Genomic DNA, 115343 nt, shown 5'->3' with positions numbered 1-115343 from the left:
GTCCACCCCGGCGCACGTCGAGGTAGTACTGCCCGTCGGGGAAGTCCGCGCGGCTCAGGTTCGCCGCCTGGATCGCGCACCAGGACGTGCCGACGGCGCGCCGGCCCACCACCGCCACCGCGTGTTCTGGGGCGAGCATGGCCACCACCGCCTCCGCCTGACCCTGCCGACCGGTGTACCCGGCCGGCCACGGCAGCGTCGGCGCGCTGCTGCCCGTCGGGGCGTCGGCCTCCGCGCCGGCCAGCAGCTGCTGGCGTTGCCACCGCCGCCACTCCACCAGGATGGACGCGGCCACCCCGAGCACCGCCAGGCCCAGGCTCGCCGAGCCGAGGACGGTCAGCGACAGATCGGAGATCAGGTTGCTGGTGATGTTGCCGAGCACGGCGCTGACCCCGGCACCGATCACCCCGCCGGCGGCCAGCAGCACACTCAGCAGCCGTGACCGCCGGTGGGCCTGCCGTGGTGGGGTTCCGGTCACCGCACGCCCCCGGCGACCAACCCGGCGACCACCTGCCGGCGGGCCAGCACGAACACCAGCACCGGCAGGATCGAGGCGAGCACGCAACCGGCGGCGAGGGTGCCGCTGCCGGTTGCGAAGCCCCGGGTCTGCCCGGCGAGGAACAACCCGAGCGGAGCGGCGTCCGGCCCGCTGAACAGCAGACCCACCACCAGGTCGTTCCACACCTGCACGAACTCCAGGACCGCCACCGCCACCAGCGCGGTGCGGTTGTGCCGGGCCAGCCGGCGCAATGTGCCCCACCAGTGCCGCCCGCCGAGCCGGGCGGCACGAATCTGGTCGGCGGGCAGGTCGGCGAAGGAGTTGCGCAGCACCAGCACCGCGAACGGAACACCCAGGGCGATGTGCACCAGGGCCACCCCCCGGGCCGTGCCGGAGGACAGCACCAGCCCGAGCACCTCGTTGAGCGGGCCGGCGATCACCTGCACCGGGACCACCACCGCGGCCATCAGCACCAGCCCGGTGACCTGGGCGGCCGGCCCGGTCAGCCAGGCCAGGGGGTAGGCGGCGAGCAGCGCGACGCCCAGCACCGCGGCGGTGACGACGATGGCGAGCACCAGCGTGAAGCCGAGGCTGCGCCACAGCTCCGTGCCGCTGAGCACAGCCCGGTAGGAGTCCAATACCGGCGGGCCGGACCACCAGGCACCGGTGGCCGCCCGTATCGGATTCTGCAACGACGTGGCGGCCAACACCCCCAGCGGCAGCAGCCAGGCGACCGCCGCACCCGCGGCGAGCAGCCGGGCCAGCCGGCGCGGTGGCCGCGCGGTCGCGGCACTGCCCGGCGGCTGCTGCGGCGGTGGCCATGCCTGCCGGACGAACAGGGCCACCACCAGCATGCCGGCGGTCACCGCCACCAGCCAGACGACGCCCAGGGCGGCGCCCTCGCCGGTGGTCGTCGCACCGGAGGTCTGCCAGATCCGCAGCGACAGCACCGCCGCCTCGTCGCGCACCGATCCCGGCGTCATCACCAGGATCAGGTCGAAGGTGCGGCTGGTGCCGACGGCGACCAGGGCGAAGACCACCGCGACGGTACGCAGCAGCAGCGGTCGCCACTGCGCGTCCCAGAGCACGTCGCGACGGGTGCCGCCGAAGGCCCGGACCGCGTCGACGAGCCCGGTCGGCACCGCGTCGAGAGCCGCCCGGAACACCAGCATCGCCAGCCCGACCCAGGCCCACACGAACGCCGACATCACCGCCACGGTGACCAGTTCCGGTCCGAGCAGCTGCGGCAGTTGCTCCGGGTCGCCTCCGGTCACCCGGGCCAGCAGCAGGGTGACCAGCCCGCGCTCCGGGTCGGGGTCGTAGAGCAGCCGGAAGGTCAGGCCGGTGACCACCAGCGGCAGCGCGGTCGGCACCACCAGGATGAGCCGGACCAGCCAACCCTCCTGGGAACGTTGGGAGGCCGCGGCGAGCAGGTAGCCCAGGACGGTGACCACCATCGGTACCAGCAGCGCCCACAGCAGGGTGCGTCCGATGACCGCGGCGGTGCCGGGGGCGGCGAGGGCGGCCCGGTAGTGTTCGTCGCCCACCCAGCGGCCGTCGGTGGTGACGCTGGCGTGCATGGTACGCAGCACCGGCCAGGCGAGCAGGCCGCCGAGCAGCAGCACGGCCGGTGCCAGCAGCGCCCAGCCGACGCCGGCCGCCGGGTAGGCCCGGCCGCGGCGGGGCGGCCCGACATCGTCGAGCACGGCCAGCTCGCCCAGCAGCGGGCCGCGGCTCACCTGCCGCCCCTCGCCGTCGCCCGGGCCGCCTCTGCCAGCTGCCCGGTGGCCCGGCGCACCGCCTCCCGGGCCGGCACCCCGTCGGTCACGTCCATGAAGAAGTCCTGCATGATCCGCCAGATCCCGACCCCGTCGGTGCCGGTGAAGGTGCCGGGCAACTGGTCGGAGAGGTCGAACTGCACGGTGTCGGCGGCGCGCAGCTCGTCGGCGAGGCGTCGGCGCAACGGGTCGCGGTAGCTGTCCACCGGCACGGCGAGGTTGGGGGAGAGGTAACCCCCGGCGTCCAGCCAGGGCCGGAAGGCCGCCGCGTCGCTGAGCCAGTGCACCAGTTCCGGCCCGCCGTCGGAGCCGGCGAACGCCACCGCCGCGTCACCGCCGACGATCAGCGGTTGGTCGGCCATCCGGGCGCCCGGAAAGCGGAAGGTGGCCACCGGCTCAGTGCCGCGGCGGAATTGGGCGACGACCGCATCGACGAAGTCGGCCTCGAACACCATTGTCGCCTCGCGGTGGTGCACCACCTGGATGATCGACTCGCCGAACTGGGTGAGCAGGGCTCGCCGGCCTCCGCCCGGGAATGCGCCGTCGATACTCCACAGCTCGGCGAGCCGGTCCAGCGCGGACGCCACGGGTCGGCCCCGCCAGTCCGCCTCACCACGGGCCAGCGCCTCGTAGAGGTCCACGCCGGCGACGTCGGCGAGCACGTTCTCGAACCAGTCGGTGAGCACCCAGCCGTCCGCCGCGCCGACCGCCAGCGGGGCCGGACCCGCGTCCGCCCGGTGTCGTGCGCCGAGCCGGCGAGTCAACGCCACCAGCGCGTCCCAGGTTCGCGGCGCCTCGGCCAGCATCGACGGGAAATGCCAGAACAGCGACTTGTGCGCCGCCTTCACCCAGACGCCGTAGCGATGCCCGCCGACGGTGAGCAGGTCGGTCATGCCGGCCGGAGCGGTGTAGCTCACGGCCGGGGTCACCTCGCTGAGCCAGCCCCGCCGGGCGTACTCGACCACCAGCCCAGGGCGGGGCAGGATCGCCACGTCGGGACAGGTGCCGGCGGCGCGGCGCGCGGTCAGGAAGGCGTCGATGTCGTTGCCCACGCCGACCACCTGCACCGTCGCCGGATAGCCGGTGACCAGCTCACGGAACCGGTCCAACTCGTCGTTGGCCCAGACGACCGCCACCTGCACCGACCGGCGCCCCTGCCCACAACCCGCCGCCACCGCGACCGCCGCGGCGGCGCCCAGCAGCGTACGACGACGCAACCCGGTCCCGGTCATGCCCGCACCGCCGGCTGGACCGGACCGGGCGGGACCTCGTGGACGACCGGCACCCGTTCGGTGACACCGGCCAGCACCTCCTCCTCGGCCGAGCAGAGCAGTACCGTCACACCCGGAGCGTCCGGTGGGGTCGTGCGCTGGAGCAGCTCCGGCAGGCAGACCCCGTCGACCGGGGCCGGCAGGTCGACCACCAGCACCTCGGGCAGGCAGGCCATGGCGCGGGCGAGGGCGACCCGGAACCGTTGCGCCTCGGACAGCAGGTGCGGGCGCAGACCCAGCGTCGCGGCGAGTTCGAGCCGGTCGACCAGGACGGCCGCCCAGCCCTCGGCGACATCGCGCACCCACTGGCGTCGGCGCTGACCATAGGAGACGTTGCGCCCGACGGTGAGGTGGGGCAGCAGGGCACCGCCAGCCGGCACGTACCCGATCCGACGACGTAGCGGCGGCAGGTTGGTGACGTCGCGGCCGCCGACCAGGATCCGGCCGCTGACCGGCGCGGCCAGCCCGACCATCACCCGCGCCACGGCGGTGGCCGGCCGGGGCCGGGCGACCAGGGCGACCGTCGAACCGACGGTCACGTCGATGTCGAGCGGCGACATGTCCGGCACGGCCACGAGGTCGTGTGTGCGTATCGTGACCATCACCTCCGGTGACCTGCTGTCATCCCAGCCTGTCACAGGCAGGCTACGTTCGGTGGACGTGGTCCCGTCCGTCTGCCCTGGGCGCTGCCGGTTACCGTGCCACCCATGGGAACGACCCCCTTCGCCGCCGGCCGCGACGCCGACGTGTACGCCCTCGACGACGCCCGGGTGCTGCGCCGCTACCGCGACGGCACCGACGTCACCGTCGAGGCCCGATTCATGTCCCACCTGCACGCCGCCGGATTCCCGGTGCCCCGGGTGCACCGCGCCGACGGCGCGGACCTGGTCATGCAGCGGGTGGCCGGACCGACGATGCTTCAGGCGCTGGTGGCGGGCGCGATCGAGGTGGAACGGGGAGCCGCCGTCCTCGCCGGACTGCACCGTCGACTGCACGCCGTCGCACCGCTGCCCGGCACCCCGGACGGCGAGCGCATCCTGCATCTGGACCTGCACCCGGACAACGTCATCCTCGACCCGAGCGGCCCGGTGCTGCTCGACTGGCGCAATGTCCGGCACGGCCCACCCGGGCTGGACGTGGCAATGACCGCCCTGATCCTCGCCCAGGTCGCCGTCGACCCGGACCAGCCGATGGCCACGGCGGCCGACGAGATGCAGCGCGCCTACCGGTACGCGCTGCGGGACCACGCCGCCCCGCTCGTCGCCGAGGCGCTGGCCATCCGACGGGCCAACCCCACCCAGACCCCGACCGAAATCGCGCTCCTCGACGCCGCGGCGGCCCTGCTCGACTCGTGAACTCCCAACCCACCTGCGGCAGGCGATAGGGTCTTGATCAGCACTGCGCGGGCGGGAGACGAGATGACCTCAGAGCATGTCGACGTGCTCATCGTCGGTGCCGGTCTCTCCGGTATCGGAGCCGCCTGCCACCTGCGGCGGCGTCACCCGGGGCGGACCTACGCGCTGGTCGAGGCGCGTGACGCGATCGGCGGCACCTGGGACCTGTTCCGCTACCCCGGGGTGCGTTCGGACTCGGACATGTTCACCCTCGGCTACTCGTTCGCGCCGTGGACCGCACCGAAGAGCCTTGCCGACGGCGACACCATCCGCGACTACCTGCGCCGTACCGCCGACGAGCACGACGTCACCCGACACATCCGGTTCCGGCAGCGCGTCCAGCGGGCCGAATGGGACAGCCACCAGGCCCGCTGGACGGTGTACGTACGCCGCGAGGACACCACCGAGACCGTCGTACTCACCTGCTCCTTCCTGTACGCCTGCACCGGCTACTACCGGTACGAGGCCGGCCACGCCCCACACTTCACCGGCGAGGAACGGTTCACCGGTCGGATCGTGCATCCGCAGCACTGGCCCGCCGACCTCGACCTCACCGGCCGGCGGGTGGTGGTGATCGGCAGCGGCGCCACCGCCGTGACGCTGGTGCCGGCATTGGCCCGGCAGGCGGCCCGGGTGACCATGCTGCAACGCTCACCCACGTACCTGCTGCCGCTGTCCTCCCACGACCGCGTTGCCGACGCCGTGCGACGGTTGCTGCCGGCGCGCCTGGCACATCGGACCGTGCGCTGGAAGAACATCCTGCTCGCCACGGCCAACTACCAGCTCAGCCGGCGCGCCCCCGGGCTGGTACGCGGGTTGCTGCATCGCGCGGCTGCCCGTCGGCTGCCCGCCGACTTCGACGTCAGACGTCACTTCACCCCCCGCTACGACCCGTGGGACCAGCGGCTGTGCGTGGTTCCCGACGGTGACCTGTTCACTGTCCTTTCGGACGGGCGGGCCGAGGTGGTCACCGATACCGTGGACACCTTCACCGCCCGGGGCGTCCGGCTCACCTCGGGTCGGGAACTGCCCGCCGACGTGGTGGTCACCGCCACCGGGCTGGACCTGCTCGCCCTCGGCGGGATGACCCTGCGGGTGGACGGGGCGAAGGTGGACCTGCCGGAGACCGTCGCGTATCAGGGCATGATGCTCTCCGGGGTGCCGAACTTCGCCATGACCATCGGCTACACCAACGCCTCCTGGACGCTCAAGGCCGACCTGGTGGCCGGCTACGTGTGCCGGCTGCTGCGCCACCTGGACCGCACCGGAACCCAGATCGTCACCCCGCTCGCCCCGCCACCAGGCCCGCGTACGCCGTTGATCGGCCTCACCTCCGGTTACGTGCGGCGCGGCGTCGGCAGGCTGCCCCACCAGGGCACCCGGGCGCCGTGGCGGCTGCACCAGAACTACCTGCGTGACCTGCTGCCCATGCGGTACGGGCGGCTGACCGACCCCAACGTCCGGTTCGACCGGGCCGGCGTGTCGTCACCGAGCCCCGTCGACGCGTAGGTTCCGGTCACCGTCGGTGCGCAGCCGCGATCCTCCCGGTCGCCGGCCACCGCAGGGTCGCCGCCAGCCCGACCAGCACCACCGCCACGAGGTACACCGGCACCGGTGTCAGCGGAGTGAGCAGGACCGCCACCGAGGCCGCCGGCACCGCCGCCGGCCTCGCCCGGTTCCCGGCCGGCAGCATGCGCAGCCCCCACAGCACCAGCAGCACGACCGCCACCGGCACCGCCACCGCGTAGCCGGCGACCAGACCGTCGACCTCGGCGGGGCGGTGCCGGTGCTCCACCGCGACCGCCAGTCCCGCGCCGACCGCGCCGAGTCCGGCGAACACGCCGAAGTGCCCGTACCCCCAGGCCAGCGCCCCCTGCAGGGACGACGGCACCTGGATCGGCCGGTCGAAGTAGAGCCACCAGGGCGGTGCGCCGATGCGCCGGGTCGTTGGCGGCGGCCCGCAGCCAGTTGCCGACGGTGGCCAACCGCATCACCACGTAGCCGAGGGTCACCGTCGCGTAGTCGGCGCTCTCGAAAGCCTGCGGCACGCCGGCGGCCAGGATCAGCGCGCCGGCGACCTGCACCAGCGTGGTGAGTCGGTACAGGTCGTCGTCGGTGTCGTACGCCGAGGCGAACCAGGTCACGTTCATCCAGGCCCACCAGATCCCGAAGAACACCATCGAATAGCTGACGACGGCGTGCCAGAGCTGGCCCGCCACCAGCGCGTCGTGCAGCTCCCCGGCGGCCTGGGTGACGGCGACCACGAAGGACAGGTCGAAGAAGAGTTCCAGTGGGGTCGCCGCCCGGTGCGGCTCGTCGCGACGGCGGGGCCGCATCGGGCGACGCCACGGGCGGGAAGGGCGACTGGTGATCACGGACCCTCCTGGCGGCGTGCTCAGCCACACCATAGGCGCGGTGCTGGCCGTGCCGGGTCGGATCGCCACGTCCGCGCCAGCCGAAGTCCGCTGCCCGCCGCGGCGGGCAGCGGCGGTGACGCGGTGCCGATCCGGCGTCGCGGCGGTAGGTTCGCCTCCGGAGGCGAACGACGGCTGCCGCCGCCGCGCGGCGACGGTGCAGCCGTGGGGCCGGTGCGAGTAGGAGGAGAGCGTGAGCCAGCAGGTACGGGGAGTTATCTCCCGCAGCAAGGGCGCGCCCGTCGAGGTCACCGAGATCGTGGTGCCCGATCCTGGGCCGGGCGAGGCGGTGGTCCGGGTGCAGTCGTGCGGCGTCTGCCACACCGACCTGCACTACCGCGAGGGCGGCATCAACGACGACTACCCGTTCCTGCTCGGCCACGAGGCCGCCGGCATCGTCGAGCAGGTCGGCGAGGGCGTGGACGCGGTGGCAGCCGGCGACTTCGTGGTGCTCAACTGGCGGGCCGTCTGCGGCGTGTGCCGGGCCTGCCGGCGCGGCCGTCCGTGGTACTGCTTCGCCACCCACAACGCCGCCCGGAAGATGACCCTGACCGACGGCACCGAACTCGCCCCGGCGCTGGGCATCGGCGCCTTCGCCGAGAAGACCCTGGTCCACGCCGGCCAGTGCACGAAGGTGGACCCGGCGGCCCGGCCGGCCGCCGTCGGACTGCTCGGCTGCGGGGTGATGGCTGGCCTCGGCGCGGCGATGAACACCGGCGGGGTGACCCGGGGTGACTCGGTGGCGGTGATCGGCTGCGGTGGCGTCGGCGACGCGGCGGTGGCCGGCGCGGCCCTGGCCGGCGCGACCACGATCATCGCGGTGGACACCGACTCCCGCAAGCTCGACTGGGCCCGCCGGTTCGGTGCCACCCACACCGTCAACGCCTCCGAGGCCGACCCGGTGGCGGAGATCCAGGCCGCCACCGGCGGCTTCGGTGCCGACGTGGTGATCGACGCGGTCGGTCGGCCGGAGACCTGGAAGCAGGCATTCTACGCCCGCGACCTGGCCGGCACCGTCGTGCTGGTCGGCGTGCCCACACCCGAGATGCGCGTCGAACTGCCCCTGTTGGACGTCTTCGGCCGGGGTGGCGCCCTCAAGTCCAGCTGGTACGGCGACTGCCTGCCCAGCCGGGACTTTCCGATGCTCACCGAGCTGTACCGGCAGGGCCGCCTCGACCTGGACGCCTTCGTCACCGAGGAGATCGGCCTGGACGGGGTGGAGGAGGCGTTCGACCGGATGCACCGGGGCGACGTGCTCCGCTCGGTGGTGGTCTTCTGATGGCCGCCCGGATCGACCACGCGGTCACCTCCGGCACCTTCTCCCTCGACGGCCAGACCTTCGACGTGGACAACAACGTCTGGGTGATCGGCGACGACGCCGAGTGCGTCGTGATCGACGCCCCGCACGACGTCGACGCCATCCTCGAGGTGGTGGCCGGGCGGCGGGTCACCGCGATCGTTGCCACGCACGCCCACGACGACCACGTCCGGGTCGCCCCGCGGCTGTCCCGGGCCACCGGCGCCCCGGTGCTGCTGCACCCCGCCGACCGGGTGCTCTGGGACATGGTGCATCCCGACGAGCCACCGGGCGGCACCCTCGACGACGGCCAGGCCATCACGGTGGGCGGCACCACGCTGACCGTGCTGCACACCCCCGGGCACAGTCCCGGCGCATGCTGCCTGCACGCCCCCGGACTGGGCGTCGTCTTCACCGGCGACACGCTGTTCGCCGGCGGGCCGGGCGCCACCGGCCGCTCGTACAGCGACTTCGGCACCATCGTCGACTCGATCCGCGACCGGCTGCTCACCCTTGCGCCGGACACGATCGTGCACACCGGGCACGGCGACAGCACCAGCATCGGGGCCGAGGCTCCACAGTTGCCACAGTGGCTGGCCAGCCGCCATTGAGCCGGGCACCTCTTCGCCGCCGCCCGCGAAACCGGGATGCGGCCAGGAGCCGGTCCCGGCGAGACTGCCGGCATGCCCGTCGATCCGACCCTGACCGCCGCACAACGCGCGGCCCTGCGCCACGTGCGCGCGGTGGCACTGCGCGACCGTCCCGCCGCGCTGGCGGTCATCGGGCGGGCACTCGCCGCCGTCGGGGTACGCCACGAACCGGAGCGGCTCGTCGCGGCGATCGGCCGGCAGGGACGGATCACCCTCAACTTCCACCCGGACCGGCTGCGCGCCGACGGCCGCACGGTCGCCGAGGCGCTTGCCGTCGACGGGGTCTACCGCAGCCAGTTCGAGACGCGGATCTCCAATGGCGGCCTCACCGCGTACCCCGGTGGGGATCGCGACCGCTGGGAGGAGCGCCTGTTCGGCGGCGCCTACCAGCGACCGGGCGTCGACCCGGCGGAGCGGCCGAAGTACGGCGGCCTCAACCTGCTCGACCATCCCGACGGCGCCTGTCCCCGGTTCGGCTCCTGTCACCTGCGGCTGCGTCCCGAGGTGCTGACCCGGACCACCTTCTGCTTCGGCGACAGCCACCTCGGACCGCGCGACGTCGGCACCGTCGACGTGGTCGAGCCGGTGCTGGCCGCACTGATCACCGCCACCACCGACACCGGCGTGTGCCTGGGCCGGCCCGGTACGGACCTGGTGACCCTCACCGGTGAACTGTTGCGCCGTCGCGAGGCGCTGGCGGCGCAGCCCCGGGCCGCCGGCCGGGCCCTCGACGACTACGTCGAGGCGCAGGTGCACGGCGAAATCCGACTGGACCGCGACGTCCTGGAACTGGTCGTCGATCCCTCGTTCCAGGGCACCGAGACCGCGGCGAAGCTGATCGCCGCCGCCCGCCGGTACGACTTTCCGATCCGCTGGCACGCCGGCTTCGCACTCCCGGTGAACCGGGTGGACGCCGAGTTTCGTGGGCCGGCGATCCCGTTGTTGGCGGCCCGGGTGCACGCCGCGTTCGGTGGGACGGGTGAGCCGCTGCACGCCGCGCTGATCGGGCGGGCCGCGGCGTCGGTGGTCAGTGACCCGGGCCGGTGGGCCGACCACGGACCGACCACGGACACCTTGCAGCAGCTCAAGCAGCTCTGGCACGTCCTGGTGCGGTTCGGCGACCCGTACGAGGTGTGACGCGCACCGTCCGTTTCGTGCCCACCGGCTCGGTCTGCGCCGTGACCTGGGTCGCAGCCAACCGCCACCAGCAAATTTCCGGAATGGCGGACTTGTCAACCGGGTTGTGTCCCCCATAGCGCCAGCTGGCAAACCTCGACCAGCTCGGCCTGTCCCCCGAGAGCGGCTCGCACCCGAGCGGCTCGTACCCGATCGAAAGGGCAACCATCGTGAAGCCGGACTTCACTCGATGGCTCCCGGCCATCGCGACGATCCCGAACCGGAAGACCGCGCTCAGCGTGGTGGGCGTGACCGCCCTCGCCGGACTCGCCTTCGGCCCAACGGCCGTGGCCGCACCGATCACCGCCGGGCCGCATGCCGGCGCGGTCGCGGCGATCGACCGGGCGACCGGTCGCACCAGCACCGGCGTGACCGTGGAATCCGGGCTGACCACCGCCGGCCGCACCGACAAGCCGGACGCCGGGAAGCCGACCCGGGACGAACTGATCCCGCACGGCGTGCAGGGCGCCCAGTCGCGCGTGCCGCTCGACGACGCCCAGCGCGACAATGCCAAGACCATCATCGAGGTGGCCAAGCGCACCGGTGTGGGTGAGCGCGGCGCCGTGATCGGCATCGCCACCGCGTTGCAGGAGTCGAAGCTCTACAACCTCGGACACCTGGGCGCGTGGAACGACCACGACTCGCAGGGCCTGTTCCAGCAGCGTCCGTCCACCGGTTGGGGCAGCGTGGAGCAGATCCGGGATCCCGAGTACTCCTCGACCGTCTTCTTCGAGGCCCTGAAGAATGTCGGCGGCTGGCGGGACCTGCCGCTGACCACCGCCGCGCAGACGGTGCAGGTGTCGGCCTACCCGTTCCACTACGCGCAGTGGGAGGAGCAGGCGGCGGACATCGTCTCCCAGCTCTGGTGACTCCAGTGGCGACCGGCCGGCCCGCGCCTGGGCCGGCCGGTCGCGCGTCTCCGGTTGCGGCAAGCCCCGCTGGTTCGCGGCCACTCGGCCGGAATCGGTGGCCCGCCGCACAGCGCGTGACCCGGGGCGGGGTGGGCGGTCAGGCCAGGGGTGCGGTCTCCCGGCGCAGCGTCGACGAGCCGACGCCGACCGACCAGCCGGCGACCCAACGGGTGGCGCTCGCCCGCCGGGTCCGATCGGACAGGTGGTACCAGTCCATCCGGCAGTGCTGCCGGGTCACCTCAAGCACCCCGTAGCCGTGTCCGTCCAGCTCCGCCCAGCGCACGTGCGGATTCGTCGAACGGATAAGCGTCGTGCCGAGACCACTGAGTGCGTTGCCGGCGGGCAGGCCCAGGAAGTCGTTGACGTTGTCACTGGTGACCGACGGCACCACGAACTCGGCGGCGGCCGGGTTGGCCCGCCCGGTGCTGCGGGTGGTCACCTCGTTGGCCCACGACGTGTGGATGTCGCCGGTCAGGAACACCACGTCCCGGGTGCCGGTGGCCCGCAGGTGATTGACCAGCTCGTTGCGGTCGGCGTTGTAGCCGTCCCACTGGTCGGTGTTGAGCACCGCCCCGTTCTGCGGCACGCCGAGCAGCGTGCCCAGCGGGCCGAGCAGCCACGCGGGCAGCGCACCGACATCCAGCCGGGCGATCATCACCGGGTTGCCGACCAGCTTCCATCGGGCGTTGGAGCCGGCCAGGCCGCTCTTGAGCCAGCTCAGCTGCGCCTGCCCGGTGATGGTGCGGGCCGGGTCGTCCACCGCCACGCCGGAACTCTGCTGTGACCGGTAGGTCCGAAGGTCCAACATGGACAACTCCGCGAGCCGGCCGAACCGCAGCCGTCGGTAGATCGACCCGTCCACCCCGGTCCGTACCGGCATCCACTCCAGGTACGCCTGTCGGGCCGCCGCCAGCCGCACCGCAAAGTCGCCCTCCACCCCCGGCGTGTGGTTCTCCGCGCCGCCGGCCCACTGGTCGTTCGCCACCTCGTGATCGTCCCAGGTGATCACCCACGGCAGCGCGGCGTGCAGCGCCTGAAGGTCCGGATCCGTCTTGTAGAGGGCGTGCCGGGCACGGTAGTCGGCCAGCGACAGCGTCTCGTGCGCCGGGCTCACGGGCCGCACGACGGTGGCGCCGGCGGCGAACTGCCCGGTGCCGTACTCGTACAGGTAGTCGCCCAGGTGCACCACGAGGTTCAGGTCACCACGCTCGGCCAGATGCCGGTACGCCGCGAAGTAGCCCGCTTCCCAGTTGGAGCAGGAGACGACCCCCAGCCGCAGCCTGTCGATCTCCGCGTCGAGGTGCGGTGCGGTCATCGTCCGGCCGGTCGGCGACCAACCACCCGCATACCCGAAGCGGTACCAGTAGGTGGTGGCCGGTGCCAGACCCGCTACCGGCACCCGTACCGTGTGGTCCCGTTCCGGCCCGGTCAGCTGGACACCGTGTGCCAGCACGGAGGTGAAGTCCGGATCGGTGGCCACCTGCCACGTCACCTCGGCCTCGGGACCGATCCCGGAACCCGGCTGGGCCTGCTCGGTGGGGGTCAGTCGGGTCCACAACAGGACTCCGTCGGGCAGTGGGTCGCCCGATGCGACGCCGTGTCGGAAGGCGCCGGCGGCGGCCTGGGCCGTGGCGCTGCCGGTGAGGGTGGCTCCGGCCAGCGCCGCAGTGCTGGCAGAGGTGCCAGCCAACCGTAGGAGGGTACGACGGTCGAGGGTGTTCGTCATGGTTGCTGTGTCTACCGGCCCCGCCGTCCGCTTCGCTGCCCCCGGCGACCAGTGTTCGCCCGGGTTTCCGCCGTCGTTCTCGTCGGCACCTGCCGGACGTACGAGCGGGAGATCGCCCTGATCCGGCGCCGGCTTGCGGCGGAGCCGGGTCAGTGGCTACGAGGAGGCTTCTCGCTTCCGGGACGTCGCCCCCCTCGGGGCTCGGCGGTGGTTGCCGGCGATGTCGACGGCGGCCGCCACCAGGGCCAGCGTGATGATCGCGGCCGAGGTGAGCAGCGACCGTTCGAACGCCCTCGACCAAGCGTCCGCGCCGTCGGCCAGCGCGGAGAAGAAGACCGCGCCGACGACCGCGATGCCGGCGGCCGAACCGATCCGCTGGCCGGTCTGCAACATCCCGGCGCCGCTGCCGGCCTGCGGAACCGGCACCTCCGTCAGGGTCAGCGTCTGGTTGGGTGCGATCACCAGGCCGCTGCCGATGCCGGCGACCAGCAACGGCAGCGCGGTCACCCAGGGCACGGGGGCGCGTGGTGCCAGCTCGATGGCCAGCGCGGCGAGACCGAGACCGGTCACCACGCCGACCAGCCCGACGGCGACCAGGGGGCGGCCGTAGCGGTTGACCAGCCGTCCACCGACGGCGGACGCGACGGCCGAACCGAGCGCGAACGGGGTGATCGCCGCGCCGGCTACCAGGGCGCTGTAGCCCCGCCCGTTCTGCAGGTACAGGGTGAAGATGAAGAAGATCGCGGTGAACCCGCCGAAGTAGAGCAGCGCGATCGTCGAGCCGAGGGCGTACGACCGGTGCCCGAACAGGCGGACGTCGAACAGCGGCGGGCCGTGCCGGGCGTAGCGGCGCTCCCAGGCGACGAAGCCGACGAGGATGGCCAGCCCGGCGGGCAGCAGCAACCACTTCGTCGCGCCGGGCCACTGCTCGCGCTGCACCAGCGGCAGCAGCACGAGGGTCACGCCGACGCCGAGCAGCAGCACGCCGACCGGGTCGAACCGGCGTTGCGCACCGCGTGGGGTGACCCGGCCGGGCAGCAACCGCCAGCCGAGCAGCACCGCGACGATCCCCACCGGCACGTTGACGAAGAAGACCCACCGCCAGCCGTGTTCCGGGCCGCCAGCGGCGATCAGCAGGCCGCCGAGCAGCGGACCGACCGCGGTGGAGATGCCGATGGTGGCGCCGAGCCAGCCGAAGGGTCGGCCCCGCTCGGGCGCGGCGAACAGCTGCTGGATCAGGCCGGTCACCTGCGGGTTCACCACCCCGGCGGCGGCGCCCTGGAGCAGCCGGGCGGCGATCAGCCAGCCGGGGGACTGGGCCAGCCCGGCCAGCGCGCTGGTCAGCGTGAACAGGGCGATGCCGAAGACGAACGCGTTGCGTCGCCCGCGCACGTCACCGAAGCGTCCCGCCGGCACCAGGACCAGCCCGAAACTCAGCGCGTACCCGGACAGCACCCATTGCAGGTCACTCGGATCGGCCCGCAGGGAACGCTCCAGGGACGGCAGGGCGACGTTGACGATGCTGATGTCGAGTAGCGTCATGAACGCCGCGACCAGCCCGACGCCGAGGGCCTGCCAGCGTCGCCGCTCGTACGACGCGGTCCCGGACCCCGCCGAGCCGCTCGGCGCCGCCGGGGTCAACCGGCCGTCCGGCGCTGCGCGGCCCGGTGGGGTGCGCGACCGCCCGTCATGCCAGCTGCTGTGCGCAGAAGCGGGGACCGAAGTCGAGCCCGGCCATCGGCGAGTCCTCCCGGTGCAGCAGGTTCTTCTCGGTAAGCAGGTGCAGCGGGGTCTGTAGTTGCTCCTCGGTCAGCCCGCACTCCTGGGCGATCATGTCCGGGTACGGTACCTGGCCGCGCGCCTCCAGGGCCGCCACCGCGTCGTACACCCGCGCCTCGACGTCCGACAGCCGCACCTCTTGCATGGTGTCCTCCTTGCGCCTCCGTCCGCCTGCGGCAGGCGGTCTGCGGCCGGCGGTTACCCGGCGCGCCGGAGAAGATGCCCGGGTCGGCAGCCCCAGCCGTGCCGACCGTTGCCGCCGTCCGGGCCGTGGCTGATCTACCCTGCACCAGTGAGCGTCTGGGAACTCGTGGTGATCGGTGGCGGCCCCGCCGGCCTGGCCGCCGCAGCCGCCGCCGCCCGCCGAGGGGTACGCACGCTGGTCGTCGAGCGCGCTGTGCATCCGCGCTACAAGACCTGCGGCGGTGGTCTGATCGGTACCTCGCTGGCCGCGCTGGCGGGGCGGATCGAGGTACCTGCCCACGACACGGTGGACCGGGTCACCTTCACCCTCGACGGGCGAGGCGGGTTCACCCGCCGGCATGGCGCCGGGCCGCTGGTGAACATGGTGCGCCGGGAGGAGTTCGACGACCGGCTCCGCGCTGTCGCGGTGGCCGCCGGGGCCGAGGTCCGCGAGCGGGCCAAGGTCCGGTCGGTGGAGCAGGACCCCGATGTCGTACGCCTGCGGCTGGCCGACGGCGAGCAGCTGCTGGCCCGCACGGTCATCGGTGCGGACGGCTCGTCCGGGGTCAGCGGCCGGCACGTGGGGGTGCGTCACCGCCAGGTGGATCTGGGGCTGGAGCTGGAGCTGCCGGTGTCGCCGTCCGAGCAGGCCCGGTGGCGCAGCCGGGTGCTGCTCGACTGGGGTCCGCTGCCCGGCTCGTACGCCTGGGTGTTCCCGAAGGGAGACCGGCTCACCGTCGGGGTGATCGCCGGCCGGGGTGAGGGGGAGCGGACCAGGGATTACCTACGGCGGTTCGTCGATCGTCTCGGGTTGGCCCACGTCTCGCCGATCCACGACTCGGGTCACCTGACTCGCTGTCGGGCCGACGACTCGCCGCTGCGGCGGGGGCGGGTGCTGGTGGTCGGCGACGCCGCCGGCCTGCTGGAGCCCTGGACCAGGGAGGGGATCAGCTATGCGCTGCGTTCCGGCGAGCTGGCCGGGACGGCGGTGGCCGGTGGCGACCTCGCCGGCTACGAACGGTCGGTGACCGAGCGTCTCGTCCCGGGCATGCGGGCCGGGCATCGGCTGCTCGACGTCTTCTCCCAGCGACCGGCGCTCTGCCACAGACTGCTCGCCACGCCGCCGGGCTGGCGTGCGTTCACCCGGTTCTGCCTGGGCCGGGCCGAGTTCGACGAGTTGGTCGGCCGCATGCCGGTCCGGGCCGCGTTGGCGCTGGCGGATCGCCTGCCCGCCCCGAGACGCCGCGTCGCCGCACGGCTGTCCGACTGACACCAAGACTGCCCCGCTGTTAGTCAGCCATCCAGGATCCTAGGATGCCCTACGCGTGGTGACCTCTTACACCTCTGCGAAGAAGACCCGCCACCGCGGCCGGGCGTTTCCGACAACTTCGCCCGGGTAGGGGCTTGCAGGAGCGCGACCCCACGACCCCGGGCGAGGAGACCTCCGTGAGCGAGACGCAGTACACCCCGCAGGACCCGACCGAGCAGTACGGCCAGCAGTCAGGTCAGCCGAACCAGCAACAGAGCCCGCCCGGACGTACCGGCGAGATGACGCCGAAGCCGGATCACGGAGAGGACTCCTATCGGGGCACCGGCAAGCTCGACGGCAAGAAGGCGTTGATCACCGGCGGCGACTCGGGGATCGGCCGGGCGATCGCCATCGCGTACGCCCGGGAGGGCGCCGACGTGCTGATCTCCTACCTCGGTGAGGAGGAGGACGCGGACGCCCGGGAGACCGTACGGCTCATCGAGGCCGCCGGTCGCAAGGGGGTCGCGATCCGGGGTGACATCGCCGACGAGCGCAACTGCGCGGCGTTGATCGAGCGGGCGGTGCGTGACCTGGGCGGCATCGACATCCTGGTGAACAACGCGGCGTACCAGATGGCGCAGGACAAGGGCATCGCCGGGATCAGCACCGAGCAGTTCGACCGGGTGTTCAAGACCAATCTGTACGCGATGTTCTGGCTGTGCAAGGCGGCGCTGCCACATCTGGGCGAGGGCTCGGCGATCATCAACACGTCCTCGATCCAGGCGTTCGACCCGTCGCCGCAGTTGCTCGACTACGCCACCACCAAGGCGGGGATCGCGAACTTCACCAAGGCTCTCGCCGCCGACCTGGTCGACCGGGGCATCCGGGTCAACGCGGTAGCGCCGGGTCCGATCTGGACGCCGCTGATCCCGGCGACCATGCCCGAGGGAAAGGTCGAGCAGTTCGGCACCGACACCCCGGTCGGTCGGCCTGGTCAGCCCGCGGAGCTGGCACCCGCGTACGTCTTCTTCGCCTCGCAGGAGTCGAGCTTCATCACCGGTGAGATCCTGGGTGTCACCGGTGGCCGCTTCACCAAGTGATGTCCCCGTCGATCTGGTGCCCCCGCCGGCTCGGTGCGGCTCGGCGGGGTCGGGTCAGCGGGGCCAGGCCGCCAGGTGCCGCCGGACCTGAGCGACGTCGGCGGGACCGAGTCCGTAGCGGGTGAACCGGGCGTCCGGGATCCGGTCGAGGTAGCGACCGGCCGCCCGTACGTCGTCGTCTTCGAGGGCGGGATCGAGCTGACGGGCGAGGTCCAGCAGCTCCGCCACGGACCGGTGTTCCAGGGCGGAGGCCACGTCGATGTAGTCGCGTACCTCGCGGCGGTTGACCAGGGCGGCGGTCTTGTTGGCGATGAGGTCCCGCACGTCCATGACCGGACCGAGGTCCATCACCACCGGGCTGCGGTGTCGGTCGAGGCGGGCCAGGCTGAGGCGGATGCGCCGGTCGTCCCGGGCGACGACGAAGTCCCGCAGATCCCGGTCGAAGCCGTCGAACAGGTCACCGAGATCGCTGTCCGGATCGGCGTTGGCCACCTCGAACCCGGCGCGTTCCAGCGCGGCCCGGACGTCGGCCGCTGCCGCGGCGGCGGCGCCCTCCACATCGGCGAAGAGGTCCACGTCCTCGGTGGGGCGGGTGACCAGTCCGTGCGCGGCCCAGGCCACCCCGCCACCGAGAACGAAGCGGTGCGGCCCGGCGACGGTCAACGCGACCCGCGCGACCTCGCGGTAGAACTCGTGTGGGTGTGCGTCGGGAGCTGGGCCGGTCACGCCGACCGAAGGCCCTGGTGTCGGCTTTCCCAGGCCAGCCGTACGCCCTGGGGCAGGTTGAGCAGCTGCCACACCCGGCGCAGCGTCCGCCCGTTGACCAGCCGGCGCAGGTCGTCGACGCTCGTGGTCTCCCGCAGCACGTTCTCGTACAGCCAGAGCAGCTGGTCGGGGTCGGCAAGGTCGAACGCGCGGTCGGCGCACCACATCAGTCGTACCGGCAGTTCCACCACCCCTCGGGTGGGCCCGCGCAGTTCGGTGAGGGTCCGGGCTACCACGGCGGGACGACCGGGCCGGGCCAGGTGTGCCACGCCGGTCGTGGTCGGGGAGACCGCCTGCATCCTGTCAGGGTAACCCCAACCCGGCCCAACCCGGCCCCTCACGCCCCACCCCTCACGCCCCCCACCCCGCACACTCCTCGTTGATCATGAGGTTAGCGGCGTTTTTGATCTCCAGATCTGCCGCTAACCTCATGATCAACGAGGAGTGTGGGGGTAACGGGGCGGACTTTCGCAGACGATCAGCAGCGGGCAATGGAGTGTGGCGGGGGTCACGACAGGGGTAGGAAGAAGGAGAGCGGGTAACCTGTTGACTCGGGTGTCGGTGTGTCCAGTGTCCCCGGGCCTCACCTAAATTGCCTTCGCGGAATACCGTCCGGCTGGAGCCGCGTCGCGCCACTCGCCGAGAGGCGACCTGCACACCGGCACCTTCGTCGCCCCCGGCCCGATTATGGGCCGGGGGCGACGTCGTGATCTGGTTCCGGCAGGTGGGTCGCCCATCCGGCCGCGCTGTCCTAAGGTCAACACCGGAGGTGTCGACCGTGGGACTGCGGGACAGGTTGCTGGGCTGGCCGGTCTACCGGCAGCTCACCGGCGCCGACCCGCTGGGCCGGGGGGCTGCGGCGTGCTCGACCCGCAGCGCCGAGTTGACCGCCCGCACGCAGGGCGCCGACCGGGTCGCCCGTTCCGTCTGCCCGTACTGTGCCGTCGGCTGCGGGCAGCGGGTCTTCGTCACCGACGACCAGGTAACGCAGATCGAGGGTGACCCGGACAGCCCCATCTCCCGGGGCCGGCTCTGCCCGAAGGGCGCCGCCAGCCGGAGCCTGGTCACCAGCCCGCTGCGCCAGACCACGGTGCGCTACCGGCGGCCGTACGGCACCGAGTGGGAGGACCTGGACCTCGACACGGCACTCGACATGATCGCCGACCGGGTGCTCGCGGCCCGGGCCGAGACGTGGGAGGACGTCGACGCCGAGGGCCGGCCGCTGAACCGAACGCTGGGGATCGCCAGTCTGGGCGGGGCAACCCTGGACAACGAGGAGAACTACCTCATCAAGAAGCTGTTCACCGCGATGGGGGCGCTTCAGATCGAGAACCAGGCCCGTATTTGACACTCCGCCACCGTCCCCGGTCTGGGGGCCAGCTTCGGTCGCGGTGGCGCGACGGACTTTCAGCAGGACGTGGCGAACGCCGACGTCATCGTCATCCAGGGCTCGAACATGGCCGAGGCCCATCCGGTGGGCTTCCAGTGGGTGATGGAGGCGCAACGGCGCGGGGCCAAGGTCTTCCACGTCGACCCGCGGTTCACCCGCACCAGCGCGGTCGCCGACGCGTACCTGCCCATCCGGGCGGGCACCGACATCGCGCTGCTGGGCGCGGTGGTGAACCACATCCTCAGCAACGAGCTGGATTTCCGGGAGTACGTGCTGGCGTACACCAACGCCGCGACGATCGTCAGTGACGACTTCGTGGATGCCGAGGACGCCGACGGGCTCTTCTCCGGCTTCGACCCGGCGACCGCCAGCTACGTGCAGGACAGCTGGCAGTACGCGGGCCACGAGCGGGACTCCGGTAGCGGGCACACTGCGCGGGAGCGGGAGACCGCGGCGGGCCTGCGCCACGAGTCGCACGGGGCTCCGGTGTCCCGGCAGGTGCGGCGGGACGAGACGCTGCAACATCCGCGCTGCGTGTACCAGATCCTCAAGCGGCACTTCGCCCGCTACACGCCGGAGATGGTGGAACGGGTCTGCGGCGTACCCCGGGAGAAGTTCCTGGAGCTGGCCCGCGCCTGGACGGAGAACTCCGGGCGGGAGCGCACCGGCTGCCTGATCTACTCGGTCGGCTGGACGCAGCACACGGTCGGGGTGCAGTACATCCGCACCGGGGCGATCATCCAACTGCTGCTGGGCAACGTGGGTCGGCCCGGTGGCGGGGTGATGGCGCTGCGCGGGCACGCCAGCATCCAGGGCTCCACCGACATTCCGACCCTGTTCAATCTGCTGCCCGGGTACCTGCCGATGCCGCACCACGCCCGGCATCCCGATTTCGACGCCTGGACGGACAGCATCCGGCATCCGGGTCAGAAGGGTTTCTGGGGCGGTGCCCGGGCCTACGCAGCCAGCCTGCTCAAGGCTTACTGGGGGGACGCGGCGACGCCGGAGAACGACTTCTGCTACGACCGGCTACCCCGGTTGACCGGTGATCACGGCACCTATCAGCAGGTGCTCAACATGATCGACGGCAAGGTCAAGGGGTACTTCCTGCTCGGCCAGAATCCGGCGGTCGGCTCGGCACACGGCCGCGCCCAGCGGTTGGGCATGGCCAACCTCGACTGGCTGGTCGTCCGCGACCTGTTCATGATCGAGAGCGCGACGTTCTGGCAGCGTGGTCCCGAGGTCGCCACCGGTGAGCTCGTGCCGGAGCAGTGCGCTACCGAGGTGTTCTTCCTGCCGGCCGCCTCCCATGTGGAGAAGGAGGGCACGTTCACCCAGACCCAGCGGCTGCTGCAGTGGCGGGAGAAGGCCGTCGACCCGCCCGGTGACGCCCGCTCCGAGCTGTGGTTCTTCTACCACCTGGGGCGCCGGATCCGGGCGAAGCTGGCCGGCTCGACCCTGCCGCGCGACCGCGCCCTGCTGGACCTGACCTGGGACTATCCCACGCACGGCCGGCTCGCCGAGCCGGACGCCGAGGCGGTGCTGCGGGAGATCAACGGATACGACACGGTCAGCGGCCGTCCGTTGTCGACGTTCACGCAGGCCCGCGACGACGGCACGACCGCGATCGGCTGCTGGATCTACACCGGTGTGTACGCCGACGGCGTGAACCAGGCGGCCCGGCGTCGGCCCGGACACGAGCAGGACTGGGTGGCCGCCGAGTGGGGTTGGGCGTGGCCGGCGAACCGGCGGCTGCTCTACAACCGGGCCTCCGCCGACCCGCAGGGCCGCCCGTGGAGCGAGCGGAAGCGGTACGTGTGGTGGGACGCCGACGCCGGCCGGTGGACCGGCCGTGACGTGCCCGACTTCGAGGTGACGAAACCGCCGTCGTACCAGCCGCCGGAGGGTGCCACGGGGCCGGCGGCGCTGGCCGGTGACGATCCGTTCATCATGCAGTCCGACGGCAAGGGCTGGCTGTACGCGCCCAGCGGGGTGCTGGACGGGCCGCTGCCGACGCACTACGAGCCGGCCGAGTCGCCGGTGCGTAATCCGCTCTACGGCCAGCAGGCCAATCCGACCCGCAAGATGTACGACCATCCGGTGAACTCGACGAACCCGAGCCCGCCGCAGCAGCACGACGGGGTTTTTCCGTACGTGTTCACGGTCAGCCGGCTCACCGAGCATCACACCGCGGGCGGGATGAGTCGGACCGTCGCGCCGTTGGCGGAACTGCAACCGGAGATGTTCGTGGAGGTATCGCCGGAGCTGGCGACGCTGGCCGGGCTGACCCACCTCGGGTGGGCGCACCTGATCACCGCTCGCGCGGCGATCGAGGCTCGGGTGCTGGTCACTGACCGGCTGGTACCGCTGGCGGTGGACGGCCGGGTGATCCACCAGCTGTGGCTGCCGTACCACTTCGGCTTCGAGGGACTGGTCACCGGGGACTCGGCCAACGACCTGTTCGGCATCACCCTGGACCCGAACGTCCTGATCCAGGAGAGCAAGATCGGCACCTGTGACGTGCGACCGGGGCGTCGGCCCGCCGGGGCGGCGCTGCGGGAACTGGTGCAGGATTACCGCAGCAGGGCCGGCATCGTGCCGGGTGCCCTGCCGCCGGCGGTCACCCCCGGGGTGCCGGCCGAGCCACCCGCATCCACCGGCGACGGAGAGGGGACCGCTGATGGCCGACCCGCGTGACCGGGCCGCCACACCCACGCCGTCGTCGGCGCCGGCCGATCCGGCGGCCGCGGCCGGCTGGGTCGACGCGCCGCCGCGGATGGGCTTCTTTACCGACACCAGCGTCTGCATCGGCTGCAAGGCGTGCGAGGTGGCCTGCAAGGAGTGGAACGCGGTACCCACCGCCGGGCTTGATCTGCTCGGCATGTCCTACGACAACACCGGCGCGTTGACCGCCAACTCGTGGCGGCACGTCGCCTTCGTGGAACAGCCCCGGCCCGCCGGCCACGGCACCGCGTCGTTCGCCGGGAGCCCGACCGGCGACCCGGCCAGCCCGACCTCCGCCGCCCGGTCGGCCGGCACGCTCACCCCGACCGGAACCGAGCCGGGAGTGCTGCCCGGTGCACCGCCGGCCGCCGCCCGGATGACCGAGTTCCTCGGCATGCCGGCGGCCGGGCCACCCGGACGTACCGGCAGCGCCGAGGGGCGCAGTGACTTTCGCTGGTTGATGATGTCGGACGTGTGCAAGCACTGCACCCGGGCCGGCTGCCTCGACGTCTGCCCGACCGGGGCGCTGTTCCGCACCGAGTTCGGCACCGTGGTGGTGCAGGAGGACATCTGCAACGGGTGCGGCTACTGCGTGTCGGCCTGCCCGTACGGGGTGATCGACCGGCGGGTGGACGACGGTCGGGTGTGGAAGTGCACGCTCTGCTACGACCGGATCGGCGCGGGGCTGACCCCGGCCTGCGCTCAGGCCTGCCCGACCGAGTCCATCCAGTACGGTCCCCTCGACGAGCTACGGGAACGGGCCGCCGAGCGGGTTGCCACGTTGCGGCAACGGGGGGAGTCGCAGGCGCGGCTCTACGGCCACGACCCGGACGACGGAGTCGGCGGCGACGGCGCGTTCTTCCTGCTGCTCGACGAGCCGGAGGTGTACGGTCTGCCGCCGGATCCGCAGGTGACCACCCGGGACGTGCCGGCGATGTGGCGTCGGGCGGGTCTGGCCGCGCTGGCCATGACGGCGGCGGCCGTCGGCGCGTTCCTCGGCGGTCGGCGGTGAACCCGGACCGCCCGGCCGTGGGCGAACGGTTCCGCCGCTTCCGCTCCGGCCGCCGAGGTGGTGAGGAACTGGCCGTGCCGCCGGCGGAGTTCACCTCCTACTACGGTCGGCCGATTCTGAAGCCGCCGGTGTGGACCTGGGAGATCGCCGCGTACCTGTTCACCGGAGGGCTGGCCGCCGGTTCGTCGCTGCTCGCCGCCGGTGGGCAGCTCACCGGGCGCGCCGAGGTGCGCCGCGCCGGCCGGATCGCCGCGCTGGCGGCGGTCACCGCCAGCGCCGGCGTGCTGGTCAAGGACCTGGGTCGGCCGGAACGGTTCCACCACATGCTGCGGGTGGCCAAGCCGACCTCACCCATGTCCGTGGGCACCTGGATCCTCACCGGGTATGGTCCGGTCGCCGGACTTGCCGCGGTCGCCGAGTTGGCGCCGCTGCTGCCCGCGCGGGGTCCATTCGGGCTGGCCCGTCGGGCGTTGCCGCCGGTGGGGCGGGCCGCCGGGCTGGCCGCCGCGGTGGCCGCGCCGGCCCTGGGCACGTACACGGCGGTACTGCTGGCGGACACGGCCGTGCCGTCCTGGCACGAGGCGTACCCCTACCTGCCGTTCGTCTTCGCGGGTAGCGCGCTGGCCAGCGGCGCGGGGGTGGGTCTGCTCGCCGTGCCGCCGGCCCAGGCGGGCCCGGCGCGGCGGATGGCGGTGGCCGGCGCCGGACTGGAACTGTTCGGCGTGCACCGGGTGGAGACCCGTCTCGGGTTGCTGGGTGAGCCCTACCGGACGGGGCGACCCGGCCGGCTGCTGCGCGCCGGGCGGGCACTCAACGTCGCCGGGGTGGCCGGAGCGATGCTGGGCCGGCGTAGCCGTCTGGTCTCGGCGGTCTCCGGCGCCGCGTTGCTGGCCGCCTCGCTGGCCACCCGCTTCGGTGTGTTCCACGCCGGTGTCGCCTCGGCCCGCGATCCGAAGTACACGGTGCTGCCGCAGCGGGCCCGTCTCGACCGACGGGCGGCCGATCCCGGTCGGTGACCGTGGTGTCGACTCGACCGCACACCCGCCGGCGAGCTGTGATCCAATGGCCGGTGGAGGCGTTCAGGCGGCTGGTGCCCCTCCCGGTCTTCAAAACCGGTGTGGCCCGGTATCCGGGCCAGGCGGGTTCGATTCCCGTCCGTCTCCGCCAGGCTGCGAGGAGATGAACCGATGAGCGACGGCGGCGCCGACCCGCGGCGCCGGATGCCGCGTACCGACGTGCTGCTGGCTGAGCCGTCGCTGGCCGCGGCCGCCGTCGCGGTCGGCCGCGACCGGGTGCGCAGCGCGGTGCGGCAGGCCCAGGAACGGGCCCGCCGGGGTGAGATCGACCCCGCCGAGGTGCGCGACGCCGCGTTGGCCGACCTGCCGCCGCCCGTGCCCCGGGTCGTGCTCAACGCCACCGGGGTGGTGCTGCACACCAATCTCGGGCGGGCCGCCCTCTCCGAGGCCGCGGTGGCCGCGGTGACCGCCGCCGCCGGATACACCGACGTCGAGCTGGACCTGGGCACCGGGCGGCGGGCCCGCCGGGGGCGGGACGCGCTGGATGCTCTCGCCGCCGCCGTACCGGCCGCCGAGGCGGTGCACGTGGTCAACAACGGCGCCGCCGCGCTGGTGCTGGCGGCCACCGCGCTCGCCACCGACGCCGAGATCGTGGTCAGTCGAGGCGAGCTGGTGGAGATCGGCGACGGGTTCCGGCTGCCCGACCTGCTCACCAGCACCGGTGCCCGGCTGCGGGAGGTGGGCACCACCAACCGGACCACCCTCGCCGACTACGCCGCCGTCGTCGGGCCGAACACCGGCTTTGTGTTGAAGGTTCACCCGTCGAACTTCCGGGTCACCGGGTTCACCTCGGCGGTGCCGGTGCGCCGCCTGGCCGGGCTCGGGGTGCCGGTGGTCGCGGACATCGGCTCCGGGCTGCTGGCACCCGACCCGCTGCTGCCGGACGAACCGGATGCCGCGAGCACCCTGCGGGCCGGGGCGGCGCTGGTCACCGCAAGCGGCGACAAGCTGCTGGGTGGCCCGCAGGCGGGGCTGCTGCTCGGCACCGCCGACCTGGTCGAGCGGCTGCGCCGGCATTCCCTGGCGCGGGCGTTGCGGGTGGACAAGCTGACCCTGGCCGCGCTGGCGGGCACCCTCGGTGACCCGGCCACCCCCACCCGCCGGGCGCTGCACGCCGACCCGGCGGCGCTGCGCCAGCGGACCGAACGGCTGCGCGACGCGCTCGTAGCCGACGGCCGTAAGGCCGAGGTGGTGCCGTCGGTGGCGGTGGTCGGCGGCGGCGGCGCACCCGGCGTGGAGCTGGACTCGTGGGCGCTGAGCCTGCCCGAGCGGTACGCCGGCCCACTGCGTGCCGGCGACCCGCCGGTGCTGGGTCGGGTGGTCCGCGCTCGGCTGCTGCTCGACCTGCGGTGCGTGCCCGAGCGGGCCGACGGGCTGCTGCGCGCGGCGGTGCTGGCCGTGCCGGGGGACGACTGACCATGCTGGTGGTGGCCACCGCCGGGCACGTCGACCACGGCAAGTCCACGCTGGTGCGGGCGTTGACCGGGATGGAACCGGACCGCTGGGCTGAGGAGCGCCGGCGGGGCATGACCATCGACCTCGGGTTCGCCTGGACGTCGCTGCCGTCGGGCCGTACCGTCGCGTTCGTCGACGTGCCGGGGCACGAGCGGTTCGTGCCGAACATGCTGGCGGGGGTGGGTCCGGTGCCGGCCGCCGTCGTGGTGGTGGCGGCCGATGCGGGCTGGATGCCGCAGTCCGCCGAGCACCTGGCCGCCCTGGACGCGCTCGGCGTCGGGTACGGCCTGCTGGTGGTGACCCGCGCGGACCTGGCCGATCCCGCCGTGGCTCTGGCCCGGGCCCGGGCGGAGCTGGCGGCGACTTCGCTGGCCGGGGTGGAGACGGTGACGGCCAGTGCCGTCACCGGCGCCGGCCTGCCCGACCTGCGGGCCGCCCTGGACCGGCTGGCCGACCGGCTGCCGGTCCCGGCGCCCGACGGGCCGGTTCGGCTCTGGGTCGACCGCTGTTTCACGGTACGGGGCAGCGGCACGGTGGTCACCGGCACCCTGGGCGCCGGGCGGCTGTGCGTCGGCGACGAGTTGGAGGTGGCCGGCACCGGTGAACCGGTGCGGGTCCGGGGCCTGCATCGGCTCGGTGCCGCCTGCGACGAGGTGATGCCGGTGGCCCGGGTGGCGGTGAATCTGCGGGGCGTGGCCCGTGACCGGATCAGCCGTGGCGACGCCCTGCTCACCCCGGACCGGTTCCGGCCCACAGACCTGGTGGACGTGCGCCTGAGCGGTGTCGCGGTGGCCGAGCTGCCGACGATGCTGACGCTGCACGTCGGTTCGGCCGCGGTGCCGGTGCGGGTCCGGCCGCTGGGTGGGGACACCGCCCGGTTGCGGTTGAGCCGTTCGCTGCCGCTGCTGATCGGGGACCGGGCGTTGCTGCGCGATCCGGGCCGCCGCTACGTCGCCGGTGGGGTCACCGTGCTCGATGTGCTGCCGCCGGCCCTGGCGCGTCGGGGGGCGGGGGCGGCCCGGGCGGCGGTGCTGGCCACCCTGGATGGCCGTCCCGATCTCGGCGGCGAGCTGAGCCGCCGGGGCCTGGCCCGCATCGGCGACCTGGTCCGGGCGGGCGTGCCGGTGACGGTCGCCCCGGTGGCGGGTGACTGGCTGGCCGATCCGCAGCACTGGCGGCGGCTGGGCGACCGGCTCGCCGTGGCCGTGGCCGAGCACGCCCGCACACATCCGTTGGCACCTGGCGCTCCGGTCGAGCAACTGCGTCGACACCTCGACCTGCCCGACCGGTCTCTGGTCGAAGCCCTGGTGAAGCCGCCGCTGCGGTTGGTCGCCGGTCGGGTGGTGGCGCCCGGCGCGGCGTCGATGCCCGAGCCGGTGGCCCGCGCGTTGGCTCTGCTGGGCGAGGATTACGCGGCACATCCGTTCCGCGCTCCCGACGCCGACCGGCTCGCCGCCGTCGGGCTCGGTACCCGGGAGATCGGTGCCGCGGTGCGGGCCGGGGCGCTGCTGCGGTTGACTGGTAACGTGCTGTTGCTGCCCGGCGCGCCGCAGCAGGCGGTGCGGGTGCTGACCGGGCTGCCGCAGCCGTTCACCCTCAGCGCCGCCCGGCAGGCCCTCGACACGACCCGCCGGGTGGCGGTGCCGCTGCTGGAGTTGCTGGACCGGCGGGGACTGACCCGTCGGCTACCTGACGATGCCCGGGTGGTGGTGGATTGAGCACATCGTGGGCCGGCGGCGGAGCCGGGCACCTACCGTGACGGCATGGACCCCTCCGCGGTCTGGCGGGACCGGCAGCACCGGTGGCGGATCGAGGCGTACCGAGCGCCGGACCTGCGGTTCGCCGTCTATGCGACGAACGGCACCACCGAGTCCGCGCCGCTGTGGCTGTTCGGCATGGCGGCGCTGGCCCGCTGGCTGATGAGTCACAAGATCTCCCTCGACGACCTGGAGGTCGACTGAGGGTTCCCCGAGTGGGGGACAGATCCGGCTAATCCGGGCATACCAGTACCTCATTGCGTACCGTGCCAGCTGTGAAGGACCGAGGCATCCGTAAGTTCGTCGCGGTGCTCGCCGGCCTCGCGGTGATCTACTTCGGCACCACGGGCCGGTCGCCGGAGGAGGGTCGCGGCCTCTCCGGCGGGCTGGTGGTGCTGGCGCTGCTGGCGTCGCTGCTGGTGTGGTACCTGACCAGACCCGGCGACGACGCGGTGAAGTGACGACGCTCAGCGGGCCGCCACGCCGCGGCTGATCTGCCCGGCCGACTCCTCGCCGAGGGCGACCCGCACCAGTGCCGAGGCGAGCCGACCGAAGTCGACGTCGTCGACGAGCCGGGCCAGCCGGTCGGTGCTGGCGGGCAGTCCGAGTCGCCGCGCGCCGGCCACCGCCCGGCGGTCGGTGTAGGGGCGCAACTGCGGCCAGACCGACTGCACCTCGCGCAGGAAGATGTCCGCGCCGGTGGGCCCGATGCCGGGGAACTCGGTGAGCAGCCGACGAAGCTGCGCCGGCTCGCCGGCCGCCTCCCGATGCAACCGCCGCAGGTCGCCGTGCCATCGGTCCAGGCAGAGCCGGGCGCCCGAGCCGAGCATGGTGGCGGTCCGTTCGTCGTAGCGGCGGTAGTGTCCGCGCCCCAACGCGTCGACCCGTTCCTGCCAGCTGGCGGCCTCCATGGCCTGCGGGGTGCGGTAGCCGGCCGCGAAGAGTTCGCGGGCCGCCGCGACCCCCACCTGGGCCCGGATGCGGGTGCTGAGCAACGTGACCAGCACCAGCAACTGGTACAGCGGCGCCGGTCGGTCGGCCAGCGCGATGCCGGCCTCCTCGGCGTACGTGCGGCGGGTCAGCAGGGACCGCGCCAGCGCCCGTTGGTCGCCCATCCTCGGGGTGTACCCGACGCCGGCCCGGTTAGCCCTCGCCCTGGTCAGCGGGCCGGAATGCCGCCGACGAGGGCGGGTAAGCCGCGGGTGACGCGGCGCCGCGCCGCGCACGGGCGAAGGGAGACGACCGTGACGAACCCGCAGCAGCAGGAACTCCGGCGCAACGCCCTCGGCGAGACCAGCCAGGACAACAAGGGCCCCGACCCGGCCGGCCATCCCCGAAACCGTGGCTCGTCGCCGGGGGACACCGGTCGGCCGGTGCCGCACGGCCAGATGTCGCCGTACGGACCCAGCGGTCGACCGGTCGCCGAGGACGACAGCGACCGTTAGGCCCTTCTGCCAGTTGACGGCCGCAGCCGGTTCCAGGTGGCTGCGGCCGTCAGCCCGAAGGTGAGGTGCGGCACGATGTCGGCGACCCAGTCGACGCGCCGCCAGGTGCGCGGGTCGGTGACGCCGAGCAGGGTCAGCGCCCCGTCCGTCAGTGTCATCAGGCCGCCGCCGAGCAGCGTGGCCGCCCGCAGCATCGGCTGTCGGCGCCCCCGGGCCAGCAGCGCGAAGCCGACCGTCGCTCCCGCGCCGAGACCGTAGCCCAGCAGGGCGCCGAGTCCGCTGCGCCGGTTGTCCGCCTGCTGCGGCGATCCGAGCGACAGGTGGACGGCGCGGGCCAGCTTGCCGGCGCTCTGCTCCGGCGTCTGGCTGGCCGGCCGGGCCCGCGCCGTCATGTCCAGGTAGGTGACGATGTTGAGCGCGGTGGTGCCGACGGCCCCGGCGATGAGGCCGTCGGTCAGGTCGCCGACCCTCACTTCTTAGGATCCCCGGGCTCGCGGTTTCCCTTGGGTCCATAGGCGCGCTCGCCCCGCACGACGCCGCGCCGGCCCCGATCCTCCCGCAGGATCCGGTTGGCAGCCTCGTCGGCCTTCTGGTCCGGCGTGCGCCGGCCCGAGCCGTCGATGGCGTTGCGTAGGCGGGCACGCTGCTTGTCGTAGGCGTTGCTGCCGGGCCGAGGTCCTGGCATCGTTGTATCCCCCTTGGGCCGTCGCCGGTGGCGTACCCGGCCCGTCTACCCGCCTGGGCCGCCGTCAACCGTGCCGGCCGGTCACCGGGGGCCGCGTACCACCGCGACCGGACAGTGGCTGTGGTGCAGCATCGACTGGCTCACCGAACCCAGCAGCAACCCGGTCACCTCACCACGCCCCTGCCCCCCGACCACCAGCAGTTGCGCCTGGCGCGACGCGTCGGTGAGCACCCGGGTGGCCCGACCTCGCACCGACTCCCGGGTGATCGGCACCTCCGGGTACCGCTCGGTCAGCCCGGCGATGGACTCGGCCACCGCACGATCCTCGTCGTCGCGCAACTCGGACTCGTCGTACACCAGCGGCTGCATGTCACCCGGGCCGGTGGACACCGGGTGCCGGTAGGCGTGCAGGGCGAGCACCGCGGCGCCGCGCAGGGCGGCCTCGTCGACGGCGAACTCCACGGCCCGGCGGGACGACTCGGAGCCGTCCACCCCGACCACCACCGCACCGTCGGGGTGCGGCGCGCCGCGCGCCACCAGGACCGGGCAATCGGCGTACGCGGCCAGCTGCACCGCGACCGAGCCGAGCAGCAACGCGGCGAAACCGCCGGCACCGCGGTCACCGAGGACCACCATCGCCGCGCCGGGCGCCTCGGCGAGCAGCACGGCCGTGGCCTCACCGTCGATTATCTCGCCGGTGACCCGCAGCCCCGGCGCGGTCGCCTCGGCCTCGTCGACAGCGTCGGCGACCATCCGTTCCGCCCGCGCCCGCAGGCCCCCGTCGGGGGCGCTCTCCGTGGCCGGCCGGACGGGGGAGTGCAGCGTCGGCCAAATGAACGCGTGCACCACCCGCAGCGGGCGGTCACGTCGGGTGGCCATCGCGGCGGCCAGTCGTACCGCGGCGCGGGCGGGCTCGGAGCCGTCCACGCCGACCACCACCGCCGTCCCGCTGACCGGGTTCACCGTCGCCTCCCTGTGCCGGGCCCGCCGTCGGGACCGGACCGGGTCAGTATCGCCGCCCCGCACGGCCAGCGGGGCGATACCGGTCAGGGACGTGCTGTCGGTACGCTGGCGCCTGGGGAAGGAGCGTCATCGATGGTGGAGCCCGACCAGCCCGGCGACGCCACCGACGTCGGCACCGTCGACCCGGCGTTGCCGCACCGGTTCGTGTCGGGCTGGGTCGTCGCCCGGCCGGGGTGGTCTTCCTCGGCCTGGCGGGGTTTCTCGCCGACGACACCCTCGCCCGCTCGCTGGACGAGCTGTACACGGCGGTGGCGCCGGGCAGCCACCTGGCGATCGACTTCGACACCGAGGAACTCGCGGTGTGTCCGCAGGCGTTGGCGATGACGGGGCCGGCGTTCCGGATGCGTCCGCCGGCCGCGTTCGGCCCGTTGCTAAGCCGGTGGCAGCCCACCTGGGACGGGATCGTGCCGGTGACCCACTGGCGACCGGAGGGACGGCCGGCGGAGGTGCCGGACGCGTTCCACGGTGCCGTCGCCGTGCGGTCGGTCGGGTGACCATGGGCGAAACCACCTCCGTATGATGCTTGCCCCAGAGCAAGTATTTTTCGGAGGATGGTCATGTCGGATGCGTCCACGGGGATCTCCCGCGCCCTGCGCGAGTCCCCGCCCGACCGTGTGGTCGAGGCCGCCGACGTGGCCATCCGGTCGGCGCTCGGCGCGTCGGGCACCATGGTGTTCGTCGCCGACTACCGGATCAGCGGGCTGTGGCCGGTGCTCGATCCCCGTCAGCCCGCCGCGGCGGCCCCGGACGTTCAGGCTACGGTGCAGCGCTGCTTCAGCAGCCAGCAGCCGGTCCGGGAGTCCGGTGAGGACGGGCGCTGCCGCGTCTACGTGCCGCTGACGGTGTGGGGTGAACGGCTGGGCGTGCTCATGGTCGAGTTGGCCGGGGAACCGGCGGAGTCGGTGGTGCGCGAGGCGGCCGACATCGCCGGGGACATGGCCATGGCGCTGCGTGCCGCCGACCGGGAAACCGACCGCTACCGGCGGGCCCGGCGGCGGGAGCGGTTGAGCATGGCCGCCGAGTTGCAGTGGGAACTGCTGCCCGGGCGCAGCGTCAGCCATGACTCCTTCCAGCTGGCCGGCCAGCTGGAACCGGCGTACACGGTGGGTGGTGACCACTTCGACTGGTCGTTGGACGAGGGCCGGCTCACCGTGACCGTGCTCAACGGCGACGGTATCGGGCTCGCCGCCGCCCTGTTGACGGCGGTGACGGTCAACGCCATGCGTAACGCCCGTCGCTCCGGTGGCGGTCTGGTGGAACAGGCCGAACTGGCCTCCGACACGGTCTACTACCAGCATCGGGGGCACCGGCACGTGGCGACGTTGTTGCTCGAACTGGACTGTGTCACCGGGCGGGTGCGGGCGGTGGACGCCGGCTCGCCGCATCTGGTGCGGGTACGCGGCGGCGCGGTCGCCCGGGTCGATCTCGAGCAGCAGCTTCCGCTGGGGATGTTCGGCGAGACCCGTTACGACCTTCAGGAGTTCGACCTCGACCCGGGGGACCGGTTGTTCATCGTCTCCGACGGGGTCTGGGCGGCCGATCCGAGCGGCCGGGAGACCTACGGCGAGCGGGCCATGGCGCGGTCGATGCGGGCGACGCGGTTGCAGCCGCCGACCGAGGCGGTTGGTACGGTGATGCGCGAGTTGCAGACGTTCCACGCGGACACCGACCTGCGCGACGACGCGGTCGTCGTCTGCCTGGACTGGCGTGGCTCGGCCGGTCGGGCACAGGGTTGACCGGCGGATCGGCGCAGGACCAGCGGGACAATCGCAGGGGACATCGGGTGGAGCGACCGGATCTCACCGCGGCGATCGACGCGGCCGCCGAGACGCTGGTGGGCGTGCTCGACTCGGCTGTGTCCCGGCACCGGCTCTCGGTGTCGCCGACCCAGCTGCGGGTGCTGTCCCTGCTGAGTCTCCGCCCGGAGATCAACGTCAACGGACTGGCCGCGCTGCTGGACGTGGTTCCCTCCTCGGCGAGTCGGCTCTGTGACCGGCTGGAGGCGATCGGGTTGGTGCGGCGCACGGCAGACCCGCGCGACCGTCGGGAGGTGCGCCTCGTTCCGACGGCGGCGGCCGAGGTGCTGCTGGCGGAGGTGCGATCCCGCCGCCACGATGCGGTGCGGGCCGTTCTCGACCGGATGCCGGCCCGAGGCCGGCAGGACCTGTTGGGGGCGCTGGTGGCGTTCGGGCAGGCGGCGACGATATCGGGGACCGCGAGCGCCGCCGCCCAAAGCGCGGGAATGCACTTCGACTAGCTTCCTAGGACGGCTTTCGCATAGTGACACCCGTCACAGCCGTGCCAGCCATCATCCGGCACGCGCCCGCTGGGCAGCGAAAGCACAGGGACAGCCCGCTATAGTGGCAGCGCATTCGACCGGCCCGTGATCATCGACGATGGACGGCGGGGCAGGGGATCACAGGGGGCGCCGGCAGCAGCCGGCTGGACACGCGTACGACGCCGCACGGCGGACCTGGTTCGCAGTGCCCGAGCGCGTCGCGGAGGAGGTTCGGTGTCGGGTCGGGCGGCTCGGGCGGAGCAACCGCAGGCCCGCGACGGCAACGGCCGGGGACCGGACGATCGGGTGTTCACCTGGCCGAACCTGATCAGCTTCGTCCGCCTGCTGGGTGTTCCCCTGTTCCTCTTCCTGTTCCTGGTGGTGCGCGCCGACGCTGCCGCAGTCGTGGTGTTGGCCGTCGGTGGCACCAGCGACTGGGTGGACGGCTGGATCGCCCGGCGGTTGGGGCAGGTCAGCCGGCTGGGCGAGTTGCTCGACCCGCTCGCCGACCGGCTCTACATCCTCGCCACGCTTGTCGCGTTCACCGCCCGCGAAGTGGTGCCCTGGCAGTTCACCGCCGCGCTGCTGGCGCGGGAGTTGCTGCTGCTGGGCTCGCTCGGCGTGCTGCGGCGGCACGGCTACGGGCCGCCGCCGGTGCACTACGTCGGGAAGACGGCCACCTTCCTGCTGCTGGCCGCCTTCCCGGTTCTGCTGCTGGCCGCGGTGGTGCCGACGGCCGCGACGGTGGCCGGTGCGATCGGCTGGGCGTTGGCGTGGTGGGGTCTGGTGCTCTACTGGGTCGCTGGCGTGCTGTACGTGATTCAGGCCCGGCAGCTGGTGCGGGCGGTACGCGGTCGGCGGGAGGGCCGTCATGAGTGACGATCCCGGTCAGAGCCGGCGTGGGCCGAGAGCCTTCACTCCGGACTTCCTCACCGAGTTGTTCCGTAATCCGTTGGATCCGGGCTACTCCGACGCGGCGGCGCGGCGGGCGGAGACCGGCCGGCCGGCACGGTCGGGCTGGTCTGTGGGGCCGGTCGGCCTGGTGGTGATCGTGCTGCTCGGTTTCCTGTTCGCGGTGGCCTACCGGCAGACGATGGCCGAGGAGCCGGGGCGTGCGCAGGCCCGTTCCGGCCTGGTGGCGCAGATCAAGCAGCGCCAGGGTGAGACCGACGCCTTGTCGGCTCGGGCCGAGGAGCTGCGTGATGAGGTCAACCGGCAGCGGGAGGCCGCGCTGGGTGGTTCTCGCGCGGCCCGGTTACGGGAGCTGGAGGCGAGTACCGGCCTGGGGCGGGTGCGCGGTGACGGTGTGGTGGTGGAGTTGGCGGACGCGCCGGCTGGTCAGGACTCGCTCGGCGGCGCCGATGCCGGTCCCGCCCAGGTGATCTACCTCGATCTGCAGAGCGTTGCGAACGATCTGTGGGGTGCCGGCGCGGAGGCGATCGCGATCAACGGGCAGCGGTTGACGTCGACGTCGACGATCCGTTCCGCGGGTCAGGCGATCCTGGTGGACTTCCGTCCGGTGACCGGGCCGTACGAGGTGAGCGCGATCGGGCCGGATGGCATGCGCGAGCGGTACGAGGCCAGCGGGAGCGCGTTGACGATGCGTCAGGTGGCGAAGGTGACGGGGTTGTCGTTCGCGGTGCGGGACGCCGATGACCTCACGCTGCCGGCTGCTCCGGAGCCGCGGCTACGCTACGCGGAGCCCGCGGTGAGTCCGAGTGTGTCGTCGTCGGGTGGTGACGAGTCGTCCGGCTCGGGTACGTCCCCCAGTCCCTCCGGAGGTGGTCGATGATCGCGGTGCTGGCCCTGTTGGCCGGGGTGCTGCTCGGGCTGTGGCTTGATCCCACGGTGCCGGCGGCGTTGCAGCCGTACCTGCCGATCGCGGTGGTGGCCGCGTTGGACGCGGTGTTCGGTGGGGTTCGGGCGAAGCTGGACCGCATCTTCGACGACAAGCAGTTCGTGGTGTCGTTCATCTCGAACGTGCTGGTGGCTGCGCTGATCGTGTATCTGGGTGACCAGTTGGGGGTGGGCGGCCAGTTGTCCACCGGTGTGGTGGTGGTGTTGGGGGTTCGTATCTTCGGCAACGTGGCGGCGATCCGTCGGCACCTGTTCCGGGCGTAGGTTTGTGGCGTGAGTGACGAGCACACGCAGACGGGTACGGGGTGGCCGCAGCCGGCGGAGCCGGCGCGGCCGGATGGCCCGGCGGGGGAGCCGGATCCACGCCCGGAGGCGCCGGATCCGGACGAGTTGAGTCCGTTGTCGCCGCAGGGGCGCCCGGCGGAGGAGGACGAGGATCCGCCGGGCGGGGTGGCGCCGGTGGAGTCCGCGGAGGGGGTTGCCGCGGTGGTGTCGCCGTGGCGGCGGTTCAGCTCGGCGGCGGTGATGATCGTCGTGTTGCTGGGGTTGTTGGGGTTCACCCTGGCGGTGCAGTTGAAGATGACGTCGACGGATTCGTCGTTGGCGGCGGCGCGGCAGGAGGATCTGGTGCGGATCCTGTACGACCTGGAGGCGCGGGAGATCCGGTTGCGGCAGGACATCGCCGCGTTGGAGGAGAGTCAGCGGCAGTTGCGTTCGGGCGAGCAGGGGCGTCAGGCCGCGTTGGAGGAGGCGACCCGGCGGGCGGACGAGCTGGGCATTCTGGCCGGTACGTTGCCGGCGCGGGGTCCGGGTCTGACGGTGCGGTTTCAGGCGGGGGCGAAGCCGATCTCGGCGGTGCGGGTGCTGGATGCGGTGCAGGAGTTGCGGGGTGCCGGGGCGGAGGCGATGCAGATCTCCGGTGGTGACCAGGCGACGGTGCGGATCGTGGCGTCGACGTACTTCCTCAACGGGGAGAACGGCGCGTTGATCGTGGACGGGCGTCCGTTGACGGGGCCGTTCACCATCACGGTGCTGGGTGACCCGGCGACGATGCGTACGGCGCTCAACATTCCTGGTGGGGTGGTGGCGTCGGTGGCTGGCGACGGCGGTAACGTGATCGTTGAGGAGCGTGAGGTTGCCGAGGTGTCGGCGCTGCACGTGCCCCGCCCGCTGGAACATGCCCGTCCGGTCTCCTGAAGGTCGGCGGGCCGGCACCGGTCTGTCCGGTGTCGCGATGGATGAGGACGCTGCTGGTGATTCCTGAGGATCTGCGTTACACCGCCGAGCATGAGTGGGTGGCCGTGGCGGACGGTGGGGCCGTCCGGGTGGGCATCACTCAGTTCGCGCAGGATGCGCTCGGCGACATCGTGTATGTGCAGTTGCCGGAGGCGGGTGCGACGGTGGCGGCCGGTGAGTCGTTGGGTGAGATCGAGTCGACCAAGAGCGTGTCGGAGCTGTACGCGCCGGTGGCCGGTACGGTGTCGGCGCGTAATGAGGCGTTGGTCGACACCCCCGAGGTGGTCAACAGTGATCCGTACGGCGCGGGTTGGTTGGTGGAGATCACCGTGGCGAATCCGGCGGTGGTGGAGGGTCTGTTGAGTGCGGCTGCGTATCGCGAGTTGACCGAGAGCTGAGCTTTTTGCTGTGCGGGCGGGGCGGTGTATGCCGCGCGTCCGGTTGCCCTGTTTTTCGGCGCTGGCTAGGCTCGCCCAGTCGACCGAGAACCCATTAGTTGAGCGTCGCGGACAGCCTTTCGGGGCACGGAGAGCCAGCCGCCGGGTGGATGAGAGCCCGGCGGCCAGACCCGCCGTCACCCGACGCCGACCGAAACAGATTCCGTGAGGTGGTCCCCATGACTCGCCCAGGCGACGAGTTCCCCCCGCTCGACGTCACGTCGACGCTCAATCTCGGTTCGCTCGAGGAAGCGCTGGAGGGGCCGGACACCGATGTGGTGCCGAGCCGGATGTCCGGTTCGCTGCCGCCGGGGATGGCGCTGCTGGTGGTCCGGCGGGGGCCGAACGCGGGTGCCCGGTTCCTGTTGGATCACGATGTGACGACCAGTGGCCGGCATCCGGACAGTGACATCTTCCTCGACGATGTGACGGTGTCGCGTCGGCATGCGGAGTTCCACCGTGATGGTGGGACGTTCACTGTGCGGGACGTGGGCAGTTTGAACGGCACGTATGTGAACCGGGAGCGGGTCGAGGCGGCGACCTTGAGCAACGGTGACGAGGTGCAGATCGGCAAGTTCCGGGTGGTGTTCATCGCCGGTCCGCGCCCGGAGGGTGAGGCCGGCCGGGGGTGAACGAGCCTGCGGCCTCCAGGTCGTCCGGGGTGGGTGGCGCCCGGCCGTTGATGAGTATCGGCGAGGTGCTGGCCCAGTTGCGGGCGGATTTTCCGGACGTGACGATTTCGAAGTTGCGGTTTCTTGAGGCTGAGGGCCTGGTGGAGCCGCAGCGTACGGCGGCGGGTTACCGGAAGTACGGCTGGGACGATGTGGCGCGGCTGCGGTTCGTGCTGACGGCGCAGCGGGATCAGTATCTGCCGTTGCGGGTGATCCGTGAGCAGTTGGCGCGGTGGGACGCCGACGGTGAGGTGCCGGAGGGGTCGCGTCCGGCGTTGGTGGCCGTGGGGCCCGACGGTGAGGTGCCGGGTCGTGGTGCGGCGGCGTCGGTCGAGTCGGCGCAGGTCCGGTTGGATCGTGCCGAGTTGGTGGCGCGTAGTGGTCTGGACGAGTCGACGTTGGGTGAGTTGGAGCGGCTCGGGTTGGTGGTGTCGGATCCGCCGGGTTGGTATGACGGCGACGCCTTGATCATTGCGCGGGCGGTGGCGGGTCTGGCTGCGTACGGGTTCCAGCCGAGGCATCTGCGGGGTTATCGGACGGCGGCGGATCGCGAGGTCGGTTTGTTCGCGCAGTTGGTGGCGCCGTTGGTGCGGCAGAGTGATCCGGCGGCGCGGGCGCGGGCGGCGGAGACGGCGCGGGAGTTGGTGGCGTTGTCTCAGCAGTTGCATGCGGCGTTGGTGCGGGTGGGGTTGCGTTCGACGTTGGGTCGGTGAGGCGCGTGTGCGTACTGATCGGCTGGTTGGTGAGTGGCGTAGGCTTGCGGGGGTAACCCCTCTTCTGGCGCGGTTGTGGGTGCGTGTAGCGCATGAGACGGCCGTGTCGCGGTCCGTGTACCGTGCAGAGAAGGGCGCGGTGCGGCGTAGGTGACAACGACACGGAGGCGGCGGTGCGCGAGCTGAGCGTGGTCGGGGTTCGGGTGGAGTTGCCCAGTAACCAGCCGATCGTCCTGCTCAGGGAGGTCGAGGGGGACCGCTATCTGCCGATCTGGATCGGCGCGGTCGAGGCGACGGCGATCGCTTATGAGCAGCAGGGTGTCAAGCCGGCGCGTCCGTTGACCCATGATCTTCTGCGGGATGTGTTGGCGGCGTTGAAGGCGCCGTTGCGGGCGGTGGAGATCACCGAGTTGAAGGAGAACGTGTTCTTCGCTGATCTGTTGATCGGTGATGGGGTGCGGGTTTCGGCTCGGCCGAGTGATTCGATCGCTCTGGCGTTGCGGGTGGGTGCGCCGATTCGTTGTGCGGAGCAGGTCCTCAGTGAGGCGGGGATCGTGATTCCCGACGAGCAGGAGGACGAGGTGGAGAAGTTCCGGGAGTTCCTGGAGCAGGTTCGCCCGGAGGATTTCGCCGGCTGAGGTTCGGCCCTGCCGGTGTCGGTGGGAAGGCCGCGTGGGCGGTGACTGTCGGTGATGGTGATGGTCATCGCTGTCGATGCGCGGCGTGTCGCGACGGTTTCTCCGTGGTAACTCCTGGCGGTCGCTATAGGGTTGCCGTGTCGAGGGGTGCGCGTCCCGGAAAGCGGCGTGGCACCGCACTGACGGGGAGGTTGTCCGGATGTACGAGCCGCGGGATTCCGATCAGGGTGCGGTGTCGGGTGAGCCGGGTGGGATGCCTGGGTCGGCAACTGACGGTGACGGTGCGGTGGGGTACCGGGGTGTGACGGCCTGCCATGCGGTGGGGATCAGCTACCGCCAGTTGGATTACTGGGCGCGTACGGCTCTGGTGGTGCCGAGTGTGCGGGACGCGTCGGGTTCCGGCACGCAGCGGTTGTACTCGTTTCGCGACCTGGTGGTGTTGAAGGTGGTGAAGCGGCTGCTGGATGCCGGGGTGTCGTTGCAGAACATCCGCAAGGCGATCGAGGCGTTGCGGTCGCGTGGGGTGGCGGATCTGGCCGGCATCACGTTGATCTCCGATGGGACGACGGTCTACGAGTGTCGTTCGCCGGAGGAGGTGGTCGACCTGTTGCAGGGCGGCCAGGGGGTGTTCGGCATCGCGATCGGTGGCGCGTTCAAGGAGATCCAGGGTTCGTTGTCGCATCTGCCGGCGGAGCCGGCGGCGGTGTCGGTGGAGCGGGGGCCGTCGGAGGTTGCCGAGGGTGGTGCGGTGGGCGACGAGTTGGCCGCGCGGCGGGCCCGGCGGCGGGCGGGTTGAGTCGTTCCACTGTGTCGTGTCCTCGGGCGTGGCGTTGGTGAGATTCGGCTGGCCCTGGTCGATCACCGTGGGTGTGGTTCCGGTTGTCTCGGTGTGACGGTTTCACGTGAGATTTGTGACTCTTCGTGTCTGGTTGTAGCCGGGATTCCTATGGGCCGGCGGTGACGGGGCGGACGCGGCACGCTATCGTCCGACACGGTCTGCTGGCTGCCGCTGCCGTGGGTGGTTCCGGTGTCGGTGGGTCGTCGTTGCGCGCGCTGACACCGCGCGTCCCCTCACGACGGAAGGAAACAACCGTGACGGTTACCGAGGAGACCGCTCCGGTCCCGCATTACGAGCGCATCGGCGGGGCGGCGGCGGTGAAGGCCGCTGTCGAGCTGTTCTACGACCGGGTGCTCGCGGATGCGGAGCTTGCCGGTTACTTCGCCGAGGTGGACATGGCGGGGCAGCGTCGGCATCTGGCGTTGATGCTGACGGTGGTGCTGGGTGGACCGAACGAGTACACCGGCCGGGATCTGGCGTCGGCGCATCAGCCGTTGAACATTCCGGTGGCGCACTACGTCAAGGTTGGTGAGCATCTGACGGCGACGTTGACGCAGCTGGGTGTGCCGGGTGACATCATCGCCGACGTTCAGGCGGTGCTGGCGCAGGTGCAGGACCAGGTGGTGGCCGGCGGGGACCAGGCGGGCGCCTGAGCGTGGACGTGCCCCGGCTCAAGCAGAGCTGGTCGCTGGTGGCCGCGCACGGCGACCAGGTGCCGCTCTACTTCTATTCGACGCTGTTCCTGGCGTATCCGGAGACCCGGCAGATGTTCCCGACGAACATGGCGGGTCAGCGGGATCGGCTGGTGACCGCGCTCGGTCACATCGTGTCCCAGGTGGACCAGGTGGACCGGCTGGTGGGTTTCCTGCAGGATCTCGGCGTCGACCACCGCAAGTTCGCGGTGCGGGCGGAGCATTACCCGGCGGTGGGGGAGGCGTTGCTGGCGACGTTGCGGCATTTCCTCGCCGACCAGTGGACCGACGAGTTGGCGCAGGACTGGACGGCGGCGTACGGGCTGGTGGCGCAGGTGATGTCCGAGGCGGCGCAGGCCGCTGAGGCGACGAGTCCACCGTGGTGGGTGGCGGAGGTGGTGGGGCACGAGCGGCGGGCGTTCGACGTGGCGGTGCTGACGTTGCGCCCGCAGTATCTGTTGCCGTTCACCGCGGGTCAGTCGATCGGGGTGTCGCATCCGGCGGTGCGGTCGTGGCGGTACTACTCGCCGGCGAACGCGCCGCGCGCGGACGGCACTGTCGAGTTGCATGTGCGGGCGGCGCCGGGGGGTGCGGTGTCGTCGCGGCTGGTGTATGGGTGTGCGGTGGGTGACCAGGTGCATCTGGCCGCTCCGGTGGGTGACGGGTTGACGTTGCGGGCGGCGGGTTCGGCGGATCTGCTGCTGCTGGCCGGTGGTACCGGTTGGGCGCCGCTGAAGGCGTTGGTGGAGCAGGTGGCCGCGGAGGGTTCCCGGCGTCGGGTCGACGTGTATGTGGGGGCGCGTTCGCGCAGCGAGTTCTACGACGGTGACGCGTTGGAGAAGTTGGTCACCTCGTACGCGTGGTTGTCGGTGACGCAGGTGGTGGGGTTGGACCTGAACCGGCCGGGGGAGTTCGTGTATCCGGTGGACCGGGCGCTGGCCGACGGTGACTGGCGGTCCCGGCAGGTGTACGTGTGTGGTTCCGACGACATGGTGTCGCACACGGTGGCGACTTTGACCCGGTCCGGTTTTCATGCCGGGCAGGTGCATCACGAGGGTCTGGGTAGGCACTGGTACGGCCCCTCGTGGCGGACGGCGGTGGGAGGCCCCGCTGTCTCTGACGATTCCGGAGGTGCCCGGTGAGTGAGCCTCGTGGCCGCGAGTGGCGGGCCGGTGCGGTGAGTGCGACCCCGGTCGGCAGGTACGACGGTGCGCAGGTCGCCGGTGGTGTGCAGGTGCGGATGACCGCCGACCGGGTGCGCCGGTGGGAGTTCGGGTCGTCGTCGTTCGGGCGTCGTGGTTACGACCAGAACGACGTGGACCGGTTCCGGGTGCAGGTGGCCGATGAGTTGGATTTGCTGTCGACGCAGGTGGCGAATCTGCGGGCGGAGAATGAGCGGCTCAACGATCATGTGGAGTTGCACCGGCACGGGGTGATTCCGAGTTCGGAGCCGGCGGCGAAGGTGCCGGCGGCCAAGGAGGTGAATCTGCTCTCGGCGGCGCAGCGGGAGGCCGAGCAGATCATCGCCCAGGCGCACGACTACGCGCGGCGGGTCGCCGAGTACGCCCGTACCCAGTACGAGAGCTATGTGCGGGCGGCGGTGGAGGAGGCCCGTCAGGAGGCGGAGCGGGCGGTGCAGGACTATCACGTGGCGGCGGGGCCGACGTTCGACGACGGGGTGGCCGCGCGGGAGGCGCTGCGGATCTACGGCGAGATGATGATCTCGCACATGCAGGCGGCGGCGCGGCATCTGGACGACGGCAGTGAGCAGTTGTCCCGGACGATGGAGCGCATCGGTGCGCAGCCGGCGGCGGCGGGAGCGGCGGCGGCCCGGTCGTTGCCTCGGCATCAGCAGCGCTGACGCGAGCCCGTCCGGCGGTGCGGCGGCTGCCGTGAGTGCCACTGGTGGCGGGGTGAACCGCCGCCGGTGGCGTTCGTCGCCGTCGGCGGGGCTGGGGCACGATGGGTGGGTGCAGGAGCTGATCGAGCCGTTGGCGGGTCTGGTGGCCGCCGGTGAGGTGGTGGTACTCAGCGGCGCCGGGTTGTCCACCGAGTCCGGCATTCCCGACTATCGGGGACCCAGTGGTGTCGCCCGCCGGCACACCCCGATGACGTATCAGACGTTTCTGGCGGATCCGGTGGCGCGTCGCCGCTACTGGGCGCGCAGTCATCTGGGGTGGCGGTTGATCGCCCGTGCGGCCCCCAACGACGGGCACCGGGCGGTGACGCGCCTGCAGCGCGCTGGGCTGGTGACGGGGATCATCACGCAGAACGTCGACGGGTTGCACTCGGCGGCCGGTAGTCGGGACGTGACGGAGTTGCACGGTCGGCTCGACGAGGTGGTCTGTCTGGGGTGCCGGCGTCGGACGTCGCGGGCGGAGTTGGACGGGCGGCTGCGGGCGGCCAATCCCGGGTTCGCCGGGCAGGCCGCCGCGGTCAACCCGGACGGTGACGTGGATCTCGCTGACGCGCAGGTGGCGGCGTTCCGGACGGTCGACTGCGTGGCCTGCGGCGGGCTGCTCAAGCCGGATGTGGTGTTCTTCGGTGAGACGGTGCCGGCGGCGCGGGTGCAGTCGTGTTTCGCGACGGTGGAGCAGGCCCGGCTGCTGCTGGTGCTGGGGTCGTCGTTGACGGTGATGTCGGGTCGCCGGTTCGTGTTGCGGGCGGCGAAGCGCAACGTGCCGGTCGTGATCGTCAACCAGGGGCCGACCCGCGGTGACGGGTACGCGTGCCTGCGGGTGCAGGCGCCGCTGGGACGGCTGTTGCCGGCGCTGGCCGACCGGCTGCTCGCTGCCGAGCAGCCGGTGGGGCCGGCGACGGCGCCGGCGGCGTCGATCGGGTGAGTGGGGCGCAGGTCAGGGGCTTCGGTGCGGGCCGTCAGGCCCGCTGGTAGCGTTGATCGCGCCGGTAGCACCGACGTGGGAGAGACCGCCTGGCGACAGCCGGGACGGCGCCGAAGGGGCAAATCCTCCCCGGAACCTCTCAGGCAGAAGGACCACGTCGGGTCAGGCACTGTGGAGCGCCCGCGGGGTGTGACAGAGGGGGAGGGCCGACCTGTCGACCCCCCGCCCCTCGCAGGAGCGCCCATGACCGCCGAGCAGTTCGCCGACCGTCACATCGGTCCCGGCCCCGACGACGAGCGCCGCATGTTGGACGCCGTCGGGTACGCCTCGATCGACGAGTTGATGGACGCGGCCATTCCCGAGGTGATCCGCTGGCACGGCCGGCTGGACCTGCCGCCGCCGGCCAGCGAGCACGACACGCTGGCGGAGCTGCGGGCCCTGGCGGCCCGTAACACGGTCGCCGTCTCCATGATCGGGTTGGGGTACCACGGCACCCACACCCCGGCGGTGATCCGCCGCAACGTGTTGGAGAATCCGGCCTGGTACACGGCGTACACGCCGTATCAGCCGGAGATCAGCCAGGGTCGGCTGGAGGCGCTGCTGAACTTCCAGACCGTGGTGTCGGATCTGACCGGGCTGGGCACCGCGAACGCGTCGATGCTCGACGAGGGCACCGCGGCGGCGGAGGCGATGACACTGGCGCGGCGGGCGTCGAAGAGCGGCAGCCGGGTGTACGTGGTCGACGCCGACGCTCTGCCGCAGACCATCGCGGTGATCGCCGGCCGGGCGGAGCCGCTCGGTATCGAGGTGCGGGTGTTGGATCTGGACGCGCAGCCGTTGCCGGCGGAGTTCTTCGGGCTGCACCTGCAGTATCCGGGGGCGTCCGGGGCGGTGCGGGACCACGTCCCGCTCGTCGAGGCCGCGCATGCGGCGGGCGCGTTGGTGACGGTGGCGGCGGACCTGTTGGCGTTGACGGTGCTGCGGCCGCCGGGGGAGATCGGCGCGGACATCGCCGCCGGCACCACCCAGCGGTTCGGGGTGCCGATGGGGTTCGGTGGGCCACACGCCGGCTACCTGGCGGTGCGGGCCGGTCTGGAGCGGATGCTGCCGGGCCGGCTGGTCGGGGTGTCCCGGGACGCGGCCGGCGCGGCAGCGTACCGGTTGGCGTTGCAGACCCGCGAGCAGCACATCCGGCGGGAGAAGGCGACAAGCAACATCTGTACCGCGCAGGTGCTGCTGGCCGTGATGGCCGGCATGTATGCCGTGTACCACGGCCCGGACGGGCTGCGGGAGATCGCGGCCCGTACCCATCGGATGGCGGCCCGGCTGGCCGCCGGGTTGCGTGCCGGTGGGGTCGAGGTCGCCGACGTCGCGTTCTTCGACACGGTGACGGCGCGGGTGCCGGGCCGGGCCGGGCAGGTGGTTGCCGAGGCGCGGCGGCGTGGGGTGAACCTGCGGCTGGTCGACGCCGACCGGGTCGGTGTGTCCTGCGACGAGACCACCACGGTCGAGCAGCTGGCGGTGGTGTGGGCGGCGTTCGGTGTCGACGGTGTCGACGCCGAGGTGCCCGAGGTGTTGCCGGCCGAGCTGGCCCGCACCAGTGATTTCCTCACCCATCCGGTGTTCCGTGCGCACCGGTCGGAGACGGCGATGCTGCGGTACCTGCGTCGGCTGGCGGATTTCGACTACGCCCTGGACCGGGGCATGATCCCGCTGGGGTCGTGCACGATGAAGCTGAACGCCACCACCGAGATGGAGCCGGTGAGCTGGGCCGAGTTCGCGAACATCCACCCGTTGGCGCCGGCGGAGCAGACCGCCGGCTACCGGGAGTTGGTCGGCCAGTTGGAGGGGTGGCTGGCGGAGCTCACCGGCTACGACGCGGTCAGTGTGCAGCCCAACGCCGGTTCGCAGGGCGAGTTGGCCGGGCTGCTGGCGATCCGGGCGTGGCACCGCAGCCGGGGTGAGCGGCACCGCGACGTGTGTCTGATCCCGTCGTCGGCGCACGGCACCAACGCGGCCAGCGCGGTGATGGCGGGGATGCGGGTGGTGGTGGTCGGCTGCGACGCCGACGGCAACGTCGACCTGGTCGACCTGGACGCGAAGATCGACGCGCATCGGGACACCCTGGCGGCGATCATGGTGACGTATCCGTCGACGCACGGGGTGTACGAGACGGGTATCGCGTCGCTGTGCGCGAAGGTGCACGACGCCGGTGGGCAGGTGTACGTCGACGGGGCGAACCTGAACGCGTTGGTCGGCTACGCCCGGCCGGGCCGGTTCGGGGCGGATGTGTCGCACCTGAACCTGCACAAGACGTTCTGCATTCCGCACGGCGGTGGTGGTCCGGGGGTGGGTCCGGTGGCGGTGCGGGCGCATCTGGCGCCGTTTCTGCCGGGCGATCCGGCCGGTGCGCCGGTGGACGGGCGGCCGGCGATCGCGGCGGCCCGGTACGGGTCGGCGGGGATCCTGCCGATCCCGTGGGCGTACCTGCGGATGATGGGCGCCGACGGTCTGGCCCGGGCGACCGGGATGGCGGTGCTGGCGGCCAACTACGTGGCGGCGCGGCTGCGGGAGCACTTCCCGGTGCTGTACGCGGGCAACAAGGGTCTGGTCGCGCACGAGTGCATCCTGGATCTGCGGCCGGTGACGAAGGCGACCGGGGTGAGCGTCGACGATGTGGCCAAGCGGCTCATCGACTACGGGTTCCACGCGCCGACGATGTCGTTCCCGGTGGCGGGGACGCTGATGGTGGAACCGACCGAGAGCGAGGACCTGGCCGAGTTGGACCGGTTCTGCGACGCGATGATCGCCATCCGGGCGGAGATCGACAAGGTGGGTTCGGGTGCGTGGCCGGCCGGGGACAATCCGCTCGCCAACGCGCCGCACACGGCGGCGATGGTCGGCGCGGACGACTGGCCGCATCCGTACCCGAGGTCGGTGGGCGCGTGGCCGGCCGGGGTGGACCGGGTGGGGAAGTACTGGCCGCCGGTACGTCGGGTCGACGGCGGGTACGGCGACCGGAACCTGGTTTGCTCGTGCCCGTCGCCGCAGGCGTACGAGAGCTGACCGGGCCCGGTACCGCGCCGACCTGGTCGTGGCCGTCCCTGACCGGGGGACTAGCCTGGGTCGGCGCGGGAAAGACGTCGTGACGGATCGTGATGTCGCCTCAGGCGGCGAGGGCGTGTCGGGCGGGGCCTCGGTGCGGTGCGATGCTGCTGCCGTCGGGCAGCAGCTCGCCGGTGTCCTCGAAGACGATGACTCCGTTGCAGAGCAGGCTCCAGCCCTGTTCACGGAAGCAGGCGATGACCCTGGCGGCTTCCCGGTCGGTGGCTTCGGCGGAGGGACAGGTGGGTTGGTGCTGGCACATCGGGTTCTCCGGACTGTGGGGGCACTGTGTCATGGTTCACATGACCAGTGACGCACAGTACCAAGCGGAAGCGCGCCGCATCGAGCAGATGTGCGCGTGGTGCGCGGGAAATCCGCTGAACGGATGAGCATGAACCGCCCAGACGTCGTGGAAGCGCTCCCACGGACGGTTATCGATCCACCCGCGGTTCCCGCGTCCTGCCGCGGCCGGCTCGTCGAACACGCCCGCTGGCAGTGGCATCCCGCCGACGGCGGCGACCCCGCCGCGTACGCCGAACAGTTCCTCGCCGACCACGGCCTGCGACTACACGACCTGGCCCGCCCGGCCCGCCACCACCACGAGCACGGAATCTGCGGTGCCGCGCTGTATCTGTCCGCCGCCGCCGCGGCCCTGCTCGCCGACGGCCCACCCGGCGCACCCAACCCCGCCGACCTGCCCGAGGCGGCCGTCGTCGTCTACGCCCACACCGACGCGAACCCCACCCACCCCGTGCCACCACCACCGTGGTGGCACGGCACCTGGACCGAGAGCTGGAACCCCCGCGAGCACGCCGACGCGGTCACCGCGATCCGCCAGGCCATCAGCCGCGGCGACGTCTACCAGGTCAACCTCGTCGGACACGCCAGCGCCCCCTACACCGGCGACCCACTGCCGGCCCTGACCCGCCTCGGCCGCCTACCCGGCGCCCGCTACGGCGGCGTGCTCACCGGCCCCGGCTGGGCCATCGGCTGCGCCAGCCCGGAAACCCTCATCGAAGTACGCGACGGCACCCTCACCACCCGACCCATCAAAGGCACCCGACCGGCCACCACCACCGGCCACGCCGACCTGCTCGCCTCCGCGAAGGAACGCGCCGAACACATCATGATCGTCGACCTGGAACGCAACGACCTGGCCCGCATCGCCCGCACCGGCAGCGTCCGCGTCGACGAACTGTTCGCCGTACGCCGCTGGTGCGACCTGTGGCAGGCCGAATCCACCGTCCGCGCCGACATCGCCGACGGACTCGGCCTGGCCGACCTGCTGCGCGCCGTCTGCCCCGGCGGCTCGGTCACCGGCGCACCGAAACTCGCCGCCCTCGACCACATCGCCGCCCTCGAACCCGTCGGCCGCGGCGCCAGCATGGGCGCCCTCGGCTGGATCGGCCCCGACCACATCGACCTCGGCCTGACCATCCGAACCGCCGCCGTCGACGGCAACGCCGTACACGCCTGGGCCGGCGGCGGCATCACCTGGGACAGCGAGCCCGCCGCCGAGGTCGCCGAAGCCGCCGCCAAGACCGCGCCGGTGCGCGCCGCCCTGAGGTGAACCCGACCCTCACCCGCCGCCACCGCCCGATAACCTTGCCGACATGACGATGCGGGACATCCGAATCATCGGCGACCCGGTGCTCCGCACCCCCAGCGAACCGGTCACCAGCTTCGACGCCGAACTGCGTACCCTGGTCACCGACCTGATGGACACCCTGCTCGGCGCGCCCGGCCGCGCCGGCGTCGCCGCCCCCCAGATCGGCGTCAACGCCCAGGTCTTCGTCTACGACGCCGACGGCCACCGCGGCCACATGATCAACCCGACGCTGGAACTGTCCGACGAACTCCAGGACGACGACGAGGGCTGCCTGTCCATCCCCGGGCTCTACTTCCCGACCCCGCGCGCCCTGCACGCCACCGTCCACGGCTACGACCAGCACGGCGAACCCCTCACCATCGCCGGCAGCGGATTCCTCGCCCGCGCCCTGCAACACGAGACCGACCACCTCGCCGGCCGCCTCTACGTCGACACCCTGCGCGGCGAAACCCGCCGCCGCGCCCTACGCGAGATCCGCGCCGGCCGCTTCGACTCCTCCCGCCGCAGCTGAACCAGCCACCCCCGAGCCACCCTCACCCGGCCACCCACTGGTCATAGCCCAACCTCGCCACCAACGCCAGCACCACCACCAGCAACACCGCCCGCACGAACCCGGAACCACGCCGCAACGCCATCCGGGCACCCACCGACGCCCCCGCGATGTTGCACACCGCCATCGCCGCACCCAGCAGCCACCACACATGCCCGGTCACCGCGAACACCGCCAACGCCCCGGCGTTCGTACCCGCGTTGACCACCTTCGCCATCGCCGAACCGTGCACGAAATCCGCACCCACCAACGCGGTGAACGTCAGCACCAGAAACGTGCCCGTACCCGGACCGATAAGCCCGTCGTACCCGGCGATGCCCACCCCGGCGACCAGCACCGCCACCACCACCCGCACCCGGGTACGCCGCTGCGGCACCGCCAGCACCCCCATCGCCGGACGCAGCACCACGAACAACGCCACCGACACCAGCACCACCAGCACCACCGGCCGGTACGCCGACGGCGGCACCGCCCCGGCCAACGCCGCGCCCAGGCCCGCACACACCACCGCCAACGCGGCCGCCGGCCCCGCCACCGCCCAGTCGATGCGCGTACGGCGGGCGAACGTCACCGCCGCCGTCGACGTACCGGCGATCGCCGCCAACTTGTTCGTCCCCAACGCCGTCGCCGGAGGCAACCCCGGCGCCGCCACCAACAACGCCGGCAACAGCAGCAACCCACCGCCACCCACCACCGCGTCCACCCACCCCGCCAGGGCAGCGGCAGCCAGCAAGGTCACCACGGTCACCGGGTCCAACTCCACGACCAGGGATTCTTCCCACCGGCACCCCACCCACGCCGCCGGCTGTGGCCAGCCTCACCGGCCCCGACGCCGCCGCACCCAGATCCCCACCCCGGCAACCGCCACAAACACCAGCATCGAACAGCACAACGCCCGCAGCATCGGGCAACTTTCCCACGCCGTCGCTAAGGTGTCAGCGTGCGCCTGGCCACGTTCAACCTGCTGCACGGCCGGTCCCTCACCGACGGCCTGGTCGACCCGACCCGACTGACCGCCGCCGTCGCCGCCCTCGACGCCGACGTCCTCGCCCTCCAGGAAGTCGACCGCGACCAGTCCCGCAGCGGCAACCTCGACCTCACCGCCATCGCCGCCCAGGCCCTCGGCGCACCCGAGCACCGCTTCGCCGCCGCCGTCGTCGGCACCCCCGGCGAAAAGTTCCGCCCCCTCACCCACGACGACGACGGCCACGGCGAACCCTGCTACGGCGTCGGCCTGATCTCCCGGCACCCGGTCACCCACTGGCGGGTCACCCGACTACACCCCGCCCCGGTACGCTCCCCGGTCTACGTGCCCGGCCCGGGCGGCGGCCTCATCCTGCTGCGCGACGAACCCCGCGTCGTCCTCGCCGCCGTGCTGGACACCCCGCACGGCCCGCTCACCGTCGCCGCCACCCACCTGTCCTTCGTCGCCGGCTGGAACGTCCGGCAACTCCGACAGGTCATCCGCGCCCTACGCGCCCTACCCGCCCCGCGCATCCTGCTCGGCGACCTGAACCTGCCCGCCTGGGCCACCCGCGCCGTCTCCGGCTGGCACCTGCTGGCCCGCCGACCCACCTACCCCGCCGCGCAACCCCGCGTCCAACTCGACCACATCCTCGCCGACCGCCACGGCTTCGACCAGCTACCCCCGGCCACAGCCGCGCGAACCCCGCTGTCGACCATCTCCGACCACCGGCCCCTGGTCGTCGACCTCGGCAAGCGCCCCTGACCCCCACCGCGCACGCTCCCGTGCGTGTCGGACGCGGGGGAGCGTGCACCATCAGGTCCGTTGCTGCCTCCTGAACTCGGACTGCGGGTGGCGAGACGACGCACCACCGCCGTCGCCCAGCGGATGCGCCACCAGGTCAGCCGCCGAACGGGCCGCCCGCAACGCGTTGCGGAACAACATCGCCACCGTCACCGGCCCCACCCCACCGACCCTCGGCGTGATCGCCCCCGCCACCCGGGCACACGACTCGTCCACATCCGGCAGCAACCGACGTCCCGCGTACCGCACCCCACCACCGACCACCACCGCACCCGGGCGCACATGCTCCGGCCGCACGATGCCCGGCACCCCGGCCGCCGCCACCAGAATCTCCGCCCGACGCGTATACCGAGACCAGTCCGCCACCCCGGTGTGCACCACCGTCACCGCCGCGTTCGCCGTCGGCCGTTTCTGCGCCAGCAGCGTCGCCAACGGCCGCCCCAACGTCGCACCACGACCCAGGATCACCACCTCACGCCCGGCCACCGGCACCCCGTGGTGGGCCAGCAACGCCTCGATCGCCGCCGGCGTGCACGGCAGCGGCCCCGGCAACCCCGCCACCAGCCGCCCCAGGTTCACCGGATGCATCCCGTCCACGTCCGAGTCCGGGTCGAGGGTCTGCAACGCCCGGTCATAGTCCAGACCGCCCGGGATCGGATACTGCAACAACACCCCGTGCACCCCCGGATCGGAGTTGAACTCGGCCAGCACCGCGTGCACGTCGGCCTGCGACGCCGACGCCGCCAACCGCACGTGCGGCGAGGCGAAACCCAGCTCCGCCGCCCGCCGCTGCTTGATCCGGATGTAGCCGGCACTGGCCTCGTCATCACCCACCAGCACCGTCGCCAACGTCGGCGTCACCCCCGCCGTCCGCAACTGCGCCACACCGTCGGCCACCCGGGCCAGAATCGCCTCCGCCACCGGCGTACCCGGCAGCAACCGCGCGTTCATCGTCGTCGACATGGCTCACCTCGCCCGTGGCGGGCCCAGGCGGACGACCCCCACGACGAGCTTCCCGATGGTCGATCCCATCCCTGATGCCGCCAGTCGCGTCGCCGCCAGTCTAGAGCGGTGGCGACAACAGCCCGGCCAACGCCCGGTACGTACGGTTGGCGCGCACCGCCTCCCGCTGCTGCCCCGAGGTCACCTCGATGTACGTCTGCGACGACGCCAACGACGCGTGCCCCAACAGCCGCATGATCTCCGCCGCCCCGGCGCCGTCCTCGGCCAACCGGGTGGCGAACGTGTGCCGCAACGCGTGCAGCCGCGCCCCACGCGGCACCCGGTCGACGATCCCGGCCCGCCGGTAACAGGACTCCACCAGATACTGCAGACCACCCCGGCGTAGCGGCTCACCCTGACGGTCCACCAGCAGCGGCGACACCTGTCGCACGGTGCGGGTGCCGAAGCGGCGGGCCCGGCTGTCCAGATAGCTTGCCAGCACCGCGTCCAGATCCGGCTCGACCGGCAGCACCCGAGGCCGCCCACCCTTGCCGGCCACCTCCAGCCGTCGCTCGCCGGGGCGACCGCCGAGCGAACCGACCCGCAACGCCAGCAACTCCGCCAGTCGCAGCCCCGCGCACAGGGCCAGCGCCAGCACCGCCACGTCCCGCTCCGGCCACGGATCCCGCTGCCGCCCCTCGGCTCGCGCGGCCGAGGTGAGCAGATGCTCGGGGGTGTCCTCACCGCGCAGCGGCTTCGGCGTCGGTAGGGGAGCCCGGGGACGCCCCACGGCCGGCATCGGATTGCCGGGCACCACCTGCTCGGCAACCAGGAAGCAGAAGAAGCCGTTCCAGGTCGACCAGGCTCGACCGATGGAACTGGCGGCCCGGCCGGCGGCGAACCGGGCGAACGCGGCTCGGATCAGTCTGGGGGAGAGCGCGTCGACCGGCAGGCCGGCCAGGGGGAGGGGAGGGGTGGACAACTCCGCGGCGAGCGCGGCCACAGCGGTCAGATCCCGCCGGTAGGCGGCCTGGGTGTGGGGGGAGGGCTTGCGGGTGGCTCGGGCGGTCAGGAACTCCTCGATCAGCGCTGTTACCGATTCATCCCGTTTATCATGCATAAGGAATATTATGCATGACTTTCGCGTTTCTCGCGGGTCTCGGGGAGGGGACCGGTTTCTGTCGGTGGTCGGATCTACGGTGCGGTGATCGACCCCACCGGCATCGGAGGCCCACCGTGACGACCCTGCCTGAGCGGCCCAACACGGCTCTGCTCGTCATCGACGTGCAGAACGGCGTGGTGGCGGGCACCCACAACCGCGACGGCGTCATCGCCAACATCAACACTCTGTTGGGCAAGGCCCGCGCCGAGGGCGTGCCGGTCGTCTGGGTGCAGCACTCCGACGAGGGCCTCCCGCAGGGCAGCGAGGCCTGGCAGTACGCACCCGAGCTGGTCCGCCAGGACACCGAGTCGCTGGTGCACAAGCGCTACGGCGACTCGTTCGAGGACACCGACCTGGAGGCGGTGCTCGCCGAGCGTGGCGTGGGCCGGCTGGTCGTCACGGGCGCGCAGACCGACGGGTGCATCCGCTCGACCTTGCACGGCGCGCTCGTCCGGGGGTACGACACGACGCTGGTCGGCGACGCGCACACCACCGAAGACCTGACCGCCTACGGTGCGCCGCCGCCGGTGCAGGTCATCGCCCACACGAACCTGTACTGGAGCTTCCAGAGCGCGCCCGGCCGCGAGGCCGGGACCACGCAGACCGCCGAAGTCGACTTCGGTCCCACCGACTGACCGCCGAGCGTGCCCCGACCCGGTCAGGGCAGGGGCGCATCCGCTCAGCTTTACATAATGTGCATTATCGAATCGGGCGCCAGGGCGTTGTCGCCGGGACAGGCGGGGTCACCGGCGACGACGATCCCGGGCAGGAGCGCTGTCGGGTGGGACGTGCTCGACCGGGGTGTCGACGACGTCACCACCGGGCCGGACTGATGCCCTCCAGAGCAAGTCGAAGCAGCCGCTCCGCCTCGGCCGCGCTGGCCGACTCCGCGGCGAGCGCGATCGCGTTGGCGAGGGCCACCAGGTCCGCCATCGCGACGTCCGAACGCACGGATCCCTCGTCGGCGGCCCGGCGCCGCAGCGGCTCGCCCGCCGCCACGAGCATCGCGGAGCAGGACGCACTCTCCGGTGGTGCCTTGAGCAGGGAGGTGACCAGGCCCCGGGTGGCGGTGCTGTACGCCGTCAGCTCGCACAACCAGGTCATCAGTGCCTGGCGGGCGTCCGGCTCGGCCAACAACTGCCCAGCTCGGGCGCACAGCGCTTCGATCCGATCGTGGAAGACCGCCTCCAGCAGCGCCCATCGGGACGGGAAGTGTCGATGCAGGGTCGCCGAGCCCACGCCGGCGACTCGGGCGATCTCCTCCAGCGACGCGTACGCGCCGTCTCGGGCGACCGCCTCGCTGGCCGCCTTGACTATCAGGGCACGGTTGCGTTGTGCGTCAGCTCTCATCGTCTGCCGTTTGAAGAAGTGGGGTGGTCCCCCGCATCGTAGCCGACAGGAAGTGGGGTGACACCCCACTTATTCGAGGAGGAATCATGACCATCCTTGTCATCGGCGCTACCGGCAAGCAGGGCGGGGCCACCGCCCGGGCGCTGCTCGACCGAGGCGTCGCGGTACGCGCCCTGGTCCGCGACACCGGCACCGACGCCGCGTTGGCCCTGCGGGACCGGGGCGTCGAGCTGGTCCGAGGCGACCTGGACGACCCGGCCTCCCTGCTCGCCGCAGCCGACGGAGCAGACGGCGTCTTCTCGATCCCGTTCCCCGACGTCACGGACTTGCGGGGCGACGCCGAGCTACGCCGCAGTCGCAACGTCGTCGAGGCCGCACGCAAGGCAGGAGTCTCGCACTTCGTGCACAGCAGCGTCTCCGGCGCCGGCGACTTCCACCGTAACCAGCCCGGTTGGGCCGAGGGACGCTGGGACCGGCACTACTGGGAGAGCAAGGCAGACATCGACGAACTCGTCCGCACCGGCGGTTTCGCGCACTGGACCGTGCTCAAGCCGGCGACCTTCATGGAAAACCTGCTCGGCTGGTCCTACCTGTTCGGCGACTGGTCCGACGGCACCATCGTCACGGGCTTCGCCAAGGACACCCGAATCGCCTGGATCGCGGTCGACGACATCGGCGAGACCGCAGCGACCGCCTTCACCGACCCGGGCAGGCTCGACGGCATGGATGTGGAACTCGCCGGTGACCTACTCACGATGACCGAGGTCGCCGCGATCCTCAGCGAGGTCACCGGTCGGACCATCACCGCTCCGGTCCGCACCCCGCAGGAGGCGGTCGAACACGGCATGCTGCCAGCCATGATCAATGCTGTCGAGCAGATGAACGAGAACGGTGCACCCGCACGTCCGGAGATCCCCCGGGCGCTCGGCCTGCCCACCACCGACTTCCGTACCTGGGCCCGACGGACGTTCTCCTGACAGGAGGTCGAGAGGTACTACCCGGCGAACAGCTCAGCGGTGCTGTTCGTGGCGGGTGCGCTCGTGCACCATGTGGCGGGCGTACCAGTCCGGCCAGTCGGGGTCGGGGTGGCCGAGTTCCTTCTCGTGGCGGTCGTGCGCGGACGCCGCCCGGCGCAACGCCGCGGCCAGGTCGTCCACCGAGTCGTAGGTGGTCTGCATGTCGGCTCCCCTCCTGCGTCGGGCTGGCCGCCGGGCACCTCAGCGCCGTGGCGGCCTTGGCGGGTCTACCCGCCGGGCCGGAGTGCATTCCGGCACCGTTGGTGAGTTCGTTGCCGTCGTGAGCGGGCCGGCGCCCGTGGACGCGGTGGGTCCGGGGCAGGTCACCCTGGGCGGTGCGTGGCGGGCGGGTCGGTGCGCAGGCGGGCGTGGCGGTGGGTGTCGTGCCAGCCGTCGGCGTGGTGACCTTCGCGGCGGGCGGTCCCCTCGGCCGGGTAGCCGGCGCGTCGGGCGACGGCGCAGGAGGCGGGGTTGGCCGTCGAGTGGTTGAGTTCGAGTCGGTGCAGTCCGGTGTCGAACGACCAGGTGGTGAGAGCCGTGAGGGCGCGGCTCGCGACGTGCCGGCCGCGGGCGTACGGCAGGACCCAGTAGGAGACCTCGGCGATGCCGCTGGCGAGGTCGAGCCGGCGCAGGCTGATCTGGCCGAGGACACCACCGTTGGGATCGGTGATTGCCCAGCTGGCGCCGCTCTCGGCCTGCCACCGTGATGGCCAGGAGGCGAGCCAGGAGCGGGCCTCGTCGTCGGTCATGGTGCGGCAGTGCCACCGTTGGATGGTGAAGTCGGCGTAGCCGGCGAGGACGGCGGGCAGGTCGTCCGGTTGCCAGGGACGCAGGCGCAGCTCGACGGTGTCGATCTCGGGTTGCCGGCGGTGGTTCAGGCTGCCGGGCGGCAGCACGGGCGGTACGAGATGGGGCATCAGCGGTCCGCGGCGGTGGCATGCGGGACGGTGTCGATGCCCCTCTCCCCTGCCCGGACGGGCGGGTCGAAGATCAGGTCGAGGTGGTGGTCCAGGGCGCGCAGTGCCTGTTGGGGGGTCTGGGATCCGCTGAGCAGGTGGATGCCGAGGCCTTCCATCAGTGCCAGGAGACCGGCCGCGCTGTCGTCGCCGTGCGGGACGGGTAGCAGGCCGGCGACGAATGCCGTCATCTGCGCGTGGTCCCTCTGGACAAGGGTGGCGGCCTGCGGGCGTACGGCGGTGTAGGCGAGGAAGGCCAGGGTGACCCGGCCGTCCTCGCGGGATGGTCCGTCCAGGGGCAGCAGTGCGGTGATCATCGTGCGGAGCAGCGTCCGTGGGGGCGGCCGGTCGCCCAGCGCCGCGACGGCGTCGGCTACCCGGGCCTGGCCGCGGTCGCGGACCACCGACATGGCGAAGGACATCATCTCGTCCTTCGTGCGGAAGTAGTGCTGCACCATGCCGGCGGAGACGCCTGCCGCTGCCGCCACGTGACGCAGGCTGATGGCTTCCAGGCCCTGCTCGGCGGCGACCCGCATCAGGGCGTCGGCGATGAGCGTGCGTCGCTCCTGGCGGTCCACCTTCCTGGGCATGGTGTCGATGCTGTCACAGGGTGCTCGCGTTGTCGGCTGCCGGTGTGTCCGCGGTGCTGACGGTGCCGGCTGCCCCGTCGACCGTGACGATCTGCCCGGTGGTGATCGCGCGGGTGGCGTTGCGGACGCAGATGACCGCCGGAATGCCGTATTCGCGGGCCACGGTGGGGCCGTGGGCCATGCCGGTTTCGGTGACCAGTGCGCCGGCGGTGAGGAACAGCGGGGTCCAGCCGGGGTCGGTGGTGGCCGCGACGATGACGTCGCCGGGTTCGATGCGGGCGGTCGCGGGGTCGTGGACGATCCGTGCGGGGCCGGTGACGCGGCCGGGTGCGGCGCCGACGCCGCGCAGCGCGCCGTCCGGGGTGGGCGCGGGCGGTAGGACGGTTTCCAGGTCGGTGCCGTCGGACAGCAGCGCCACGGGTACGGTTCGGCGGCGCGTCTCCCGGTGATGGGTGGCCCGGCGGGCGGTGACGGTGCTCCGGTGGTCGGCGTGGTGGTGCACGGCGTCGTGGACCTCGTCGAGGGTGAGGAACATGATGTCGTCGGGGTGTTCGAGCAGGGCGGCGTCGGCCAGGTGGGCGCCGATGAGCAGCAGTTGCCTGCGCATCTCTCGCAGCCGGTAGAGGCCGGCGAACTTGCCGGCCTCGCGTAGGCCGGCGAGGGAGCGGGCCCGGCGCAGCAGGAACACGGCGATGCGGCCGCGGACGGGACGGCGTCGGGCGCGGACGGTGAGGTCCGTGAGGGTCGCTTCGGCGGTGGCGGCGGCGCGGGTGAACCGCCGGTCGGGGGCCTGCTCGGGGTCGGTGATGCGCAGATAGTTGGCGATCATGGCGAAGACCGGGGTGGGGTTCTCGTCCCAGCGGGGCACGCCGAGGTCCACCTCGGCGACGCCGCGGTGGCCGTAGGTGTGCAGGAACGGGGCGAGGCCGATGTCGGGCAGGGTGCCCTGGCGGTAGCGGGTGGCGAGTTCGGGTGCGGGGGTGTCGAGCAGCAGCTGCCGGTGTTCGGTGGCGTGTTGGGCGAGTCGCCACAGCGCGAGGTTCATCTCGATGGTGACGTTGTGCGGCATGCCGCCGAGGACGGTTTGGATCTCCTGGGGTTCGGCGATGCCCTTGAGCAGGTGTTCGGGCAGCACGGCGGCGAGCATTCCGGCGGCGATGGGCCAGATGAGCTGGTCGTCGTCGCTTTCCGCACCGCTCTGCTCGCGGACGAAGCGGAGCCGGTCGGCGGGGCTGGTCAGGTCGGTGGGTGGGACCGAGGTGCGGCGGATCCGGTCGACCGCGTCGTGCAGCCGGGCGCGGGCGGCGTCGGGTCGGGCCAGGGCGCGCAGGATTCCGGTGGCGGCGCGGCCGGTGGTGCGGGCGGTGGAGCTGCCGGTGGTCCGGGTGTGTGTGGTGGTGTCGGGTTGCGGGGCGAAGCGTGGGTCGGCGAGGACGTGCTGCATGACCGTCTGGGCGCGGGGTCCGAAGTCGACGGCCATCAGCTTGATCAGCCGTTTGCGGGTGGCCGGGTTGCGGGTGAGGTCGGTCAGGTCGCCGTAGAGGCGTCCGCCGATGTCGATGATGTCGGCGCGGACGCCGAGGGTGGCGAGCATCGCGGCGATCACGGTCTTGAGGGTGGACATGCCCATGGGGGTGGCGGGTTGGAGCATGCCCTGGACGTGGCCGAATTCGAGGTACACGCGGGGTTGTGGTCGGTCGGTCGGTGGTGGTGCCGGGAACAGGGTGGTGATCGGCCGGGTCTGCAGGACCCAGAGGGTGCCGTCGTGGTCCATGGCCCATTCGACGTCCTGCGGGGCGTTGAAGTGGTGCTGGAGGCGAGTGCCGAGGGAGTGCAGGTCGGCGAGTTGCGCGGGGGTGAGGCAGCCGGTGGCGGAGTGCTCGGGTCCGTCGAGGAGGTAGTGGTCGACGTCGGTGGCGCCGTCGACGACGGTGGTGCCGAGGCCGGGGGCGGCTTCGACGAGCATCTGGGTACGGCAGCCGGTGAGCGGGTTGGCGGTGAAGAGCACTCCGGCGACGGTGGGGTTGATCATCTGCTGGACGACGACGGCCATCCGTACGGTGTCGTGGTCGATGTGGTGGGCGTCGCGGTAGGCGGTCGCGCGGGGGCTGTAGAGGGAGGCCCGGCAGGCGTCAACGGCGGCGAGGAGGTCAGCGGGGCCGGTTACGTCGAGGTAGGTGTCCTGTTGCCCGGCGAAGCTGGCGTCGGGCAGGTCTTCGGCGGTGGCGCTGGACCGTACGGCGACGGGGCCTGGGCCGAGGCGCTGGTGGGCGGCGAGGATGTCCGCTGTGGGGGCGGGTCGTCCGTGGTTCCGGGTGGTGATGCAGAAGCCTGGCGGTACGCGTTCTCCGTGGCGGATGAGCTCCCCCAGGCCGGCCGCCTTGCCGCCGACGAGGTCGATCATGTCGGCGGTGATGTCGGACAGCGGGATGGTCAGCATGGGTCGGTACACCCCTCTTTAGCAATGCGAGTGCATTGCATCCGACCGTAGCTGGTTTACGATGCAACTGCAATGTAACGAGGGTGCGGCGTCGCGCGCGGCATCGACGAGTCGCTGGCCCGGTCGGTGCGGTTGGGTCAGCGGTGTGGTCTGACTAGTGGTCTACAGGCCGCCGCCGACGCGGAGGATGGCGCCGGTGGTGTAGGAGGCGTCAGCGCTGAGCAGCCAGGCGATGGCGGCGGCGACCTCGTCGGGTTCGCCGGGACGGCCGAGTGGGATGCGGCCGGCGGCGCGTTCGGGTCGGTCGGGTTGGCCGGACAGCGCGTGGATGTCGGTGCGGATGATGCCGGGGGCGACGGCGTTGACGCGGATGCCTCGGGGGGCGAGTTCCTTGGCCAGGCCGATGGTGAGAGCGTCGGTGGCGGCTTTGACGGCGGCGTAGTGGATGTACTCCCCTGGGCTGCCGAGGGTTGCGGCGACGGAGGAGAGGTTGACGATGGCGGCGCCGTCGCCCATCCGGCGGGCGGCCTGTTGGGCGCAGAGGGTGTAGCCGATGAGGTTGACGTCGACGACGCGGCGCAGGTCGTCGGGGTCGAGGTCGGTGAAGGGGCCGATCGGGCTGGTGATGCCGGCGTTGTTGACCAGGCCGGTGAGGGTGCCGAGTTCGGCGGCGGCGTCGAACAGGGCGGTGACCTGGTCGGGGTCGCGGGTGTCGGCGGGTACGGCGATGGCGCGTACGCCGGTGGCGCGCAGCTCGGCCACGACGGTGTCGGCGGCGGTGTGGTCGCGGCGGTAGCCGAGTGCGATGCGCTGGCCGGTGTGGGCGAGGCGGCGGGCGGTGGCGGCGCCGATGCCGCGGCTGCCGCCGGTGATGATGGTGACGTTTGCCAATGGACCTCTCCCCTGCCCGAGCCGGTGTCGGGGACGTTACCGGCGGGGTCGCGGTGGCTGGTAGCGCGGTGTGGTCGAGCGCACGGCCGGTGGTGGGTGATGGCCTACGCTCGCGGACACCGGTGTCGATGGGAGGGCTTGTGGCGGGTGTGGGTGTCGGGGATCTGGTCGAGGATTTCGAGTTGCCGGACGAGACGGGTCGGCCGCGGCGGTTGACGGAGTTGCTGGCGGCGGGGCCGGTGGTGTTGTTTTTCTATCCGGCGGCGATGACGCGGGGGTGCACGGCGGAGAGTTGTCACTTTCGGGATCTGGCGGCGGAGTTCGCGGCGGTGGGTGCGCAGCGGGTGGGTATCAGTCGGGATTCGGTGCGGCGTCAGGCGGAGTTCTCGCGGCTGCACGGGTTCGACTATCCGTTGTTGTCGGATCCGGACGGTGTGGTGGCCGAGCGGTTCGGGGTGCGGCGGCGGTTGCCGTTGGGGTCGTTGAGCACGCGGCGGATGACGTTCGTGATCGGGGTTGATCGGCGGGTCATCGAGGTGGTGCACAGCGAGTTGGGCATGAGCGAGCACGCCGATCGGGCGTTGCGGGCGTTGGGGGGCTGATCTTCGGGTTGTCGCTGGCGGCTGGTATCAAGGCAGGCGGCTGAACACGTGTACGAGGAATGAGGTTGGGCGATGGGTGCCGCTGGTCAGGGTTTGTCCGAGGACGAGGTGCGCGGCATCCGGGAGGCGTTGGCCGCGGGACGTAAGCCGAAGGTGGTGTTCACGGCGGCGGCTGGTCAGATCGCCGGTCAGTTGGGTCAGGTGGTGGAGTTGACCGATCCGGCGCAGTCCGACGAGTTCGTGGTGGTGCGGTTCGGGCGGGACGAGTTGCCCTTCTCCCCCGCCGATGTGGCGGTGGCGCCGCGGGGTGCGGGTCGGCGGCCGGCGGAGCCGAAGGTGGAGTCGACGCCGGCCGAGCCGGCGGTGGTGGGGCCGGAGTTCGTGTTGGACCGGGTGCCGCAGCAGCGTCGGGAGGAGCCGGGTCGGGATGAGCAGTCGGGTCGGGAGGAGCCGAGGGTGGACGAGTCGGTGGGGTCGAAGGTGGAGGCGAAGCCGGCTCGGCGGGCGGTGAAGGTGACCAAGCCGAAGGGGCCGGCGGGGTTGACGGTCACGTTGGCCTATGCCGAGGGCGAGTGGACGGTCGCGGCGCAGCAGGGTGGGAAGGTGTTGGCCAAGCCGTACGTGCTCAAGCCGGCGGAGGCGCTGCGGATGGTGGCGTTGGTGGATGTGCCGGGGGTGCACGAGGCGGTGGAGCAGATTCTGGCCGCCGAGCGGTCGGAGGCGGAGCGGCAGGCGGAGAAGTTGCGGGCGGAGTTGGCGGAGATCGAGGCCCGGTTGGCGGAGTTGCGCGAGGCGGGTTGAGGGTTCCGATCCGATCGGTGGCCCGGTCCGGCGTCCCCTGCCGGGTCGGGCCACCGGCGTTTGTCAGAAGTAGTCGATGAGGTGGGCGGTGGGTCCGGCGGCGAGCAGGTCCAGGGCGGCCGGGTCGGGTGTGCTGTGGTGCAGCAGGCCGGTTTCGGCGAGGGTGCGGGCGGTGGCGGTGCCGGTGTAGAGGCGGGCGAAGCCGCGTACGGTCAGGTGCAGGTCGGCTTCGTCGGTGGTGCGGCGCAGGTCGGCGTGGCCGTCGGCGACGGCGAGTTGCCAGGTGCCGGTGTTCCAGTCGGCGAGATCGTCGGTGAGGGTGAAGGTGACCTGGCCGTGGGTGTGGGTGGGCCAGCCGCGGGCCTGCACGGCGCGGACGACGTCGACGGGGCGGTGCATCCAGGCGTCGCGTTCGTGTTCGCGGGCGCGTTCCAGGGGCAGGTGCAGGCTGACGGTGTCGCCGGGTAGTGGGGCCAGGCGCAGGGTCGGGGTGACGCTGTGCCAGCTGGCGAGGACGCCGACGAGGGCGCGGGCGGCGTCGGCGGTGGTGGCGAGGATGTCTTCGACGGTGAGGACGGCGTCGGGGCCGTAGCCGCGGCCACGGTTCCAGCCGGCGTATCCGACGGGGTGTCCGTCGTGTTCGACGAGGGTGAGCCCGTCGTAGGGCAGTTCGTCGGTGGCGGTGAATCGGCGGTGGGTGCGGGTGAGCAGGCCGTTGCGGTGGTGGGCGACGTGTCGGTAGAGCTCGGCGGTGGCGGGCAGGTCGGCGGCGGTGCCGGCGCGCACGCTCAGGCGCGGGTCGGGGCGGTGTCGGGGCAGGCTGGCGGTGGGCAGGTCGAGGGTGCGTAGTTGGCCGGTGATCTCCCAGCCGCAGGCGCGGTAGGGGGCGGCGGTGGTGGGGAACAACGCGCTGACGGCGGCGCCGCGATCGCGGGCGTCACGGAGCAGGGTGCTCAGCAGGGCGCGGCCCACTCCGGTGCCGCGTGCCTCGGGTGCGACGGCGACGCCGGCGACGTCTGCGGCGGGCAGGGCGTGTCCGCTCCACCATTGTTCGTCGTGCAGGTCGACGGCCTTGCCGATGATTTGCCCAGCGGGGTCGAAGGCGCCGTAGGAGGTGCGGCCGGCGGGGTTTGGTGGTGTGGGTGGTTCAGGGTCGGAGCCGAAGGCGAGCCGGCCGAGTTGCCAGGCGTCGTTCAGGTCGTCGGGGGTGAGTTCACGCACGTCAGGCACGCGCCGACGATAGCGGTCGTGGCGGTGCGGTCGAGTGATTTTGTGCGTGGGCTGTTCAGGTGGTGGTGACCGGGTCGTGGTGGACCGGGAAGTTGACCGAGTTGGCGATGAAGCAGGTGTGGTGGGCGTCGTCGTGCAGCGCGGCGGCGATGTCGGTGGTGGTGGGGTCGGCGACGGTGACGTGGGGTCGCAGGGTGACCTCGGTGAAGTGGCCGTTTCCGGTGTTGTCGGTGGTCATGGTGCCGGTGGCGTGGTCGACGTAGTCGGTGACGACGATGCCCTTGTCCGCGCACAGGTGCAGGTAGGCGAGCATGTGGCACTGGGACAGGGCGGCCAGGAGGAGTTGTTCGGGGTTCCAGCGGGTCCGGTCGCCGTGGAAGGTGGGGTCGGAGCTGCCGGGGATGGGTGGGCGGCCGTCGGTGGTGATGTCGTGTTCGCGTCGGTAGTCGCGGTAGCCGCTGGTGCCGGTGCCGAGGTTGCCGGTCCAGGTGACTGTGGTGGCGTAGTGGTGGGTGCGGGCCATGGTCAGCCTTTCGGTTCGTGGTGGTGGGTGAGCAGGAGGTTGAGCAGGCGGACGAGTTGATGGCGGTCGGTGGGGTTCAGTGGGGCGAGCAGGGTTTCCTGGGCGGTGTCGAGGGCGTGTTGCAGGTGGGTGAGTTCGCGTTGGCCGGCGGGGGTGATGCGGACTATGTTGCGGCGGCGGTCGGTGGGGTCGGGTTGGCGGCGGACGAGGTGGCGGTCGGCGAGGTCGTTGAGGGTGGCGACGATGTCGCTGCGGTCGATGCCGCTGTGTCGGCCGAGGTCGGCTTGGCTGGCGGGGCCGGTTTCGGCGAGGGTCGCCAGTAGTCGGTAGTGGTAGCCGCGGGCGTGGCGGGTGTCGAGTGCGGCGGTGACGATGCGGGCGGCGTGGGCGGCGGTCTGGGTGAACAGCCAGCTGGGGGTGGTGCGGAGTCGGCTGGGTGTGGGTGTGCTGGGTTGCTCCATGTGGGGACTGTACGTGATTTCGTTGGCGGCACCCACGATCACTGCTATGTTGGCCACACCAACGTTGGCAAGACCAATGGATAGGGGTTTGACATGTCCATCACCCTCAACGGGCAGATCCTCGGCCGGACCCACTACGCCACCCGGGCGGTGCTGGAGCGGGAGCTAAACCGTCTCGGGTTGACCTTCACGCAGGCGTTGCTGCTCAACGCCTTGGCTGCCGCCGGCGCTCCGCTCCCCCGCGTCGATGCCGCCCGTCGGCTGGTCGACGCGGTGAAGGTGTCGACCGCGACGGCGCACGCCACGCTGGCCGAGTTGATCGCGGCGACGCTTGTGGCACCGGTGCCCACCGACGCCTCCCGGGTCGCGCTGACCCCGACCGGGCGGCAGGCGCAGCAGGTGGTCGCCGCGGTTTCCGCCGAGATCGGAGCCCGGCTGTGGGCCGATCTTCCGACCGATGAGCTGGCGGCTGCGGCGCGGGTGCTGGACGTGGTGCGACGCCGCGCCGAGCAGGTTCTGGCGACGGCGTGACGGGCGGGCGGGCCCGGGTGCCACCGGGGCCCGCCCGCCGGTCAGTGCTGGGGGATGTGGGCCACGCCGATGCGCTTGCGGAAGACCCAGTAGGTCCAGCCCTGGTAGGCCAGCACGATCGGGGTGAAGAACACCGCCACCCAGGTCATGATCGTGAGGGTGTAGGGGGTGGAGGCGGCGTTGGTGGCGGTGAGGGTGCCGGCGGGGTCCAGCGTGGAGGGCAGCACGTTCGGGAACAGGGCGGCGAACAGGGTGGCCACCGCCAGCCCGATCGCCGCGGCGGTGCCGGTGAAGGCCCAGCCCTCCCGGCGTACCGTGGCGGCGGCGAGACCGCCGAGCAGCGCGAGGGCGGCGGCGACGGCGAGCACGACGGCGGCCGTGCTGGAGCGGATGGTCAGGGTCCAGCTCAGAAAGGCCACCGCGAGGACCGCCGCGGCCACGCCCAGGCGCACGGCGAGCGCGGCGGCCCGGCCGCGGATGTCGCCGACGGTCTTGAGGGCGACGAAGACGGCGCCGTGGGTGGCGAACAGCGCCGCGGTGGTCGCGCCGCCGAGCAGGGCGTACGGGTTGAGCAGGTTGAGCAGTCCGCCGACGTACTCGTGCTCGGCGTCCAGCGGCACGCCGCGCAGGATGTTGGCGAACGCCACGCCCCACAGGATCGCCGGGACGAGTGAGCCGAACAAGATGGCGTTGTCCCAGCGGCGTTTCCAGGACGCCTCGGGACGCTTGTGGCGGTATTCGAAGGCGACGCCGCGGGCGATCAGGGCCAGCAGGATGAGCAGCAGGGGCAGGTAGAAGCCGGAGAAGAGGGTGGCGTACCACTCGGGGAAGGCGGCGAACATGGCGCCTCCGGCGGTGATCAGCCAGACCTCGTTGCCGTCCCAGACCGGCCCGATGGTGTTGATCATGACGCGGCGTTCCTTGTCGTCGCGGCCGAGCACGGGCAGCAGCATGCCGACGCCGAAGTCGAAGCCTTCGAGGATGAAGTAGCCGGTGAACAGCACGGCGACGAGGAGAAACCAGATGGTGGTCAGTTCCACGGTGGGGCTCCGGACTCAGTAGGCGAAGGCGAGCGGGCGCTCGGCGTCGTCGGTGTCGTCGGGTTCGGGGGCCGGGGTGACGTCGGGTACGCCGGCCTTGGCGTAGCGGACCAGCAGTTTCACCTCGATGACGGCGAGGACGGCGTAGATGAGGGTGAAGGCGGTGAAGGAGGTGAGCACCTCGGTCAGGGAGACGCTGCGGGACACGCCGTCGCGGGTGAGCATCTCGCCGAAGACGATCCAGGGTTGGCGGCCCATCTCGGTGAAGATCCAGCCGAAGGAGTTGGCCAGCAGCGGCAGGATCGGCATGACCAGGCCGGCGCGTAGCAGCCATTTGCTGTTCGGGACGGCGCGGCCCTTGCGCTGGGTCCAGAGCACCAGCAGGGCGATGGCGGCGGCGGCGAGCCCGAAGCCGATCATCATGCGGAAGCTCCAGTAGGTGACCGGGATGATCGGGGTGTAGCTGCCGGCGCCGTACTGGGCGCTGTAGCGGGCCTGGAGGTCGTTGATGCCCTGCACGGTGCCGTTGGGGTCGCCGGTGCCGAGGTAGGACAGCAGGTACGGAATCTTGATAGCGAACAGTTCGCGGCTGCCGTCGAGGCTGCCGACGGTCAGGACGGAGAACGACGCGGGGTTCTCGGTGGCGTAGAGCCCTTCGGCGGCGGCCATCTTCATCGGCTGCACCTGCGTCATGATCTTGCCTTGGATGTCGCCGGTGATGACGACGACGGTGGCGGCGATCAGGGTGACCCAGGAACCGAAGCGGGCGGCGAAGCGGTAGGCGGGAGTGTCGGCGCTGTCGCGGTTGCGGATGAGGTGCCACAGAGCGACGGCCACCAGCAGCGACCCGGCGACCAGGAAGGCGCCGGCGATGGTGTGCGGGAAGGTGATCAGGGCGACCTTGTTGGTCAGCACGGCGAGGAAGTCGGTCAGTTCGGCGCGGCCGGTGTCCGGGTTGTAGCGGTAGCCGACCGGGTTCTGCATGAACGAGTTCGCGGCGAGGATGAAGTACGCCGACAGGTTGGTGCCGATGGCCGCGGCCCAGATGCTGGCCAGGTGCAGGCGTTTGGGCAGGCGGTCCCAGCCGAAGATCCACAGGCCGATGAAGGTGGATTCGAGGAAGAACGCGACCAGGGCCTCGATGGCCAGGGGTGCGCCGAAGATGTCGCCGACGAAGCGGGAGTAGTCGCTCCAGTTCATGCCGAACTGGAACTCCTGCACGATCCCGGTGACCACGCCCATGGCGAAGTTGATCAAGAAGAGTTTGCCGTAGAACTTGGTGAGCTTGAGGTACTTCTCATCCCCCGTGCGGTGCCAGAGTGTCTGGAGGATGGCGACCAGAACGGACAGGCCGATGGTCAGCGGCACGAAGAGAAAGTGGTAGACGGTGGTGACACCGAACTGCCAGCGGGCGACGTCCAACGCGTCCACCTGCGACCCCCAGGCTATTCATACTACAAGGCGTAGTAAATACTACAGGGCGTCGTACGTCGATTGGCAGAGTCGGGCGACCCGAACAGGACCGGGACCAATGACCCTGCTCACTCCTGCCGTACGGCCCGCCCTGGCCGCCGCGTCGCCCGTTGGCCGTGCGACCATGTCCCGCTGATGGAAGCAGCCCACTCCCCCTGGCACCCGCCGCTGATCTGGCGCGTCGCGTTGCTGCTGGCCCGCGTCGTCGTCGGGATGCTGGCCCGGCTGGAGGTCACCGGTGACATCCCGGCCCGGATGCGCGGCGGGCCGCTGATCCTGGCCGCCAACCACATCAGCCCGTTCGACCCGATCGTGCTCGCCGCAGCCTGCCGGGCCCGCCGGGTGGCGCCCCGGATCATGGCCACCGGTGGGCTGTTCCGGGCTCCGCTGATCGGGGCCGCGATGCGCAGCGCCGGGCACATCCGCGTCGACCGGGGCACCAGCGGCGTACACCGGGCACTGGACGACGCCACCGCCGCGGTCGCCGTCGGCGCGCCGATCCTGGTCTATCCGGAGGGACGGATCGGCCTCGACCCGGGCATGTGGCCCGAACGCGGCAAGACCGGTGCCGCCCGCCTCGCCCTGGCCTGCGGCGCGCCAGTCATCCCCGTCGCCCAGTGGGGATCCCATGAGGTGCTGCCCTACCAGGCCCCGAAAGGGATGCTGCGCGGCGTCGCTCGGGCGTTGGTGCGCCGCCCCACCGTACGGGTGCACTTCGGCGACCCGGTGGACCTGGCCGAGGTGGCCCGCGGCGCGCCCGGCGCGGCCCGCCGGGCCACCGACCGGATCATCGACGCGCTCACCGACACCCTGGCCCCGCTGCGGCCGGACGAACCCGAAGGCCCCCGCCACGTCGACCCCAGCCGGCCAGTCGACCTCAGCCGCGTACACCGGCGCCGCCCCGCCGCCGGTTGAGTTCAGGTCGCCTGCTGCACCGCCCGCAACACCTCGGTCACGGCCGAGGCCACCGGAGCCACCGGCGCGGCCAGCGCCGCCAGGCGCCGCAGCAGCGCCGTGACCCGGGCCGGCTCTGGATCCGGCCGCGCCAGCTGGACCCGCAGCTCCGCGGCCACCGCCCGAGCCGGCTCCGGCAACTCGTCACGATGCCGGTCGAGGGTCTGCACCAGTTGTGTGATCAGGGCCGGCAGGTCCACCCCCGGTGCCGTGGCCCACAGTCCCCCGCCGACCGCGTGCGCGCCCGGACCCACTGCCTGGTTGCCGACCTGGCTCACCCCACCGGACTGCTGGACACCGAAGTTGATCGAGTTGTCGGACGTGGTCATGACGGCCTCCCGGTGCCGGCTCGACGGCTCGTGCCCTGCGGCGACGGCTGCTCCGTGGTGCTCTGCTGCTCCGCCCGCGCCCCGGCGCCCACCGCCTGGTTACCGACGACGCTGAGGCCACCGGTCTGGATCACACCCTGGTTGAGGATCATGGTTTGCCGGGTGCGGAACTCGGCGGTGTCCACACCCTTGTCCTCCAGGAAGTCGACGATGGCGGCCAGCACGTGCCGCTCGACCACCTTGAGATGCTTCGCGGCGTCGAGCACCTGGAAATAGTTGTGGTAGGTGGTGCCGGTGGCCAGCTCCCGTACGCCGGCCCGGGCCCCGTAGTCGTAGCCGAGGTCCTCGCGGGCCATCCGGCGTGACCGCGCCTGCCGGATCTGGTGCCGCACCACCTGGACGCCGTCGCGTACCAGGCGCACCGGCGCACCGAAGGCGGTACGCACCAACTGCTCGGCGGCGGCGGTGAACAGCTGGACGAACTGACGCACCGGGATCCACTCGGTCAGCCGGTCCACGTCGTGGTACTCGATGCGGGGCGGCTCCAGCAACGTCCGGGCGCACTCCAGGTAGAGCACCCGGCCATCGGTGGAGAAGTGCAGGAACGTGCAGGCCACCACCTCGCCGCCCCAGGACGGCACCAGAGCGCCCAGGAAATGCCGGGCAGCGCCCTGCGGCCGGCTCGCCACCGCCCGCAGCTGCTCGTCGGACCAGCGTTGCCGGGGCATCCGGCCGCGGTCGGGCAGCAGCTGCGGATCGTCGGTCAGCAGCCCGCCGTGCACGAACACCCGATCCTCCAGCACCAGACCGGCGAGCCGTTCCGGATTCAGTTCCGGGTCGCCGGCCGGGTCGAGTCGGATCGCCGCCAGTCGTCGCCGTACGTGGTCGATCAGATCCACCACGGCGAACTGCACGGTGGCGTCCGGGTCGTCGCCGGTGACCGCAGTCGACGGTTCGGGTAGATGCTGTTCGGCCCGGTGGATCGGCAGGGCGAACGACCAGCCGGCCACCGGTGCGCCGTGCCCGACGAACGGCGTGTACCCGCTGTAGATCGTCACGTTGCCGTGCTGCGCCGTGTCGAGCTGGGCCAGGCGTGCCGCGAGGCGCTGCGGCACCGGGCCGGTGTCGGGTGACGCGGGCTGGAAGTGACCACGCCGCAGCCGCTGCACCAGCAGCTGCCGGGTGCCCAGCAGGTGCAGCACCAGGATGAGGTACGCCAGCAGCCCGGCCACCAGCGCCAGCCACGGCAGGCCGACCATCCAACTGATCATGCCGCCGTCGCTGTCGGTGTCGAGCCCGGCGAACTGCGCCAACAGCCACAGTGACACCACGGCCGTCGCCGCCAGCGCCGTCACCGAGGCCAGCGGGCGGTGCCGGTTGGCCCGGGCCAGCGACATGCCGATCGCCAGCACCGCCGCGGTCTGCAGCGTCCACAGCGGCGCCAGCAGCACGGCCATGCTGCCGGCGACGAGCAGGCCGGCGTCGCGACGGATGCGCCGCTGACGTGCCTCAAGGCAGTGCCGCAGCACGGTGGTCAGGTCGAAGCCGACCGAGGGCGCCACCGCCCGGAGCTCGTCGTCGAAGACCTCGGACAGGGCCGAGTCGGCGAACGTGTCGTCGGTGTGCGCCGCCACACACAGGTAGCGGGTCGCCTCGCTCGTGGCGTCGGTCGGGTCCGCCGTCGAGTCCTCGGGGGTGGCCTGCCGGATCACCATGTCAGTTGCCTCCCAACCCGGGGACGGCAGGTCGGGTCCGGTGCCGCCGGGCCGGCACCGCCGCCAGCAGCAGACCCACGACGAAGCCGCACAGCAGGGCCCGTACCAGTTCGTTGAGCAGTTCCGCACGCATCCCCGACCCGGCGTAGGCGCCGCTGTCGACGGCCAGGTGCACCAGGGCGCCGCCGACCGTGGCGAGCGCCGCCGCCGCGACCGTCGCACCGAGGGTGGCGAAGAAGCGGTACGCCCGGGACGGCGGGTCGCCCGCGGCCAGCCGGCGCAGCATCACCAGCACGATCAGGACGAACAGCGCCACCTGGGCGGTGCGCGCGAGTTGGTAGCCGGACGCGGGGTCGGGGCTGCCCCACCGCAGCCAGGACAGCCCCAGCAGCAGCGCGTCGACCGCGATCGTGACGATGCCGGCCGGGCCGTCGGTGCGGGGCAGGTTGACGCTCAGCTCCCGGATCACGTCGTATCCCCAGGGGCTGCCGGCGACCAGCGTGATGACCAGCAGCGCCCCGAACCCGGCCGGGACGCTGCGGGTCGCCGGGCGGCGCGGCGGCGTAACGCGCCCGGGCAGCGGATGCACCGGGCGGATGGTCAGCGCCGCTGGCGTCGAGGACGGGTCGTCGCGTCGCGGTGCGGGATTCGGCCACGCCATCACCGGGGCATCGTGACCGATTCCGGTCGAACCGGGAAGGTTACTGTCCGGCATCCGGCAATCACCAGCGGGTACTGGCGGGGTGTGGACGACGGGAGCTACCCGGCTGGCCGCCGGCCCGCCACCGGTCGGTTACCGGGGCCAGGCATACTGCGCCGCGTGCCCACGACCGCGCACCCCTACCTCGACGCGCCCGCGCCGCTGGCCTTCGCCCATCGCGGCGGCGCCGCCGACGGCGAGGAGAACACCGTCGCCGCGTTCGCCCGGGCGGTCCAGCTGGGCTACCGGTACGTCGAGACCGACGTGCACGCGACCGCCGACGGGGTGGCCGTGGTGTTCCACGACGACACCCTGGAACGGGTCACCGGGCAACGCGGCCGGGTGGACGCGATGCGCTGGGCCGACCTGGCCACGGTGCGCGTCGGCGGCTCCGCCGTGGTGCCCCGCCTCGACGAGGTGCTCGGCGCGTGGCCGCAGGTGCGGTTCAACATCGACGTCAAGTCCGACCGGGGGGCGGCGCCGACGGTGGCCACGGTCGACCGGGCCGGTGCCGGCGACCGGGTGCTGCTGGCCTCGTTCAGTGACGCCCGGCTGACCCGGCTGCGTGCCCTGACCGATGGGCGGGTCGCCACCAGCCTCGGGGTGCGCGGGGTGGCCCGGCTGCGGTGGGCCTCGTGGACCGGACGTCCGCTGCGGCTGCCGCCGTCGGTGGTGGCCGCGCAGGTGCCCGTGCGCTACGGCCGGGTGCCGGTGGTCGACCGTCGGTTCCTGCGCACGGCCCACCGGCTCGGCCTGCAGGTGCACGTCTGGACGATCGACGAACCCACCGAGATGCACGAGTTACTTGATCTTGGGGTTGATGGCATCATGACCGACCACGTCGGCGTGCTGCGCGACGTCTACCGCAGCCGCGGCCACTGGGCCGCCTGAACACCTGGGCGGAGGACCCCATGGCCGAGACGGTCACCCCGACGGCGCAGGACATCCCACCACCGCGGAGCACCCGCCGGGAGCGCACCGGCTGGTACTTCTACGACTGGGCGAACTCGGCCTTCCAGACCACCGTCATCACGGTCTTCCTCGGCCCGTTCCTGACCAGCGTCGCCGAGGTCGCCGCCGGGTGCGAACTCGGCGCGGACGAGTGCGTCGGGTACGTGTACCCGTTGGGCATCAAGGTGGCCGCCGGCTCCTACTACCCGTACCTGATCTCGCTGTCGGTGCTGCTGACGGTGTTCGTGCTGCCGGTGATCGGCGCGATCGCCGACCGGTCGCTGCACAAGAAGAGGCTACTGGCCGCCACGGCGTTCACCGGGGCCACCGCGACCGTCGGCATGCTCTTCGTCACCGGGGACCGCTACCTGCTCGGCGGCGCACTGTTCATGGTCGCCAACATCAGCTTCGGCGCGGCGATCGTGGTGTACAACTCGTTCCTGCCGCAGCTGGGTGGGCCGGACGAGCGCGACGCGATCTCCAGCCGGGGCTGGGCGCTGGGCTACCTGGGTGGCGGTCTGCTGCTGGCGTTGAACCTCGTCGCGGTGCAGTCGTTCGACAACGGCACCGCCGAACGCACCCTGGACCTGGCCCGCTGGTCCATCGTCTCGGCCGGGCTGTGGTGGGCGGTGTTCACCCTGGTGCCGCTGCGCTGGCTGCGGGAGCACCCCACCGCCGCCGCGCTGGCCGCCGCCGGGCGAGGCAACGTGCTCACCGACGGGTTCCGCCAGCTCGGCCGTACTCTGCGGGAGATCAAGGCGTACCCGCTGACGCTGTTCTTCCTGCTGGCGTTCCTGGTCTACAACGACGGCATCCAGACCGTCATCACCCTGGCCAGCCAGTACGGCACCGAGGAACTGCGGCTCGGGCAGAGCACCCTGATCGTGACCATCCTGCTGGTGCAGTTCCTGGCCTTCGGGGGCGCACTCGGTCTCGGTGCCCTGGCCGGGCGGATCGGGGCCTGGAAGACGGTGCTGCTCAGCCTGGTGCTGTGGACCGGGGTGATCGTCGCGGCGTTCCGGCTGCCGGCCGAGGCGCCGCTGCCGTTCATGGTTCTCGGCGCGGCCATCGGCCTGGTCCTCGGTGGCAGCCAGGCGCTGAGCCGCTCGCTGTTCAGCCAGCTGATTCCCGCCGGCAAGGAGGGCGAGTACTACGGCTTCTACGAGATCAGCGACAAGGGCACCAGCTGGCTCGGCCCCCTCGCGTTCGGCCTGGTGTTCCAGCTCACCAACTCCTACCGGGTCGGCCTGGTCTCCCTGCTGATCTTCTTCGTGGTCGGGTTCCTGTTGCTGCTGGCGGTGCCGATCCGGCGGGCCATCGTCGCCGCCGGAAACACCCCGCCCCGGGTGCTCTGACCCGGGCGACGTTGCGATGATCGACACCCCGGCCGGGTGGACCGCGCGGGCCGGGCGCAGATCGCACTAGGCTGCCGGTCCGTGACGACCGACGACGCCCTACCGACCTGCCTGGCCCGCCCGACACTGCCCGCCGCGGGTGACAGCCCGGCCGGGTGCCTCGCCGCCCGCGGCGTCGACGGGCGACCGGCGCACGCCGCCGCGCTGCGGTTCTACTGGGGGCCGATGGACTGCGGCAAGTCCACGATGGCGCTGCAGATGAACTACAACCATGCCCGGCAGGGCCGCCGGGGACTGGTCACCACTCGCATCGACCGGTCACTCGGCCCGCAGGTGACCACCCGCATCGGGCTGGCCCACGAGGCCATCGAGGTGACCGACTCGCTGGACCTGCGGACCCTGGTCCGCGACGCCTGGGCCGACGGGGTGCGGGTGGATTACCTGATCTGCGACGAGGCCAGCTTCTACGGGGTCGAGCACGTGGAGCAGATGGCCGACCTGGTCGACAGCTACGACGTCGACGTGTACGCCTTCGGCCTGGCCACCGACTTCCGCTCCAGCCTGTTCCCGGCGGCGCAGCGGCTGTTCGAGCTGGCCGACTCGGTGGCCCGGATCCAGGTCGAGGTGCTCTGCTGGTGCGGCCGTGAGGGCCTGCTCAACGCCCGCGTCGCCGACGGGCGGGTGGCCCGCGAGGGCGCACAGGTCGTCATCGGCGACACCGTCGACACCGCGGACGTGCGGTACCAGGTGCTCTGCCGGCGGCACCACCGCGCCGGCGACCTGGGCCCGGGCAGCGGGGCGCCCGGCAGCTGAGCCGCATCCGGCATAACGAAACGATCACCGCTGCGAACCTTTCCCGGGACTCGCCCCCTTCTGGTGCATGACGGCAGCAACCAGGGGCCACACCGGCCCGCGAACCGGCGGGGGTACAGGACAGATGAGGTTCGCGTTGCGACGTGCCCGGGCCACGAGGGGTTTGCTGCTGGCCGCCGCCGGGGCGGCGCTGGTGGCCACCGTCGCGCTCACCGGTCTGGCCGCGTACAACCGGGACGTCGTCGACTCCGGCACCCGCAACGTGCTGGCGGCGGCCACCGCCGAGGAACGCTCGATCCTGGTACGCGCCTCCGCCGGAGGCACCGATGCGGCGCTGCGGGACCGTGACGGCGCGTTGCGCAAGCAGGTCGCCGCCGACCTGGCCGGGCTGCCGGCCCGGGTCAGCGCTGCCGGGTACGCGGCCGGTCGACAGCTGCGCGGCGACACCGGAGACGCCGTGGCCGACCGCAGCGGGGCCACCTACGCGTCGGTGATGTTCCTCGACGACCTGCCCGCGCACGCCCGGCTGAGTGCCGGGGCGTGGCCGCGGACCGGCGTCGAACCGGTGCAGACCGCGATCGCCGAGGCCGCGGCGGCGGCGTTGCGGGTGGGCGTCGGTGACCGCATCCCGATCACTGACGGGCTCAGCGAGCAGGTCACCGAGGTTGTCGTGACAGGCGTGTTCGCCCCGGTCGACCCGGATGCCGCGTACTGGCGGTTGGCGCCGGAGACGACGACCGGTTCGCTGCCCCAGGCAGCCACCTACGGCCCGATGACGGTGTCCCGGGACGACTTCGTCACCCATTTCCTGGCCAATGCCTCCGCCGGCTGGCTGGTGGAGCCCGATCTGGCCGGGGTCGGCCCCACCGCACTGGACCGGCTCGCCGACGCCGCCGGCCGGATCACCACGAGCAGCCCGGCCGAGGCCGGCCTCGGCGATTCGGCGGTGGTCAGCGGTAATTTGGTGGCCCTGGTGCAGCGGCTACGCCAGGCCACCCTCGTCGGCCGGTCCGCCCTGGTCACCCCGATGCTGCTGGTGGTGGTGCTCGGCGGGTACGCGCTGCTGCTCGTGGCGATCCTGCTCACCGAGCACCGGCGGGGTGAGACGGCGCTGCTGCGGGCCCGGGGCGCCGCCCGCTGGCAGGTGGCCGGGCTGACCGCCCGGGAGGCCACCCTGGTCGTCGTGCCGGCGGTGCTCCTCGCCCCGCCGCTGGTGATGGAGCTGCTGGGGCTGGCCGACCGGCTGCCCGGGCTCGCCGCCGTTTCGCTGCGGCCGGACTGGGCCGACCCGACGGTGTGGCTGGTGGCCGGGCTCGCGGCCGCCGGTTGCGCGGCCGCGATGATCGGTCCGAGCCTGCGCCGAGGCGACAGCTATGTCGCGGACCTGGCCAGCCGCTCCCGCCCGAGCCGGCGGGGCATGGTGCAGCGGGCCGGGCTGGACGTCCTGCTCGTCGGCTTGGCCCTGCTCAGCTGGTACCAGCTGAGCAGGTACTCGTCCCCGCTGTCCCGGTCCCGGGGCGGTGAGCTGGGTGTCGATCCGCTGCTGGCGGCCGCGCCGACGCTCGGCGTGCTGGCCGGGGCGGTGCTCGCGTTGCGACTGCTGCCGCCGCTGGTGCGGCTGACCGAACGCTGGGTGGACCGCCGGCCGTGGACCGCCGTCATGCTCGGCACCTGGCAGGCCGGCAGGCGTCCGCACGCCGGCCCGGTGCTGCTGCTCGCCCTCGCCGTGGCGGTCGGCACCCTGGCCTGGTCCCTCGCCGGGACCTCGCAACGTTCCCTCGACGACCAGGCCGCCCACCGGGTCGGTGCCGACCTGCGGCTGACCGAGGTCACCGGTGCCGCCCCCGACGGCCGCGCCGACCAGATCGCCGACCTGCCGGGTGCCCGGGCGGTCCTGCCGGCCTGGCGGGAGCCGGTGCGGCTCGGTGCCGGCGCCGAACCGGCCACCATGGTGGCGGTGGACGCCGGTGCCGCCGACGGGGTGCTGCGGTTGCGTTCCGACCTGGCCGGCGGATCCACCGGTCGGCTGCTCGGCGGCCTCGCGGACGCGCGGGTGCCGGCACCGGCGACGGTGTTGCCGACCGGTACCCGGCGACTGACCGGTCAGCTGCGGACCCGGGGCGTCGTCGACATCGGCACGGGTGGGCGGATCCGCCACGAGGTCGTACTCAGCGACGTCCGGGGCGAACACCGCCGGGTGGTCCTGGGCACGACCGGCTGGGATGGTCAGCCGCTACGGTTCTCCGTCGAGTTGCCGGCCGGCGACGGGCCGTGGCGGTTGGCCGGCTTCACCACCGAAACCCGAGGTGGTCCACGACTGAGCCTCGACTGGCGGTTGTCGGACCTGCGGGCCAGCCCGGACGCCAGCGCCGGCACCCCGATCGATCTGGGCGCGGACGGACCGTGGCAGGTGGTCGACCGGGTGGGAACCGTCACCGCGTCCACCGGCTCCGGTGCCACCCTGTCCGGCCGCTACGCACGTGACATGCCGGTGAGCTGGAATGCCCCGGACACTCCGGTGCAGTTGGCCGTCACCCGGCCGGCCGGCACCAACCCGGTGCCGGTGGTCGCCACCGCGGCGGCGCTGGACATGCTGCACCTCGACGTCGGGACGCAGACCCGGCTGTTCCTGGGTGGGGCCGAGGTCGATGTCGTCGTGGTCGACCGGGTCACGGCCCTGCCCGGTGACGTCGAGGACGCCGCGTTGCTTGTCGACCTGCCGTCGTTGCGTACCCGGCTGTTCCACGAACACGGCATCGTCCGCTCGCCGCAGGAATGGTGGGTGGCCGCCCGACCCGGCACGGCGGCGCAGGTGGCCGGGGCAGCCGCCGCGCTCGACGGTCTGACCGTGCTGGATCGCCGGGACGTCGCCGACCAGCTGGCGCGCGACCCGTTCGGCGTGGGCGCCCGTGGTGCCCTCTTCGTCGCCGCCCTCGCGGCGGTGCTGCTGGCCGCGGTGGGCGTGGCCGTGGACGTCAGCGCCACGGCGCGGCGCCGGGCCGGGGAACTGGCGGTGCTGCACACCCTCGGCGCGGGTCACCGCCTGGTGGCCCGGTCGCTGCTGGCCGAGCAGTCGTTGCTCGCCGGCATGGGTGTGCTGGTGGGGTTGGCCGTGGGCATCGGCGTGGCGGCGACGATGGCCCCGCTTGTCATCCTCACCCCGTCGGCGGACCGCCCCGATCCGCCGCCGCTGCTGAGCGTCGACTGGGTGCCGGTGCTGGGCACCGGTGTCGGACTGCTGGCGCTGGCTCTGGCGTTCAGCGCCGCGGTGTCGGTGAGCGTGCGGCGGCGGCTCACCGCCGCGCACCTTCGTGCCGGGGAGGCCCAGTGAGCGCGAGGAGTGAGCTTGCGAGCCCCGCAGCCGCGAACGAAAGGCGAGCCCAGTGAGCGCGAGGAGTGAGCTTGCGAGCCCCGCAGCCGCGAACGAAAGGCGAGCCCAGTGAGCGCGAGGCGGATCAGGGCGTACGGCGGGCAGGTGGGTCTGCTGGCGGTGCTGGGGTTGGTGGCGGCGTTGCTGCTGACCGCCGCACCCCGACTGACCGGGGAGTACGCCGATCGGGGGTTGCGTGCGGACGTGGCCCGGCTGCCGCACCTGGTTCGGGACGTGTCCCTGGCCGGGCAGCGGCCCGCGCCGGTCGCCGCCGGGCAGTCCGACCTGGACCGTTACCGGGCCGAGTTGCCGCAGCCGTTGCCGGGCCTGGTGGACCGTCGGTGGTACGCGGCGTCGTTGGACGAGGAGCAACTGTTCGCCGTCGGCGACAAGCCGCCGATGGACGGTGGTGCCCGCAAGCTGTTCGGCCTGCGCGCCCAGACCGGCGTCGCGGAGGCGGCCGAGCTGACCGCCGGACGCTGGCCCCGTACCCGCCCGGGCGGCCCCGCGGAGGTGGCGGTGTCGGGAGCGGTGGCCGAGACGCTGTCGTTGCGTGCCGGCCAGCGGCTGCGATTCGCCGCGCGCGACGGCCAGGCGGATGCGCGCATCGTCGGGGTGTTCGAGCCGCGCGACGCCGCTGACCCGGTCTGGGACGACCTGGGCTACGCGCTGGAGCCGGTGGTCCCGGTGCTGGACGGTGAGCCGTACATCGTGGCGGGGGTGACCGACTGGGTCGGGGTGGACGTCGTCTCCGCCGGCAGCGGTGTACCCGCGGTCAGTGGGTGGCGGTACCGCCTCGACGAGCGTCGGCTGAACGCGGCGACGCTGGAGTCGGTGACGGCGGCGGTGGCCGAGGCCCGCCGCATGTCGTGGAGTTCGGGGGCGACCGCGCAGACGTCGTTGGACGGTGCGCTGTCGCGGTTCGCCGGGCAGTTGCACGCCGTGCAGGCGCTGCTCGCGGTCGTACAGGCGGGGCTGGTCGCCAGCCTGCTCGGGCTGATCGTGCTGGCGGCGCGGTTGACGGTGCTGCGGCGACGTGACGAGTTCGCGTTGCTGCGCGCCCGGGGCGCGGCCCTGACCGCGATCGGGCTGCGGACCCTGGCCGAGTTCGCGCCGGTGCAGCCGCTGGCGGTGCTGCTCGGCTGGTTTGTCGGCAGCCGGGTGCCGGGGCGCGACGGGACGTTTCCGTGGCTGGTGCTGGCGCTGGCGGTGCTCACCACCGCCGTGGTGCCGGTGTTGGCGATGCACTCGCAGCGGCGGGTCGGGGTGGTGACCGGGCGTGCCGACGTGGCGTGGCGACGCCCGTCGGCGCGGCGGCTGACCGTGGAGGCGGGCGTGCTGGCGCTGGCCGCGCTGGGGGTGGTGTTGCTGCGCCGCCGTGGTCTCGACGCGGGCGCCGGTGTCGACGCGTACCTCAGTTCGGTGCCGGTGCTGATCGCGGTCGCCGCCGCGCTGGTGGCGGTGCGGCTGCTGCCGTGGCCGCTGCGGGTGGCCGGCCGGCTGGCCGCGCGGGCGCGGGGTGCGGTGCTGTTCCTGGGTGTCGCCCGCGCCGGGCGGGGTGCGCCGGTGGCGTTGGGTCCGTTGGCGGTGCTGATCGTCGCGGTGAGCACCGGGGTCTTCGGCGGGGTGGTCACCACCACGGTCGCGGCGGCCCGGGACCGGGCGGCCACGTTGACGGTGCCGGCGGACGCCTGGCTGACCGGGTACACCTTTTCCCCCGACGCGCACGACGCGTTGTCCGGGGTGTCCGGGGTGACGGCGGTGGCCCGGGTGTGGGTGGACTCGAATCGTCGGCTGGTGCCGGAGGCGGGGTTGCCGTCGCGGCAGATCGGCACGGCGCGGGTGCTGCTGGTGGACGGCCCGGCCTTCGCGGAGGTGGTGGCGCGCAGCGGTGTCGAGGTGGATGTGCCGGCCGTCCTGCGGGCTGCCACCCGGGGTGATGGGCCGGTGCCGGCGGTGGTGTCGTCGCAGGTGGCCACGCAGGTCGGCGACCGGGCTGCCGTCGACGTGCAGGGCAGGTTGTACGAGTTCCGGGTTGCCGAGGTGACCGACGCCTTCCCGGGCGTCGGGTTGGGCACCGAGCGGTTCGTGGTGCTGCCGTGGCAGGCGCTGCCCGAGTACGAGTACACGCCGATCATCCCGAACCGGTATCTGCTCGCCGGTGACGACATCGATCGGGCGCAGCTGTTGGGGGTGGCCGATGACGCGCAGCGGCGGCGGCAGTCGGCGGTGCTCGGGGTGGCGGTGACCCGTACGCAGGTGCCGGCGGACCTGGAGACCTGGCGGGCGTACCGCGAGGACCTGGACCGGACCGGCGCCAACGACGTCCTGACCCTGGCGTTCACCGCCGGCGCGGTCGGTGGCACCGCGTTGGCGGTACTCGCCGTCGGGTTCGCGGTGGTCGCGGACGCGGCTGGGCGGGGCCGGATACTGTCCCGGTTGCGGACCCTGGGCCTGTCCGCCCGCCGTGGTCGGCGGCTGCTGGTGTACGAGCTGGTGCCGTTGGTCCTGGTCGCGGCGCTGACCGGGGCGGCGGTGGGTGCGGCCCTGCCCCGGATCCTGGGGCCGACCCTCGGGTTGGCCGCATTCGTGCCGGGCGTGCCGGTCCGCGATCGCCTGGATCCGTTGGTCCTGGCCTCGGTGTTGGGGCTGGTGGTGCTGGGCCTGGCGACTGGGCTGGCGGTGGAGAACCTGATGAATCGGCGGATGCGCCTCGGTGAGGTGTTGCGTCTGGGAGAGGAGAACCCATGACGATGGTGTCGGATGTTCCGGACCTGGCGACGTTGCAACGGCGGGCGGCGGAACGGGCCGCCGCCCGGGCCGGCGGCGTCGACCGGCTGCGCGGGCACATCGTCTGCGACGGGCTGGTGCGCATCTTCACCAGCGAGGGGGTGGAGGTCGTCGCGTTGCAGGGCCTCGACCTGGTGGTGGACCGTGGCGAGTTGCTGGCCATCGTGGGCGCGTCCGGTTCCGGCAAGTCGACGGTGTTGAACATCCTGTCCGGGTTGGACACGCCGACCGCGGGCATCGCCCGGGTGGCCGGCTACGACCTGCTGACCATGTCCGCCGCCAAACGGTTGCGGTACCGGCGGCACACCGTCGGGTTCGTGTGGCAGCAGACCGCACGCAACCTACTGCCGTACCTGACCGCCCGGGAGAACGTGGAGCTGCCGATGCGGCTGGCGCGCCGGGGGGGCCGGGCCGCTCGGCGGCGGGCGGCGGAGCTGCTGGAGATGGTCGGTGTCGGCTACTGCGCGGATCGTCGGCCGGGGCAGATGAGCGGCGGTGAGCAGCAGCGTTGCGCCGTCGCGGTGGCGGTGGCCAACGACCCGGAGGTGCTCTTCGCCGACGAGCCGACAGGTGAGCTGGACGAGGCGACGGCCGGGGAGGTCTTCGCCGCGCTGCGCACCATCAACGCCGAGCTGGGGGTGACCGTGGTGGTGGTGACCCACGACGCGCAGGTCGCCTCGCAGGTGCGTCGTACCGTGTCGATCCGCGACGGCCGCACCGCATCGGAGGTGCACCGCACCGCGCGGGTCGGTGCCGACGGCGTCGAGGAGTTGGTGACCGAGGAGTACGCGGTGTTGGACCGGGCCGGACGGATGCAGCTTCCGGCCGGTTTCGTCGACGCGTTGGCGCTGCGGGACCGGGTGAGGTTGACCCTGGAGCCGGACCACGTGCAGGTCCGTTCCGGCGACGAGAGGAGCGCACGGTGAGCGGGCAGGAGCTGATCCGGGTCGACGGGCTCAGCCGCGACTACGGCGGAGGCGACCGGGTGGTCCACGCGGTGCGGGACGTCTCGTTGCGTGCTGGTCGCGGTGAGCTGGTCGCGGTGCGGGGCCGTTCCGGTGCCGGCAAGACCACCCTGCTCAACCTCATCGGCGGCCTGGACCGGCCGACCTCGGGGCGGGTGTGGGTGGCCGGGCAGGAGGTCACCGCGGCCAGCGAGAAGGACCTGCTGCGGCTGCGGCGGGACACCATCGGGTTCGTGTTCCAGTCCTTCGGGCTGATTCCGATCCTGTCCGCGGCGGAGAACGTGGGGGTGCCGATGCGGTTGGCGAAGGTCCCGGCCGCGCAACGGGAGGAGCGGGTGTCGGTGCTGCTGGAGCTGGTCGGGTTGGGTGGTCACGCGGCGCAGCGGCCGTACGAGATGTCCGGTGGGCAGCAGCAGCGGGTGGCGATCGCCCGGGCGTTGGCCAACGATCCGGCGCTGCTGATCGCCGACGAGCCGACCGGCCAGTTGGACTCGGAGACCGGTCGGGCGGTGATGGACCTGCTGCGGGCCCTGGTGCATGCCCGGGGGATGACCGCGCTGGTCGCCACGCACGACCCGACACTGGTGGAGATGGCCGACCGGGTGTTGGTGCTGCGCGACGGCCGGCTGGTCGAGGCGGCCGAGCCGGTGCCGGCGTGACTTCGTTGCCCCGGGACGAGTGTCAGTACGGGTCGCCGCAGACCCGCCAGCTGCCGTCCTCCCGCACCACCGACAGATCCCGTTGTTCGCTGCTGCCGCTGTCGCGGGTCAGCAGCACGGTGACCTTGCCGTGGGGTCGGCCGCCACGGGTGGCCACGGACACGTCCACGATCTCGTAGTCGCGCACCACGGGCGGGGTGCGTACCCAACTGGTGAACCCGATCTCGCTCCACCGGGTACGCGCGTCGGCGCAGAGCCGCTCGTACGCGCTGCCCGTGTCGCCTGCGGTGACCTCGCGCAGGAACCCTTCGGCGGTCTGGCGGACCGGGGCGGCGGCCTGGGTGACCAGTTGCAGGTTCCAGGCGCCCAGGCCGGCGACCCCGACGCAGCACAGCGCCACCGCCGCTGCGGCGACGGCGAGGCCGGTCCGCATCGGATGACGTCGCCGGGCCGGTCTGCTCCACGGCTGCGCAGCGCCCACACCACTCGACGGTAGAGAATCGGCCGCTGCGGCGGGCGGAAAGTGGGCGTGGCCGGGCGGGACCGCACCGCGTCCCGTCCGGCCACGCCGGGGGCGAATCGTTGATCAGGACTTGATTTCCTTGCGGCCGTTGCCGGTCGCGCTGATGGTGACCCGGCGGGGCTTGGCCCGCTCGGCCACCGGGATCCGCAGCGTCAACACGCCGTTGTCGTAGCCGGCCTCAAGCTTGTCGGTGTCGAGGGTCTCGCCGAGAAAGAGCTGGCGGCTGAAGACGCCCATCGGGCGCTCGGCGGCGACCAGTTCGACGTTGTCGCCGCTGGGGCGGCGGCGTTCGGCGCGGACGGTCAGCACGTTGCGCTGCACGGTGCAGTCGATGCTCTCCGGGTCGACGCCGGGCAGGTCGAAGGCGGCGTAGAAGTAGTCGCCGTCGCGGTAGGCGTCCATGTGCATGACGGCCGGGCGGCTGGTGCTGCCGAAGAACTGCTCGGCGAGCCGGTCGATCTCACGGAACGGGTCGGTGCGCATCAGCATCGTGTGCCTCCTCGGTTCTCCTGGCCGAAGGTTCTTAGTTGAGTCCGCACGACTCAACTTCTGCTTCTTTATTTAGCGCGCCCGACGCGCGCCGTCAAGTCGGCCGGGGACACGTCACGCGGAGTCGGTGGCGGCGACGCGGACCGCCACGGCGGGCAGGTCGGGCGGGTTAGGGTGCTGCGATGGGTACCCACTCCGCCGCGGTCGAGGCACTCAAGACCGACCCGCGCACCGCCTCGCTGCGCCGGTCGCTGGAGGTCTACTACGGCAACCCTGACCGGGACGCCGCGATGGACGCCTTCTACGCCCGCTTCGTCCGCCCTGGTGATCTGGTCTTCGACATCGGTTCGCACGTGGGAGACCACATCGGTACCTTCCGCCGGCTCGGCGCCCGGGTCATCGCCGTCGAACCGCAACCGCTGTGCCTGCGGGCGTTGCGGGCCATCTACGCCGCCGACGACCAGGTCACGCTGATCGAGGCGGCCTGCGGTGCCCAACCCGGTCGGATCGGCTTCCTGGTCAACTCGGCCAACCCTACCGTCTCCACCGCCTCCACCGACTTCGTCACCGCCGCCGCGGACGCGGGCGGCTGGGAGGACCAGGTCTGGGACGGTCAAATCGAGGTACGGGTGACCACCGTCGACACGCTCATCGCCGAGCACGGCACGCCGGCCTTCGTCAAGATCGACGTGGAGGGCTTCGAGGACGCTGTGCTCGCCGGGTTGAGCCGCCCCCTGCCCGCCCTGTCGTTCGAGTTCACCACGATCGGACGGGCGGTCGCGGTGCGGTGCCTGGACCGGCTCGCCGCGCTCGGGTTCGACGGATTCGACGTGGCGCTCGGCGACGACAAGTCGCTGACCCTCGGGCGCTGGGTCGATGCCGAGGAGATGGCCGCGCACCTGCTCGCGCTGCCGCACGAGGCCAACTCCGGCGACGTGTACTGCGTCCGCACGCCACGCGGTTGACCCGTCGGTCAGCCGCGGCGGCGGGCCCGGGCCGCCCAGATGGCGTACGCCGGATCCCGGTCCAGGTTGTGCCGGTCCCGGTCGTAACGGCGGGTGGTACGCGGATCGGCATGTCCCATCGCGTCCTGCACGTCCTCCAGCGGCACCCCCTCGGACCGCGCGGTGGTGGCGAAGGCGTGCCGCAGCGAGTGCGGTGACAGCCGCGCCCACGCGTCGATCCCGGCGCTGCGGGCGAGCCGGCGGACCAACCGGAACACCGAGTGCCGGTCGAGGCGGGCGCCGCTGGCGGTGACCAGCAACGGGCCGGTCAACTGCGCCACCTCCACGCGCTGTGCGGCGGCCCGCTCGGCCAGGTACGCGTCGACGGCGTACGCCGTGCCCGGGGTCAGCGCCCGACGGCGTGACCGTCCGCCCTTGCCGACGAAGCGCACGCTGCGGTGCCCCCGCTCGGCGCCCAGGTCGTCCAGGTTGAGCGAAACCAACTCCCCCACCCGCAGCCCCAGGTCGGCGAGCAACGCGACGGCGGCCCGGTTGCGGGCAGCGGTCGGCCCGGTCTCGGCCTCGGCCGCCGCCAGCAGCGCGTCCACCTCGTCGGGGGCCAGACCGACCGTGGCCGAGTGGTCCCGGTCGACCCGTGGCCGGTCGGCTCCGGCGACCGGGTTGAGTTCCACCGCCCGCAGTTTGACCAGGAAGTCGTACCAGCTCGACAGCGCGGACAGTTTCCGGGCCACCGTCGCCGCGGTCAGCGGGCGGCCGGTCCGGGCGGAAACGCTGTTCTCCAACGCCCGCCCGTACTCGTTGACATGCAGGAAGTTCGCGCGCAGCGGGTCCAGTTCCCGGGCGGCGCACCAGGCCAGCCAGCCGGCGACGTCCCGACGGTACGCATCGCGGGTGTGTTCACTCAACCGTCGGTTACGCAACCATGCGTCGGTGACGGCCATCGGCCCGTCGGGCAGGGCCGGGTAGGCCGACGGGCGATACTGCACCGAGGTGTCGTGCGGACGCATGTGAAAAATGCTCTCAGCCACGCCGTGGGTTGACGATCAGGCGCGCCGACACATCATGATCGGCCGCCGACGCACCCGGGACCCGGCATCGCACCCGGCCCCTAAGCTGACCCGGTGCTGTCTCAGGTCAACGGTCTGTCCCGACACTTCACCGGGGACACTCTCCGGGCATACCTGCTGAGCCGGTCGACGCGAGCCGACTCCGGGTGCCTCATCGTGCGCGGCTACGGCAGCCGGCGCGGCGTGCACCAGAAGCTCGCGGGACGGGCGTGGGCACACATCGCGGCCTACGTGGTCCTCGTCGGCGGCTACGACCCCACCCTGGAGGTCCACCACGACTGCGGGGTGCCCGACTGCATCGAGCCGACCCATCTGCGCCAGCTCAGCCACGCGGACAACTGCCGGGAACGCACCCAGCGGCCACGCTGCCGCAACGGGCACGAACGGGAGACCGATCCGGCGACGGGCCGGCTGCGGCGGGTCTGCCGGACCTGCAACCGGCTGGCGCAGCGACGCTGGCGTGAGCGTCAGGCGGCGGAGGTGGCGCAGGCCCGTGCGGCGTACGGCCGAGCGTCGTCCTGACCATCCCCCGCCGTGCGTCGCATGGCCGGGGCGCACCGATCGGCCCGCCCCGGCCACGTACCGGTCAGCGGTTCCGGTCGCCGCCCGGATTTGCCGGCAGCACCGTGAAGGTGAACGCCTGGCTTGTCGGACGGCGCAACGAGCACTGCCGGCGGGGCCACCAGCCGCCAGGCTCCGGTCCAGTCGAGAGTGACCCGGTTACGCCGGGCGAACTGCGCATCGAGCAGCCTGGACGCGACCAGTTCCGCGTCGTTGACCCGGTAACCGGTCAGCTCGGCCGGATCGAACGAGCTGACCGGGGTTCGCTCGTACACGGTCAGTTTGCTGGTCCGATCGCAGGACACGCAGCGAACCAGCAGCCACACGTCCAGCAACTTGTGGTTGGCGTTGACGCGGAACCTGCCGGGGCCGGTGGTGGCCGAGGTCGACCGGCAGTCCACGCACCGCAGCGACAGCAGCGGCAGCCTGGTCCGACGGACGACCCAGGGCAGCACGATATGAGGTTGTGAGGACACGATTGCTCCGAAGACCTGACACGAGGCCGATTACGCGCGGCCTCAAGCGCTGTACGACCGGGTGCGCGAGGGCAGCCCGGCGAGGCCGACGGGAACGTCGGCTACCAGAGCGGAAAAGGTGTCAGGTTCAGAGAGCAGGTGGGGTCACGCCGATTGTGTCCTCTGTCTTCACTGCGACGGGGTTGTCGGCAACCTACGGCGACGCCCGGGCGAGGCTCAACCGGTTTTTCCATCCAGATCAACTCGCCGCAGCTCGACGTGCCGGTACGGCTGACTGTCGGCGCCCCTGCGGCGGCTCGGCCGCTGGGTGCTCGGCGTCAGCCGGGGCCGAGGATGCAGAAGTCGTTGCCCTCGGGGTCGGCGAGGCACCGCCACGACACGTCGCCCTGGCCCACGTCGACGGCCGTGGCGCCGAGCGCCTCCAGCCGCGTCACCTCCGTCGCCTGATCATCACCGGAGTACGGCTTCAGGTCGAGGTGGACCCGGCTCCACCAACTCCTCGGCCCCGACGTCCGGAGAAACTCCAGGTACGGTCCGACGCCCTGGGCCGACCGTAACCGAGCATGGTCATCGGTCACCTCGTGCACCGTCCAGTCGGTCGCCTCACCCCAGAAGCGGGCCATGGCGCGCGGATCCGCGCAGTCGACCACCACCGCCGCGATCGGCCCGGTGTCCCGGTAGATCTCCCGAGGCTCCAACACGCAGAACACGTTGCCCTCCGGGTCGGCCAGCACCGTCCACGGGACGTCGCCCTGGCCCACGTCCGCGGGCGTCGCGCCGAGATCCATCAGGTGGCCGACCAACTCCGCCTGGTGGGACGCAGAGGTGGTGGCGAGGTCGAGGTGCACGCGGTACCGCACCGTCTGCGGATCCGGCACGATGACGACGTCGATGCAGACGGCGCTCGGGTCCGGCCAGGCGAAGTCCACGGGTTCGACGTTGACCACGCCGGGCTCCTCGATGGAGACGCCCCAGCCGAGTGCGTCCGCCCAGAACCGGCCGAGGGCTGATTCGTCCCGTGCCTTGAAGTTCACCTGAACAAGCCGCAGCGCCATGCCGCCAACCCTATGCCCGGCCGGATGGGCCGTTCACCCGACCAAACACACCAGCCTGACTGCTTACGCACATTAACAGTCATTATGATGTGCGTACCTTATGTCCGATTCCAGAGAAAACATTAATGGATAATCGGTAACGAAAATCCATTAATGAAGGCAGGGTGCCGCGCGGACCCACAGCCGACCGTGCGCCAGGTGCCAGCCCTGGACAAGGCGGTCACGTGACCGGTGTTGCGTCGCGTCCAGTTCCGGGTGCAACGCTGGTCACGTGGATTGGCGGCCCTCGCCGACCGGCCGGTGGCTCGGGCGAGTCAGGCGGTCCGGCGACGGCGGCGGAACCAGGACCGTCGTTGCGGCAGCGGCGGTCCCGCCACGGGTGTCGGCGGGGCCGCCGGGCGCCGCTCGTCCTGCCAGCGGCGCACCACCTCGTCGACGTTCACCGGACGCACCACCACCCGTGGCCCGGACGGGTTACGCAGCCAGGCCAGCACCTCGGCGTTGAGGTCGGCCACGACCGCCCGCACCGCCTGCTCGGTGGGCAGTTCCCGGACCTCGTCGGGAAGTCGCTCGATGCGGCGACGCAGCAGCAGCGGAGTGGGCAGCAACAGGTTCGTCGGGAGCTGTTCGCGCTCCAGGAAACTCTTGATCCACCAGGACTCGTCGTAGGGTGTCCCCCGGCCGGCGATCGGCTTGCCCGCACCGGGCAGGTTGTCGAACTCGCCGCGCTCCTGCGCCGCCCGGATCTGCGCCTCGACCGACGCCTCCCACCGCATCTCCAACGTCGCCACCTCCCCGGCCAACCGTAACGTGACCACCATCTCCCTCAGGCGCAGCGTCACGGGCCCGACCGGCATTCCCCGGTGCCCTAGGCTCGGACACGGTGGGACGGGGGTCACGGGCATGGTCAGTACGGCGGGAATCGTCGGCATCGCGTTGGTCGCCCTCGGGATGGTGCTGACGCCGGGACCGAACATGGTCTACCTGGTGTCGCGGTCGGTGACCCAGGGCCGACGGGCCGGGTTGATCTCGCTGCTCGGGGTCGCCGCCGGGTTCGCGGTCTACCTCGGTGCGGCGGTCGCCGGCATCGCCACCGTGTTCGTGCTGGTGCCGGCGCTGTACACGGCGGTCAAGCTGGGCGGCGCGGCGTACCTGCTGTGGCTGGCGTGGCAGGCGTTGCGCCCCGGCGGGCAGTCGCCGTTCGATCCGGCGCCCCTGCCGCCGGATCCGGCCCGGCGGCTGTTCACCATGGGTCTGGTCACCAACCTGCTCAACCCGAAGATCGCCATCCTGTACGTGTCACTGCTACCGCAGTTCATCGACCCGGCACGCGGCCACGTCGCCGGGCAGAGCCTGCTGCTCGGGCTCACCCAGATCGCCGTGGCGCTGACGGTGAACACGCTGATCGTGCTCACCGCCGGTGGCATCGCCGGCTTCCTCGGCCGGCGGCCACTGTGGCTGCGCGTACAGCGGATGCTGATGGGCACGGTGCTGGCGGCGATGGCGGTGCGGATCGCCGCCGACCGTTCCCGCGCCGCCGTCGCCGCCGCCTGAGCGCTGCCGTCAGCCGGGCGGCGCGATCCGGTGCTCACGGAGCACCGCGACGCCGCCGGATGCCAGGATGATCTCCCGTTCGATCGACGTGGCGGTGAGCAGCTCGACTCCGCGTGCCGGCACACGCTGCTCGTGACCGGTGTGGTTGAGCAGGAAGAGCCAGCTCGTCGCACCGTCGCGGCGACGTACCGCCTCGACCCCCTCGGGCGCGTCGGGGCAGACGGGTGTGACGCCGGCCGCGCGGGCGGCGGTGTCGAGCAGCCGCCGGTAGGAGGTGTCGTCGGGGCGGGTGGAGAGGTACCAGGTGGTGCCGGCGCCGATTCGGTGCCGGGTGACGGCCGGCAACGAGTCGAGTACGCCCCCGACGTAGCAGGTGACGGTGTCGGCGCCGGTCAGGCGCAGCCGCTCGGACCAGATCCGCCCCGTGCCGCCGCCGTCGAGCCGGACGTGGTCGTCCACGGCCAGTGGACAGAACTCCTCGGCGTACACGCCCAGCAGGTCCCGCAGCGCGCCCGGATAGCCGCCGAGGTGTATCCGGGCGTGTTCGTCGGCGACGCCGCTGAGGTAGGTGACCAGCAGGTGGCCGCCGGTGTGGACGTAGCCGCGCAGCCATTCGGCGGTGGCCTCGTCGACCAGGTAGAGGGCGGGCAGGACGAGCAGCCGGTAACCGTCGAGCGGATCACCCGGGGTGACGGTGTCGCAGGCGTACCCGCTGCGATACAGGGCCCGGTGCGCGGCGGCGAGTTCGTCGTGGTGGTCCGGCAGGGCCGACGGCAGACCGGGGTGGCGCAGCGCCCAGCCGCTGGCCGCGTCGACCACGAGCGCCACGGCCGCCTCGACGCTGCCCCGGATCTCGCCGAGCTGTCGCAGCGCGGCACCGAGCGCGACGGTTTCCCGGAACACCCGGCTGTCCGGGCCGGCGTGCGGCACCAGGGCGGAGTGGAAGCGTTCGGCACCGCCGGCCGGTGCCCGCCACTGGAAGAACATCGCGCCGTGGGAGCCGCGGGCCACGTGGGCGAGGCTGTGCCGCATCATCCGCCCCGGTTCCTTCGTGTGCATCCGTCCGGCGGTGTGGATCTGGTTGGGTGCGCTCTCCATCAGCAGCCATGCCGCACCGCCGGACGGCGGGCCGGGGTGCCGGTGGGCGGCGGCGTGCCGGGCCCAGCCACGGGCCAGGTCGGCGGCGAGCGCGGTCTGCTCCTCGGCGCCGCCGTCGACGGCGGACGGGTAGTGGTCGACGGCGACCAGGTCCACCTCGGTGGCCCAGCGGGCGTGGTCGACCGGCACCCAGTCGCCGAGCACGTAGTTGGTGGTGATGGTGAGCGCCGGGTTCGCCGCCCGCAGCAGGTCACGTTGCTCGGTGTACGCGGCGAGCAGAGTTTCCGACCAGAAGCGGCGGAAGTCGAGCAGGTGGCCGGGGTTGGGCAGGTACTGGGTGGCCCGGGGGGTGCTGATCTGCGCCCAGTCGGAGTAGTGCTGGCTCCAGAAGCTGGTGACCCAGGCGTCGTTGAGAGTGGCCAGGTCACCGTGGCGGGTGGTCAGCCAGCGCCGGAAGGCCCGGGCGGTGTGCTCACAGTGGCAGGTGGTGCCGTACTCGTTGTGCACGTGCCAGCCGGCCAGCGCCGGGTGGTGGGCGTACCGGTCGGCCAGGGCGGCGGTGATGCGCAGCGCGGCATCCCGGTAAGCCGGGGTGGCGGCGCAGTAGGTGTCCCGGCTGCCGTGGTGCAGCCGGACCCCCTCGGCGGTGACGGGCAGTGCGCCCGGGTGGGCCAGGGAGAACCAGGGTGGCGGCGAGGCGGTGGGGGTGGCCAGGGCGACCCGTACGCCAGCGGCGTGCAGCAGGTCGAGCACCTGGTCGAGCCAGCCGAAGGTGTACCGGCCGGGTGCCGGTTCGAGCCGGGACCAGGCGAACACCCCCACGGTGACGAGATTGACCCCGGCCTGGCGCATCAGCGCGACGTCCTCGGACCAGACCTGCGCCGGCCACTGCTCGGGGTTGTAGTCGCCGCCGTAGCAGAGCGGGCCGTCGGTCCACACCACCATCACCAGCCCACCGGTTTAGTTGAGGATGTGTCCAAACTATGGATCATCCCGATCCATGTCAACAGCCCACCGCCGGCCCATATTTACCATCGTCGTTGACAGTTCGTTGGGCAGTTAAAGAAACTGTCGGCACCGCCGTGAACGCCGCCGAGGAGAGCTGATGCCGTACCGACCGCCGTTGGTGCCCTACGAGACCTTCGTCGCCGACCCACCCGACCTACCGGTGCGCACCCCCGGTGAGGGTGGCCCGGCCATGGTGAGCCGGGCCGAGATCGCCGGCACCGACGCCCACGGCGTGACCGTCAAGGCGGTGCTGGCCGACGGGGTGACCGCCGTGGTGCGCGTCGACGCCGCCGGCGACGGCATGATCCGGGTACGGCTCGCCGAGGATCCGCAGGCCCGCAGCCGGTCGGCCCGACTGATGCCGCTGGTGCAGCCCCGTCCCCACCCGGCCACCGTCGCCGTTGACGACCGGCAGCTGCGCATCGACGCCGGCGCGCTGGTCGCCGAGATCCGGCTCGACCCGTGGCACATCCGGTTCCTGCGCCCCGACGGCTCGCTGCTGCTGGAGCAGGATCCGGGCACGGTCGACATCAGCGGCCGGCAACGTACCCTCCCGTTCGGCCACTCCACCACCGACGGCGTCCGGGTCGCCTGGCACGAGAGCTTCGTCGCCCCCGGCGACGAGCGGTTCGTCGGCTTCGGCGAGAAGTTCACCCCGCTGGACAAGCGCGGCCAGCGGGCTCTGATGTGGAACTTCGACGCCTTCGGCAGTGAGTCCGACCGGGCGCACAAGAACGTGCCGTTCTACCTGTCCAACCGGGGCTACGGGGTGCTGGTCGACAGTGGGCTGCCGGTGCAGTTCGACGTCTGCCAGTCCACCCACAGCGCGGTGCAGATCCTGGTCCCCGACGACCTGCTCGACTACTACGTGCTGGCCGGGCCGACTCCCACCGAGGTGTTGGACCGGCTGCGACAGTTGACCGGGCAGCCGTACCTGCCGCCGCGCTGGGCCTTCGGCACCTGGGTCTCCTCGGGCTTCTACCCGGACAGCCAGGAGCGAGTGCTGGAGCGGGCCCGGCGGCTGCGCGAGCGCGACATCCCCTGCGACGTGCTGCACCTGGACTGCTACTGGCAGGTCGCCGGCAACTGGTCGGACCTGCGGTGGGACACCGAGGCGTTTCCCGACCCGGCCGGGATGCTGCGGACCCTGTCCGAGCAGGGCTTCCGGGTCTGCCTCTGGATGAATCCCTACCTGATGACGGCCAGCCCGCTCTACGCCGAGGCCGAGGCGGCGGGCTACTTCCTGCGGCGCCCCGACGGCAGCACGTTCGTCGCCGACGTGTGGCACGGCAGCTACCCGGCCTCGGCCATCGTGGACCTGACCAACCCGGCGGCGGTCGACTGGTTCACCGGGCTGCTGCGGCCGCTGCTGCGACAGGGCGTGGCGGTGTTCAAGACCGACTTCGCCGAGGGGGTGCCCGCCGACGCGGTGGCCCACAACGGGATGAGCGGCGTCGAGCTGCACAACGTCTACGCCCTGCTGTTCAACGACGTGGTCGCCGGCGTCACCGAGGAGGTGGCCGGCCACCGGGCGGTGTGGGCGCGCTCGTCGTACCTCGGCGGGCAGCGGCACAGCGCGCAGTGGAGCGGCGACGTCAACGCCACCTGGCCGGCCCTGGCCAGCACGCTGCGTGGGGGCCTGTCGCACGGCCTGTCCGGGGTGCCGTTCTGGAGCCACGACACCGGCGGCTTCCACGGCACCCCGAAACCCGACCTGTACGTACGCTGGTCACAGTTCGGGGCACTGTCGCCGCTGGTGCGGCTGCACGGCACCACCAGCCGGCTGCCGTGGGAGTTCCCGGCCGAGGCGGAACGACTCGCGGTGGCCGCGTTGCGGCTGCGCTACCGGTTGATGCCGTACCTGTGGTCGGCGGCCGTGCAGGCAGCCCGCACCGGCGTACCGATGATGCGGGCCCTGCTTGTCGACACCCCGCAGGATCCGACGGCCTGGACGACCGACCTGCAGTACCGCCTCGGGACAGATCTGCTGGTCGCGCCGGTCACCGACGCCTCCGGGGTGCGGGACGTATACCTGCCCGTCGACGACGATTGGTTCGACGCCGCCACCGGCGAGCTGTATCCGGGTGGCCGGCACCTGCGGGTGCGGGTGCCGCTGTCGCGGATGCCGCTGTACGTGCGCCGGGGCGCGCTGCTGCCGCTGGTCGCGCCGCAGGCCATGGTCGGTGACGGGCCGTTCCGGGAGGTCACGCTGGTCTGCTGGGGCGCGGTGGACGGGCGGACCGTCGTGCACGACGTGGCCGGCGACACGATCATCGAGGCGGTCCGCGACGGCGACGAGTTGCGGATCCAGACCCGGGGGCCGCTGCTGGTGGGGCAGCTGGCGCTCGCGGGGGTCGGCGACGCCGACCGACCGGCCCGGTCACTGCTCAACGGTGCGGCGGTGACCGTCGTGCCCTTCGCGGGGCTCTTCCCCGCGTCGGGCTGACCGTAGCCGCGCGGCGCCCGACTGGACGGAGTCGGGTGCCGCGCGGGTACGGGGGTCAGCCCTTCACCGCGCCGGTGATCACGCCCTTGGTGAAGTGCCGCTGCACGAACGGATAGATGATCACCGCCGGGATCACCGTCACCACCACCACCGCCATCTTGACCGCGAGCGTCGGCGGGTACGCGGTGACCCCGGGCAGGCTCACCGCCGCGCCGGAGACGTTGGGTGACTGCCCGGCCAGGATGTAGCTCTGTAGCACCCGCTGCAGCGGGAACTTGTCGTTGGAGTCGATGTAGAGCACCGCGTTGAAGTAGGCGTTCCAGTAGCCGACGGCGTAGAAGAGCCCGACCACGGCGATCACCGCCCTCGACAGCGGCAGCACGATCCGGGTCAGGATACGCAGCTCGCCTGCGCCGTCGATGCGGGCGCTGTCGAGCAGTTCCGCCGGCACGTTCATGAAGAACGCCCGGATCACCACCAGGTTGAACACGCTGATGGCGCTGGGCAGGATCAGCGCCCAGATGCTGTCCTTGAGCCCCAGACCGGTGACCACCAGGTAACTCGGTACCAACCCGGGAAAGATCAGGAACGTGAGCAGGAAGTAGAAGAGCAGGCTGCGGTGGGCGACCGAGCCGGGCCGGGACAGCCCGTATGCGGCCAGCACGGTGAGCACCAGGCTGACCGTGGTGCCGAGCACGGTGATCAGGGTGCTGATCCACACCGCCCGGGTGACGTCGCCGCCGCTGAAGATGGTGATGTACGCCGACGGGTCGATCTCCCGGGGCACCATCACCATGCCGCCCGCGTCGTCGATGGTGCCCCGCGAGGCCAGGCTGGTGACGAGCACCGCCCACAGCGGCACCAGCACCGCCGCCACCAGCAGGGTGAGCACGACCGCCTTGGCCACGGTCCCCGGCACCGACGGCGGTCCCTCCCACACCGCTCGGCCGGACCGTCGTCGTGGCCGAGGCGGTCCGGCGGCACCCGCCGTGGCCGGTGCCGCCGGTACCGGGCCGGCGTCGCTGAGCTGTGCGGTCATGACTTGGAGTACACCCCCTGCTCGCCGAGCCGGTGCGCGATCTTGTTCGCGGTGAGGATCAGCGCCAGGCCGACCACCGCTTTGAACAGGCCCGCCGCGGCGCCGAGCCCCCACTGCTGGGTGCTGATGGCCTGGTAGTAGACGAACGTGTCGAGCACCTCGGCGGCTTCCCGACCGACGGCCTCGCGTTGCAGGATGAACTGTTCGAAGCCGACCGAGAGCGCGTCGCCGAGCCGCATGATGAGCAGCAGCACGATCACCGGCCGCAGACCGGGCAGGGTGATGTGCCACAGCCGCCGCCAGCGGCCGGCGCCGTCGGCCGCCGCCGCCTCGTACAGGTTCGGGTCGATGGCCGACAGCGCGGCCAGGAAGACGATCGCGCCCCAGCCGAGGTCCTTCCACACGGCTTCGGCGGTGACCAGGACGATGAACGTGTCCGGGTTGGTCATGATCTCCCACGGCTCGTGGCCGGCCTGGCGCATCTCCTGGGCCAGCAGCCCGGCCCCGCCGAGCATCTGCACGAAGAACGTCACCACCAGCACCCAGCTGAAGAAGTGTGGCAGGTAGACCACGCTCTGCACGAAGCCGCGCACCCGGCCCGACACGATGCTGTTGAGCATGATGGCCAACAGGATCGGCAGCGGGAAGAAGAACACGAGTTGGAAGGCGGTGATGCTCAGGGTGTTGCGGACCGCGTCCCAGAACAACGGATCGCGGAAGAGCGCCTCGAAGTTTCCGAAACCGATCCACTCGCTGTGCAGGAAGGCGGCGAGCGGATCGTCACCGACGAACGGGTTGTAGTCCTGGAAGGCGATGATGTTGCCCAGTGTCGGCAGGTAGTGGAAGACCAGCAGCAACGTCGCCGCTGGCGCGGTCATCGCCAGCAGCGGCCAGTCGCGGCGCAACCGGGCCCGCAGGGTACGCCGGCCGGGTCGGTCACGACGCGGTGGCCGACGCCCGGCCGGGGACGGGCGGCCGGGCGTCGGTGTGACGGTGGGAGCGTTCATGCGCGCGCTCCGCGGTGCGGCGTGGGCATGCTCACCGGCCGTTGTCGGCGAGCGCCTTCTCGAAGAAGGCGCGCCCCTCCTCGCCGCCGGAGTCGAGGAACTCCTTGCGGACCTGTTCAAGGTCGCTGACCGGGCGGCGGCCCCGCACAATGTCGCGGATCTTATCGTCGGTCGGCTGGATGATCTTCGACCAGTTCGCCGGCAGTTCCAGCTTGATCCCGGCGAACAGGTCCTTCTCCATCGAGTCCAGGTGCTTGCGGTAGTAGCCGATGTAGTCCTGCACGTAGTTCGGGGTGTCGCCGCTGCGCACCTTGACCGGCACTCGGCCACCGATGTGGGTGTACTGGGCGCCGAGTTCCTTACGGCCCAGCTCGGTCGGGGCCGGTGTGCCGTCGGCGGCGCGGGTGAAGTGTTCGCCTTCCGCGCCGTACTCACGCAGCTCGAACTCCCGGCTGCCGAAGGGCGCAGCACACCAGTTGAGTACGCCGAGCAACTCCTCGACCCGCTCGGGAGCGAGATCCTTTTTCAGGAAGGTGTAGAAGACCGGCTTCTCGCTGCCCCAGATGACCGGTTGGGCGCCGCTGGCCCCGAAGACCGGCAACGGCTGCATGTCGAAGGTGGGCAGTTCCTTGACCCGTTCGCTCTGCATGCCCTGCCAGGCGCCGAGCCCGTCCTGATACATCAGGATCTTCCCGGCCTTGAACAGCTGCTTCTCGTCGGCGCCCTTGCTGGCCACCGTCTCCGGATGCACCAGTCCCTCGTTGAACAGCCGCGCGGTGAATTCCAATGCGGCGGCGAACGCCGGGTTCTCGAACTTGTGCTCCAGGCCGCCGTCGGGCTTCTTGCGCCAGGTCTGCTGGCAACCGAAGAACTGCTGGACCATCTCGAAGACGCTGCCGAAGGCCCACACCCCTTTGGCCGGGTCGGTGGCCTTCTTACCGAACTCGTACAGTTCATCGGGATTGGTCGGCGCGGCCAGGCCGGCCGGAGCGAGCAGGTCCCGTCGGTGGAACAACGCGTAGGCGAACGGACCGTCGGTGGGAAACGGCACCGCGTACAGTCGCCCGCCCCACACCGAGTACTCCCAGGCGCCGGTCGGCAGCGAGGCCAGGTACGGGTATTTGGCGGCGGCGTCGCCCTTGAGGTGATCGGTGAGGTCGGTGAACAGCGCCTTGACCGCGTCGGAGAACCGGGCGACCTTGTCGATCTCCCAGTTCGGCGCGCTGAGCAGATCGGGCACGTCGCGGGCCCCGAGCATGGCATTGAGCTTGTCGGCGTAGGTGTTGCCGTCCTGCAGGCTCGGCTCCACCTCGACGCCGAGCCTGCCGTTGACCGCCGCCAGGTAGGCGTTGCGGCCCAACGGCGGTGGGGCCGGTCCCCACCAGGGGCTCATGGTGCGGATCGGCGGGCCGCCGCGACCAGGTGCCTCGGTGACGGCGTCGACCAACTGGGTGGGGTAGTTCAGGTAGCCGTCCGGGATCGGCCCTTCGCCGGGGATGTCGGGCTTGAGCAGCTCGACCCGCTGGTAGGTGGGCAGGACCGAGCGGATGGCGTCGGCGCCGGTGGCGCTTCCCTGGCTGCCGGCCTCCTTGCTGCACCCGGCCAGGGTGGTGCCGCCGACGGTCGCGGCGACGCCGAGGCCGAGCAGCCGCAGCATGGTCCGTCGGTCGGTGGATGCGCTCGGCAGGGAAGGCTTCACGGCGCACTCCCTTCGTTGTCGGTAACGGTTTGCGGAGCTGAACGCTCGGGCTAGGATTAGTTGGGGTTCTAGCCGAACAAACTAATCGACGGTGATCCGTCCCACAAGACAGAGCTGGCGGCCTGGTCGGTCCTGCCAGCGCGGTACGCGATGATGGACGCGCGCCGCGACACGGCGCAGGGAGCGGGCAGATCGTGATCAGCATCCACAACGAACCGCAGCCGACCGACCTCGGTGACGTACGCGTCGCCAACCGTGCGGTGGTGCTGCGGCACGTCCGCCTGCACGCCCCCTGCTCCCGCGCCGACATCGCCGCCCGCACCGGCCTGAACAAGGCCACCGTCTCCAGCCTGGTGACCGAGCTGATCGACCAGCGGCTGGTCCGCGAGACCGGGCTCACCGAGAACCGGGTCGGCCGACCCGCCACCATGCTGGTCCTCGACGGTGAGCCGTACGCCGCGCTGGGCCTGCAGGTCGGCCCCGACGAGCTGGTGGCCGTCGCCATCGACCTCGGCGGCAACCGGCTGCTGACCTGGCGGCGGGCCTTCGCCGCGACCACCGTGCCCCCCACCGAGACGCTGCGCGCCCTGGCCGCGCTGGCCCGGCGCGCGGTCGGGCGGGTCACCGCCCAGGGCCGCACCGTGCTGGGCCTCACCGTCGGCGTGCCCGGACTGGTCGACCCGTCCGGCGCGGTGCCACTGGCCAGCGCCCTGGGCTGGCGGGACGTGCCGGTCGCGACGGAACTGCGCGCCATCCTGCGGGATCCGGAGTTCGCCGTCACGGTCGACAGCGTCGCCAACCTCGCCGCCCTCGCCGAGCAGCGGCACGGCCCGTACGCGGGCACCACCGACCTGGTTCACCTGACCGGCGGGCTCACCGTCGACGCCGGCATCATCGCCGCCGGACGGCTGCTACGCGGCGGGCGCGGCTTCGCCGGGGCTGTCGGGCACCTGTCGCTGGAACCGACCGGGCCGTCGTGCGCCTGCGGCGCCCACGGCTGCCTGACCGCCCTGGTCGGCCTGCCCGCCGTGGTACGCCGGCTGCTGCCCGACGCCGAGGCCGACGGTCCGGTGCTCGACTATCTGCCGGAGTTGACGCGGATCGTGGCGCTGGCCCGGCAGGACGACCCGGGCGTGTGCAGCGGCCTGGCCGAGGTCGGCCGGCACCTGGGCCGCGGTGTCGCCGTTCTGGCCGACCTGCTCAACCCGGAGACGGTCGTGCTCGGCGACCATCTCGCCACCCTGGCGCCCTGGCTGCTGCCGGCGGCCCGCTCGGAGTTGGCCGCCCGCGCCCACACCCCGGGCGCCGGCGGCTGCCGGCTGGAAGCCTCCACCCTGGACACGGCCGCCGCGCTCGGCGGCGCCACCGCCGCCCTGGCCACCGTCGAGGCCGGACGGCTGCCCGTGCACTGAGCCGGCGGGCAGCGTCTCCGATCGATGCCAGCTCGGCCGGTCGGAGTCTTGACCCGACCCGCCCCAGGTGCCAACCTCGAAGCGAGCCGCTCCGCACGGGCACCCGGGGCGGCTTGCTTTCCACGGTTTGTCGAAGCGCTTCGCCAGCGTCCGGGCCGACGACCGTCACCCCACCATGACCTGCGAGGCCGCTCGGCCATCCGCCGTCGAAGCGCTTCGACCTCCGGCGCGCCGGGCACTGGAAGGCGATCCACCATGACCGACCGCACCATGCCCCCGATCCGGGACCGGGTCGACGACCTGCTGACCCGGCTCACCCTGCCGGAGAAGATCGGGCTGCTGCACCAGTGGCAGGCCCCCGTCCCCCGGCTCGGCCTGCCCGGCTTCCGCACCGGCACCGAGGCGCTGCACGGCGTCGCCTGGCTCGGCCCGGCGACCGTCTTCCCCCAGGCCGTCGGCCTGGCCAGCAGCTGGAACCCCGACCTGGTACGCGCCGTCGGCGACGCCGTCGGCGCCGAGGTACGCGCCAAGCACCACGCCGACCCGCAGCGCGTCGGCCTCAACGTGTGGGCGCCGGTGGTCAACCCGCTACGCGACCCCCGCTGGGGACGCAACGAGGAAGGCTGGTCGGAGGACCCGTGGCTGACCGGCCGACTCGCCACCGCCTACGCCGAAGGACTCCGTGGCGGGCATCCGCAGCGGCTGCGTACCGCCCCCACGGTCAAGCACTTCCTCGGCTACAACAACGAGACCGACCGGGCCACCACCTCCAGCGACCTGCCACCGAGGGTGCTGCACGAGTACGAACTGCCGGCGTTCCGCGCTCCCCTCGCCGCCGACGCGGCGGTCGCCGCGATGGCCGCCTACAACCTGGTCGACGGGGTGCCGGCGCACCTGAGCCCGCTGATCGACGCTGAGCTGCGCCGGTGGGCGCCCGGCGAGGTTCTGGTCGTCGGCGACGCGGGGGCGGTGAGCAACATCGCCGGGGTGCAGGGCCACCTGCCCGACCACGTCGAGGGGTTCGCCGCGGCGCTACGCGCCGGGATCGACAGCTTCACCGAGGACGACGCCGACAGCGCACCCACCCGCCGGTACCTCACCGAAGCCCTGAACCGTGGACTGATCACCGAGTCCGACGTGGACCGGGCGGTCCGCCGGGTGCTGACCGTCCGGCTGCGCCTGGGCGACCTCGATCCACCACACACCGACCCGTACGCCGCGACCGGCCCGGAGGTGATCGACTGCCCGGCGCACCGCGACCTGGCCCGGTCAGCCGCCCGGCAGTCCGTCGTGCTGCTGCGCAACCGTGGGCTGCTGCCGCTCACGCCCGGCCTGCGGATCGCGGTGCTCGGTCCGCTCGCCGACACCGTGCACACCGACTGGTACAGCGGCACCCTGCCGTACGCGATAAGCACCGTCCAGGGGTTGGCGCAGCGGCTGCCTACGGTAACCACCCATGCCGGCGCCGACCGGATCACGTTGCGGGTGGGTGACCGTTACGTGCAGTGCAGCGACGAGGCGGGGGGCGGCCCGCTCAGCGTCGGCGTCGACCCGGCCTCGTTCGACGTGTTCGACTGGGGTCGGGACACGATCGCGTTGCGGGCCGTCGGCAACGGCCGCCACGTCGGCGTCGACGACGACGGCGCACTGGTCAACGACCGGCCGGGTCCCGGCGGCTGGGTGGTCCGGGAAACCTTCCAGTTCGACCCGCTGCCCGACGGCACCGTGCTGCTGCGCCACCTGGCCACCGACCGGTACGTCACCGTCGACGAACACGGCCGGCTGCGAGTCGACGACGACCGGAGGGCCGCCACCGGCTTCGGCATCGACGTGGTCTGCGACGGCGCGGCCCAGGCCGCCGAGCTGGCTGCCGCCGCCGACGTGGCGGTGGTGACGTTGGGTAACCACCCGATGGTCAACGGACGCGAGACCGAGGACCGCCGCGACCTGGCCCTGCCGGCCCGGCAGGAGGCGATGCTGCGTGCCGTGCACGCCGCCAACCCGCGCACCGTGCTGGTGGTGACCAGCAGCTACCCGTACGCCCTGGGCTGGGCGCAGCGGCAGCTGCCGGCGGTGCTCTGGTCGGCCCACGGCGGGCAGGAACACGGTCGTGCCCTGGCCGAGGTGCTGCTCGGCGACGTCGACCCCGGTGGCCGGCTCACCCAGACCTGGTACGCCGACACCGCCGAACTGCCCGACCTGCTCGACTACGACGTGATCGGCGCGGACTCCACCTACCTGTACTACCGGGGTGAACCGCTGTACCCGTTCGGGCACGGCCTGTCCTACGCCGAGTTCGACTACCGCGATCTGCGGCTGAGCGCCACCTCCGTCACCGTCGGCGAGGACGTCGAGGTGAGCGTGGACGTCACCAACACCAGTGACCGCCCCGGCGTGGAGGTGGTGCAGCTCTACACCCGGCAACGGCGCTCCCGGGTGAAGCAGCCCCTGCGGCAACTGCGCGACTTCGCCCGGATCGTCCTCGCCCCCGGCGAGCGGCGCACCGTCACGCTGCGGCTGCACACCGCCGAGCTGAGCTGGTGGGACGCCGACGCGGGCAGCTTCGTGGTGGAGGACGCCACCCACACCGTGCTGGTCGGGCGGTCCGCGACCGACGTGCGGCTGGTCGGCGCCGTGGCCGTACGCGGTGAGCCGCTGGCACGCCCGACGCGGCCGCACGCCACGAGCGGGGTCCGGTGAGCGGGCGGGGCCGGGTGCCTACCGGTCAGCCCACCATCGCCGACGTGGCCCGGCACGCCGGCGTCGCGGTGAGCACCGTGTCGTACGTGCTCAGCGGCAAGCGGGCCATCTCGGAGCTGACCCGCAACCGGGTGCTGGCAAGCGTCCGCCTGCTCGGCTACCACCCGAACGCGGGCGCGCGGGCCCTGGCCAGCCGACGCGCCAACGTCATCGCGTTGGTGCTGCCGCTGCGTTCAGGCATCCAGGTGCCGGTGGTGATGCAGTTCGCCACGGCGGTGGTGACCTCCGCCCGTGGTCACGACCACGACGTGCTGCTGCTGACCTCCGACGAGGGCCCGCAGGGGTTGCACCGCATCGCCGCCGGCGCCCTGGTCGACGGGGTGCTGGTGATGGACGTGGAGCTGCACGACGTGCGGGTGCCGCTGCTGCGCGGACTGGGTCGGCCCAGCGTGCTGATCGGGCTGCCCGCCGACACCAACGGACTGACCTGTGTGGACCTGGACTTCCACCGGGCCGGCCAGGTCTGCGTGGAACATCTGGCGGGGCTGGGACACCGCCGCATCGCGCTGCTCGGCGCCCCGGCCGCCGTCTACGACCGGGGCACCGGATTCGCCCACCGCACCCGGGCGGGCGTGGTCGAGGCGGCTACCCGGCACGGTGTCGAGGCGGTCACGCTGCCCTGCGAGGAGAACGCCGCCGAGGTGCACGCCCGGGTCGTCGAGCTGTTCGCCCGGCAACCGGAGCTGTCCGGCCTGGTGGTGCAGAACGAGGCGGCGGTCGGCCCGGTGCAGGCCGCGCTGGCCGCGTTGGGCCGACGGGTGCCCGATGACGTGTCGGTGGTGGCTGTCTGCCCGGACCAGTTCGCCGAGCACGCCAGCCCGCGCCTGACCTCGGTGCCGGTGCCGGCCGAGGAGATCGGCAGGCAGGCCGTGTCGCTGCTGATGCGGAAACTGCGCGACGAGCCGACCCCGCAGGTGACGCTGCTGCAACCCCGGCTGACCGTCCGGGACAGCACGGCCACGGCGATCGGCGTCCCGACGGCGTACGACGGCCGGGCGGCGGCCCGGTGACCGGTCCGGTTCACCAGATCTGGGACACCGCCCCGGCGGCCGGCTGGCAGGACGCCATGCTCGCCGGCAACGGCGAGTACGGGATCATGGTGCACGGGCGGCCGTGGGCCGAACGCATCGTGGTCAACCATCACCGGTTCGTGCTGCCCAACGGCACCCACGACGTCCAGCCTCCACAGTTGGCCGCGCTGCTGCCCCGGATCCGGCGGTTGATCCTGGCCGACCGGCGCGCGGAGGCGAGCCGGCTGCTGGCCGGTGACGGCGTGCTGCGCTGGACGCAGTCGTTTCATCCCGGCTTCGTCCTCACCGTCGACGCTGACGGCGGACCGGTGCGCGACTACCGCCGGTACACCGACTTCGACACCGGCGAGGTCGTCGTGCGGTGGGCCGGCGGAAGCCGCCACTCGTTCGTCTCACGTACCGACCGGCTGATCGTCACCCGGCTCGACATGGGGGTCTGCCGGGTCGGGGTGACCGGCGAGCTACCCGGCCGCCCCGCCGCACTGCGCTACGCGGTGTCGGCGTACCGCCGCGACGGGCTGGTCTTCCTGCGGGTGCGGGCGCGCTACCCGACGGTCGGCGCCGCGTACGGCTTCGAGGGGTTGACCCTGCTGCGCGGCGCGGTCGAGATCGACGGCGACGAGGTACGCGTCGACGGGCCCACCCTGCTGGTGACGGTACTCGACCGGCCGCGCAGCCGGTGGCGTACCGGCGCGTTGCAGCGTCGGCTGACCGGCCACCGCGACGCCCGCTACGGTGACCTGCTCGACCGGCACACGGCCCGGCACACCCCGGCGTACCGGCGCGTCGAACTGGACCTGGCGGTGCCCGCGACGCAGCGGGCGTTGCCGGTCGGTGACCTGCTGGCCCGGCAGGCCGCCAACCCGCGCACGCTGGACGCGGCGCTGCTGGAGCGGCTGTTCCACGCCGGGCGTTACCTGCTGCTCAGCGCCAGCGGGGTGCTGCCGCCCCGGCTGACCGGGCTGTGGCTGGGTTCGTGGGACGCCGCCTGGGCCGGCGACTTCACCACCGACGCCAACCTCAACCTGCAACTGGCCTCGGCCAACCTGGCCGCCCTGCCGGAGGTCACGCAGGCACACGCCCGGCTGGTACGCGCCCAGGTCGAGCACTGGCGACGCAACGCCCGCGCGATCTACGGGGCGCGCGGGCTGCTGGCACCCAGCCGCACCGACGGCGAGCACGGCCACCTGTTCCACCTGCATCCGGACTGGCCGTTCGCGGCGTGGCTGCCGGGCGCGCACTGGCTGTTGTTCCCGCTCTACGAGCGGCATCTGGTGACCGGGCAGCCGTTGGGTGAGGTGGCGGGTTGGCTGGTGGAGGTGGCCGAGTTCTTCGCCGACGTGCTGACCCGCACCGGCGACGACGGGACGTGGGGTTTCGTGCCGTCGTACTCGGCGGAGACCGGGCCGCTGGACGCGTCGGGCACGGCAATGCACGTGGCGGTCAACGCCACCATGGACATCGCCGCGGCGCGGCACGCCTTCACGGTGGCCGCCGCGCTGACCGGCGAGCGGCGGTGGACGCGGTTGGCGGCGCGGCTGCCGCCGTACCGCCTCGATGCCGACGGCGCGTTGACCGAGTGGGCCTGGCCCGGTTACCGGGCCGACGAGAACCACCGCCACGTCAGCCACCTGTATCCGGTGTGGCCGCTGGACGAGATCAACCCCGAGGACACGCCGGAGCTGGCCGCCGCCGCGCACCGGGCGTTGCGTCGCCGGGGCGAGGAGAACCTGTCCGCGCACGGCAGCCTGCACCGGGCGCTGGCCGCCGCCCGGCTGCACGACGGGCCACTGGTCGAGGCGAACCTACTCAAGATCGTCGGCAACGACATGTTCTTCCGGTCGCTGCTGAGCGCACACAACCCGGGTCGGGTCACCTACAACGCCGATGCCGCGCATGCCCTGCCGGCGGTGCTGATCGAGGCGCTGGTGCAGGGGCGGCCCGGTCGGCTGCGGCTGCTGCCGGCACCGCTGCCGGGGCTGCCGCGCGGGACACTGCGGGGGGTGCGCTGTCCCGGGCGGGTGACCGTGGAGGAGTTGGCCTGGCGGCCGGGTGCGGTGCGGGCCCGGCTGGTCTCGGCGGTCCCCCGACGGCTTCGGGTCCGCAGCCCGTACGGCGAGACGGTGCGGCAGGTGGCCGCCGGCGAGTCGATCGAGGTGTCGTTCACCGGGTAGCCGGCGCCGCGACCCGGTTGGCGGCGCTGGGCGGGGCACTAGACTGCCCGCTCGATGGACGTTGAGTCGACTTCCGCCGCCGACACCCGCCCCTGCGCCCACTGTGGGCGCGACGTGCCGCAGCGGGCCGGTGCGGGCCGCCCGTTCCGGTACTGCCGGGACAACGACGGCGCCTGCCAGCGGGCCTCCCGTAACAGCCGCATGCGGCACCGCAACGCCCCGGGCCTGCCCGGGCAGGTGGCCCGCACCTGGGAGGCGGTGGACCGGCTCGACCAGATCGTGGCCACCCTGACCGAGGCGTTGCACGCCGAGTTGTCCCCGGCCGGAGTGCAGCGGCAGCTGTCGCAGCTACGTGCGGACACCGCCGGGGAGATCGCGGCGGCGCAGACCGAACGCGACGAGGCGCTGCGGGCCGCCGAGGACGCCGCGGCCCAGGCCGAGCGGCAGCGTCGGCAGGCCCAGGCGGCGATCGTCGAGCGCGACGCCGCCCGCGACGAGGCCGCCCGCGCGACCGAACAGGCCACCTCGGCGACCCAGCGGACGCAGGATGCGCAGACCGCCCGGGACGAGGCGCGGCGCGAGGCCGCCGCCGCGCAGGCGTTGCGGGCGCAGGCCGAGGCGGACCGCGACGCCGCCCGCGCCCAGGTGGCGTCGGTACGCGCCGACCTGACCGCCGAGCGTCGTCGCAACGATGACCTGGTCGCCGAACGCGACACTGCCCGCACCGAGGCGCACCGGGCCGCCACCGCCACCGCCGCGGCAATCGCCGAGGCCGACCGGCTCCGAGCCGACTTGGACCAGACCCGTGCCGCGACTGAGCAGGCCCGGACGGAGGCTGAGCAGGCCCGGACGGAGACGGCCTCGGCTCGGGCCGAGGCCGAACGGGCGGTGCAGGCCCGGGCACAGGCCGACGCCGACCGCGAGCAGGCCCGGACGCAGGCCGAGGCCGAGGCCGAGCGGGCCCGGCAGGCCGGTGAGCAGCAGGCGGCGCTCGCCGCCCGGGCCGACCGGTTGGGCGCGGAGCTGGCCGGCGTGCGGGCGACGCTCAGCGCCGCCGAGCGCCAGGTGAGCGAGCTGACGGTACGCCTGCACGCCACCGAGGCCGACCGCGACGATGCCCGCGAGCGGGTGGCGCAGCTCGCCGCGAAGGTAGCCGACCTGGCCACCTCCCTAACCCGATCCACCCCCTAACCCGATCCACCCCCACCCCCCACCCCCACCTGGCGCGCCGATCATGCAGTTGTGGCACCCCAGGAAACGCTCCATCCAAACAAACCGACTGCCATAACTGCATGATCGGCGCGCGTGACGGCGGGGTGGCGGGTGGGGTGGGTGGGGTGGGGGAGGATGGCGTTATGGGTAAGACGCATGAGCGCATCGAGGGGCGGCTGCGGGAGTTCATCGAGGCACAGCCGATGTTCTTCACCGCGACCGCGCCGCTGGCCGGCGACGGCACCGTCAACCTCTCCCCGAAGGGCCTGCGTGGCTGCCTCGCGGTGCTCGACGAGCAGACGGTGGCCTATCTGGACTTCGCCGGCAGCAACGCCGAGACCATCGCCCACCTGCGGGAGAACGGCCGGATCACGCTGATGTGGTGCGCCTTCACCGGCCCGCCCAACATCGTGCGGGTACACGGCCGGGGTGAGCCGGTGTTCCGTGACGATCCCCGCTTCCCCGACCTGCTGACGCACTTCCCGGACATCGACACCACCACGCACGGCCTGCGGGCGATCATCGTGGTGCACGCCCGGCTGATCCGCGACACCTGCGGCTACGCGGTACCGCTGATGACCTACGACAGCGACCGGGATCTGCACGCCCGCCGTTTCGCCCGGGAGGACGACACGTCGCTGGACGCCTACTTCGCCGGCAAGGACGACATCGCCACCAGCATCGACGGCCTGCCGGGGCTGCCGTTGCCGCTGCCGCCGACGCCGCGGACCGGCTGACGGGCCGCACGCGCCGTGTCACACCAACGGGTGCCCGCCCGGCGCGTCGAACCACCGCGGTGACGGACGACGACCCGGGACGGTTACCATGCCCGCTGGCGGTGACGGTCCGCCGACACGACCCGGCCGGGACGACCCCGCCGGGCGCACGTCATGGCCGGCTACCCTGGACTGCGCACCCGGGTGTGCGGGTAGCCGAGGCGCGGGGAGCGGGAATGGCCCGGCGCAGACGGACCGTTACACCGATAGGACCTGCACCACCGAAGAGGGGAAGTCGATCATGGGCGAGCGTATGCTGCGCGGAAGCCGGCTGGGCGCGGTCAGCTACGAATCCGACCGCAACACGGAGCTCGCGCCGCGGCAGACCCGCGAGTACCTGTGCGCCAAGGGTCACCAGTTCGAGGTGCCGTTCGCCGTCGACGCCGAGGTGCCGACCACCTGGGAGTGCAAGTTCGACGGGAGCGTGGCCCGACTGGTCGACGGCAGCGAGCCGGAGCAGAAGAAGGCCAAGCCGCCGCGCACCCACTGGGACATGCTGCTGGAGCGGCGTTCGATCGCCGAGCTGGAGGACATCCTGGCCGAGCGGCTGCAGGAGGTCCGCACCCGCCGCGGTCGCGCCTGACCCGTCACGGCAACGGCGCCCCCGGAACTTCCGGGGGCGCCGTTTCGCGTACGTCAGCGCGGCTCCACGATCTCACCCTCGATGGCCTCGCCCGGCACCGCCGGACGCGCCGGAGACGGCGGCGTCGGGGCCTGCGGCGGCGGAGCCTGCCCGGGCTGCTGCGGCCCACCCCGGTACACCCGCACCCGGCGGGGACCGAACAGATCACCGGCGGTCATCGACGACACCCGACGCTCGGCGGCCCGCTGCACCCCACCCCGGGTCAACCGCCGCACCGGCGGCACCAGCAGCAACAACCCCACCAGGCCACTGACCAGCCCCGGGGCCGCCAAAAGCAGCGCGCCGAGCAGCCCCACCAGCCCGTCGGTCACCTGCCGACCGGGCGGCCGACCCGACTGCGCCGCCTCCCGGAAACCCCGCCACGCCCGAACACCCTCCCGGCGCAGCAACACCAGACCCAGCAGCGAGGCCGCGAACACCAGCAGCGTCGCCGCACCGAACCCGAGCGTCCGACCGACCACCACGAACACGGCGATCTCCACGGCCACGGACACCAGCAAAGCCAACGGTACGAACCTCAGTGCTCGGCGCATATCACCCCAACCGCCTCACGGCGCCTCGTCGTGTCGGCCCCGCCCCGGCGGCGCAGCCGTCCCGTTCGTCCAGCATGACACGCCACCCGCTCAGCGCGTGTCCGAGGAGGCTCGCCGGTAGCGGGCCGAGTCCGCCCTCAGGGCCACCGCGCCTGCCCGGCCGTGGCCGCGTGCAGCCCACGCCGCACCGCCGTACGCCGGTCGCGCACCGCCCAACCGGTGATCCGCCACAGCGCCTCCACGACGATCAACGGGCTCATCTTGCTCGCCCCGCGTTCCCGCTCGGCGAACGTGATCGGCACCTCCACGATCCGCGCACCCGCACGATGGGCCAGCCGGGACAACTCCACCTGGAACGAGTAGCCCTGCGAACACACCGAATCCAGGTCCAGGGCATCCAACACACCGGCCCGGTAGACCCGGTAGCCGCCGGTGGCGTCGGCCACCGGCATACCCAACGCCAGGCGCGCGTACAGGTTGCCGCACCGCGACAACAGCAGCCGCCGCAGCGGCCAGTTCACCACCCGGGCACCCCGGGTCCACCGCGACCCGATCACCACGTCGGCGTCGCGGGCCGCCGCCAGCAACGCCGGCAGGTCCTCCGGGGCGTGTGAACCGTCGGCGTCCATCTCCACCACCGCGTCGAAGCCACGCCCCCGCGCCCACGCGAACCCCGCCAGGTAAGCCGCGCCGAGCCCCTGCTTGCCCTCCCGGTGCAGCACGTGCACCCGCCGGTCGGCGCGGGCCAGGCCCTCGGCGATGTCGCCCGTGCCGTCGGGACTGTTGTCGTCGGCGACGAGAATCTCCACCTGCGGCGCGGCAACACGGACCCGCCGCACGATCCCGGTGACGTTGTCGGCCTCGTTGTAGGTGGGGATGACCACCAGCACCCGACCCACGCCGGGCACCCCGGTCATCACCGGACGGATGTCGGTTCCGTGTACCACCGCTGCCCCCTTCACCCCGGGTGGGCGGCCCCCGGCACAGATCGGCCGTCCCGCCGACGCCGCAGCACCGCCGCGCCGGCCAACCCGGCCACGGCCAGCCCGGCCAGTACCGCCTCCGGCAGCACCCCGACCCGGGTGGCCAGGGTGCGTCCCTCGGTCAACTGCAGCTGCCGCACCACGACCGCGCGGGTGTTGAACCCGGTGGCGTCGCTTACCCGCCCGTCCGGGGCGACGAACCCGGACACCCCGACCGTGGAGGCCATCAACGCCGCACGGCCGTGCTCGACGGCCCGCAACCGCACCATGGCCAGCTGCTGACGCGCCTCCGCCTCGTCGAAGGTGGCGTTGTTGGTCTGCACCACCAGCAGCTGCGCCCCACCGACGACGGTGTCCCGGACCAGCCCGTCGTAGGCCACCTCGAAGCAGATCACGTCGCCGAGCACCACCGGCCCGCTGTCGACCACCCCCGCCTCGCCGCCGGCCACGAAGTCGGCCCGTACCCGGTCGACCTGGTCGCTGACCATCCGGGCGATCCGGCGCAGCGGCACATACTCGGCGAACGGCACCGGGTGCCGCTTGATGTACAGCTGCTCCAGGTCGGGGCCGCTACCCGGACGCCACAGCAGTCCCGCGTTGCGCACCTGCCCCCGCTCCGGCCCGAACAGCACGGCACCGACCAGGATCGGCACCCCGACGGCATCCGCGGCGGCGGAGATCCGCGCCCCGGCCGACGCGTTGCGCAGCGGATCGATGTCGCTGGAGTTCTCCGGCCACACCACCAGATCCGGTCGGGGCCGGGTGCCGGCGTCGACCTCACCGGCCAGGGCGATGGTGGCCTCGACGTGGTTGTCGAGCACCGCCTGCCGTTGGGCGTTGAAATCCAACCCGAGTCGCGGCACGTTGCCCTGCACGATCGCCACCGTCACGCTCGCCGCGTCACGGGTCGTGGCCACCGGCACCAGCAGCCCACCAGCGAGCAGCAGCAACACCGCCACCGCGCATCCGGCCGCGGGCGTCCACCACCGGACACCGGCGGTGCCGCGGCGGGCCTGTGCCGTCCACCACGCCCCGGCGACCAGCAGCCCACCGGCCAGCGCCACCGCGAACGTCACCAGCGGCGCACCGCCGAGCGCGGCCAGCCGCAGCAGCGGCGAATCGTCCTGACCGAACGCCAGCCGCCCCCACGGGAACCCGCCGAACGGCGTCCGGTCACGCAGCGCCTCCTGCCCCACCCACAGCACGCCGGTCACTGCCGGCCACGCCACCGGAAACCGGTCGGCCAGCGGCGACACCCACGCCGTGGCCAACCCCAGCACCGCCAGATAACCGGCCTGCAACAACGACAGCAACACCCACGGCAGGTAGCCGGTGTGCAGGTTCGTCCAGGCCAGCAACGGCGCGAACAGGGTCAGACCGGTCAGAAAGCCCAGACCGGCGCCGGCCCGCAGCCGCCGCCGATGGGTCGCGGCGGCCAGCAGCGCCACCCCGACCGGCGCCAACGGCCACCACCCGTACGGCGGGAAGGCCGCCAGCAACGCCAGGCCCGCCGCCACCGCCATGGCGACGGCCACCGGCAGGCGCACCGGACCGGCCGCCAGCGGGGCGCAGGGCGGCGGGTCGGACCCGGCGGAGCGGTCCACGGTCGTCACGGGCGGGTCGGACGCGATCACGCGCCGAAGGCTACCCGCCCGCCATGATCGTCCGCCGACGACCTGGCCACCACACCAGATCACCAGATACGAAGTCGGGGCGCGGCATACGCCGCGCCCCGATGCTCCCAGGCCCCTCCCGGCCGGTGCGGCGGAATGTGGCACGCCGACCTTCGGACCGACCCGACGATGACTGGCTGTCCCCGCCTGACCGTTGTCTACTGGCCGTGCACCCCATCCTGCCCGTACACCGGTAACCGCGGCCGGTTCGCGCCGCCCCGCCGACCCCCGCCCGCTGGACCTGGCCGCCGCGACTGAACATGCACCGTGTCGCTCGGCCAGCGGACGAAGGGACGAAGCGAACAACAGCCGCTTCCCGTGGTAGGACTCAAAGACGGTACGTGGCCCACCCCCGGCCTTGTCAACCCACCCCCGACGAGTCGTCGCACCCGACCCGGCGTGTCGCGGCGGCACCACCGCGACGGCCTACCCGAACCACCACCCGCCGACCCACACCACAGTCGCCGCCACCCCGGTCACACCAGCAACGACCGCAGCAACCCCCGAGCCGCCCCCCGGTGCTCCTCGGCGAGCAACCCGGCCGCGGCCAGCACATAGTCGGTGTCCACCACCGGGCGGGCCGACCGCGGCAACGCCCACCCACCGGCATGGTCGGTCAACACCGCGTCCAACACCCCGGCCGCGTCGTCGGCCCCGGCATGCCGCAGCACCCCACCGGAACCGACCAGCAGCCGCACGTCCCGCAGATCCCGGCCAACCCGCTCACCGGTACCCACCCCCCGGGCGTGCCGGCGCAACGCCACCGTCGCCGCAAACGCCGCGATCCGCGCATCGACGGCCCGCCCGGCGGCACCGGCCGGCAGGAACCCGGGATCGGCGGCCCGCACCGCGGCCTCGACCGCCAACCCGTCGGCCTCCCCCGCCGCGAGCAGCCGCTCCTCGACGGCCGCCCGCACCACCCCCGGCGCGCTCCACCGCACCCCCAGGTCCCCCTCGACCGTCCGCGCCCGCCACAGCTCACCGGCAACCTCCCGGCCCGGCCCGCCGGCCCGCTCGTCCGGGGTCAGCACCGAGTACACGTCCGTGGTCGCGCCACCCACGTCGACCACCACCAGATCGCCGCCGGCCACGTCGGCGAGCACCTCCACCCCCGACAGCACCGCATCCGGCGTCGCCGCCCGCACCAGCCGGGCGAACCGGCCACCCCGCGACAAGCCCTTACCGCCGATCACATGCCGCAGAAACACCTGCCGGATCGCCGACCGCGCCGACGACGGCGCCAACACCCCGATACGCGGCAGCACATTGTCGGCCACCGTCACCGGCACCCCCGCCCCGGCCAACAACCCACGCAGCTCCTCACGCACGTCGACGTTGCCCGCCAACACCACCGGCACCCGCCACCGGGCCCGCGCCAACCGCGTCGCGTTGTGCGTGAGCGTCTCCGAGTCCCCGCCGTCGGTGCCACCCACCAGCAGCACCACATCCGGGCGGGACGCCCGCAACGCCGTCAACTCCGCCCGACCCACCCGCCCGGCGGCCACATGCACCACGTCCGCCCCCGCCGACAGGCCGACCCGCCGCCCCGCCTGCGCGGTCACCAACGGCTCGTAGCCGATCACCGCCAGCCGCAACCCGCCGCCCGCCGACGAACACACCAACCACGGCACCTCACCCGAGGTCAGCCCGACCGTGGCCGCACCCACCGCCGCGTCCAGGCCGCGCAGCACATCCGAACCCACAGTGGTCGGCGCCGCCGCCGCCGACACCAGCCCACCACCGTCGAGGTCGACCACCGCCACCTTCGTGTACGTCGAACCGACGTCGGCGCAGACCGCGACGTTCACACCGCAGCCGGCACGACCACCGTGCCGGTCGCCGTCACCGCCACCAACGGCTCGGCCAACACCTCCGCCGCCGACGAACCCCGATCCGGCCGACCCCGACACACCACCCGCGCCTCGAAGTCGATGGTGCGGCTGCGGGTACCCACCCGGGTCACCGTCGCCACCACCTCCAGCACGTCACCGGCCCGCATCGGCGCCTTGAACTGCACATCCGAGTACGACGCGAACAACCCCTCGTCCCCGTCGGTACGGATACACACCTCGGTCGCCACATCCCCGAACAGACCCAACGCGTACGCCCCGTCGACCAGATCACCCGCATAGTGGGCGTGCGCATACGGCACATACCGCCGATGCGTCACCGTCACACCCAACCGCCGGTCAGTCATGCCACCTTCGCCTTCCTACCCGTGACCAACGCGTGGACCAGATAGGACGCCACCTCACCCGGAGTCGTACCCCGCCCGAAAATCCGATCCACCCCCAGCTCAGCGGCCTGCGACTCATCGAACCGCGGCCCACCCACAATCAACAACGGCCGTCGACCCGCCGGCACCGCCTCCCGGAACGCCGCCGACATCTCCCGCGTGTTGTGCAGATGCGCATCCCGCTGCGTCACCACCTGCGACACCAGCACCGCATCGGCCCGCGCCACCCGCGCCGCCTCCACCAACTCCGGCACACTCACCTGCGCACCCAGGTTCGTCACCGACAACTCCCGGTAGTACTCCAGGCCCTTCTCCCCCGCGATCCCCTTCACGTTCAGGATCGCGTCAATGCCCACCGTGTGCGCGTCCGTGCCGATACACGCCCCCACCACCGACAACTTCCGCCGCAACCGCCGCTTGACGACCGCGTTGACCTCCTTGGCGCTCAGCAACGGAAAATCCCGCTCCACCACCCGCACCGCCGACAGGTCCACCAGATGGTTCACCCGCCCATACACCACGAAGAACGTGAACCCGTCACCGATCGGCTTCGCGTGCACCAGCAACGCCGGATCCATACCCATCTTGTTCGCCAACTGCACCGCCGCACCCTCGGCCCGCTTGTCATGCGGCACCGGCAACGTGAACGACACCTGCACCATGCCGTCACCGGTGGTGTCCCCGTACGGCCGCACGATCCTCTGCTCGCTCACGGCTGGACCTCCCCGGACCGCAACCGCACCGCTCCCGGCTGCTCCAGGATCTCCGTGGCCGGGTTGTAGTAACCCGCCTCGTGCCGCGCCACCCCGTCCAGACCCTTGCCCCGGTCCGCCGGCCGCTTCATGATCCCGAACGTGCCCTCGGCGATCGCCGACAACAACGACTGCTCACCGATCCGCTCCAACAACTCCACCGCCTCGGCCAACACCCGATGGGCGCGCTGCTGGATGAAACCACCCGGCGCCGGCACGAAATCCTCGTGCAACCCACCCGCCGCACCGAGCACATACCGCACGTTCTGCAAGGCGATGTCCCGGTCCGACAACCACGGCGTCACCACCGCCTCCGTCATCATCCCCACCAGCAGGATGCCCTGCCCCGTCATGGCGCCCACCAGATTGAAGAACCCGTCCAGCAGATTGCCCCGGAACACATCCCCGGTCATGTGCTTCGTCGGCGGCATCCACTTCAACGGCGCATCCGGAAACAACTCCCGCGCCAGCAACGCGTGCGCCAACTCCAGACGAAACGACTCCGGCACATCCGGATTGATCTCAAAGGCGTGCCCCAGCCCCAACTGCCAATCCGCCAGCCCCGCCTCATGCGCGAAATACTCGTTCAACAGCTGCGACACCGTCACCGTGTGCGCCTCGTCCACCGCATCCGCAGTGGTCAGGTAGTTGTCCTCACCGGTGTTGATGACGATTCCCGCCCGCGCATGCACCTGACGCGAGAACCGCTGATCAACGAACGTCCGCACCGGATTGATGTCCCGGAACAGAATCCCGTACATCGAATCGTTGAGCATCATGTCCAACCGCTCCAGACCCGCGAGCGTCGCCATCTCCGGCATGCACAACCCCGACGCGTAATTCGTCAGCCGCACATACCGACCCAACTCCCGCGACGACTCGTCCAACGCCGCCCGCATCAACCGGAAGTTCTCCTGCGTCGCGTACGTGCCCGCGAACCCCTCCCGGGTCGCCCCCTCCGGCACATAGTCCAGCAACGACTGCCCCGTCGACCGGATCACCGCGATCACATCCGCCCCGGCCCGCGCCGCCGCCTGAGCCTGCGGAATGTCCTCGTAGATGTCCCCCGTCGCCACGATCAGATAAATCCACGGCCGCTGCCTCGGATCCCCGTACCGCTTCACCAACCGGTCCCGCTCGGCCCGCCGTCGATCGATCCGCCGGACCCCCGCCGCGACCGCCCTCCGGGCAGACCGCCGCGCCACCGTCGCCGCCCGACCCGACGGCACCTGGAACCGCACCGACCCCGCCGCCGCCTTCTGCGCCAGCAACGTCACATCCGTGACCTGCTCACGCGCCAGAGCGTCGAACACCGGCAACGCCACCCCGTGCCCCAGACCGACATCCGCCACCACCGCATCCACCAGCCGGTTCACCCAAGGAATACCGTCCGGATCCGCGCCGAGCACCCCGGCCAGCCGCAACACCGCCCGCTCCACCGACACCGTGGTGTGACCACACGCCAACTCCACCACCGGCCGCCCGACCCGCCGCGCCAACTCCCGCGCCCGCGCCACCAGCACCGGATCCAGATCAAGCTTCCCCGTCACGCGGACCCTTCCTCATAGATCACCTCACCACGCAGCACCGTGCGCCGGCACACCGGCAACGGCGTCGGATCGTCCGCACCACGCGCCTCCGGATCCGCTGCCTGCAACACCGGCAACCCCCGCTCCACCCCGGCCGGCGTGGACCACACCGCGAACGTCGCCGGCGCACCCAACGCCAGGACCCCCTCGTTGTCCAGATGCACCGCCCGCCAACCACCCCGCGTATGCGCCGCGAACGCCGCCCGCACACTCATCCGCTGCACCGGGTTGTGATGCGCCACCGCCGCCCGCACCGAACCCCACGGATCCAACGGCGTCACCGGCGAATCCGACCCGAACGCCAACGCCACCCCTACCCCGTGCATCGCACCCATCGGATTCGACGCCAACGACCGCGCCAACCCCAACCGCGACTCGTACATCCGGCCCGCGCCACCCCACAACCTGTCGAACGCCGGCTGCATCGACGCCACCACCCCGAACTCCACGAAACCGGCGATCAGCCGCCGATCCACGATCTCCGCGTGCTCCACCCGATGCCGCGCCGCCCGCAACCGATCCGTACCCAACCGCCGCGCCGCCCCCGCGAAACCCTCCAGCACCGTCGACACCGCCGCGTCACCGATCGCGTGGAACCCGCCCTGCATCCCGTGCGCCGCACAATCCAACAAATGATCACGAACCTGTTCCGCGCTCAGATAACCGTGACCACACCCGTCGCCATCGGCATACGGCTGCGACAGATGCGCCGTCCGCGAACCCAACGCACCATCGGCGAACAGATCACCACCGGCACCGACCGCCCCCAACTCCCGCGCCCGCGCCGCACCACCCCACTCACCCCAGTACCCGTACACCTCCGGCACCCCCGCACCGGAAACAGCCAACAGGCCGGTGAAATCCTCCTCGTCGGAAATCTCCGGCCCACCACACTCGTGCACCGCCGCGATCCCCACCGACGCCGCACGCTCCAACGCCACCCGCTGCGCCGCCACCCGCTGCGCCCGCGTCACCGACGCCCGCGCCACCGCCCGCACCACATGGTGCGCGTCCCGACGCAGCCAACCCGACTCGTCGTACCCCGGCGCCGCCACCGCCTCCGGACACGCCGCCAACAACGCCTCCGACACCAACGCCGAATGAATCGACGCCTGCGACAGGTACACCCGCCGAGCATCTGCCGCCCGACCCAACCGCGCCGCCGACGGCGGCTGCGCCACCGCCCACGTCGACTCGTCCCACCCGTGACCCAGCACCACCGCGTCCGCCGGCAGCCCCGCCGCGTACGCCGACACCGCGTCCAACAACTCACCGGCCGACCGCACCCCGGACAGATCCAGCCCGGACAACACCAGCCCGGTGTCGCTGACATGCACGTGCGCGTCCACGAAAGCCGGCGTCACCAACGCACCGTCCAGCTCCACCACCCGGTCCGCCGACGGAGCGTCGGCATCCGAGCCCAGCCACACGATCCGCCCGTCACGGACCAGCAACGCCGTCGCGGACGGATCCGCCGGGCAGTGCAGCACACCGGCGCGGTACAACGTCGAGGGGTTGTTCGTCATGGCCTCAGTCTGCCGCCAGCCGAGCCTCGAACAGCCCACGCACCCCCGGCTCACTCCGCAGCACACCCAACGCCAACTCCGCGTGCCCCGGCACGTACCCGTTGCCGACCAGCATCGTCACGTCCGCCGCCAGACCCTCCGCACCCAACGCCGCCGCCGCGAAGCTCGTCGCCATCGAGAAAAAGATCACCGTGCCGCCGTCGGCGGTCGCCAACACCGCACCGTGCTCGCAGCCCGGCACATCCACGCACACCACCGTCACATCCGCCGGCATTCCGAGGGCCGAGGTCACCGCCGTCGACAACGCCACCGGATCACGGGCGTCGGCCAACACCACCGCGTCGGCCAGACCCGCCGCCACCAGCGCGTCACGCTCCGCGACCACCGGCACCACCCCGACCGTACGACCCGCGCCCGCCCGTCGCGCCGCCGCCAGCGCCAACGAACCGCTCT

At 72.2% G+C, this 115343-nt stretch carries 110 protein-coding genes, 1 tRNA gene, 1 pseudogene and 2 riboswitches (2 of these 114 cut by a window edge); of the genes and pseudogenes, 61 read left to right on the top strand and 51 right to left on the bottom strand.

The window, feature by feature from the left end:
* The 4 genes in view from O7601_RS21760 to O7601_RS21745 are tightly spaced (each overlapping or abutting the next) and all read right to left on the bottom strand, a layout consistent with a single transcriptional unit that may run on beyond the window.
* A protein-coding gene (locus tag O7601_RS21760; RefSeq protein WP_281562933.1) for a tetratricopeptide repeat protein crosses the window boundary here: on the bottom strand, positions 1-478 show its 5' portion. The gene continues 1907 nt to the left of window position 1, outside the view; the window shows 478 of its 2385 coding nt (coding positions 1-478); the start codon lies at positions 476-478; its stop codon lies beyond the left edge, outside the window.
* On the bottom strand, positions 475-2238 hold the full coding sequence (locus O7601_RS21755) for an ABC transporter permease subunit (RefSeq protein WP_281562932.1): 1764 nt from the start codon (positions 2236-2238) through the stop codon (positions 475-477). Before O7601_RS21755 ends, O7601_RS21760 begins: the two co-directional genes overlap by 4 nt.
* Positions 2235-3509 carry an extracellular solute-binding protein gene (locus O7601_RS21750; protein WP_281562931.1) on the bottom strand — a complete coding sequence of 425 codons (1275 nt, stop codon included), beginning with the start codon at positions 3507-3509 and terminating at the stop codon, positions 2235-2237. Before O7601_RS21750 ends, O7601_RS21755 begins: the two co-directional genes overlap by 4 nt.
* Positions 3506-4150: an ATP-binding cassette domain-containing protein gene (locus tag O7601_RS21745; RefSeq protein ID WP_281567002.1), complete on the bottom strand. Its 645-nt coding sequence runs from the start codon at positions 4148-4150 to the stop codon at positions 3506-3508. Before O7601_RS21745 ends, O7601_RS21750 begins: the two co-directional genes overlap by 4 nt.
* A 105-nt stretch (positions 4151-4255) precedes the next feature.
* Between O7601_RS21745 and O7601_RS21740 the strand changes: the two genes are divergently transcribed.
* Positions 4256-4903: a phosphotransferase gene (locus tag O7601_RS21740; protein WP_281562930.1), complete on the top strand. Its 648-nt coding sequence runs from the start codon at positions 4256-4258 to the stop codon at positions 4901-4903.
* A 63-nt stretch (positions 4904-4966) separates the two neighbouring features.
* The gene (locus O7601_RS21735; RefSeq protein ID WP_281562929.1) at positions 4967-6451 is read left to right on the top strand and encodes an NAD(P)/FAD-dependent oxidoreductase; all 1485 of its coding nucleotides are present in this window, start codon (positions 4967-4969) and stop codon (positions 6449-6451) included.
* A 7-nt stretch (positions 6452-6458) separates the two neighbouring features.
* On the opposite strand, the gene O7601_RS21730 is transcribed toward O7601_RS21735, so the two are convergent.
* Together O7601_RS21730 and O7601_RS21725 are read right to left on the bottom strand one after the other, a co-directional pair.
* The gene (locus tag O7601_RS21730) at positions 6459-6833 is read right to left on the bottom strand and encodes a low temperature requirement protein A (RefSeq protein ID WP_281562928.1); all 375 of its coding nucleotides are present in this window, start codon (positions 6831-6833) and stop codon (positions 6459-6461) included.
* A 90-nt stretch (positions 6834-6923) separates the two neighbouring features.
* A pseudogene (locus O7601_RS21725) lies at positions 6924-7278 on the bottom strand (low temperature requirement protein A); the annotation flags it as partial.
* Between the two features lie 271 nt (positions 7279-7549).
* On the opposite strand from O7601_RS21725, the gene O7601_RS21720 reads away from it, so the two are divergent.
* From O7601_RS21720 to O7601_RS21705, 4 genes are all read left to right on the top strand, one after another.
* Complete coding sequence (locus O7601_RS21720) at positions 7550-8635, top strand: S-(hydroxymethyl)mycothiol dehydrogenase (RefSeq protein ID WP_281562927.1); 1086 nt, start codon at positions 7550-7552, stop codon at positions 8633-8635.
* Entirely contained in the window at positions 8635-9264 is a 630-nt protein-coding gene (locus O7601_RS21715; RefSeq protein WP_281562926.1) for an MBL fold metallo-hydrolase, read from the top strand. The genes O7601_RS21720 and O7601_RS21715 overlap by 1 nt, the downstream gene beginning before the upstream one ends.
* 72 nt (positions 9265-9336) lie before the next feature.
* Positions 9337-10440, top strand: coding sequence for a DUF3626 domain-containing protein (locus tag O7601_RS21710; protein WP_281562925.1), 1104 nt, complete (start codon positions 9337-9339; stop codon positions 10438-10440).
* Positions 10441-10649: 209 nt separating this feature from the next.
* On the top strand, positions 10650-11348 hold the full coding sequence (locus tag O7601_RS21705) for a hypothetical protein (RefSeq protein ID WP_281562924.1): 699 nt from the start codon (positions 10650-10652) through the stop codon (positions 11346-11348).
* Positions 11349-11487: 139 nt separating this feature from the next.
* On the opposite strand, the gene O7601_RS21700 is transcribed toward O7601_RS21705, so the two are convergent.
* From O7601_RS21700 to O7601_RS21690, 3 genes are all read right to left on the bottom strand, one after another.
* Positions 11488-13116, bottom strand: a complete 1629-nt coding sequence (locus O7601_RS21700) for an alkaline phosphatase D family protein (protein WP_281562923.1) — start codon at positions 13114-13116, stop codon at positions 11488-11490.
* A gap of 156 nt (positions 13117-13272) precedes the next feature.
* Positions 13273-14757, bottom strand: a complete 1485-nt coding sequence (locus O7601_RS21695; RefSeq protein WP_281562922.1) for an MFS transporter — start codon at positions 14755-14757, stop codon at positions 13273-13275.
* A 46-nt stretch (positions 14758-14803) separates the two neighbouring features.
* On the bottom strand, positions 14804-15040 hold the full coding sequence (locus O7601_RS21690; RefSeq protein ID WP_093405548.1) for a hypothetical protein: 237 nt from the start codon (positions 15038-15040) through the stop codon (positions 14804-14806).
* A 147-nt stretch (positions 15041-15187) separates the two neighbouring features.
* On the opposite strand from O7601_RS21690, the gene O7601_RS21685 reads away from it, so the two are divergent.
* Together O7601_RS21685 and O7601_RS21680 are read left to right on the top strand one after the other, a co-directional pair.
* Positions 15188-16348: a geranylgeranyl reductase family protein gene (locus tag O7601_RS21685; protein WP_281562921.1), complete on the top strand. Its 1161-nt coding sequence runs from the start codon at positions 15188-15190 to the stop codon at positions 16346-16348.
* Positions 16349-16524: 176 nt separating this feature from the next.
* Positions 16525-17427 carry an SDR family oxidoreductase gene (locus O7601_RS21680; RefSeq protein ID WP_281562920.1) on the top strand — a complete coding sequence of 301 codons (903 nt, stop codon included), beginning with the start codon at positions 16525-16527 and terminating at the stop codon, positions 17425-17427.
* A 54-nt stretch (positions 17428-17481) separates the two neighbouring features.
* On the opposite strand, the gene O7601_RS21675 is transcribed toward O7601_RS21680, so the two are convergent.
* Positions 17482-18153: a nucleotidyl transferase AbiEii/AbiGii toxin family protein gene (locus tag O7601_RS21675; RefSeq protein ID WP_281562919.1), complete on the bottom strand. Its 672-nt coding sequence runs from the start codon at positions 18151-18153 to the stop codon at positions 17482-17484.
* Positions 18150-18491: a hypothetical protein gene (locus tag O7601_RS21670; protein ID WP_281562918.1), complete on the bottom strand. Its 342-nt coding sequence runs from the start codon at positions 18489-18491 to the stop codon at positions 18150-18152. Before O7601_RS21670 ends, O7601_RS21675 begins: the two co-directional genes overlap by 4 nt.
* A 479-nt stretch (positions 18492-18970) precedes the next feature.
* Between O7601_RS21670 and fdh the strand changes: the two genes are divergently transcribed.
* From fdh to O7601_RS21630, 8 genes are all read left to right on the top strand, one after another.
* Complete coding sequence (gene fdh, locus O7601_RS21665; RefSeq protein WP_281567001.1) at positions 18971-22279, top strand: formate dehydrogenase; 3309 nt, start codon at positions 18971-18973, stop codon at positions 22277-22279.
* On the top strand, positions 22263-23318 hold the full coding sequence (locus O7601_RS21660) for a 4Fe-4S dicluster domain-containing protein (RefSeq protein ID WP_281562917.1): 1056 nt from the start codon (positions 22263-22265) through the stop codon (positions 23316-23318). Before fdh ends, O7601_RS21660 begins: the two co-directional genes overlap by 17 nt.
* Before the next feature lie 17 nt (positions 23319-23335).
* On the top strand, positions 23336-24334 hold the full coding sequence (gene nrfD, locus O7601_RS21655) for an NrfD/PsrC family molybdoenzyme membrane anchor subunit (protein WP_281562916.1): 999 nt from the start codon (positions 23336-23338) through the stop codon (positions 24332-24334).
* 55 nt (positions 24335-24389) lie between these two features.
* Positions 24390-24485: transfer RNA gene (locus O7601_RS21650), tRNA-Sec, on the top strand.
* Between the two features lie 20 nt (positions 24486-24505).
* Complete coding sequence (gene selA, locus O7601_RS21645) at positions 24506-25810, top strand: L-seryl-tRNA(Sec) selenium transferase (protein ID WP_281562915.1); 1305 nt, start codon at positions 24506-24508, stop codon at positions 25808-25810.
* 2 nt (positions 25811-25812) lie between these two features.
* Positions 25813-27567, top strand: a complete 1755-nt coding sequence (selB, locus tag O7601_RS21640) for a selenocysteine-specific translation elongation factor (RefSeq protein WP_281562914.1) — start codon at positions 25813-25815, stop codon at positions 27565-27567.
* A 45-nt stretch (positions 27568-27612) separates the two neighbouring features.
* Positions 27613-27810 (top strand): hypothetical protein, encoded by a 198-nt coding sequence (locus O7601_RS21635; protein ID WP_281562913.1) that lies wholly within the window; start codon positions 27613-27615, stop codon positions 27808-27810.
* A gap of 71 nt (positions 27811-27881) precedes the next feature.
* Positions 27882-28067, top strand: a complete 186-nt coding sequence (locus O7601_RS21630; RefSeq protein ID WP_281567098.1) for a hypothetical protein — start codon at positions 27882-27884, stop codon at positions 28065-28067.
* Between the two features lie 6 nt (positions 28068-28073).
* Here the strand turns inward: O7601_RS21630 and O7601_RS21625 are convergent, their stop codons facing one another.
* Complete coding sequence (locus O7601_RS21625; RefSeq protein ID WP_281562912.1) at positions 28074-28721, bottom strand: hypothetical protein; 648 nt, start codon at positions 28719-28721, stop codon at positions 28074-28076.
* 129 nt (positions 28722-28850) lie between these two features.
* Between O7601_RS21625 and O7601_RS21620 the strand changes: the two genes are divergently transcribed.
* Entirely contained in the window at positions 28851-29051 is a 201-nt protein-coding gene (locus O7601_RS21620; RefSeq protein ID WP_281562911.1) for a hypothetical protein, read from the top strand.
* Here the strand turns inward: O7601_RS21620 and O7601_RS21615 are convergent.
* Both O7601_RS21615 and O7601_RS21610 read right to left on the bottom strand, forming a co-directional pair.
* Complete coding sequence (locus tag O7601_RS21615) at positions 29048-29524, bottom strand: hypothetical protein (RefSeq protein ID WP_281562910.1); 477 nt, start codon at positions 29522-29524, stop codon at positions 29048-29050. The genes O7601_RS21620 and O7601_RS21615 overlap by 4 nt on opposite strands.
* Before the next feature lie 293 nt (positions 29525-29817).
* On the bottom strand, positions 29818-30699 hold the full coding sequence (locus O7601_RS21610) for a universal stress protein (protein WP_281562909.1): 882 nt from the start codon (positions 30697-30699) through the stop codon (positions 29818-29820).
* Between the two features lie 233 nt (positions 30700-30932).
* Here O7601_RS21610 and O7601_RS21605 point away from each other — a divergent pair, with 233 nt between their 5' ends.
* The 17 genes from O7601_RS21605 (at position 30933) to gcvP (ending at position 46028) form a co-directional block, all read left to right on the top strand.
* Positions 30933-31253 carry an SAM-dependent methyltransferase gene (locus O7601_RS21605; protein ID WP_281562908.1) on the top strand — a complete coding sequence of 107 codons (321 nt, stop codon included), beginning with the start codon at positions 30933-30935 and terminating at the stop codon, positions 31251-31253.
* Positions 31254-31316: 63 nt separating this feature from the next.
* Entirely contained in the window at positions 31317-32495 is a 1179-nt protein-coding gene (locus tag O7601_RS21600) for a PP2C family protein-serine/threonine phosphatase (protein WP_281562907.1), read from the top strand.
* 47 nt (positions 32496-32542) lie between these two features.
* Complete coding sequence (locus O7601_RS21595) at positions 32543-33016, top strand: MarR family transcriptional regulator (RefSeq protein WP_281562906.1); 474 nt, start codon at positions 32543-32545, stop codon at positions 33014-33016.
* A gap of 255 nt (positions 33017-33271) precedes the next feature.
* Positions 33272-33916, top strand: coding sequence for a CDP-alcohol phosphatidyltransferase family protein (locus O7601_RS21590; protein ID WP_281562905.1), 645 nt, complete (start codon positions 33272-33274; stop codon positions 33914-33916).
* A complete protein-coding gene (locus tag O7601_RS21585) occupies positions 33909-34829 on the top strand; it encodes a DUF881 domain-containing protein (RefSeq protein WP_281562904.1) in 921 nt (306 codons plus the stop codon). Before O7601_RS21590 ends, O7601_RS21585 begins: the two co-directional genes overlap by 8 nt.
* Positions 34826-35158: a small basic family protein gene (locus O7601_RS21580; protein WP_093402419.1), complete on the top strand. Its 333-nt coding sequence runs from the start codon at positions 34826-34828 to the stop codon at positions 35156-35158. Before O7601_RS21585 ends, O7601_RS21580 begins: the two co-directional genes overlap by 4 nt.
* A 9-nt stretch (positions 35159-35167) precedes the next feature.
* Positions 35168-36091 (top strand): DUF881 domain-containing protein, encoded by a 924-nt coding sequence (locus O7601_RS21575; RefSeq protein ID WP_281562903.1) that lies wholly within the window; start codon positions 35168-35170, stop codon positions 36089-36091.
* Between the two features lie 56 nt (positions 36092-36147).
* Complete coding sequence (gcvH, locus tag O7601_RS21570; RefSeq protein ID WP_281562902.1) at positions 36148-36528, top strand: glycine cleavage system protein GcvH; 381 nt, start codon at positions 36148-36150, stop codon at positions 36526-36528.
* Positions 36529-36746: 218 nt separating this feature from the next.
* A complete protein-coding gene (locus O7601_RS21565; RefSeq protein ID WP_093402417.1) occupies positions 36747-37199 on the top strand; it encodes an FHA domain-containing protein in 453 nt (150 codons plus the stop codon).
* Positions 37200-37249: 50 nt separating this feature from the next.
* Complete coding sequence (locus O7601_RS21560; protein ID WP_281562901.1) at positions 37250-37951, top strand: MerR family transcriptional regulator; 702 nt, start codon at positions 37250-37252, stop codon at positions 37949-37951.
* A gap of 173 nt (positions 37952-38124) precedes the next feature.
* Positions 38125-38589: a bifunctional nuclease family protein gene (locus O7601_RS21555; protein WP_013733914.1), complete on the top strand. Its 465-nt coding sequence runs from the start codon at positions 38125-38127 to the stop codon at positions 38587-38589.
* 199 nt (positions 38590-38788) lie between these two features.
* Positions 38789-39385 (top strand): MerR family transcriptional regulator, encoded by a 597-nt coding sequence (locus tag O7601_RS21550; RefSeq protein WP_281562900.1) that lies wholly within the window; start codon positions 38789-38791, stop codon positions 39383-39385.
* Positions 39386-39681: 296 nt separating this feature from the next.
* Positions 39682-40080, top strand: a complete 399-nt coding sequence (locus O7601_RS21545) for a group 1 truncated hemoglobin (RefSeq protein WP_281562899.1) — start codon at positions 39682-39684, stop codon at positions 40078-40080.
* 2 nt (positions 40081-40082) lie between these two features.
* Positions 40083-41261, top strand: coding sequence for a globin domain-containing protein (locus O7601_RS21540; protein WP_281562898.1), 1179 nt, complete (start codon positions 40083-40085; stop codon positions 41259-41261).
* On the top strand, positions 41258-41980 hold the full coding sequence (locus O7601_RS21535) for a DivIVA domain-containing protein (protein WP_281562897.1): 723 nt from the start codon (positions 41258-41260) through the stop codon (positions 41978-41980). Before O7601_RS21540 ends, O7601_RS21535 begins: the two co-directional genes overlap by 4 nt.
* 109 nt (positions 41981-42089) lie before the next feature.
* A complete protein-coding gene (locus tag O7601_RS21530; protein WP_281562896.1) occupies positions 42090-42962 on the top strand; it encodes an NAD-dependent protein deacetylase in 873 nt (290 codons plus the stop codon).
* Positions 42963-43028: 66 nt separating this feature from the next.
* A riboswitch (glycine riboswitch) is annotated at positions 43029-43127 on the top strand.
* Between the two features lie 78 nt (positions 43128-43205).
* Entirely contained in the window at positions 43206-46028 is a 2823-nt protein-coding gene (gene gcvP, locus O7601_RS21525; protein ID WP_281562895.1) for an aminomethyl-transferring glycine dehydrogenase, read from the top strand.
* Positions 46029-46128: 100 nt separating this feature from the next.
* Here gcvP and O7601_RS21520 read toward each other — a convergent pair whose 3' ends face one another.
* Positions 46129-46329 carry a DUF5999 family protein gene (locus O7601_RS21520; protein WP_093402410.1) on the bottom strand — a complete coding sequence of 67 codons (201 nt, stop codon included), beginning with the start codon at positions 46327-46329 and terminating at the stop codon, positions 46129-46131.
* Between the two features lie 96 nt (positions 46330-46425).
* Here O7601_RS21520 and O7601_RS21515 point away from each other — a divergent pair, with 96 nt between their 5' ends.
* On the top strand, positions 46426-47637 hold the full coding sequence (locus tag O7601_RS21515) for a chorismate-binding protein (RefSeq protein WP_281562894.1): 1212 nt from the start codon (positions 46426-46428) through the stop codon (positions 47635-47637).
* Between the two features lie 43 nt (positions 47638-47680).
* Positions 47681-48187 carry a peptide deformylase gene (def, locus tag O7601_RS21510; protein ID WP_281562893.1) on the top strand — a complete coding sequence of 169 codons (507 nt, stop codon included), beginning with the start codon at positions 47681-47683 and terminating at the stop codon, positions 48185-48187.
* A 22-nt stretch (positions 48188-48209) separates the two neighbouring features.
* Here the strand turns inward: def and O7601_RS21505 are convergent, their stop codons facing one another.
* Positions 48210-48989, bottom strand: a complete 780-nt coding sequence (locus O7601_RS21505) for a TSUP family transporter (RefSeq protein WP_281562892.1) — start codon at positions 48987-48989, stop codon at positions 48210-48212.
* A gap of 177 nt (positions 48990-49166) precedes the next feature.
* On the opposite strand from O7601_RS21505, the gene O7601_RS21500 reads away from it, so the two are divergent.
* Positions 49167-49955, top strand: coding sequence for an endonuclease/exonuclease/phosphatase family protein (locus tag O7601_RS21500; protein WP_281562891.1), 789 nt, complete (start codon positions 49167-49169; stop codon positions 49953-49955).
* Positions 49956-50006: 51 nt separating this feature from the next.
* Here the strand turns inward: O7601_RS21500 and O7601_RS21495 are convergent, their stop codons facing one another.
* A complete protein-coding gene (locus O7601_RS21495; protein WP_281562890.1) occupies positions 50007-50957 on the bottom strand; it encodes a tetrahydrofolate dehydrogenase/cyclohydrolase catalytic domain-containing protein in 951 nt (316 codons plus the stop codon).
* A gap of 14 nt (positions 50958-50971) precedes the next feature.
* Positions 50972-51055: riboswitch (ZMP/ZTP riboswitch) on the bottom strand.
* Positions 51056-51057: 2 nt separating this feature from the next.
* Positions 51058-52056: a tyrosine-type recombinase/integrase gene (locus O7601_RS21490; RefSeq protein WP_281562889.1), complete on the bottom strand. Its 999-nt coding sequence runs from the start codon at positions 52054-52056 to the stop codon at positions 51058-51060.
* A gap of 116 nt (positions 52057-52172) precedes the next feature.
* Between O7601_RS21490 and O7601_RS21485 the strand changes: the two genes are divergently transcribed.
* On the top strand, positions 52173-52733 hold the full coding sequence (locus O7601_RS21485) for a cysteine hydrolase family protein (protein WP_281562888.1): 561 nt from the start codon (positions 52173-52175) through the stop codon (positions 52731-52733).
* Positions 52734-52911: 178 nt separating this feature from the next.
* On the opposite strand, the gene O7601_RS21480 is transcribed toward O7601_RS21485, so the two are convergent.
* Positions 52912-53448, bottom strand: a complete 537-nt coding sequence (locus O7601_RS21480) for a helix-turn-helix domain-containing protein (protein WP_281562887.1) — start codon at positions 53446-53448, stop codon at positions 52912-52914.
* A gap of 86 nt (positions 53449-53534) precedes the next feature.
* Between O7601_RS21480 and O7601_RS21475 the strand changes: the two genes are divergently transcribed.
* Positions 53535-54425, top strand: coding sequence for an NmrA/HSCARG family protein (locus O7601_RS21475; RefSeq protein ID WP_281562886.1), 891 nt, complete (start codon positions 53535-53537; stop codon positions 54423-54425).
* A 33-nt stretch (positions 54426-54458) separates the two neighbouring features.
* On the opposite strand, the gene O7601_RS21470 is transcribed toward O7601_RS21475, so the two are convergent.
* From O7601_RS21470 to O7601_RS21450, 5 genes are all read right to left on the bottom strand, one after another.
* Positions 54459-54626: a hypothetical protein gene (locus tag O7601_RS21470; RefSeq protein WP_281562885.1), complete on the bottom strand. Its 168-nt coding sequence runs from the start codon at positions 54624-54626 to the stop codon at positions 54459-54461.
* 161 nt (positions 54627-54787) lie between these two features.
* Entirely contained in the window at positions 54788-55381 is a 594-nt protein-coding gene (locus O7601_RS21465) for a GNAT family N-acetyltransferase (RefSeq protein ID WP_281562884.1), read from the bottom strand.
* Entirely contained in the window at positions 55381-56010 is a 630-nt protein-coding gene (locus O7601_RS21460) for a TetR family transcriptional regulator C-terminal domain-containing protein (RefSeq protein ID WP_281562883.1), read from the bottom strand. Before O7601_RS21460 ends, O7601_RS21465 begins: the two co-directional genes overlap by 1 nt.
* 13 nt (positions 56011-56023) lie before the next feature.
* A complete protein-coding gene (locus O7601_RS21455) occupies positions 56024-58450 on the bottom strand; it encodes a PEP/pyruvate-binding domain-containing protein (protein ID WP_281562882.1) in 2427 nt (808 codons plus the stop codon).
* A gap of 162 nt (positions 58451-58612) precedes the next feature.
* Complete coding sequence (locus O7601_RS21450) at positions 58613-59341, bottom strand: SDR family oxidoreductase (RefSeq protein WP_281562881.1); 729 nt, start codon at positions 59339-59341, stop codon at positions 58613-58615.
* Positions 59342-59469: 128 nt separating this feature from the next.
* On the opposite strand from O7601_RS21450, the gene O7601_RS21445 reads away from it, so the two are divergent.
* Together O7601_RS21445 and O7601_RS21440 are read left to right on the top strand one after the other, a co-directional pair.
* A complete protein-coding gene (locus O7601_RS21445) occupies positions 59470-59943 on the top strand; it encodes a peroxiredoxin (RefSeq protein WP_281562880.1) in 474 nt (157 codons plus the stop codon).
* Positions 59944-60015: 72 nt separating this feature from the next.
* Entirely contained in the window at positions 60016-60744 is a 729-nt protein-coding gene (locus tag O7601_RS21440; protein WP_281562879.1) for a hypothetical protein, read from the top strand.
* Between the two features lie 63 nt (positions 60745-60807).
* Here the strand turns inward: O7601_RS21440 and O7601_RS21435 are convergent, their stop codons facing one another.
* Genes O7601_RS21435 through O7601_RS21425 form a run of 3 tightly spaced genes read right to left on the bottom strand, consistent with a single transcriptional unit; the run spans position 60808 to position 62958 of the window.
* Positions 60808-61974: a GNAT family N-acetyltransferase gene (locus tag O7601_RS21435; protein WP_281562878.1), complete on the bottom strand. Its 1167-nt coding sequence runs from the start codon at positions 61972-61974 to the stop codon at positions 60808-60810.
* 55 nt (positions 61975-62029) lie between these two features.
* Entirely contained in the window at positions 62030-62497 is a 468-nt protein-coding gene (locus tag O7601_RS21430; RefSeq protein ID WP_281562877.1) for an OsmC family protein, read from the bottom strand.
* Between the two features lie 2 nt (positions 62498-62499).
* Positions 62500-62958 carry a MarR family winged helix-turn-helix transcriptional regulator gene (locus O7601_RS21425; protein ID WP_281562876.1) on the bottom strand — a complete coding sequence of 153 codons (459 nt, stop codon included), beginning with the start codon at positions 62956-62958 and terminating at the stop codon, positions 62500-62502.
* A gap of 93 nt (positions 62959-63051) precedes the next feature.
* Here O7601_RS21425 and O7601_RS21420 point away from each other — a divergent pair, with 93 nt between their 5' ends.
* Positions 63052-63489, top strand: coding sequence for a hypothetical protein (locus O7601_RS21420; RefSeq protein ID WP_281562875.1), 438 nt, complete (start codon positions 63052-63054; stop codon positions 63487-63489).
* 41 nt (positions 63490-63530) lie between these two features.
* On the opposite strand, the gene cydB is transcribed toward O7601_RS21420, so the two are convergent.
* Positions 63531-64529: a cytochrome d ubiquinol oxidase subunit II gene (gene cydB / locus O7601_RS21415; protein ID WP_281562874.1), complete on the bottom strand. Its 999-nt coding sequence runs from the start codon at positions 64527-64529 to the stop codon at positions 63531-63533.
* 15 nt (positions 64530-64544) lie between these two features.
* Positions 64545-65960 carry a cytochrome ubiquinol oxidase subunit I gene (locus O7601_RS21410; protein WP_281562873.1) on the bottom strand — a complete coding sequence of 472 codons (1416 nt, stop codon included), beginning with the start codon at positions 65958-65960 and terminating at the stop codon, positions 64545-64547.
* Between the two features lie 177 nt (positions 65961-66137).
* Here O7601_RS21410 and O7601_RS21405 point away from each other — a divergent pair, with 177 nt between their 5' ends.
* Positions 66138-66917, top strand: coding sequence for a lysophospholipid acyltransferase family protein (locus O7601_RS21405; protein WP_281562872.1), 780 nt, complete (start codon positions 66138-66140; stop codon positions 66915-66917).
* Positions 66918-66919: 2 nt separating this feature from the next.
* Here the strand turns inward: O7601_RS21405 and O7601_RS21400 are convergent, their stop codons facing one another.
* The 3 genes from O7601_RS21400 to O7601_RS21390 are packed head-to-tail and all read right to left on the bottom strand — an operon-like array spanning position 66920 to position 69664.
* Positions 66920-67285: a hypothetical protein gene (locus O7601_RS21400; RefSeq protein WP_281562871.1), complete on the bottom strand. Its 366-nt coding sequence runs from the start codon at positions 67283-67285 to the stop codon at positions 66920-66922.
* The gene (locus tag O7601_RS21395; protein WP_281562870.1) at positions 67282-69000 is read right to left on the bottom strand and encodes a hypothetical protein; all 1719 of its coding nucleotides are present in this window, start codon (positions 68998-69000) and stop codon (positions 67282-67284) included. The genes O7601_RS21400 and O7601_RS21395 overlap by 4 nt, the downstream gene beginning before the upstream one ends.
* A gap of 1 nt (position 69001) precedes the next feature.
* Positions 69002-69664, bottom strand: coding sequence for a hypothetical protein (locus O7601_RS21390; protein WP_281562869.1), 663 nt, complete (start codon positions 69662-69664; stop codon positions 69002-69004).
* A 156-nt stretch (positions 69665-69820) separates the two neighbouring features.
* Between O7601_RS21390 and O7601_RS21385 the strand changes: the two genes are divergently transcribed.
* The 7 genes from O7601_RS21385 (at position 69821) to O7601_RS21355 (ending at position 80603) form a co-directional block, all read left to right on the top strand.
* Entirely contained in the window at positions 69821-70591 is a 771-nt protein-coding gene (locus O7601_RS21385) for a glycerophosphodiester phosphodiesterase (protein ID WP_281562868.1), read from the top strand.
* A 20-nt stretch (positions 70592-70611) separates the two neighbouring features.
* Positions 70612-72006, top strand: a complete 1395-nt coding sequence (locus O7601_RS21380) for an MFS transporter (protein WP_281562867.1) — start codon at positions 70612-70614, stop codon at positions 72004-72006.
* 126 nt (positions 72007-72132) lie between these two features.
* On the top strand, positions 72133-72819 hold the full coding sequence (locus tag O7601_RS21375; protein ID WP_281567000.1) for a thymidine kinase: 687 nt from the start codon (positions 72133-72135) through the stop codon (positions 72817-72819).
* Positions 72820-72943: 124 nt separating this feature from the next.
* A complete protein-coding gene (locus O7601_RS21370) occupies positions 72944-76150 on the top strand; it encodes an FtsX-like permease family protein (RefSeq protein ID WP_281562866.1) in 3207 nt (1068 codons plus the stop codon).
* Between the two features lie 108 nt (positions 76151-76258).
* The gene (locus tag O7601_RS21365; protein ID WP_281562865.1) at positions 76259-78940 is read left to right on the top strand and encodes an ABC transporter permease; all 2682 of its coding nucleotides are present in this window, start codon (positions 76259-76261) and stop codon (positions 78938-78940) included.
* Complete coding sequence (locus O7601_RS21360) at positions 78937-79905, top strand: ABC transporter ATP-binding protein (protein ID WP_281562864.1); 969 nt, start codon at positions 78937-78939, stop codon at positions 79903-79905. Before O7601_RS21365 ends, O7601_RS21360 begins: the two co-directional genes overlap by 4 nt.
* Positions 79902-80603 (top strand): ABC transporter ATP-binding protein, encoded by a 702-nt coding sequence (locus O7601_RS21355; RefSeq protein WP_281562863.1) that lies wholly within the window; start codon positions 79902-79904, stop codon positions 80601-80603. The genes O7601_RS21360 and O7601_RS21355 overlap by 4 nt, the downstream gene beginning before the upstream one ends.
* Positions 80604-80625: 22 nt before the next feature.
* Here the strand turns inward: O7601_RS21355 and O7601_RS21350 are convergent, their stop codons facing one another.
* Entirely contained in the window at positions 80626-81084 is a 459-nt protein-coding gene (locus O7601_RS21350) for a hypothetical protein (protein ID WP_281562862.1), read from the bottom strand.
* 105 nt (positions 81085-81189) lie between these two features.
* A complete protein-coding gene (locus O7601_RS21345) occupies positions 81190-81615 on the bottom strand; it encodes an Hsp20/alpha crystallin family protein (RefSeq protein WP_281562861.1) in 426 nt (141 codons plus the stop codon).
* 182 nt (positions 81616-81797) lie between these two features.
* On the opposite strand from O7601_RS21345, the gene O7601_RS21340 reads away from it, so the two are divergent.
* A complete protein-coding gene (locus tag O7601_RS21340) occupies positions 81798-82580 on the top strand; it encodes an FkbM family methyltransferase (RefSeq protein WP_281562860.1) in 783 nt (260 codons plus the stop codon).
* Between the two features lie 8 nt (positions 82581-82588).
* On the opposite strand, the gene O7601_RS21335 is transcribed toward O7601_RS21340, so the two are convergent.
* A complete protein-coding gene (locus O7601_RS21335; protein ID WP_281562859.1) occupies positions 82589-83587 on the bottom strand; it encodes a tyrosine-type recombinase/integrase in 999 nt (332 codons plus the stop codon).
* Between the two features lie 114 nt (positions 83588-83701).
* Between O7601_RS21335 and O7601_RS21330 the strand changes: the two genes are divergently transcribed.
* The gene (locus O7601_RS21330) at positions 83702-84169 is read left to right on the top strand and encodes an HNH endonuclease (protein WP_281562858.1); all 468 of its coding nucleotides are present in this window, start codon (positions 83702-83704) and stop codon (positions 84167-84169) included.
* Here O7601_RS21330 and O7601_RS21325 read toward each other — a convergent pair.
* The 3 genes from O7601_RS21325 to O7601_RS21315 all read right to left on the bottom strand — a co-directional run bounded on the left by O7601_RS21325 (position 84115) and on the right by O7601_RS21315 (position 86581).
* Entirely contained in the window at positions 84115-84663 is a 549-nt protein-coding gene (locus tag O7601_RS21325) for a DUF1062 domain-containing protein (protein WP_281562857.1), read from the bottom strand. The two genes, O7601_RS21330 and O7601_RS21325, sit on opposite strands and share 55 nt — an antisense overlap.
* Positions 84664-85001: 338 nt before the next feature.
* Positions 85002-85739, bottom strand: coding sequence for a VOC family protein (locus tag O7601_RS21320; RefSeq protein WP_281562856.1), 738 nt, complete (start codon positions 85737-85739; stop codon positions 85002-85004).
* Positions 85740-86053: 314 nt separating this feature from the next.
* Positions 86054-86581: a DUF1992 domain-containing protein gene (locus O7601_RS21315; RefSeq protein ID WP_281562855.1), complete on the bottom strand. Its 528-nt coding sequence runs from the start codon at positions 86579-86581 to the stop codon at positions 86054-86056.
* A gap of 61 nt (positions 86582-86642) precedes the next feature.
* Between O7601_RS21315 and O7601_RS21310 the strand changes: the two genes are divergently transcribed.
* Positions 86643-87293, top strand: a complete 651-nt coding sequence (locus tag O7601_RS21310; protein ID WP_281562854.1) for a LysE family translocator — start codon at positions 86643-86645, stop codon at positions 87291-87293.
* A 9-nt stretch (positions 87294-87302) separates the two neighbouring features.
* Here O7601_RS21310 and O7601_RS21305 read toward each other — a convergent pair whose 3' ends face one another.
* Positions 87303-89336, bottom strand: coding sequence for a beta-galactosidase (locus tag O7601_RS21305; protein WP_281566999.1), 2034 nt, complete (start codon positions 89334-89336; stop codon positions 87303-87305).
* Between the two features lie 160 nt (positions 89337-89496).
* Between O7601_RS21305 and O7601_RS21300 the strand changes: the two genes are divergently transcribed.
* The gene (locus O7601_RS21300) at positions 89497-91845 is read left to right on the top strand and encodes a TIM-barrel domain-containing protein (protein ID WP_281562853.1); all 2349 of its coding nucleotides are present in this window, start codon (positions 89497-89499) and stop codon (positions 91843-91845) included.
* A gap of 55 nt (positions 91846-91900) precedes the next feature.
* On the opposite strand, the gene O7601_RS21295 is transcribed toward O7601_RS21300, so the two are convergent.
* From O7601_RS21295 to O7601_RS21285, 3 genes are read right to left on the bottom strand one after another with little or no spacing between them, the layout of a single operon-like run.
* Positions 91901-92884: a carbohydrate ABC transporter permease gene (locus O7601_RS21295; RefSeq protein WP_281562852.1), complete on the bottom strand. Its 984-nt coding sequence runs from the start codon at positions 92882-92884 to the stop codon at positions 91901-91903.
* Positions 92881-93891, bottom strand: a complete 1011-nt coding sequence (locus O7601_RS21290) for an ABC transporter permease subunit (protein WP_281562851.1) — start codon at positions 93889-93891, stop codon at positions 92881-92883. The genes O7601_RS21295 and O7601_RS21290 overlap by 4 nt, the downstream gene beginning before the upstream one ends.
* A 31-nt stretch (positions 93892-93922) precedes the next feature.
* The gene (locus tag O7601_RS21285) at positions 93923-95590 is read right to left on the bottom strand and encodes an extracellular solute-binding protein (protein WP_281562850.1); all 1668 of its coding nucleotides are present in this window, start codon (positions 95588-95590) and stop codon (positions 93923-93925) included.
* A gap of 194 nt (positions 95591-95784) precedes the next feature.
* On the opposite strand from O7601_RS21285, the gene O7601_RS21280 reads away from it, so the two are divergent.
* The 7 genes from O7601_RS21280 (at position 95785) to O7601_RS21250 (ending at position 105538) form a co-directional block, all read left to right on the top strand.
* A complete protein-coding gene (locus tag O7601_RS21280; RefSeq protein WP_281562849.1) occupies positions 95785-97002 on the top strand; it encodes an ROK family transcriptional regulator in 1218 nt (405 codons plus the stop codon).
* A 255-nt stretch (positions 97003-97257) separates the two neighbouring features.
* Positions 97258-99702: a glycoside hydrolase family 3 C-terminal domain-containing protein gene (locus O7601_RS21275; RefSeq protein WP_281562848.1), complete on the top strand. Its 2445-nt coding sequence runs from the start codon at positions 97258-97260 to the stop codon at positions 99700-99702.
* Between the two features lie 14 nt (positions 99703-99716).
* Positions 99717-100772 carry a LacI family DNA-binding transcriptional regulator gene (locus O7601_RS21270; protein WP_281562847.1) on the top strand — a complete coding sequence of 352 codons (1056 nt, stop codon included), beginning with the start codon at positions 99717-99719 and terminating at the stop codon, positions 100770-100772.
* Entirely contained in the window at positions 100769-102967 is a 2199-nt protein-coding gene (locus O7601_RS21265) for a glycoside hydrolase N-terminal domain-containing protein (RefSeq protein WP_281562846.1), read from the top strand. The genes O7601_RS21270 and O7601_RS21265 overlap by 4 nt, the downstream gene beginning before the upstream one ends.
* 54 nt (positions 102968-103021) lie before the next feature.
* Positions 103022-104158, top strand: a complete 1137-nt coding sequence (locus O7601_RS21260) for a hypothetical protein (RefSeq protein WP_281562845.1) — start codon at positions 103022-103024, stop codon at positions 104156-104158.
* A gap of 164 nt (positions 104159-104322) precedes the next feature.
* Positions 104323-104916 carry a pyridoxamine 5'-phosphate oxidase family protein gene (locus tag O7601_RS21255; RefSeq protein ID WP_281562844.1) on the top strand — a complete coding sequence of 198 codons (594 nt, stop codon included), beginning with the start codon at positions 104323-104325 and terminating at the stop codon, positions 104914-104916.
* Positions 104917-105196: 280 nt separating this feature from the next.
* Positions 105197-105538, top strand: coding sequence for an RNA polymerase-binding protein RbpA (locus O7601_RS21250; protein ID WP_046564157.1), 342 nt, complete (start codon positions 105197-105199; stop codon positions 105536-105538).
* A 53-nt stretch (positions 105539-105591) separates the two neighbouring features.
* Here O7601_RS21250 and O7601_RS21245 read toward each other — a convergent pair whose 3' ends face one another.
* The 9 genes from O7601_RS21245 to O7601_RS21205 all read right to left on the bottom strand — a co-directional run.
* Positions 105592-106131, bottom strand: coding sequence for an FxsA family protein (locus O7601_RS21245; protein ID WP_281562843.1), 540 nt, complete (start codon positions 106129-106131; stop codon positions 105592-105594).
* 137 nt (positions 106132-106268) lie between these two features.
* A complete protein-coding gene (locus tag O7601_RS21240) occupies positions 106269-107048 on the bottom strand; it encodes a polyprenol monophosphomannose synthase (protein WP_281566998.1) in 780 nt (259 codons plus the stop codon).
* Between the two features lie 41 nt (positions 107049-107089).
* Positions 107090-108676 (bottom strand): apolipoprotein N-acyltransferase, encoded by a 1587-nt coding sequence (gene lnt, locus O7601_RS21235; protein WP_281566997.1) that lies wholly within the window; start codon positions 108674-108676, stop codon positions 107090-107092.
* 587 nt (positions 108677-109263) lie between these two features.
* A complete protein-coding gene (locus O7601_RS21230; RefSeq protein WP_281562842.1) occupies positions 109264-110595 on the bottom strand; it encodes a glutamate mutase L in 1332 nt (443 codons plus the stop codon).
* The gene (locus O7601_RS21225) at positions 110592-110984 is read right to left on the bottom strand and encodes a hotdog domain-containing protein (RefSeq protein WP_093402361.1); all 393 of its coding nucleotides are present in this window, start codon (positions 110982-110984) and stop codon (positions 110592-110594) included. The genes O7601_RS21230 and O7601_RS21225 overlap by 4 nt, the downstream gene beginning before the upstream one ends.
* Positions 110981-111736, bottom strand: coding sequence for an OAM dimerization domain-containing protein (locus O7601_RS21220; RefSeq protein ID WP_281562841.1), 756 nt, complete (start codon positions 111734-111736; stop codon positions 110981-110983). Before O7601_RS21220 ends, O7601_RS21225 begins: the two co-directional genes overlap by 4 nt.
* Positions 111733-113325, bottom strand: coding sequence for a lysine 5,6-aminomutase subunit alpha (locus tag O7601_RS21215; RefSeq protein ID WP_281562840.1), 1593 nt, complete (start codon positions 113323-113325; stop codon positions 111733-111735). The genes O7601_RS21220 and O7601_RS21215 overlap by 4 nt, the downstream gene beginning before the upstream one ends.
* Positions 113322-114890: an amidohydrolase family protein gene (locus O7601_RS21210; protein WP_281562839.1), complete on the bottom strand. Its 1569-nt coding sequence runs from the start codon at positions 114888-114890 to the stop codon at positions 113322-113324. The genes O7601_RS21215 and O7601_RS21210 overlap by 4 nt, the downstream gene beginning before the upstream one ends.
* A gap of 4 nt (positions 114891-114894) precedes the next feature.
* On the bottom strand, positions 114895-115343 hold the 3' portion of the coding sequence (locus tag O7601_RS21205) for a zinc-binding alcohol dehydrogenase (protein ID WP_281566996.1). 601 nt of this gene lie beyond the right edge of the window; 449 of the gene's 1050 nt are visible here — the last part of the coding sequence; the start codon falls outside the window, past its right edge — the gene reads right to left on this strand; it ends in the stop codon at positions 114895-114897.

Source organism: Verrucosispora sp. WMMD573 (assembly GCF_027497175.1).
In the GTDB taxonomy this organism is placed as follows: domain Bacteria; phylum Actinomycetota; class Actinomycetes; order Mycobacteriales; family Micromonosporaceae; genus Micromonospora.
Note: the sequence above shows the minus strand (reverse complement) of the source record. Positions and strands in the feature narration are given on the sequence as shown.

Coding starts and splice junctions, on each gene's coding strand:
- O7601_RS21750 (WP_281562931.1), bottom strand. CDS start 3,509: ATGACCGGGACCGGGTTGCGTCGTCGTACGCTGCTGGGCGCCGCCGCG.
- O7601_RS21745 (WP_281567002.1), bottom strand. CDS start 4,150: ATGGTCACGATACGCACACACGACCTCGTGGCCGTGCCGGACATGTCG.
- O7601_RS21740 (WP_281562930.1), top strand. CDS start 4,256: ATGGGAACGACCCCCTTCGCCGCCGGCCGCGACGCCGACGTGTACGCC.
- O7601_RS21735 (WP_281562929.1), top strand. CDS start 4,967: ATGACCTCAGAGCATGTCGACGTGCTCATCGTCGGTGCCGGTCTCTCC.
- O7601_RS21715 (WP_281562926.1), top strand. CDS start 8,635: ATGGCCGCCCGGATCGACCACGCGGTCACCTCCGGCACCTTCTCCCTC.
- O7601_RS21710 (WP_281562925.1), top strand. CDS start 9,337: ATGCCCGTCGATCCGACCCTGACCGCCGCACAACGCGCGGCCCTGCGC.
- O7601_RS21700 (WP_281562923.1), bottom strand. CDS start 13,116: ATGACGAACACCCTCGACCGTCGTACCCTCCTACGGTTGGCTGGCACC.
- O7601_RS21690 (WP_093405548.1), bottom strand. CDS start 15,040: ATGCAAGAGGTGCGGCTGTCGGACGTCGAGGCGCGGGTGTACGACGCG.
- O7601_RS21670 (WP_281562918.1), bottom strand. CDS start 18,491: ATGCAGGCGGTCTCCCCGACCACGACCGGCGTGGCACACCTGGCCCGG.
- O7601_RS21660 (WP_281562917.1), top strand. CDS start 22,263: ATGGCCGACCCGCGTGACCGGGCCGCCACACCCACGCCGTCGTCGGCG.
- selA (WP_281562915.1), top strand. CDS start 24,506: ATGAGCGACGGCGGCGCCGACCCGCGGCGCCGGATGCCGCGTACCGAC.
- selB (WP_281562914.1), top strand. CDS start 25,813: ATGCTGGTGGTGGCCACCGCCGGGCACGTCGACCACGGCAAGTCCACG.
- O7601_RS21635 (WP_281562913.1), top strand. CDS start 27,613: ATGGACCCCTCCGCGGTCTGGCGGGACCGGCAGCACCGGTGGCGGATC.
- O7601_RS21625 (WP_281562912.1), bottom strand. CDS start 28,721: ATGGGCGACCAACGGGCGCTGGCGCGGTCCCTGCTGACCCGCCGCACG.
- O7601_RS21600 (WP_281562907.1), top strand. CDS start 31,317: ATGTCGGATGCGTCCACGGGGATCTCCCGCGCCCTGCGCGAGTCCCCG.
- O7601_RS21585 (WP_281562904.1), top strand. CDS start 33,909: ATGAGTGACGATCCCGGTCAGAGCCGGCGTGGGCCGAGAGCCTTCACT.
- O7601_RS21580 (WP_093402419.1), top strand. CDS start 34,826: ATGATCGCGGTGCTGGCCCTGTTGGCCGGGGTGCTGCTCGGGCTGTGG.
- O7601_RS21565 (WP_093402417.1), top strand. CDS start 36,747: ATGACTCGCCCAGGCGACGAGTTCCCCCCGCTCGACGTCACGTCGACG.
- O7601_RS21560 (WP_281562901.1), top strand. CDS start 37,250: ATGAGTATCGGCGAGGTGCTGGCCCAGTTGCGGGCGGATTTTCCGGAC.
- O7601_RS21550 (WP_281562900.1), top strand. CDS start 38,789: ATGTACGAGCCGCGGGATTCCGATCAGGGTGCGGTGTCGGGTGAGCCG.
- gcvP (WP_281562895.1), top strand. CDS start 43,206: ATGACCGCCGAGCAGTTCGCCGACCGTCACATCGGTCCCGGCCCCGAC.
- O7601_RS21520 (WP_093402410.1), bottom strand. CDS start 46,329: ATGTGCCAGCACCAACCCACCTGTCCCTCCGCCGAAGCCACCGACCGG.
- def (WP_281562893.1), top strand. CDS start 47,681: ATGACGATGCGGGACATCCGAATCATCGGCGACCCGGTGCTCCGCACC.
- O7601_RS21495 (WP_281562890.1), bottom strand. CDS start 50,957: ATGTCGACGACGATGAACGCGCGGTTGCTGCCGGGTACGCCGGTGGCG.
- O7601_RS21490 (WP_281562889.1), bottom strand. CDS start 52,056: ATGCATGATAAACGGGATGAATCGGTAACAGCGCTGATCGAGGAGTTC.
- O7601_RS21480 (WP_281562887.1), bottom strand. CDS start 53,448: ATGAGAGCTGACGCACAACGCAACCGTGCCCTGATAGTCAAGGCGGCC.
- O7601_RS21475 (WP_281562886.1), top strand. CDS start 53,535: ATGACCATCCTTGTCATCGGCGCTACCGGCAAGCAGGGCGGGGCCACC.
- O7601_RS21470 (WP_281562885.1), bottom strand. CDS start 54,626: ATGCAGACCACCTACGACTCGGTGGACGACCTGGCCGCGGCGTTGCGC.
- O7601_RS21465 (WP_281562884.1), bottom strand. CDS start 55,381: ATGCCCCATCTCGTACCGCCCGTGCTGCCGCCCGGCAGCCTGAACCAC.
- O7601_RS21460 (WP_281562883.1), bottom strand. CDS start 56,010: ATGCCCAGGAAGGTGGACCGCCAGGAGCGACGCACGCTCATCGCCGAC.
- O7601_RS21455 (WP_281562882.1), bottom strand. CDS start 58,450: ATGCTGACCATCCCGCTGTCCGACATCACCGCCGACATGATCGACCTC.
- O7601_RS21445 (WP_281562880.1), top strand. CDS start 59,470: ATGGGAGGGCTTGTGGCGGGTGTGGGTGTCGGGGATCTGGTCGAGGAT.
- O7601_RS21440 (WP_281562879.1), top strand. CDS start 60,016: ATGGGTGCCGCTGGTCAGGGTTTGTCCGAGGACGAGGTGCGCGGCATC.
- O7601_RS21430 (WP_281562877.1), bottom strand. CDS start 62,497: ATGGCCCGCACCCACCACTACGCCACCACAGTCACCTGGACCGGCAAC.
- O7601_RS21425 (WP_281562876.1), bottom strand. CDS start 62,958: ATGGAGCAACCCAGCACACCCACACCCAGCCGACTCCGCACCACCCCC.
- O7601_RS21420 (WP_281562875.1), top strand. CDS start 63,052: ATGTCCATCACCCTCAACGGGCAGATCCTCGGCCGGACCCACTACGCC.
- O7601_RS21405 (WP_281562872.1), top strand. CDS start 66,138: ATGGAAGCAGCCCACTCCCCCTGGCACCCGCCGCTGATCTGGCGCGTC.
- O7601_RS21400 (WP_281562871.1), bottom strand. CDS start 67,285: ATGACCACGTCCGACAACTCGATCAACTTCGGTGTCCAGCAGTCCGGT.
- O7601_RS21395 (WP_281562870.1), bottom strand. CDS start 69,000: ATGGTGATCCGGCAGGCCACCCCCGAGGACTCGACGGCGGACCCGACC.
- O7601_RS21380 (WP_281562867.1), top strand. CDS start 70,612: ATGGCCGAGACGGTCACCCCGACGGCGCAGGACATCCCACCACCGCGG.
- O7601_RS21370 (WP_281562866.1), top strand. CDS start 72,944: ATGAGGTTCGCGTTGCGACGTGCCCGGGCCACGAGGGGTTTGCTGCTG.
- O7601_RS21360 (WP_281562864.1), top strand. CDS start 78,937: ATGACGATGGTGTCGGATGTTCCGGACCTGGCGACGTTGCAACGGCGG.
- O7601_RS21345 (WP_281562861.1), bottom strand. CDS start 81,615: ATGCTGATGCGCACCGACCCGTTCCGTGAGATCGACCGGCTCGCCGAG.
- O7601_RS21340 (WP_281562860.1), top strand. CDS start 81,798: ATGGGTACCCACTCCGCCGCGGTCGAGGCACTCAAGACCGACCCGCGC.
- O7601_RS21335 (WP_281562859.1), bottom strand. CDS start 83,587: ATGCGTCCGCACGACACCTCGGTGCAGTATCGCCCGTCGGCCTACCCG.
- O7601_RS21320 (WP_281562856.1), bottom strand. CDS start 85,739: ATGGCGCTGCGGCTTGTTCAGGTGAACTTCAAGGCACGGGACGAATCA.
- O7601_RS21310 (WP_281562854.1), top strand. CDS start 86,643: ATGGTCAGTACGGCGGGAATCGTCGGCATCGCGTTGGTCGCCCTCGGG.
- O7601_RS21305 (WP_281566999.1), bottom strand. CDS start 89,336: ATGGTGGTGTGGACCGACGGCCCGCTCTGCTACGGCGGCGACTACAAC.
- O7601_RS21300 (WP_281562853.1), top strand. CDS start 89,497: ATGCCGTACCGACCGCCGTTGGTGCCCTACGAGACCTTCGTCGCCGAC.
- O7601_RS21295 (WP_281562852.1), bottom strand. CDS start 92,884: ATGACCGCACAGCTCAGCGACGCCGGCCCGGTACCGGCGGCACCGGCC.
- O7601_RS21290 (WP_281562851.1), bottom strand. CDS start 93,891: ATGAACGCTCCCACCGTCACACCGACGCCCGGCCGCCCGTCCCCGGCC.
- O7601_RS21275 (WP_281562848.1), top strand. CDS start 97,258: ATGACCGACCGCACCATGCCCCCGATCCGGGACCGGGTCGACGACCTG.
- O7601_RS21260 (WP_281562845.1), top strand. CDS start 103,022: ATGGACGTTGAGTCGACTTCCGCCGCCGACACCCGCCCCTGCGCCCAC.
- O7601_RS21255 (WP_281562844.1), top strand. CDS start 104,323: ATGGGTAAGACGCATGAGCGCATCGAGGGGCGGCTGCGGGAGTTCATC.
- O7601_RS21250 (WP_046564157.1), top strand. CDS start 105,197: ATGGGCGAGCGTATGCTGCGCGGAAGCCGGCTGGGCGCGGTCAGCTAC.
- O7601_RS21245 (WP_281562843.1), bottom strand. CDS start 106,131: ATGCGCCGAGCACTGAGGTTCGTACCGTTGGCTTTGCTGGTGTCCGTG.
- O7601_RS21240 (WP_281566998.1), bottom strand. CDS start 107,048: ATGACCGGGGTGCCCGGCGTGGGTCGGGTGCTGGTGGTCATCCCCACC.
- O7601_RS21225 (WP_093402361.1), bottom strand. CDS start 110,984: ATGACTGACCGGCGGTTGGGTGTGACGGTGACGCATCGGCGGTATGTG.
- O7601_RS21210 (WP_281562839.1), bottom strand. CDS start 114,890: ATGACGAACAACCCCTCGACGTTGTACCGCGCCGGTGTGCTGCACTGC.